We start from the raw sequence: 115343 nt of genomic DNA on the forward strand, positions 1-115343 counted from the left end.
CATTTAAGCCACAAAAACAATACTAAAACAACCCTCAGTCACGTCTTTTTATACAGTGCTTTTGTGGATAAACCCCACCTAAAAACTGAAAACGAAAAAGGGTGCCTCAAATTACTTTTGAGACACCCTCTTCTGTTTTATGCGTAATAGATGCAATCAGCTTAAAGCGTCTTCACCATTACCTGGGCGCTAACCGGGCAGGTGTGGCTAAATTCAGACGAAGCCTTTATTGCTTCCGGCGCCTCATCGCGCTGCAGTTTGTTAAATCCCTTGCGGATGAAGTATTCTGACGCGGTTTCTGTAAGCAGGTATAATGTATGAATGCCGGTTTCAGATGCCCGGTTCTGAAGGGAGGTTACCAATGCTGTTGCAACAGATCTGTTCCGGTAGTCAGGATGTACGACCATCGAGCGTAACAAACCCAATTCCCCATAGCGCTCCATACCGATTACCCCGACTGTGCAGCCCTCGTTTTCTGCCACCAGGAAGTCTGTAAGATCGGCTGGTAAATCTTCAGTTGGCAGCTTTTCAGCTTGCAGCAGCTTAATGATTTGTGGTCTTAATTCAGGGGTGGCCTGGTGGATGCGCATACTATGATGTTTGATGGGTGTGTACTAATTTAGTCAATTCTGTTAAAGGCGGGTCGGATCTGGTTAAACTCCTTTTCGCAGACTTTCGGCATAAGCATCGGGTAAGGGGCTATCCTCGACGGCTTTGGCCGCTTTTTCGACATCATACGGAAATCGTACAAATTCAACCCTCACCGATTCGCGTTGGTGAATACTGCTGCTTTCATCTATGTGCAGCAACACGTATCCTCCCCGCTGGTCGCCATCTTTGGGTTTGCCTACTGAGCCGATGTTGATGGCATGCCGGTAGCGTTTTGCCTCTGCTTCGTCAATCTCCAGTATGCGGTGGTAAGGTTTGTGTGTATGTCCAAAGCATAAAATGTCTGCATCTGCTTCCTGCATAATTCTCTGCAGGCTTTTTTCATCACGATCTTCAAAGAGGTACTCGTTGATCTTGCGCGGGCTGCCATGCACCAATAAGAGGTTGAGTTTGTCATTGTTCAACTGGAACTCGAGTTTGATATGAGCTGGCAGGCTCCGCAGGTATTTTCTTTCTTCTTCCTTTACCAATTGATTGGTGAAGGAGATCGATATTGCTCCATTGGCCTTTTCCTCCTCTGTTTTATAGGCGCAACCACAATCATTGCTGGCCCTGCCGATACCGAAATCGTAGTTGCCGGCGATGGTGGGAATGCCGCGCTGCCTGATGGCATTGATCACTTCGTTGGGCCAAATATTATACCCTACCAGGTCGCCGAGGCAATAGACTGCATCGGGGTTTTGATGCTCGAGGTCGGCAAAGAAGGCCTCCAATGCGGGCAGGTTGGCGTGAATATCAGAGAACAGTGCAATTTTCATAATGGTAATTATTAAGCGAGTTGAGTTTTTGTATAGTATTTTCTTCTAAGCCAAAAGGCAACATTGACCAAGGCTATTAGTGCGGGCACTTCTACCAGTGGGCCGATCACTCCGGCAAATGCCTGTCCGCTGTTGATGCCGAATACACCGATGGCGACTGCGATGGCCAGTTCAAAGTTATTGCCGGCAGCGGTGAATGCGATCGATGCGTTCTTCGAGTAATCGGCCCCCAGTGCCTTGGCGGTGAAAAAGCTCACCAGGAACATCAGGGCAAAATAGATGACCAGGGGAACCGCGATCCGAACAACATCCAGGGGTATCTGAACGATGAGTTTTCCTTTGAGGCTGAACATGACCACGATGGTAAACAGCAGGGCGATGAGGGTGAAGGGTGATATTACCGGGATGAACCTGTTTTGATACCAGCTGTCGCCCTTAGCTTTTCGCAACACGACACTGGTTAGTATGCCAGCGGCAAACGGTATCCCCAGGTAAATGGCTACGCTTTCGGCTATTTGCCCGATGGTGATGTTCACGGCTGCCCCTTTAAGCCCCATGAGCGGCGGTAATACGGTGATGAATACATATGCATAAACACTAAAGAATAAGACCTGAAATATACTGTTGAGGGCTACCAGTCCGGCTGCATATTCCCTGTTGCCTTCTGCCAGTTCATTCCAGACGATCACCATTGCTATACATCTTGCCAAACCGATCAATATGAGTCCGGTCATGTATTCGGGATAATCCTGTAAGAAGACTATGGCGAGCAGGAACATGAGCAGCGGGCCGATGATCCAATTGAGGAGGAGGGAAGCGCCCAAAATCTTCGTATTCCTGAATACCTCGCCCAGTTTTTCATAGCGAACTTTTGCCAGTGGCGGGTACATCATCAGGATCAACCCGATGGCCAGGGGTAGGTTGGTGGTTCCGCTGGAATAGGAATTGATCAGTGCGGGCACGGATGGCGCGAAGTATCCTAGTAATATCCCTATTGCCATTGCTCCGAATATCCATAACGTCAGGTAACGGTCGAGAAAGGAGAGTTTTTTGGGTGCTTCGGGATTGCCCTTGTTTGCGCTCATGCTAATATGTTCTGTTAGGAATTCCGGACAGTTTGTATGGCAAACTATCCGGAACTCTATTTTGCTGGAATGGTGTTCATTTCTAATTGCAGCAACCGGGCGCGCAACAAGCCGTCTGTTCTTTCGGCTTTTCCGCATAAACGGTAATGCTGTAGATGCCGGTGTTGCTATTCCTGAATTGTGCGATCTCTTCTGCTGATAGATAGGCCGCTAATATATCGTTAGGTATGTTGATGATCTTTTCTTTCTGGATGATGATGTTGGTGAAGCCGTTTGATTCGATCAGCTCCAGGTAGACCTGTTTTTGAATGGCACCGGACACGCAACCTGCGTACATTTCTGCGGCCTCCTGAATGGCAGGAGGGAGGTGGCCTTCCAATACGATATCGGAGATGCTGAAATGAGCACCGGGTTTGAGTACGCGGTGTATTTCTTTAATGACAGCGTCTTTGTTGGGCACCAGGTTGAGGACACAGTTACTTACGATTACATCGGCGATGTTGGCAGAGAGCGGCATTTTTTCGATATCGCCCTGGCGGAACACCACGTTGTGATAACCTAGCTTTTCGGCATTGGTTCTTGCTTTTTCGATCATGGCCGGTGTGAAGTCGATGCCGATCACCTTGCCGGTTTCACCGGTTTCGGCCCTGGCGACAAAGGCGTCGTTGCCGGCTCCGGAGCCTAGATCGACCACTACATCGCCCTTTTTGATCTTCGCAAACTGGGTGGGTAGTCCGCAGCCCAGGCCGAGATCGGCGTCGGGGTTGTAGCCTTCGAGGCTGGTATAATCGTCGGTCATGATATTGGCCGTTTCAATGGAGCAGCAACCTGATCCGCAGCAGGAGGCTGCATTGTCGGTTTTGTCCTGCAAGGCGATCTCACTGTATTTCTGCCTTACCAGTTCTTTCAATTCTTCATTTGTTTGCATGGCTTTACTATTTATTGGTTTATTGCAATATTGCGATTTATGGCGGCAAAAAAAAGGATCAGCAACAGCCATCCTTGTTTACATAGGCTACAAAGAAGGCATCGAAGGCCAGTTTGTACTGTTTCCACACTTTGGGATCGATGCAATAACAAACACTGGTACCTTCTATGGTGCCCTGGATCAATCCGGCATTCTTCAACTCTTTTAAATGCTGGCTAATGGTTGCCTGGGCCAATCCCAATTCCTCTACCAGATCGCCACAAACACATGCCTGTGATTTGACCAGGTGTTGTATGATGGCTATACGCGCCGGGTGGGCGAGTGCCTTCATCATCTGGGCGAGCTTGTTTTGCTTGTCTGTAAATATCTCCGATTTCGTTAGTCCCATATCTATCGCAATATTACGATTGTGTTTTTGAATGACAACGATATTTCGTGGATTTTTTTATCAGGACCACGGCATCTCGTTGCGGGCAGTTGCTGGCATGCCGGGGTTCTTTATTGAATAACAGGAGATTATGCTTCTGGCATTCTATTCGTTCCCTACCCCTTTAAATAATAAAACCTACAATCATGAGCATGCAATCTTTCAACATCGTGGCCGGCCAAAGCAATATTCATTGGACGGGCAAAAAGGTTACCGGTTCTCACTTTGGCACCATCGGCATTAAGTCTGGCCGCCTGGATATACTTGATGGTCAGTTAACCGGCGGCGGCTTTGTGGTTGACACTACCTCGATCAAGATCGATGATGTGGCGGATGCGGCGCTGAACAAGCAATTTGCCGATCACCTGGCTTCGGACGATTTTTTCTCCACTGTCCGGTATCCGGAAGCGTTGCTGGTGATCACCGGCGTACAGGACAGCCGTGTTACAGGCGATCTTACTATTAAAGGGATCAGTCATTCGGTTGATTTTGCGGCGGAGACCCATATTACCGGTGATACGCTCAAGGCTTCTGCCACTATCGTGGTCGATCGTACGAATTACGGGATCAAATTCCGGTCGGGCAATTTTTTCCAAAACCTGGGGGATACGCTGATCTACAATGATTTTACCCTGGACGTGAACCTGACTGCTAAAGCTTTAAATACAAGTATATGATAACGATCAACAAATATGAAGGTGTTTTTGGCATGCATGCGCGGTCCAGGAAAGCGGAAGCAGCGCATCGGGGATTCGAGGGCGCCCTGGCTGCGCTGGAATCTTTTTATTATGGTTTTAATAACCGGGACATTGCCACCATGCATTTTGTATGGGATGACAGCGATGCCATCCTCCTCAACAACCCGGTAGGCAGCATGGCGAGGGGTAAGGAAGCGGTGATGGAGATATATGACAGGATCTTCTATGGCCGTGCCAGGGTATGGGTGGAACTGTCGGATATCGGGTTTTATGCAACGGACGAACTGGTGGTGTTTACAGGCACTGAATCGGGCGCTTTCACGAGCGATGGGGTTACCATTCCGTTGAAGATAAGGACCAGCAGGATCTTCGGGTTCCAGCCGCACCATCATCATTGGGTGCAATTGCACCATCACGGTTCTATCGACAACGCCGATGTGCTGCAGCGGTACCAGGATGCAGTATTGTGAATATTGAAGCCGGCCTTGCGCCGGCTTTTTTCGTGGGATATTGTGACGTTGCCTATTCTTAAGATATTCAGTAACTTTATACTGCTTTATTTCCCCAAAGACGTTTCTTCCATACCTATCTCCGCCGCCAATCCGACGATAGTTCCTTTATATCACTAACAATAAAGGCAATGGACAGGTCTATATTTGCAAAATTCGACGCTTCCGTAATTTGTTTTGGTCTTTTTTTGACCATGTTGCTCATGCTAAGGTTGGGTAACCGATTGAGAAAAAAAATGTGGCATGCGGGAGATACGGACACCCTTGGCGGCGTCAATGCGTTATTGGGCGCATTGTTTGGCCTGTGGGGTTTTATGCTGGCTTTTACCTTTAGTCAGTCTGGCAACCGCTTCGAGAACGTGCGGGGTTATATTGTGGACGAAGCTAATATGCTGCGCACTACCATCCTTAAAGCCGATTTCTTTCCCGACAGTATCAGGCGGGCTTACCGTACAGAATTGCGTAGTTACCTGGAAGAACGGATTGCTTATTATGAATATGCCAATAATGAAGCAGAATTCAGGAAAAACAGGGAGGCGTTGACTAAAACAGCGCACGCGCTCTGGGCTATGACCGTTGTACATTCCAAAAATGTGCCATTAAGCAGTGCTGCGAACGGTATGGCCAGCTCCCTGACCAATTTATTCGATATCGGTATTAAAAGAGAAGTGCTGTTAAGTTCCGGCATTCCGGCCCCAATTTCGATCATGCTGATCATACTTGTATTAGCAATATGTCTTGTCGGTGGATTTACCACCCCCACCATTAAGCGGAAAGAATGGATCGTTATTGCTGTGTTTGCCTTGCTGGCTTCGGGCATTCTGTATATCACGATGGATCTTGCGAGACCAATGGCTGGTTTGATCAAACCAGATGCAGGACAGGCAGCCATTGTAAATTTGCGCAGCTTTTTTAATGAATAAAGGAGCAATTAGAGGCAGTGCCGGACAATTGAATGTAATATTTGTGCCTGACGGGCAAGGTTCTAAAACAAGTAGGACCTCAAAAGTATTTTGAGATCCTACTTCTTGCTGTATATGCCAGCGTTGCGCTATTCGAATTTAAGGATCCAGCCACTTTCAAAAGTGCCGTTTCCGGTGAGGTCTCCGTCGTTACTTGTAGAAGTTCCACCCATCAAATATTTGTTGTCGGTAGTCTTTATAATAGTATTGGCATAGTCATTAAGGGTTCCTCCCAGCGCTTTGGCCCATTGTTTGTTGCCTTGTGCATTTAGCTGCAACAACCAGGCGTCCTTGCCTCCATGATGACCAGGCACGGTGGCATCGTTGCTTTGTGTAGTGGCAACGAGGTAGTAAGCGCCATCGGGGGCGATTGCCAACGCGCCTCCTTGCTCCTCCATATTTCCACCAAAGAGCTTTTGCCATGATTGGTTACCTTCTGCGTTGGTTTTGATCACCAGGATATCCATACTTTCTGTTTGTTGATTATAGGCCTTTCCCGCAACGAGGTATCCGCCGTCGTTCGTTACCACCCCGCTTCCCATATCGATATTGTTATATCCTCCATGGGTTTGTTGCCATAAAATGGTTCCCTCGGGCGTGCATTTTGCCATCCAGGCGCGCCAGGGGCCACCTCCGCCAATGTTGCCTATCAATAGAAACTTGCCATCGTTGGTAGGGATCACGTGGCGGCCCATCAAGTCATTACCAGTTTCGCCGATTGTAAATCCGCTCAACAAATCACCATCCGGAGCTACAATTATGTTCCATGCTTTGTTGTTGACATCGGAACTTCCCCCTACCTGTCCACCGGCGCTGCTTGAATAACCAGTAAAAAAACATTTACCACCGGAAAGAGCTGCTATACTTTGTGCGGCATCGATACCGGAGCCTCCGTACGTGCGGCTCCAGGCTATAATACCCTGGTCGTTGATCCTGGTGATCCAATAGTCGAAGTTGCCTTTGTTCCCATTTTCAATAGTTCCATCGTTGCTCCTGGTATTGCCGGCGATCATATAATTACCATCGCTGGTGGCAACGATTTTATTGAGATAATCTGCTTTTGAACCGCCAATCAATTTCTTCCACTGTAGCGCGCCAGCACTATTAAATCTGGCAATGATGCCCTCTTCCTGAGGTTCAGTGCGCCCCGGAATCGTTCCAAATACAGTTCCAACCATGATGACACCACCATCTGTGGTAGCCACCCCACTGTTAAACGATATGTGGAAATTATCGCTCGCCAGTTGTGAGAAAACCTTTTTAAAGTATGGTGTACGATTGATCTTTATTGAAGTGGCTGGCACGCGCTGATCGGCGGAGGTAATAGTCAGCGTTACCTCTTCCGCTGTGCCGGCAATTTCCTTATTGTTCTTAACATAAACTGTGGCCGAGCCACTGCCCTTTGTTGAACTAACCTGCAGCCAATCGGCCGATGGGGGCGTACTCAAACTCCACGCACCATCACTGGTGATGCTAATACTGTCGAGCGCATCAATATATCCTTGCAGGGTAATTCCGGTCTTGTTGGTTGAGAATTGAGATAGCGGGGTGTCGTCGCTTTTGTGGCAGGCCGTGCAGCAAAGCATGGCCGCAATGACCCAGGGTAATCTGTTCTTCATGAGATTTGGATTATTTGTTAGCCCAAAGATATTTTTGGCCGGGAAGTTCAAAAGTGTAATCGTCCGAAATGCCCATATGGGTTTTCGAAACGACCGATAAGATAGCCGGAAGGGTTCGTGTTGTGAACTTATTTCAAGGATGTGTAGGTTTTGGCTTATTTTTTTACTGCAAATACCCTTTCATTGCTTGATAGTCTATATATTTGGTAGACAATAATCTACTATGTACGCTATCTTTCATGAGCATCCTGATTGGTTCAGGCCTTTATTCAATGAACTTTCGGCCCGCCAGATTCCCTATGTGCAGCTTGATCCTACACGACATTATTTTGATATAGAAGAGAAAACATATCCTTATGCTTTGTTCTTTAATCGCATGAGCCCTTCGGCTTACCTGCGGGATGGGGTGCAGGGCATCTTTTACACCCTCAACTTTTTGAAGCACCTGGAAGACAACGGGATACCAACGGTCAATGGTTACAAAGCCTTTACGTACGAAACGTCGAAAGCATTGCAACTGAGTCTGCTGGAGCGACTGGGACTCGGTTATCCGAAGGCCAGGGTGGTGAACCACGTAAGTCAGCTGGCAGCGGCTGCAGAGGGGCTCCGGTTTCCGGTAGTGGTGAAGGCGAATATCGGTGGCAGCGGTGCCGGTATTACACGTTATGATTCGCTGGAAGTGCTGCAGGAGGCTGTAGTGCAAGGCGATATTTCATTTGGTATCGATCATACTGCGCTACTGCAGGAATTTATCCCGGCGCGTGGAGGTTTCATTACCCGGGTTGAGACGCTGGGTGGTAAATACTTATATGCAATCCGTGTGTACACGACCGGGGAGAGTTTTAATCTATGTCCCGCCGACATTTGCCAAACGAACGATGGCAAAGAACTGGTACGCAATGCCTGTGCGCTGGATGCGCCGAAGAACGGACTGAAAGTAGAAGCTTATACTCCTCCTGATGAGGTGATCCAGGCGATTGAAACAATCGTGCAAGAGACGGGTATCGATGTGGGCGGTATTGAATACATCATCGATGATCGTGATGGCTCCTTACTTTACTATGATATCAATGCGCTTTCGAACTTTGTGGCCGATGCTGATAATGTGATCGGGTTCAACCCGCACAAAAAACTGGTGGACTTTCTCCAGACGAAAGCAGCTCAAACTGTATCCCCATTAACCCACGCCCATTAATTATACTGACTATGAAATATGGTTACTGGCTTCCTGTTTTTGGCGGATGGCTGCGCAATGTAGCCGACGAGCAGATGTCGCCCACCTGGGATTATGTTAAAAACCTGGCCATCAAAAGTGAGGACTGGGGATATGATGTTTCGCTGATCGCGGAGCTCAATCTCAATGATATCAAGGGCGTGCAGGGGCATTCGCTCGACGCCTGGAGTACGGCTGCTGCGCTGGCCGCTGTTACCAAACGCATTGAATTGATGGTGGCGGTGCGGCCGACATTTCATAATCCGGCTTTGCTGGCCAAGCAAGCGGCCAATATCGATCACATCAGTAATGGCCGCATCACTTTGAACGTTGTATCGAGTTGGTGGAAAGATGAGGCAGAAAAGTATGGTGTTCATTTTGAACAACATGATGATCGTTATGCCCGGACAGCCGAATGGCTAACCGTGCTCGATAATGTGTGGAAGCGGGATGGGTATAATTTTGACGGAAAGTATTATAAAGTAAAAGATAATGTACTGCAGCCGAAGCCGGTTTCCGCTCCGCGGCCTTTCATCTATGCGGGCGGCGAATCGGATACGGCCAAAGACCTGATCTCTTCGACCTGTGATGGTTATGTGATGCATGGCGATTCGGTAGAGGTGATCGCCCGCCGAATCAATGACATGAAGGAACGGCGTGCGCGAAAGAATCTGCCCCCGATGAAATTTGGGGTAGCCGCTTACAGCATCATCCGCAACAGCGAGCAGGAAGTAAAGAAGGAGTTGCAACGTATTACGAATGTGCAGGAAGGCAGCGCGGGGTATCACAATTACCAGCAATGGATCTCGGGCACGCAGCTGGAGCAGCGGGTGTCGCTGGAAGATTACTCGGTCTCCAATCGCGGGTTACGTACGGGGCTAACCGGTACGCCTGGTAAGGTACAGGACACGATCGGCGAGTTTGAACGTATCGGTGTCGACTTCTTTTTACTGCAATGCAGTCCGCAACTGGAGGAAATGGAGCGCTTTTCGGAAGCTATTATACAACCCAGTTTTGCGGATGCTGTCACTATTTAGTCAAGCTAACCTATGGCAAGAATACATCCGCTATTCCGTTAATTCAATAAGTTATTTTGTATGAAGCCAATACTTTATCGCATCATGTTGCTATTGCTGGTCGCTCTGTGTAGCACCAGTATGTATGCTCAAAGCGCCAACGAGCCGGCGGTCATCGAGAATTATTACAAAGTAAAATGGGGGTATGCTGCGGAGTTCATCGAACTATGGAAGAAAAACCATTACCCCTTCTTGAAGAAGGCCCAGGAAAAAGGCGATGTGCTCACGGTGGTTGCTGTAAAGCCCAGTTTGCACGCGGGGGAGGAGACCCGGTGGGACTTTAAAGTGACCATCCGGTTCAAAAATCTGCAAGCTGCTTTCGACCCCAACCTCACTGCTCCTTATAAGAAAGCATTATATCCCGACCTCGAGAAATTAGACAAAGACGAGCAGCACCGCTTTTCTTTATTACTGGCCCATTGGGATGTACTGGTAGAAGAGATCAAGCTATAGCTGTGATATTGTTTCGCCCGCGATATGGGCCGCTTCACTTATCATATGGTCCGTTTGACCGGTGTGGTGCTTGGGCTGATCCCGCTACTACCGGAACTTTAGGTGGTGAATGTAATCATCATCTAAAAGTATCAATATGGACAAGCATACAGAAAACGGATTTGCCAGGTATGGCACCTATGAACCAACCCGTACGGGCATCTTACTCGTAGACCCGTACAACGATTTCCTGCACCCCGATGGGAAATCTTATCCCAAATCGAAGGAAGTGATCGAGGGTGTTCACTTACTCGACAATATGCGCAAGGTCATCAGGACGGCGCGTGAACTGGGTATCCGCGTTTTTTATGTTCCCCACCACCGTTCGGAACCCAACGATTTCAACAATTGGAAATATCCCACCAGTGGCCAGCTTTCAACGAAGGAGCGACAGGTTTTTGCCAAGGACTCCTGGGGCGGCACTTTTCACGAAGATTTTTTACCCCTTCCCAACGATGTGATCATTAAGGAGCATTGGGCGCAAAATGGCTTTGCCAATACCGACCTCGATCAGCAGCTGAAGCAACATGATGTAGATCGCGTGATCCTGATCGGCATGCTGGCCAATACCTGTATCGAAGCTACGGGCCGCATGGCGATGGAGCTGGGGTATCATGTAACGCTGGTGAAGAATGCTACGGCCACCTATTCGTGGGATCATATGCATGCTGCGCATGAATTGAATGGCCCCAGCTACGCGCATGCTTTGCTCGATGCCGATGAGTTGTTGGCTATTCTACAGGGAAAGACTATTATCAAAAACGCTTAAATCAAGGATCATGGAATTTTTTGAAGAACATATAGCCGACTCGCCTTTGCAGCTGCGTCAGCACAATCCGGGTTTCTGGCAGGTGACGATCGATGCACCGCCGCTGAACCTGTTTGGCCCCGAACTACTGGATGGCCTGGAAGAACTGGTCAAGAGGATGCGGCAGTCACCGGAATTGCGGGTGATTGTTTTCGATAGTGCGGTCGAGGAGTTTTTCATTGCGCATTTCGACGTGGTGAAGGGGCAGGAAATACTGAAGCGGAAAACTGCTTCGGGGATACCGCCCTGGATGGATGTGGCGATGCAGTTGCGTGAATCGCCGGTGATCAGCATCGTGTCGATACGCGGCCGTACGCGCGGTGTAGGTATCGAGTTTGCTACGGCCTGTGATCTGCGCTTCGCCAGCGAGAAAGCAGTCTTCGGTCAATTCGAGGTAGGGGTGAGTACGATACCGGGTGGCGGTAGTATGGAGTTTTTGCCCTTGGTGGTAGGGCGCGCCCGCGCCCTCGAATTGGTTGTCGGTGCGGATGATATCGATGCGGTGACTGCCGAAAAGTATGGGCTGATCAATCGCCTGCTCCCCGACGATCAACTCGATGCGTTCGTTTTCAATCTTGCGCAACGCATCAGCCAGTTTGATCCCGTGATCACAGGACAGGCGAAAACCATGATCAACAAACGATCGCCACAACCTTCGGTGGATGATCTGAAAGATTCCCGGACTGCTTTTATCCAGTCTACGCTACGGCCCGAGCGGAAGCGGGTGAACCAGCGATTACAGGAATGGGGCATTCAGCATTACAACGATTTTGAATTAAACGTAGGCTCGTATTTAAACCGCATCGGCGACGATGGGGATGGCTTATAACCTTTATAATTTATTTTTATGAAACTAGCAGAACAAGTAGTGGACTCCAGCTACAGTGCAGTCATCAATGCACCGATCGAAAAGATCAATTTACCGGAATGGGCTTTTAATTTGTCGGAAAAGGATTACCAGGAATGTTCGCCAGCGCATGTAACCGCTGCAGTGACTACCGGTCCGGATGGCAGACGAATGTCGATCAATGTAGAAGTGCTCGGTGGCAGTCCCATGGTACAGCATTACCAGGAGGAAGTGTCGAAGCCGGATCATTTGGTGCTGACTTCTTTTTCGGATGTGTATACGCCGGCGGGCCGTATCGTGATGCACGTGCGCTGGGAGCTCATCGTGAAAAAGATCAGTGATACGCAGACAGAGTTTACCAACCACGTTACTTCCCATGCAACGGAGGATATGGTCAACAACCTGGAAAAGCAGGGCATTCCTTTTTCGCTCTTCAAGGCGCAGAGACAACCCGTTTCAACCTATCATAACCAGACGGAGACGCCGCGCTTTGCTGCCAGTATTGAACGGGCTGCGCTGCTGGCGGGGCGTTAAGGAGGGAGATTCTTTGCGGTTTACTTTGAAGGTCGAAACACGTTTTCCTTTGGAGCTACTTTGAAAGCCGGACAATAAAGGAGATGTCCTTCGCAGGCTACTTCCTTTTCAGCCAGCTTTCGGGCAAATAGAGGATACAAATGTTCATGGACCGGTTATCGGCCGAGAGCATGGCTGACTGTATCTCGATCTTTGTGCCATCCGGACTGAAGGTAGGGTGGGGGTGATCGGCTGCCGTAGTTTTATGCCCTGCGGTGAGGGTGATCATTTCGCGTGTGCGGCGATCGATGAGGTATACGTTGCGGCTAAAGTCGTCGCCTACGGCAAAGCGACCGTCCGGTGAGCCGTGCACATGCCATAAGCCGCTGCCGGCGGGCGTTTGACCGGCGATGACAGCCTCACGGCTACGCAGGTTGACAATGGCCAGGCCGGTTGGTTTTTCGCGGGTGCCGGAAGGGCCCCAATCGGCTTCCTGGCCCGGGTTGGCGCCACCGACCCCAGTTGCGGGCGCTGCCACGCCGGTGTTGGTGCCGGGTATCTTGCGGTGGCCCATGATGGCGATGGCGACTTCATCTTTCCCAATTACGGCTTCGTGTGTTACCCATTCGTAGGGTGCTTCGGGATACAAGGGACGCAAGCCTGTTCCATCGGCCATGACCGTCCAGGTGCGCTGTGGCGATTTGCCACCGGTTTCCCAGCAGAAAACTATTTCATCGGGTTTCCAGGTATTGGCTTGTATATGTCCCACCTGGAAGGGAACTGCGATCACGTGCCGGATCTCACCCGTGTTGATATTCATGCGGGCAATGCCAGATGGACCTGCTCCCATTTTGCGGGGACCAAAGCTGGGTTCTATTTTGGCGTCGGCCGGCAAACGGCGTGCAGCCTCTTCTTTGCCTATGCGAAAATAAACCCATTCCTCGTTAGCATCGAGGGCCATATCACCGCCGGCGCCTATTTCGGGCGGTGTGGTTCCGCATATCCGCTGATAGGCATCGGGCGCTTTCATTTTTCCTGCTTTGCTATCGGTAAATACTTTGGCCAGGTCTACTTCGATGATCTGCAGCGATCGTGGTGCTGCACCCCGTGCTGTATCGGCGCCAGCGTTCGGGTTACGCATAAAATACAGTTTCATGGAGCGCTGCGCTATGTTGAGCATGCCGGTATAACCACCTTCGGATACCTGTACGATATTGCCGGTTGTTTCATGCACGGCCAGCGCTTCACCATTGGCGAGTGCAGAGCGGAAGATGACCCATTGCCCGTCGGCCGTCCACTGCGGATGGGTGGGATAGATCTTCGAATCGCCATGTGGCTTGCTGGTGAGGAACACGAGTCTTGCGCCCGTTTGCGGGTCCTTCATCTCTTTTCTTTCGGCGGGGAAACGTTTGCCTAGTTGGGCGGGGGCAAGGGCGGATAACAACAGCAGCGGCAATAATACAAAGCCTTTGACGGCCTGGTAAGTATATTTCATATAGCATTACGTTGGGTAGTGCCAAGGTAACCAGCCATTGCTCTTTTGCCGTCCTGTTGTGTCCTGTGCAAATGGGGTGAGCCGGGATCAGGCGTCCGGTATTTCAGGCTCTACCAGCCTGGCAAGCTTCTCGAGTGACTCCTGCCAGCCCAGGTAGCACATCTCTACTGGTATCACCGCAGGAATGCCTTCCTGAGTTATTTTGATTTCCGTACCTGCTATCGTTTTCCTGAGCGATACAGTGGTGGTCATTTCTCCCGGCAGGTTCGGATCGTCGAATTTATCGGAGTATTTCAACAATTCGTTGGGTTTTATCTCCAGATAAGTTCCTCCGAAGGAGTGACTATGGCCGGTGGAAAAGTTCTGGAAGGACATTTTGTGCGAACCGCCTTTTTCTACCCGCATCTCGTGTACGGTACAAAGAAAACCGTAAGGAGGCAACCACGAAGCGATCGCATTGGGTTCTGTAAATGCGCGGAATACTTTTTCCGGAGAAGTTTTAAGGACCCTGTGTAAAGAAACCGTGTTAGTTGACATATCATCAGTTTATGTTCCTACTCATCTGGCTTTTCGGTGACGCCCGTTTTTGTGGTGGTGACTGCTCCACTCAGCTTTTGTGCTGGCTGTACAAAGATGGTAAGAAGTTTTATATTGGGCAGGGGCGATATACGGCTTTTCCATGGGGTGGATGCGAGCTCGATCAGTGGTTAGAGCCATTTTGAAATCCATATTTCATAGTTTTGCGGCAAACTGTTATGCTATGTCTGTTCTTAAGTATATCAATCCCTCTACCAGGGCCAACAATGATACAGGTTTCGGCGCCAACACGAGCAGCAGTGGCGGCCGATTTGTGAACCGGGACGGCTCTTTCAATCTTCGCAAGGTCGGTTTGCCTTTCTGGGACCGCACGAGTGTTTTTCATATCCTGTTGAACCTCTCTTCCTGGAAGTTCTTTTCAGTGATCATTCTCTTTTTTATAGGCATCAACCTGGTGTATACGTCCGTTTATTTCTGGCTGGGCGCCCAGCAGTTTACAGGTATGTTGAGCCATACCCGCTGGGAGGAGTTCAAGGAACTTTATTTTTTCAGTACGGAGACCTTTACTACGGTTGGATACGGAAGAGTTAATCCAATTGGCGACGGTGCCAATTTTGTAGCTTCACTCGAGTCGCTCAACGGTTTTCTCTCACTGGCGATATTTACGGGTTTGATCTATGGCCGATTCTCCAAGCCGAAGGCCTACCTTGCTTTCAGTGAGCATGCAACCATCACCGCTTATAAAGATAAGACCGGTCTGATGTTTCGGTTTGTTTCCTACAAAGACCATCACACACTTACGGATGTAGAAGTTATTGTAACTGGCGCATTGTTGGTACAAGAAGACAATAAACGGGTCTACAAATTCTTCGACCTGCCATTGGAGCGCAGCAGGATTCAAAATCTACCGATGAACTGGACGGTGGTTCATCCGATCGATGAACACAGTCCGCTGCTGGGATTGAGTGAGCAAGACGTGAAAGATTGTGATGTGGAGATCTATGTGCTGGTAAAGGGCTTCGATGATGTATTCTCAAACCAGGTGCTGAAGCGCACCTCCTATACGCATGCAGAGATCAAGTTTAACCGAAAGTTCGTGCCGATGTACCGGGAAACCACCACTACTACGATCCTCGAGTTGAATAAGCTGGATGAGTTTGTGGAGGTAAACTAAGGGTAAGGGAAGGTATGCTTTTTGCCCAATACAAATCCTGCGGCGACCCTTAGCGAGAAGGATATCGACCATGCCTGGGGCGTGACCGCATGGCATCAAAATTGAAGCGTTCTGCGAAAAAGAGCATTATGTACACTACAGCCATCAAATCGCAGGACGAGGCGTTGACCCATTTGTTTTTTCACTGTTGCCTCAAAGACGAAATGCTAACCGATGCGGAATTGGAAACGGTTTCCGGCAAACTGGTGGCTGCCGGCCTTAACAAGACGCTGAATTTTAAGGAAGAGATGGTCAAATACCGCGCGTATAGCCATCAGCTTACCGATGAACCTGCTTACCTGCAGTTCCTGGTGGAACAGATCAATCCTGTTAATGAGCTGGCCCTTTACTCTTATTGCGCTGAACTGGTGTTGAGTGATCAGACGTTGTCAGCAGTAGAAGAGACCCTCTTAATCAATATCGCGGCCGCTCTGGGTATCAGTCGCGAAGAGGAGGATGTTGTTAAAAGATTGATGGTGCAGCGAAGGGTAGTGGAAGCGGATAAGTTATTTTAGGTTAGCATCCATGAGCTTTAGAGTTCAAGGCTTCCTCATAAAGGTGGCAATGTCTATAAACGGCGCCACCCATATCTGTGCTTCGTTCTTTTTCAAAAACTGCAGCAGCTCCCGGTGTGCTTCGGCCGATACGTTGAGCGCATGCTCGCCGCCCACTCCGTGAAATACAAAAACGAGCAGCGCATGGTCCTTCATTGCTTTCTGTACGGCAGCGATGAGTTCCGCTCCGCTATTTCCTGCCGGTGCCATCCATTGGATGGTCCTGTTGCCAAAGCCGTTGACCGTATTTGCATCGGGGGTGGCATCCCGGATGCCCGTGAAATGATCTTTTACTGCGTATAGATAAGAAGAATCAGCTACTTTGGTGTCTCCACAAGGGCAGGCGAGGGTTCTTTGTTTTTTGCCATCTGTTGCTTCCAGCAGTGCATTATTGACCTTTATTTCATCTGTCATTCGTTGCAGGGTGTAGTTGTTGAGGTCGTAGTCGGGCTTTACCCACTCGCGCCCGGGCCTTTTACCATAACAGGGATGGTAGAGTGTATGGTTGCCCAATTCATGCCCTTTGGCGGCTGCTTTTCTCCAATCGCCGATACGTTGTGTAAAAGGGGCGGCTGATCCTATCAGGTAAAAGGTTCCTTTAAAGCCGGCCGAATCCAGCGTGGGTATTACCTGGTCGAGGTGTATATTAAGTGCGTCGTCGTAAGTAAGCGCCACGGCAGCTTGTTTCCTGTTCCAGGTATTTGTTTGTGCACAGGAACTGAATCCATGGCAGATCGTCAAAAGCAGGAGGGCTGGTGTTGTTATACGCATATGGTGGCAACTTTGTCACTAAATATAAGACAACTGTTGCATAACTTAGACGCTTCGTTCATTAATTGGAGAATATGAATACAACAGGAAGAACAGTTTGGGCAGTATTGGCGATGCTCGTGTTGATGGTGGCGGGGCATTTGCGGGCTGCTGCACAGTCAACTGCCCGGCCCAATATCGTGGTGATACTTTCAGACGACCATGCCTACCAGGCCATCAGTGCCTATGGGAGCCGGCTTACCCAAACACCGCATATCGACAGGATCGCCCGGGAAGGGGCCCTGTTTAATAAAGCTTATGTAACCAATTCCATTTGCGGTCCGTCACGCGCTACTATCTTAAGCGGAAGGTACAGCCATAAGAACGGGTTCAAAGACAATGTGCAGAGTGATTTCAATTTCAACCAGCACATCTTTGTGAAAGACCTGCAGCAGGCCGGTTATCAAACCGCCTGGATAGGGAAGATGCACCTGGGTGACAGTACGCCGCAGGGTTTTGATTATTACAACTTACTGCCGGGACAAGGGCACTATTATAATCCGGATTTCATCGGGGTGGGCAAGGTGCGTAAGCAATACCATGGATATGTTACCAATATCATTACCGACCTGTCGGAACAATGGTTGAACGGAAGGGATAAGGACAAGCCTTTTTGCCTGGTGATCGGCCACAAGGCCACCCACCGCGTATGGATGCCCGACCTGCCCGATCTTGGCCTGTTTGAGAACAAGACCTTCCCGCTGCCAGCGAACTTTTATGATAATTATGCCACCCGCAAAGCTGCGATGGTGCAGGATATGTCGATCGACAAAACCATGTTGATGGATTATGATCTGAAGATGTATGATAGCGTGGCGGTGGCCGACAGGCAAGCTGCTGTTAAAAGAATGGATGCTGTACAGAAGAAGACCGTGCTGGACCACTACAAAAAGATCTATGATGACCTGAAGGCACGCAAGCTGAGCGGTAAGGAGCTGGTGGAGTGGAAATATCAGCGGTACCTGCGCGACTACCTCGCTACGGCAGCTTCGCTCGACAGGAATATAGGCCGGGTACTGGATTATCTCGACCAGCATGATCTTACAAAGAATACCATTGTGATCTATCTATCGGACCAGGGCTTTTATATGGGCGAGCATGGCTGGTTTGATAAACGATTCATGTACGAAGAATCGTTCCGCACCCCTATGGTGATGCGCTACCCCGGCGTTATCAAACCCGGCAGCAAGGTCAATGATTTTGTGATGAACCTCGATATTGCGCCCACCTTGCTGGATGCTGCTAAAGCCAATAAGCCGGCGGACCTGCAGGGGCTTTCATTTCTTCCTTTGTTCAACAAGGGGCACCATGCCACACGTGATGCCCTGTATTACCATTATTATGAGAATGGCGAGCATGCGGTGTCGCCGCATTTCGGGATCAAAACCAAGCGGTATAAGCTGATCCGTTTTTACAAGCGGGTAGAGAGCTGGGAGTTGTTTGACCTGGAAAAGGATCCACACGAATTGAATAATATCTATCCCACGCCAAAGGGTAAGGAAGTGGCCGCTGGCTTGAAAAAGCAACTCGCTGCCCTGATCGATCAATACGAGGACACGGAGGCGAAAGTTATTTTTGAGCAGTCTATTGAATAATGGATTATGGCAATGCCGGGGCGAGCTGGCATTAGACGAACCCTTCAGGTCTTTGGGATCTGAAGGGTTCCTGCGTTTGGGGCTGGTTGTGGGGTGTTCAACAGTTGATGCTTTCTTTTTGCCAATTCATCTTGGCCGCTATTTTCTTCCGCTTGAATGTGAGGTAATCTTTGTCTTTCATCATTCAAATTGTGAAGTTATGCGTGTAAAAAGTGTATTGTACTATCTTCTTAGCGGCGCCATCGGATGGACGTCGTGCGACAAAGATGATGCGCAAACGCCTGCTGACCCCACGCCGGGTGATACTGAAATCACAGTGCAGGTGACGCCCGTGGCTGGCTCCGAAACGGAGTATGGATCAACGACCGACGTTGCTCCGCTGAACGCCCGTTTCTTTGGTATTACCAAACTGGCACTGGATACCCGCGACAATAAAACAGCGCTTTACCTGATCGACCAAAGTGATGCCGACCTACGCATTGTGGAAGGCAATAAGGTAAGGACCGTGTCGAACATCATGGGTGTGTATGCGTTGGCGCAGAGCATTTGTCTGGCTCCAGGTGGAGCGGGCAAGGTGTATATCACTTCGGGATACGGACAACTGGTACTATTTGATGTGAACCTTCCTTATGAGTGGGGCGTGAATCCGAAAGTGATCATCGATCGGAATGCGGTGAATGGAACCAGGACCGGTGTGGGTGGTACGCGGGGCATTGCCGTTGATGCCAATGGTGATATATTCCTGGGCAACGCGTATGTTAATGCGGTGACAAAGGTCAATAACAGCAGTCATACTATTACTGCCTTTGCGGGTGTGCCGCTGCCCGATCAGGCGAATGAAACACCGCCCTTTGCAGATGGGGATGCTCTTACCAAAGCGGTGTTTGGAAATGTATCTGATGTTTGTATCAATAAAGCAGGCAAACTGTATGTAGCGGACCGGCTTTACCGTACCATTCGTGAGATAGACGGTGGAAAGGTTAAGGCGCTGTTCACTCCATCACCCTATCCTTATGAGAACTATATACAACCTTCGGTAGATGGTGCTTTGAAGGATGCCAAATCTGCTATGATCAGCTATGTGGCCGTTCCGCAGGACAACAGTAACCGTATTTTCTTCTGCACCTCCGGTGGGCTTCGGCTTATTTTGTTGGATGAGCAGCGGGTGATCACGCTGAAGCAATTCCCGCAGGGCATCCATGGCATGGCAGTTGCGGCCGACGGTAAAACGGTGTATATCGCCAGCGGTTACGGTGTTGTGAAGGTGGCGTTGAGCAAGTAGTAATTCTACAAGCAACGAATGGTGCCACCATCTACCCGGATGATCGCGCCGCTGATGTAATCGGCGTAACGGCTGGTGAGGTAAGCGACTGCACCGGCGATCTCTTCGGGCTGACCGAACCTCCCGGTATCGTTGGGTATAAATTCCTGTGCTGCCCTGGACTTGATCTCTTCAATATCCGTACCCCATCCAAATTTTGGTGCTGCGTTGATGAGCCACTCCTCCACCATCGGATTCATGATGGCGCCAGGTGATACCACATTAGAGGTAATTCCGGTTCCTTTCAGCTCCCTGGCCAGCGACACCGATAAATTGTGGCGCGCGGCCAACGTGGCATTGTAATGAGGTTGTTCTTTAATGGGTTGTATACCCAGTCCGCCCCCAATATGTATGATGCGACCCCAGCCTTTTGATTTCATCGCGGGAAGGATGCGGTGCACCATACGTACATACGACAGCACATTGGCGTTGTAGATGTTTGCCCAGTCCTGGGATGTTGCATCCGTCCAGGATTGGTGACTCACGACCCCTGCATTGTTGACCAGTATGTCGATGGGACCATCTTTCAGGGCTGCTGTAGCTACGGCGTCGGCCCCTTCGTCGGTACTGAGGTCGCCGATGGCTGTAGAGACTGAGCCTCCTGCGCTGGTTATGTTATCTGCTACCTTGTTGGTGCGATCGATATTGCGGCCATGAATGACTACTGCTGCTCCTTCTGCCGCCAGCAGTTGTGCGATCGATTCGCCCAGGCCTGCACTGGAGCCTGTTACCAAGGCTCTTTTTCCTCTTAACTGTAAATCCATATTTGTCTTTTATTTTTTGCTGAATTTCATCACCCATGTAGGTGAGTACAAAGTTCATGCAATCAACCTATCGGGTTGTTTGTTCAAAAGCTCAAATATGGTTTGTTAGAAAGCTCAGTGGCGAGCGCGAAGGAACATGTTGGTACGGAAAGCACCAAACATCAGCCGCGAAGAACTGGTTATCATCTGAGCATTACCAACCCTTGACTGCGCCACCTTTGAATGCTTTTGCGGCTGCCTGCTCGGTAGCCTGGGATTGATAGGCTTTGACAAAGTTCTTTACTTTTTCAAGGTCCTTGTTGTCCTGCCTGGCTACAATGACATTTACATAAGGTGATTCTTTCTCCTCTGTCAGGATGCCCAACTCCGCCGGATCCAGGTTGGCCTGTGCCGCAAAGTTGTTGTTGATGATGGCTACCACTACTTCCTTGTCGTCCAGCACGCGAGGCAGCTGAGGCGCTTCAATCTCCACCAGTTTCAGCTGTTTAGGGTTTTCCAGGATATCAGTTACTTTGGGAAGCAGTCCTACACCATCTTTCAATTTCAGCAGACCGCTCTTTTGCAACAACAAAAGTGACCGCCCGCCATTGGTGGGGTCGTTGGGAATGGCAATGGTGCTGCCGGGTTGCAGGGCTTCGATATTCTTTATTTTTTTGGAATAAGCAACGATGGGATAAACGAATGTTTTACCTACTACTGCCAGTTTGTATCCCCGCTGTTTGGATTGCGCTTCCAGATAGGGTACATGTTGAAAGGCATTGACGTCGATATCGCCCTGGTTGAGTGCTTCGTTGGGTACCACGTAGTCATTGAAGGCTACGAGTTCCACTTCGAGGTTGTATTTCTCTTTGGCTTCCTTCTTAGCGGCTTCGGCCAATTCGCGCTCAGGGCCCGATGCTATACCTACTTTGATGTGGTTGGGGTCGTTTTTGCTGCCGGCGTTGCCGCAGGATGCGAGTACGGTTGCAGCCACAACGGCGGCAATGAATGAATGTCTTTTCATATTATCTCCGATTGAATTTTTTAGATAGTTTATCGCCTGCAAACTGGATAGCAAATACCAAGGCTACCAGCAGGATCAGTACGGTGTTCATGATGAAGGCATCATACCCGATGTAGCCATATTGATAACCGATCTGGCCCAGACCACCTGCGCCTACCGCGCCTCCCATGGCCGAGTAGCCGACCAGGGTGATCAGGGTGATGGTGGCATTGTTGATCAAAGATGGTAGCGCCTCGGGCATTAGTACTTTGGTAACTATTTGCAAGGGGCTAGCTCCCATGGCTTTCACCGATTCTATGAGGCCGTATGGTACTTCCAGGAGGCTGTTTTCCACCAGCCTTGCTATAAAGGGGGCTGCGCCGATGCTCAGGGGTACCAGTGCGGCCCGCATGCCAATGGAGGTGCCAACGATGCTGCGGGTGAAAGGGATCATCCAAACGATGAGGATGATGAATGGGATGGACCGGAATACATTGATTACGCCAGAAAGTATGCGATGGTACAGAGCGCTTTCCAGTAGCTGGCCTTTCCTGGTAAGGAATAACGCGATGCCTGCTGGTAGCCCCAGTACAAAGCCGAAAAAGGCTGCCGCGAAGGTCATGAATATGGTTTCCCACAGTCCGCCCAGCAATAATGAAATGGTGTTGTTGTCAAACATATCCCTTGATGATGTTTTTAATGTTACGCTGGTTGAAATACTGAATGGCCTTGTCGTTATCGGGCTTTGTGCCCTGTAAGTGCAGCAGCAGCTTGCCGACGGTCGATGGTCCTACGTTTTCGATATCGGCCTTCACCAGTTTATGCGGTACGCGCAATTGATTGTATACGGTGTCGATCAATTCATCGAAGGAGATATTGCCGGTTAATTCCAGTTCAACGAGCGGTGTATACCCGTTGGCCTCCTGCGGTTGCAGTTGCGAGAACAGATCAGGCGGCACGGTCATGTTGCCGGTGTTCATAAACTGTTGCAGTATAGGATGCGGATTGTCGATCAGCAGTTGGGTCAGTGTTCCTTTGGCGACGAGTTTACCATGGTCGATGACGGCTACATGGTTGCAGATCGCTTTCAACACGTCCATTTCATGGGTGATCAACAGGATGGTGATCTTCAGTCGTTGGTTGATATCGCGCAACAGCTGCAGGATGGATTGCGTGGTGGCGGGGTCGAGGGCGCTGGTGGCTTCATCGCACAACAACAGCAGGGGATCATTGGCCAATGCACGTGCTATGGCTACGCGTTGTTTTTGTCCGCCCGAAAGGTTGGCGGGGTATTCACCGGCTTTATGTTCCAGGCCTACGATCTTCAGCAGTTCCTGCACTTTTCTTTCTATGGTGCCCCGGTCTGCTTTGTCGAGCTCCATCGGTAGCGCTACGTTGTCAAATACGGTGCGGGAAGCGAGGAGGTTGAAATGTTGAAAGATCATCCCGATCTTTTTACGATGTTGGGACAATTCTCTGTTGCTGAGCCTTGTGAGGTCGATGTCGTTGATCAGTATCTGTCCGCTATCCGGCCGCTCCAGCAGGTTTACGCAACGGATCAGGGTACTTTTTCCGGCGCCTGAGCTACCAATGATGCCTACGATATCGCCTTCGGCGATCTGCAGGTTAACATCATCCAGCGCTTTAAATGATTGATGCCGTTGCCGGAACGTTTTGGAGATATTCTTAATCTGGATCATTCAATAATTGTTCATAAAAGCAAAGTCCCCGGATTAATCCAGGGACTATAGGACGTGATAGTCTACTGCAAAAGTAGGGTAATATAGGCGATGGTCCAAATCTTCTACCGCTGCAAATTGTTAAAGTGATAGGGGGTGGTGGAGCTTAATACATGACCGCTTTGGGTTCCAATTGTTCTTCCAGGCCAAATACGCCGCCTTCGCGGCCAATACCCGATTGTTTGTAGCCTCCGAAAGGCGCCAGGGGATCGTGCTGGATGGAATTGATCGCCACGCGGCCTGCACGTAGCTGTGCTGCCACCCGCATAGCCCGTGGCTGGTCGGCAGAACTAACGTAAGCATGGAGGCCATAGATGGTGTCGTTGGCGATCTGGATGGCTTCCGCTTCGGTTTTGTAAGTAATGACCGACAGTACTGGGCCAAAGATCTCTTCCCGGGCGATGGTCATGTCGCTGGTGACGCCGGTAAAAATGGTTGGTTTCACAAAGTAACCAGCTGATAATCCATCGGGTCTTCCTTCGCCGCCGACCAGGAGTTCTGCTCCTTCCTGAATGCCTGCCTGTATGTAATGCTGAATGCGATCATATTGTTTGACGCTGGCCATGGGGCCGATGACGGTTGATTCATCGTTCGGGTCGCCCACCTTCATGGACTGTACAGTGCGCAGCAGCAGTGTTTTTACCTGGGGCAGGAATTGTTCCGGTACCAGCAGTCGCGATGCGGCTACACAGGCCTGTCCGCTGTTCTGAAAGGCGGCCTGTACGGCCATGGGGATGGCGGTTTCGAGGTCGGCATCGTCGAGGATGATATTGGCCGATTTGCCGCTGAGCTCGAGGGTGAGCCGTTTCATGGTGTCGATGGCGTTGCGGGCAATGATCTTGCCGACTGCGGTAGAGCCGGTGAAGGTGATCCTATCGATATCGGGGTGTGTAGACAGTATGGGACCCATTACATCGCCACGACCATTGATGACGTTGATAACGCCGGCGGGCAGGCCAGCCTGATCGAAGGCTTCTGTAAGCATTTGTGTTTGCAGGGCGCTCATTTCGCTGGGCTTGATCACGGTAGTGCAACCGGCCGCGATGGCGGCGGCCAGTTTAACACAGATGGAGCCTGCATTGGAGTTCCAGGCAGTCAGGATCGCGGTTACGCCTACCGGTTCCATCCGTACAGTTGTTTTGCCGGTGGTTCTTTCAAAAGCATAATCCTGCAAGATGCCTTTGAAGTCCAGGAATATCTGTGCTGCATAGCGGTTGGACCACAATGATCTTTGTACCGTGCCTCCATATTCCTCGATGGTAGCCTGTTTGAGGTCGTCTAAGCGGGCCATAATGGCATCGTGCAGTTGCTGAAGATATTGCATGCGTTGCTCGCGGGTGGTTTGTGCAAAAGTCGGGGATGCTTTTTTCGCGCTATCGATGGCGGCGAGGACATCCTGTTCATCGCCCAATACTACCTGACCAATTACCTTATTGTTAGCGGGATTTTCAATATCCATGCGTTGATGGCCGTGTGGTGTTACAAAATGTCCGTTGATATACACCTGATCTATCTGTTTCATTGCTGTGCTTTTTTAAGTGAACTATTTATCTTTTGTTGCTGATACAAAGTTCACCCAATTGCACCCTTGCAGCTTTGTTCTATAGCTCAATGTTACTTTGTTGGGCGGCTCAGGCTGGGGAAGTCCATTTGCCCGATTTTTTCAGGTATCTGATGGTGAGGTAGTATAAAAGGAGCAATGGCAGGATAGTTGCCAGTAACAGGTTTCGTTGTTGATCGTCGTTGTTGGTAAGCTGCGGATACCTAAAGAGCAGGATCAGCGTAATACCTGATAACCAAATGAATTGGGTATTGTATTCCTTGATCAACCATCGTTTCCAGTAAAATCGCATCGACCGAAAGGTAGCTACGATACCTACGAGGGAAGGTATCCACCTATTGACACGTTGGCAATAGTTATTAAAAGCGTCGCCGAATTTATTTTTCAGAAAGTTTTCTTCCGCCAGTACGATCGCCTGGTAAATGAATAGGAAAAAGGGTATCACAATTGCAACGTAGATCAGGGAATTGGATAGTATGCCTACGCCCAGTAACATCAGTATATTTCCAAGATAGAGTGGATTGCGGCAATGGCTAAAGATGCCTGTTGTAACCAGACTTTCAGCATATACCCGTCCATCCTTGCCGCCGCGTATGATATAAGCTAGCCCGATGGTAGCTCCCCTTATAACCTGTCCGGCAAGAGTGACCAGCAGTCCGATAGTAATGGGCCAATAGTAATATCGGCCTCCCAAAGCAGCCTCCGCGAAAATCGGTGGTGATGGAATAAAGAGTAACAGGTAAAGAAATATGAAAAGCAGGTTCCTGTACCGGAAAAAGAAGTTCCCAATGTTGATCATGGTGTTTTTTTTGCGATGATGCCGGCAAAATTGTACCACTTGAAAAATACCTCGCATTTACGGAAACCGGCTCTTTCCAATAAGGCTATATTCTCACTCACTTTATAGGGGATGAGTACGTTTTCAAGTGCCTCCCTTTTTTGAGCATTCTCCATGTCACTATAATGATGCCTTCTTTTCATCGCATAATAAAAGTCGATAAAGTCGCGGTTGAAATTGCTGTCCTCTGCCAGCACCTTTTCAACAATTATGATTACACCATCGGTAATCATGCCGTCGAATACCTGTTTCAACAAACGTTCCCGGTTAATGGGCCTAACAAACTGGAGTGTGAGACATAGTATGACTACAGAAGCCTGGTCAACCAGGACGGAGTGGTTCAGGTCTGCTACCTGGAGGGTATACTCATGATGGAAGGCTGCCTGCTGGAGTTTTGTGCGGCATTTATCGAGCATGGCCTGGGAATCGTCTATGCCTATAAAATGAACTTCCTGCCGGACTGCCTTCTCTGCCTGGATCATGGAGGTGCCGGTAGCGCATCCGAGGTCATAAATAAAGGTATGTTCCTGGGCGTGTTTGGCTGCCAGTTCTCCGATCATCCTTTGGATCTCTCCATATAAAGGAACGGAACGGTTAACCATGTCGTCAAAAACGCCGGCAACGGTAGGGGTAAACTGAAAATCGAACGGTTTAGGGACATGTACTTTGAAATACTCGTCCTTGTCCATAAGTGTCGGTAATGTTTGTTAGGTCTGTAGAGCAGTATACGACCCATTTCTAAAGAAATTCTGAATTTCCGGAGCTAAGTGGCTTTTATGAGTATTATTTGGGCAACTGTGTGTAATCCTCTACATACTGGGGGTAGTACGTGTTGGTGAACAGGGGGGGCGGCTATAGAAAGTTCCTTTGCCGGATAGCCAGAAAAAATGCCTCTCTGTAAACCTCCCCGATGGGAATACCTTTCCTTTGTATGAACAGTTGTCCTTTTTCAATTGAACTAATCTTGTCAAAAGCTACTAAATAGGATTTGTGCACCCTGATAAATCGGCCGGGCGGAAGGGATTCTTCCGTTTTTTTGAATGTTTGAAGGGTAATGATTTTTCCATGCTGGGTATGAATGGCAATGTACTCCCGGAGTCCTTCAATATACAGTATGTCATCAATTGCAACCTGTACTATTTTCTGTCCGGTTTTTACGAATATCGTTTGTGGACTGAAGTCAACCTTCTTGACGGGTATCTCAATTCGTGTCTCCGGTGCGATCAATTCTTTCGCTTTACCTATCGATTGTAAGAATCGTTCGAAAGAAACCGGCTTTAGCAGATAGTCAACGGCATCCAACTCAAACCCGTTCAACGCATATTGGGGGTAGGCTGTGGTGAAGATCACTTTACAACGGTTTTTCAGCAATTGGGAAAGCTGCAAGCCATTGATCTCTGTCATCTGAATATCCAGGAAGGCGAGATCAACGTGGTCTTTCGTAACAACAGACAGTGCCTCGATAGGACTTGAGTAGGTGCCGACGAGTTTCAGGAACGGTGTTTTTCTGATATAGTCTTCCATCAGTTCCAGGGGGAGCGGCTCATCGTCAACGACTATACATCTAATAATATCCATCTTAAAGGAGTTGCAGTATTAATTGAACGCTGTAGTGATCGGCTTGTTTTTCAATATTTACCCCTGGCGATCCCGGGTACAGGATATTGATACGACGTTTTACATTGGCCAGTCCGACCCCATGGCCTCCATCTTTAACATGGCTGTTCATCCTGTTGCTGGTGAATAAATGCAGCCTGCCTTCGGCTATTGTTAACCGGATCAAAGCCGGATCGGTTTTGTCGTTGATCACTCCGTGTTTGAAGATGTTCTCGACAAACGGGATCAGTAGCATGGGTGGGAGCAGGTATTTCTCCGGATTTCCGGTAATGGTGAAATCCAGCGCCATGCTTCCTTTTACCCGCAGTTGTTCAAGGGCTATCAACTGCGCGATATAATCGAGTTCTTTTTGCAGGGGAACCTTTTCCGAATTGCTTTCATATAGCATGTATTGCATCATGCCGGATAGTTTCATGACCGCATCGGCTGTTTTTTCGGAGCGTTGGTAGGCAAGGGTGTAGATATTGTTGAGGGTATTAAACAAAAAGTGCGGGTTGATTTGAGAACGTAAAAAAGAAAGTTCGGTTTTGAGATGTTGGTTTTCTTTTTGCTCGCTCAGCCGTTCATGCCGGAACCAATCGACTGTAAACCGGTAGAGGGTGCTGGCCAGCAGAAAAATTCCACAGAAAATAAGGCTTCGTGTAAAGGTGTTGAGGATGATCAGCCGGGGACGCTGGTACTGATATGCGTTAAAAAGATAGTTGACCAGCAAAAAGAGCAAGGTGTACAACGCAATGAGCGCCAGCCAGGCCAATAACAAGGAGACGATGCGCTTATTACGGGCCCACAATGGAATAATAATGATCAGATTGATATAGAAAGTTCCGAGGTAAAGGAGATAGGCTGTTGCCACATACGGTACGGGTTGTGTAACCCCGAATTTTATTAACGGTGTCAGCAGGAGCGCCATGGTGAGCGTCCAGCAGAAGATATGACCGATGATAAAGCTTTGCCGGGGTGTCATGCTTAAAATTAGTCAAAATATTAAGGGCTGCGCAGCCGGTTTCAACAAACCGGCTTGTAGACTCAACCAACAGGCCTGCAACGGGTCATGGCCTCATTTACCTGGTTTCGTATCCTTTGCCTCGGTGCTTGGTTGAAAAAGCTTGCAGGTGGTTTTCGCGATGCTCAATTTTACGGTTCAATAAATGCCTTGGCAATGTATGCACCGATAGTTAGCATTCAACAATTATCTCATCATTTTGGCGCACAGACCGTGCTGGACAATATTTCACTGACTGTTCCTGCAGGTTGTATTTACGGTTTGCTGGGACCGAACGGCGCCGGTAAAACGACAACGCTACGTTTGCTGCTAGGTTTGATCCGACGGCAAAGTGGCCATGTGCATCTGTTTGGCCAGGATATTTCCCATAACCGGCTTCCGCTATTGCGGCAAACGGGTTCGCTGATCGAGCATCCCTCTCTTTATCTTCATCTTACGGCCCGGGAAAATCTTGAGATTTACCGGCTTGCGTATCAATGTGAGAAAAAGCGAATCGGGGAAGTACTGGATACGGTGCAGCTGGTTGATGCTGGTAAGAAGAAGGTAAAGCGTTTTTCACTGGGTATGCGTCAGCGGCTGGCTATTGCCATTGCGCTCTTACCGGACCCTCCTTTGTTAATACTGGATGAGCCATCGAATGGGCTTGATCCTATTGGTATGCTGGAAATGCGCAATCTTTTGCTGAAGCTCCATGCCCACCATGCCAAAACCGTGATCGTTTCGAGCCACCTGTTGCCCGAGGTGGAGAAGATCGCAACCAGGCTGGCGATCATACACCAGGGAAAGGTATTGTTTGAAGGCAGTTTGCCCGAACTGCACGAGCTCAATCAAGGACATGCCGATCTTGAAAGCCTATTTATGGACATCATCGTTAAACATATATGAACCTGACATTTTTATATAACACGAAAGCTGAACTCCTCAAAACGAGAAGGACATCCATAGCCTGGCTGACGGTGCTGGCGGCGGCATTTATGCCTGCCATCAATTGTGTGATCCTTTTGAACCGGCCGGATATCTTTGGCTCCAAGCTGACTGTAGTACCCTGGACGGTGTTTCTCCATATGTGCTGGAAAAACACGGCGGCCATTTTATTGCCGTTGTATGTGATACTGCTGAACAATGCCATTGCGCAGATCGAGTTCCGTAACCATGGCTGGAAGCAGGTGTATGCCCTGCCGCGCCGGTATGCTGATATATTCTTTTCGAAGTTCCTGGTAGTCGTGGTATTCCTTTTTTTATTTATGATCCTTTCAAACGTTTTTGTTCTTGCCTCGGGGTATATCGCCGGATGGCTCAATCCTGTTTATCTTTTTTCGACGCATGCAGTTCCGGTTGGCAATATACTTTGGCTTAGCGGGCGTATCGGCCTTGGTGTACTTGGTGTATTGGCGATCCAGTATTGGCTTAGTATCCGGTTCAGTAACTACATCATTCCGCTGGCTACGGGTATTGGGTTGCTGGTAGCAGGATTGGTGTTGATGGATTGGGATAAGATCATTTACTTTCCTTATGTGTATTCGATCTTTCTGTTCTTTTCGGATGCACCGGACAGGGCCGGAACTTTGATGCCCCTGGTTACTTATGCTGTGATTGCTTTTATGATCTTTTTAGCCATAGGTTTTGCAGAGGTGTATCATCGCAGGGAAAAGGGGTGAATCACGTGCGATTGTATGGCAAAAGTGACCCGCCGGTGTAATACTTACACTCAATTTACCGTCATTTCACTGTTGTCATCCGCCTGGGGCTGGTTGTAATTTCAGCGATCAACCTTATAGTCATGGAAAGTATAATGATCACTCCCATTTCTCCCGAATTGTTAACTGCCGAGCCAGGCATTCCAATGCCACCGGAATTAGAACTAACAGACCGCATCAGTCCGCAAGCGGAATTGCCAACGCCTATGAGCGCAGCGGAATTGAATGAAAGGGTACATCTCTCACTGGATTGGATCGGTGGGCATGGTACCACTTTCAGCGGCACTTTGCCAGCTAGTGTTTCTCACCGGCAATTTCAAACTGTACCAACGTACGACCAGGATAGCCGCGGCACCTGCTGGGCCTTTGCGGGCTGTTCGGCACTGGAAGCTGCTTATGCCCGGAAGGGCGTACACGAAAAACTTTCAGAACATTACCTGGTATCACTTGTAAGAGCCTGGAGCAATCAGCAGGGGCCTCCAAGAACATCGCTGGTTGGGTTTCAGGGATCTGCCGATGTTATTCACCACCTTAGTCATATATCGGTTCCCCTTAGCCGGCATGTACCTTATATTGATGCGGCACCCTTACAGGTTCTTGCTAATTCAATTCCTCAAACAGGTGGGGTGTTGACGCCAACACATGGATCTGGTACGCAAAGGCAATCTGACTGGTTCGAATTCGATCTGCGCAATGTTCCGTTGATGGGCCGGTGGTTTGCTCAATATGGGGTAGCCAATTTCGGTATTCTGCGAAACTATTCCAATGATGACCTCAAAAGAACGCTGGCTGCCGGTTACGACGTAGTGGTCGATACGCCGGGACACACTTTTTTGATCTATGGATATGATGACAACAGGCGTGTTTTCCTGATCAAGAATTCGCAGACTGTAAACAGCCCGTTTGAGACCATCCAATATGAGAATGAAACCAGGTTCCCTTTATCACGTGGTGCGGCCTATTACATTACAGAAACAAGGCCGGTAGGCACCCAATGGGAGGCCATGTGGGTGGGACGTTGGGAAACCGATCATGATGGTTGGCGGGGCGTATTGTCCATCCGTTGTTTTACGAACCTGATGGTGGAAGCGTCCGGTACGGATGCCGGACGTCAGATAGACCTGGGTACCTGGTATGGCGAGGATGGCCGTGAGTTGAATGTGCATGGCCATTATGCCGAAGGTGGCCGGGGACTTATTTGCCAGATCGGTGGTCAGCCATTTGAGCTCTATCTCCACGCCCGCGATCCCTACCGTGCGGCGGGCAGGTGTTGGTGGAATAATAAGCCATTTGGTGTGGTGCTCTCACGTGGCAACATAACCGGCGCCGGTTCCGGCTTTAGCCGGGCAGAAACGGAAGGCATTTGGGACCTGGTGCACGATGGATGGAGAGGACAGTTAAGGATCGGCGTTGACCCCTGGTATGTGCAGGCGTCGGACGGTATTATGCGCAGGGCCTGGATGGATGCTCCAGCTGTTCCCCATGTCGTGAACACCCATATAGATTTTGGTGCCGGAAATACGAATCAACGATTTGAGCTGGCCGTTCATACCCGGGAAGATGGTCTTTTAGGAGGTATCACCTGGTGGAACAACAAGCCTTTCCCAGTGGAAGGCAGGATGGCACAAAACATATACGCCATTACGCGGCAGGGTACGCTGAACTGGTACCGTAATGTAGGTAGAGCGTGGCTGGATGGTAACTGGGAGGGGCCGAAGCCAGTTGGAGAAGGCTGGCAGCATTTTAAACACGTATTTGGCGGCGGGGATGGTGTTGTCTATGCCGTTAACCAGGAAAACAACCTGGTATGGTATTTCCACGATGGGAGAAATAAGGGAATCTTTGATTGGCAGGGCGCCAAACCAGTCGGTTACAACTGGAGCGGATTTAACATGTTATTTGCCGGTGATGGCGGCGTGATCTATGGTATTAAACCCAACGGAGAATTGGTTTGGTACCGGCATCACGGCCGGCGTGACGGTACTTTTAACTGGAGTGGCCCACTTACGGTAGGCTATGGCTGGACCAGCTTTCGTACCGTTTCGGCTGGGCCGGATGGTTGCCTGTACGGGTTGTTGCCCAATGGTGACCTTCTCTGGTACCGGCATTATGGTTACGATCATGGATTTCCCATTTGGCATGGCCCGATTAAAGTGAACAGTGGCTGGAACCATATCGACCAGTTCTGGTGCGTCGGCAATGGCTTTATATACGGCCGCGGCACAAATGGTGTGCTGTTTTTGTGGCGGCACCATGGATTTCTTACGGGGGAGCGCAGCTGGACGCGTATGCAGCCGGTGGGCCAGGGATGGAGCACTGATGCTGCCTTTAAGATCTTTACCACCTGATAAAAGCGCTACCGATGAATGGCCGGTTTTCGACACAGATTTACCTAAACGGGCAGGTTTTTTTGTTCAAAATGGTGGCGTTGGCGGCTTGGTGGTGTCTTGCTGGCAGGGATAGGCATCATGCACAAGTTATTACCCATCATTTTGTTGTTATCGCTAAGAGCGCCAGCCGTAATGGCGCAGGCCGATGAGCCGCCGTACACGTTTGGATTTGTTCCGGCATCGATTGCTGAAGTAGACCTTTCATTCAATTTATACAAAAAATGGCATTTGAGCGGCCAGACAGATGTGCAGGTGGTGACCCAGGGCTCCTATACAGAACACAATCCATTTGCGTATGTACAGCGATTTGTGGTGCGACCGTGGATCATTTACTCCGGCCTGGAACGGGTGAAGATCTATCTCGGCTATGCACGCAATCAAAAGTACGCGGTCGATAAAGCCGGCAACTACGAAACGCTGGAACGCCGGTTGATCGTGATGGGCGCTTATTCGCAAAATATGCCCAAAGGGACCATGTTTGAACAGGTTCGTTTTGAAGTGAAATTTTTCGACGATAGAAACGGCGTTGCCCGGACCGTTCCGCGCCTCCGGGCCCGGTATGGCATTAATCATTACCTTAAGCAAAAGAAGGAAAGGCCTTTCTTCATTGCGCCCAATATGTCTTACTACGCCGAACTGATGCTGAAGTTTCCCTCCAAAGAATATGCAAAGGAACGCTTCGATATATTCCGTCAGTCGGTTTACTACAGCGCCGGCATTACCCAAAACTTTCACATCATGGCGGGCGTCATAGCGCAAATGCAGCTGCGTACCAATGGTAAGCAGTTTGATATCTATTACGGACCGATCATGGCGCTGAAATACAATTTTCATCACAAAGGGCGGGAGACCTTCGATCATGTGGATGGCGGGGCCGACTAGATGTTCAGGCAATGGCAGTGAGAACCCGACCACGGTTTTTGCATCCGGATGCGCATATCGTTTCACTGAATCTGCGGTTTAAGTAGTCCGCGACAAGAGAATATTGATCGCTTCCCATTCGTTTACCCTGTTAACCACCAGTTTGAGAATGGCGAGAAAGGGTATGAAAAGGATCATCCCCGAAATACCCCAAAGCAGACCACCGGCTACGATCGCTACGAGGGTTGCCCAGGTACTTACGTTCAATTGCGCAGCCACTACTTTCGGGAAGATGAGGTTGGCTTCAAGATATTGAACCACGGCAAAGATTGCAATCACCCCTATCGGGTACCATACGGAATCTTTGGTAAGCCAGGCAACCGATATCGGAAGCAATGCACTAACTATAATGCCTACGTAAGGTATAATGGTCATGATGGCCGTGAGCATGCCGAAGAGTATGGCATGTGGGATTCCTAACGCCAGGAGGCCGATACTGTTGAGTATGCCAACGATGACATAGACCTTTATCATACCTTTTATGAATCCATAATAAGTGTGGATCACTTCGTTCAGTAATTGAGGTAGTTGATCCTTATAGCTTTCTCCGGCAATGCTTTTCAGGAATGCCAGGAATGTACTCCTGTTGTATAAGAACAATGCAGCGTATACCGGGATCAGGAAAAATGAAATGATGGTGGTGGTTGTAGCACTTACGGAATTGCCAGCCAACCGGACGATATTTCCCTGGGCCCCTGCGATCGACTGCTGCCACCAGCTTTCCTGCTGATCGGTTGTAAGATGAAGTCGTGTGCCAATGGCCTTGCGAAGGTCCTGCAAGGCGGGTGTAAGCTTGTCAAGCAGGTCGGGCAGGTCTTTGAGAAAGACATTCAATTGAAGTGCCAGCAGTGCCAGTAATGCCAGGAACAATACGATCACCCCGCCAAGACTCACCCCGATGGCCAGGTTGCGGGGCCAGCCACGAATTTCCAGCTTTCTGCATACAGGATACAGGACGATGGCTACCAACAAGCCATAACTCATCGGCACCAGCAACGGTTTGCCGAAATAGGCAACCACCAGCAACAGGATGATTCCCTGTAAGGTTAACCAGTTATTAGCTGTGACGAGTTTGGGTAAGCTACGCATAGGCTGTTTCTTGTTAAAATTGACGGGTTGCCCTTTGCAGTCCCCGGGGCAGCCTGATACTATTCAAGGTACATATCGCCCGGGCCTTTTGCGAAGAACCTGCATCAGGGTTGTGCATGATAGAGGTCATTAAAGGAGAGGGAGCATATCATAGGCTTTTGCCTGGAGTAAGGGTAAATTTGAATAAAATGACCTATGCGAAAGATACTCATGGCCCTTGATGGGGCTGATCTCTGTAAGGAGAGCCTGGTATTCGGTATTTACCTTTCGCGCCTCACGCATTCGGGGATTACGGGGTATTTCTTGAAAATCAACCGGAGGATGAGTTTCCTGTGATGAAAAAAATGTACGACGGTACCTATATCGAATGGGAGGTGGATCGGCAGTCTGGATCGTGGAAAGAAAAAATGCAGAAGATAGCATATGGAATCGAGCAGTTCAAGGCTTATTATGATAATCATGATATTCCGGCTGCTGTTCTTCGCGATAAGGGAGTACCCATTGATGAAGTCGTCTACGAGTCGAGGTATGCCGATCTGCTGGTGGTGGATGCCGGGTATTCCCCAGGTAAAGATGCTGCCAGAACCCCCACTACTTTTATAGAAGAATTGTTGACGAAGGCCGAGTGTCCGGTTATAATTGCTCCGGATGATTTTAAAGGAGTAGAAGAAATTGTATTTGCATGGGACGGAAGTGCTTCGGCAACCTTTGCCATCAAGCAGTTTACTTATTTGTTGCCGGAGTTGCGTGAAAAGAAAGTTTCGATCATACAGGTGAGAGAAGATGAACGTGATCGGGGTGCGGCAAAGCAACGGTTGAGTGAGTGGCTTTCCAATTATTATACGCACGTGGGCTGGGATGAGCTCGATGGGCCCGTAAACGCTGTTTTACTCGAATACTGCCTTGGGAAAAAGGGGGCTTTTGTCGTTTTTGGTGCCTATGGCAGAAGCATGATGTCGAGGTTTTTCCAGCGTAGCCGGGCTGAACAGGTTATTCGTACTGTTGCACAGCCTTTCTTTATTGCTCACCACTCATGAATACGGGGCAAATCTAATAGGTGTTTTTCTTTATGGCCGAGGTGAATTTGCCAATGTTCATTACGTTTGATTTTGTTGAGATTTTTTCGCTGGTATGGCCATTTGGAAATTTTGGCAGACCATCCAATCGGAAGCTATTCTGCGCAGGCTGTTTTTTCTTAACTTGTTTACATGGAGAAACTGGTAATCGACCAAGGGCTTACCACCGAAGAGGTGATGGTTAGCAGGCGCAGGTTTGGCGCTAATATTACTCAACAGGAAAAGCGTTCTGTGTTTTGGCGTGTATTGTTAGGTATCGTTAAGGAGCCCATGTTCCTGTTGCTGGTGGTGACGTGTATTATTTACTTTGCTTTGTCGCAAACGCAGGATGCTTTCATTATGCTGGGGGCTTTGCTGTTGGTAAGCGGCATTTCGCTATTTCAGGATTATCGCAGCAGCAATGCTGTAAAGGCGCTCAATAAGCTGGCCGCTCCACGCGCAAAGGTGATCAGGGATGGGAAATCCGTGTCGATCCCTGCCGAAGAGATCGTGAAAGGTGATTGTGTGGTACTGGAAGAAGGTATGGTCATTCCGGCCGACGGGCAATTACTTTCCTCCAATGATCTGTCGGTCAATGAATCGCTGCTGACGGGTGAGTCCTTCTCCATTGCAAAGACACCAGAAGGTGACAACCAGGTTTTGAAAGGAACACTTGTTACGTCGGGAGGCGGATTGATGGAAGTACAAGTCGTGGGACAACTTACGCGTTTTGGACAAATCGGGGAGTCGCTTGCGCACGTTGCAGTGGAAAAAACACCCTTACAGAAACAGATAAACCGTTTTGTGCGGAGGATGGTGATGGCAGGCATCGCTGCCTTTGTGGTGGTGGTTGGATTTAATCTATACCTGAGTGGCCATTTCAATGAGGCATTTCTGCAGGGGCTTACACTGGCCATGAGCATCTTGCCCGAAGAGATCCCCGTAGCATTCTCTACATTCCAGGCATTGGGCGCTTACCGGCTTCTTAAAAAGCAGGTGATCGTGAAGCAGCCTCAGTATGTGGAGACACTGGGCGCGGCAACTGTGATCTGCGTTGACAAGACGGGGACACTCACCTGCAATAAAATGGAGATCGTTCAATTGTATGATGTTGCTACGGGTTGTACGTTGTCTGTCGCCGGTAATGCAAATATGCCTTTGGAGCTGGTGGAATATGCCATGTGGTCGAGCGAAACGGCGCCTTTCGATCCTATGGAAAAGTCGATTCATGCCCTGTATAAACGAACGGCATCAACCGATCTGAGGTCGTTATTCGATCAGGTACATGAATATCCTTTGGGTGGCGTGCCGCCTATGATGACCCATGTGTTCCGGAATGCTGCGGGGCGCACCGTGATCGCGACCAAGGGAGCGCCAGAGGCTGTGTTGCGGAGCAGTAGCCTTTCCGGGGCTGAACGCCTGCGATACCTGGAAAAGAGTAAGGAATTTGCACGTCTGGGATACCGGGTACTTGCAGTCGGAAAAGCGGAGGGTGAATACATGACGTGGCCTTCCCGTCAGGAGGATTTCGTATTTACCTTTTTGGGCCTTATCGTTTTCGAAGATCCTATTAAGCCTGGCATAGCTGATACGATAGCGGTGTTTCGCCAGGCTGGGGTACGGGTTAAGATGATCACCGGTGATTATGCCGAAACAGCGCTGGCCATCGCCGCGCAAGCGGGTTTGGAGGCGGATGGAAGGGTGCTAAGTGGTACAGATGTGCTGAACATGAGCACCGTTGAGCTAAGGCGGCTGTCGGTGAGTACAAATGTCTTTGTGCGCATGTTCCCTGAAGCAAAACTGAAAGTGATCAATGCCCTCAAGGATGCCGGAGAGGTGGTAGCCATGACCGGTGATGGCGTCAATGATGCCCCTGCCCTTAAAGCGGCACACATTGGTATTGCCATGGGGCAACGCGGAAGTGAAGTGGCTAAGAGCGCGTCATCGCTCATCCTGGCAAATGATGATCTGGCGGGTATGACGGCTGCCATTTCACTTGGCAGAAAGATCTATGATAACCTGAAGAAAGCGATCCGCTATATTATTTCTATTCATATCCCAATCATTTTGATCGTTATGATACCATTGCTGTTGGGATGGTCCTTTGCCGGCATTTTTTCGCCGGTGCATGTGATTTTCCTGGAGCTGATCATGGGGCCTACCTGTTCGATCATCTATGAAAATGAACCGGCAGAACCTGGCACGATGGAGCGGCCGCCGCGAAAGATGACGTTTAATTTTCTTACGTTCAGGCAGTTGCTGGTTAGTTTATTACAGGGGCTGGCTATCACAGCGGGGTGTCTGGGGTTGGGATATTATTACCTGCAGGCCGGTACGGATCATACTACCGTTCGCACTGTGATATTTATCACTTTGTTATGCTGCAATATTTTTCTCACACAATTGAACCGGTCATTCGTGCATTCGGTTTTCAGAACCATGCGGTACAGGAATAGGCTGGTGCCGGTGGTTATTGGTGTTACCCTGGTATTTATTGCGTGTTTACTGTACGTTCCGGCAGTGCGGAGTTTGTTTGCTTTGGGTGAACTATCGGGCAGCCAGCTGGCCCTTTGCGTAGCGGTTGCTTTCGTGTCAACCTGTTGGGTCGAGTTGGGGAAACTCTATATTCGCAAGATGGATGGTATCAAAGCTTATCAATGATTCTTCATATTGGGAGTATGTTCAGGCGGCTCGGTGATGGAAGATTTTACTGCCAGAATGATTGGGGTGAGGTGGTCGGCTTTCACTTCGTCGAAATTGCGTAACATATTGTTTTTTGCTTCAGGGTCTTTGGTGAACGCGGCACCCATCCTGAGTAGCAGCCGATCTTTAAATGATAGGTTCTCTTTGATCATTCTGCCTTTTAGGAAGAATAGGGATAAGTTGTGGCGGAGTTCTGCCGGGATATTTCGATCGATCAGGGTTTTTATAGCCTGCTGGTCGGACAAGGGCGTACCACAAACAACAAACAGATGCAGTTGCTTTTGTTCCAGGATAGCTTTGTGCTTGTGCAACCATGCCGATATCATCAAGCGACCAATATAAATAGCGCTGCCTGCAATCACTATGTTTGCACTGCGCAGCATGGCATCGTCCGTGACGGAAGCATCGACCGATGTTGTGTTGAGGGTTTGGGCCAATAATTGTGCATATTGGCGGGTAGCTCCATATTTCCCCTTGTAGATAATGATGGTATTCATCTTGGGCGATTGGGTTGATTAATGGTCGTCTGTGTGCGAAGAGGAGTGCCGCATCATCGGGCCGGTCAATGGTATATGATGAGCTTCGATCAATGCGATCTGTTGATAGGCTTCCAGCGATCCTGCTGGCAACAGTTCGACTTCTCCTCCGTCTTTCAGTACTTTTTCAATGATATCGTTAACGACATCCTGTTGGTTAAGCGGATCGATAGAGAGAGGTTCCTGTAGTTCTTCTTTGTCATGGTTGCAGGATATAAAGCGTACCAGGTTTTCCTCTACTGCCAATAAGATCGACCGGCGGTGGGTCGCTGCCTGCCACGCACCGTCAATGCCGCAGTGCAGCGTACAGGCTTTGTGTGCGTTGTTGAGTTTTTGAAGGATCAATTCTTTCCTATGATGAGGCCAATGATTCAATGCTGGTTGCAGTATGGTAACATACTCGTTTTCGGAACCCTGCCTGGGATCAACCGGCAGGTAATCCATAATATGTGCTGCATGTTCCGTCTCTTTTTTAGAGACTTCCAGCAATTCTTTCTCTCCCAATACAAAAACAGGCAGGTGGAAAGCCTCGAGTATCAAGCCGAGTCCACGATCTATCTGGGGTACAAAACCGAGGTGCGACCAGGCGTTGTGCTGTATCAATGTTAAATGGGTATTATTGCCTTCGTAGAGGTTTATGTACTGACTTTCCAGGACGAGCGCCAGGTAATGCGGGGCATTGCTTTTTGCCTTGATTATATTCTTTACGTCGAGGTCTTCACCGGTTCGGATCATCTCAATGACCGGAAAGTCGAGGTAAAAGAGTTTCGATCGGTAAGGAGTGGCCAGGAGCGCGATGCTTTTCCTGTAGTTGTAATAAGATATTTCCTTCAGGAGCTGTTGTATCCTGGCTATGACAGGCAACGCCTTGCGGTTTGAGTATTGTTGAAGCAGGCGGCTTTCGGCCTTCGATATCATTCGTTTCAATCGGCTTTCGATCGATGCTTTCTCATTGACCTGGGGCTCAAAGGGAAGCGCCATGCAAACGGCCGGAGTTTGCCCTGTTTCATGGATCAGTTCTTCCGGCAATGAAAGGACCTGGATCATAACAAAAGTTTTAATGAATGATGTAGGAAGCATACTGCAGGCAGGGTAGGAGCTATTGAATCTTTGACTGTTACAATGCCAAAAATATACTGCTCCGGGAAGCTTTTAGCTGACAGATATCAGGAAGTTATATGAGTGCTGTCAATGTAGTGCTATTTGTGCCTGCACACAATGATGCCGGTCGTTGTCTGTTCTGACGCATCTAAAGTGCTTCGCGCTATAAATTTGTTTTGGGCCGAGGATGATCAGGCACTTGCCAGTTTCACTTTGATCGTTACTGGCGCAGCCTCTGGTGCATCGCCGGATGGTTTGGCCCTGTCGTGTTTCCACTTCGTTTTAACCAGTAAGAGAAATACCCCCAGCGCAAGAATGCCATAGGATACGCCCAGTACAGCCTGGTTGGTGATAGAAAGCAGGCTGGCGAGTAAGGAGCTTATGATTGAAGTCACTATCGCGAAGCCGCCGCCGGTGAGTCCGCTCGCTTTGCCGGCATATTGGGGAAAGCGTGTAAGGTTATATGACATCAGGTTATTGAAGATGAACCCACCCATACTATGCAAGAGGAAAACATACAGCAACAGCGTGAAGATGTTCTGATAGTGCATCGTTAGCGGGATCAATAGTGCTGTGGCCAGGAGCTGCACGCTGCTCGCGATGAGCAGTTTCTTCATAAAGGGCCGTTGTATGAGCATGCGTGACAAGGAGCCTCCGATAAATACCGATACACCCGAGAACAAAGCGCAATAGCCTGTTACGACTGGTGAATATTGCATGCGCTGCTCGATGAGGAAGGGACTTCCCATGCCATATACCAGCAACATGGCATACGTGAGGCCGAGTATGATGAGCGCGGCCCCGAAGTCGGACGCTTTCAACATATGCGTATAACTGCCGATGAAGTTGCGGACACTAAATGGCTGTCGTGCTTTGATCGACTCGCCACCGATCCATAATTCGATGAGGAGGAAGAAGAGTCCGAAGTAGCCGAGGAACATGAAGTTTGAGCTCCAGCCCCATTGGGTTTGAAAGAAGCCTCCCAGGAATGGTGCTACGATCGGAGCAATGGACCATATCACTGAGAATAAGCTGGTATATTTCTTCAGCTGATCTCCGCTGTACCGGTCTACAAAAAATGCCCTTTTACTCACTACGATGGTCGCTACCGTAATTCCCTGGATGACCCTCAGCCCGTAAATCAACTGCAGGTTGTTCGTGTAAGCAATGGAGAAACTGGCGATGCTGAATATGGCCAGGGAGATCAGGCTGGGCCAGTAACGGCCAAAACTATCGATGAGGCCTCCGACCAGTAATTGTGAGACCCCAAAGCTAATAATGAACAAGGAGAGCGTGAGTTGTATGGCTGCCGGCGTTGTGTGCAGTTGTGCCGCCATATCCGGCAGTGAGGGGATAAACACATCCATGGCGAACCCGGATAAGGGGATAAGTCCCAATGCTACAATAGTATTCCAGCCCACCCGGGCGTCTTTGATTGTTTTCATGACCTGCTACTTTTTTGTAGCGTTAAAAGTAGTGCACGCCATGTTTTCTGGAGTTATACGATTCAAAGGCATGCTTATAGAAATCAAAGGGAGTCCGTAAGGGCCGGTTGCTGGCTGTTCCGGAACTCGAGCGGGGTGAGGTTGGTGAACTGTTTAAAGTATTTATTGAAATGCGAAGGATACTCGAAGCCAAGGGCATACGCGATCTCGGCAATATTCCAGTTGGTATTGCGCAGAAGGGCCCTGGCCTCGGCGAGTACGCGCTCCTGGATAATGGCGCGGGTGGTTTTGCCCGTGTGTTTTTTTATGACGGAATTAAGGTAGTTGACATGCACATGTAACTGATCGGCAAAATGGGCCGGACTGAGCAGTCCGAGAGAACTTTCGGCTGAATCGACGGGGAAGTGCTGATTGAGTGAGGTCATGAATGCATCGACAAGCCTGTCGCGCACGGGGGCTGCATAGGTTATCTGCTGCTGGTGCAGGCGGATCCCTTCATGAATAAGCAACTGTACCAGGTTGCGGATCATATCCCACCTATAGGCGTAGTCGGATTCGCGCAGGCTTTGCATTTCATTGAAGATCATGCTGAGGCGGTCTCTTTCCGTTTTCGTGAGCAGTACGACCGGGTGCAGGGAGGAATTGAAGAGCGGACTGGCATATTGTACATCACCTGGTATATGACCTTCTATGAATGCTTTGTTGAAGATGGCCTGGTAGCGGCTGATGGGGTTGTCCATGATCTCGATGGAGGCGGGCACGGAAGGATGAGTGAAGAGCAGGCAGGGCTGATCGAGTGGTATCTCCTGTTCGTTGTAGATAAGCCTGCCATCGCCGCGTCCCATATTGCTGCTGAGGCAGATCTTATAATAATCGCGCCGGTTGAAGGGCGTGCGTGGGGTTGCGGAAGTGGTTTCGCGGATAGTGAAAAAAGGTTGGCTGTCGTTGCCGGGCAGTAGTTCGGAAGGTATAGGCTGTCCGGTACGTTGCAGGTACTGCAACAGGCTTTCTGTTGGGATCTTCTTTTCCATAACCTCGATGTTTGTTGAGCGGCTAGTGCTTGCGCGATTATACAAATCAAAGGTAGGGGATTTTGGGAGAATACCCGAAGAGGGAGGGTGAGGCGGCCTTGGTGGGTTGGCCATGAAGAGGTTATTAAAGCAGGCTATCTCCTGCCTTGTAACTTTTAAAATCTGAACTATGGCTAGAAGTAAGAACTTTCTGCTCAAAAACCTTTCTGGTCACCTGGGTAAGCAATTGGTCTTCAAACAGTATGGAGACTTGACAGTGGTAAGCAGGTATCCCGATATGGAGAAACGGATATTCTCCGACCGGCAATTGCAGAACCAGGCTGTTATGGAAGCGGCCAATGAAGAAGCGAAAAGGATCATGGCCGATGATGCCTTGCGTCATGCGGCGCAGGTCAGGCTCAACGTTACTGCCAATAAATTGTATACGGCCCTTGTCAGAGAGCTCTTTGCGAACGTCAGGAAGGCCTGAACCCTTTCAGGGGATTGGGGTATGTTCGGCGCAGGATTAGTCATCGCATGCTGCTCCGATGGTACGGTCAATGAACTTGGACTTAAGTACATCGCTTATTTTATCAAGGCAGAAAAGGGAACACCCACCTTGAACTTAGCAGCGAAATAGTCCCACGCATTTTTATTAACCGGTGCGTCCATGAATCCAACTTCAACTCCTATGCTACCTTTTGAAATATCTGTGTCCTTTTTGAGCCTAAAGGCAGGGCCGATGGTTATTGAATAGGTAGCGGGATACGAAGAGCTGGTAAGCCAATCAGGCTTTTTAAAGGGAAGCTTAGTGTCTGCCCGGAATTCAACTCCCAAGACTTTGTTTTTACCCCAAAACGTACTGACATACAGTCCAGGCTCGAACGCAAGGATATCAGGTTTTAAATCCTGATAGTAGCCCAGGGTATCTGAATTCTCATTAATTAAGAGAAAATCTTTTTTAACGCCGTCGTATTCGGTGAAAGGCTTTTTTATAGCGGGGTGATCCATATAATTGTGTAAGCCAAGGTCGGCTCCAATTCGGAAAAATAGTAAGTAGGTCCTGCCTTCTTTGATTACGTTCATGTTTAAGCCAAATGATGCCTTTAAAAGATTTTTTGACTTAAAGGTGGATTTTACCGTTGCGTCAAGTGAGTCCGTAGAAGGGCTAATTGAGTTGTTGGATATGGAGCCTCTTAATGAATACCATCGAACATAATATCCTGTATAGATGTCGTTTTTTACTTCAAATAATGCCATTAGAGAATCTACGACATTGTTGTAAAATGTACTATTTTTCACATCACACTGTTGGGGTGTCAATGATGCCGCCAAACGTGCAAGTGAATCTGCTGCCATGAATGTGCCTGAGAGTTTTGCATAATCAGTTGCGCTGTCCTGGAAATTGCTGCCCAGGCTTCTCCATTTTGCATCTATTCTGTTTTTAAGAGAGTCCCGAAGGTGTAAAATGCTGTCCCGTTGATAACTCAATTCCGATAGCTTTGAAAGAATTGCGAAATAGTATCGTTCTCTGGAGCCAGATTTGCTCAAGCTGTCACAAGCCTTGATTTGGAAATTTCTGCCGCGCGCCCTCGTCCAGGAATATGATAAATTTGTTCCAATATCAGCACTCCAGGAACCTGTAGTATAAATCCCGAATAAGCCATTTGTTGCTTTCGAAAAAACACCGAAGTTTAAAAAGCCTTTTCGTTTTGGAGAAACAAACGCCGAATAATTAATTGATAACGTTCCTTTTTCTGCGTCCTGCACAAAGCTTGTAGCCGGGCCGTCTTGTACGAGGTCGTTTGATCCGATAAATACATTACTTAAAATAGGTTTAAATAAGGAGTCAAAAGCCCGGTCACCTGAAAGATTGGGGTCAGGATTCGTTTTATTCTTAAGCGGAGAAAAGGCGTTCTTTTTAAACTCGTCGCGAATTCCACAGTTGTATGTTTCGTGATATCTTTTGAGTACGTTGGTGAATGAGTCAATGACAATCTTTTTATATTGATCTCTTTGAAGTGGAGCTTGCGCAAGCAAAATGTTGTTGATGCTGCAAAGAATAAAAATGAAAATGGATGTGAGTAAAGGAGCTTTTCTCATAAACAAGGTTTGCCAATTAGTTTTGTCTTTGTTCGGGGGTTAACAGTTGGTAAAGTAATAATTAGTTTTCAGTTTTTTGAAACGCAATAATCAGGCTCCCATTTATTTGACTCATGTCAATGAGTAGTCTTGAACCCTATTGTTGAGGCGGGGCTAAGGTATTTCAACGGCCCGATAGGCGTATAGGGTCAAACAGCGCCTTGCTATCAGGTGCGTTTTAACAATTTCTTGGTCGGGACGAATGATTATTTGCTCTACTTTTAAGCTAACGGCCGATTTGTAAACCTTGTCAACTTCCCGCCATGACGCTTAGCCGAAATGCCTTCTTTTTGCTGCTGCTTATTATTGGCTGCAGTCCCTTTATTATCTGGAAACTGGTTTGGCTGTCGAAGACAACGGTTACCAACGGCAAAGTTTGGTACAATGGCCATACGCTGGAGCTGGATGGCAGCATCAGCACGCACCTGGTGGTACTCTTCAAGGCAGGCAATGATTCCATCAGTTTTAATGCACCCACCAATATACCTTTTAAGGAGGGCGATGCAGTGAGCGTTCGATATGTGAAGAACGAGCCATCTGCAGCACGGGTCAATACGCCGCTTCGCATTTGGGGCGATACGCTGGTGTACAGCCTATGGCCAACGCTCGTATTACTGGTGATCTATTTCCTGCCAAACTCGCTCGATCCCATCGTGCCCAGGAAAAGTAAGATCAGGCTCACCAGGAGAAAGTTCGTGGAAATTGTTCAGCCTGAGGTGCAAGTCGTGGTGTAGCTCCCCGTTGACGTTTTGATGGACAGCTCTTATGGCATATAAAAAAATAAAGGCCGCCTGCATGTTTTGCGGCGGCCTTCACTTGTATGATTGAGTTCAATCTCTTTTACTGACGGCTGATGCGGTACAGGTTACCTGAATCGGTCACCACATAGAGCGCTTGATTAAAATAAGCCAAGTCGCGGATACGCTCCTTTTTATCTTCCAGCAATCTTTCTTCTCCCACTACCTTGTTGTCTTTGATCACCAGGCGGGTGAGTTGCGTACTGCTGAGGCCTGCAATAAACAGGTTGCCTTTCCATTCGGGAATGGCATCACCCTCATAGAAGCACATACCGCTGGGAGAGATCACCGGATCCCAATAATAAACAGGCTGCTCGAGGCCTTCTTTTTGCTGAATGCCTTGTCCCACCTTTTCACCACTGTATTCGATACCGTACGTGATCTCGGGCCAGCCGTAGTTCTTACCACGCTTCACGAGGTTCACTTCATCACCACCACGGGGACCAAATTCAGCTTCCCAGAGTTCATTGGTAGTAGGGTCGAACGCGAGGCCTTGTGGGTTGCGGAAACCATAAGCCCAGATCTCCGGCATAGCGCCTTTGGTATTTTCGAAAGGGTTGCCCGGTGCGGGTTTGCCCTCTTTGGTTACACGGAAGATCTTGCCGAGGCCTGCATCGAGCTTGGGAGCTTGCACTCTGCCATCGAGGTTGGAGCGTTCGCCGGTGGAGAAGTACAGGTATCCATCCTTGCCAAATGCGATGCGGCTGCCGAAGTGGAGGCTGCTTTTCAGTGCTGGTGTAGCCCTGAAGATCACAGTGGGGTTTTCAATGGTCCCTTTAGCCTCGTCGAGTGTTCCTTTTGCAAGGGAAGTAAGGTTGCCGTCGGCGTATTTCTCAGCATAGGTCCAGTAGATGATCTTATTCTTGCTGAATTCGGGGTCGAGGGCCACATCCAGTAAGCCGCCTTGTCCGCGGGCTTCCACGGCGGGGAACCCGGTAATGGCTTTGGCCAGGCTGCCATCGGCATTACGCACCTCCATAGAACCTCCCTTGAGCGTTACGAGCAATTTTCCATCGGGCATGGGAACGATGGCCCAGGGGCTTTTCAGTTGTTCCGCGAGCTTGTCGGCCTTGAAGGAGGTGTTGGTCTTAACACCGCCGATACGTGTCTGGCCGGCAAAGGCAGGCTTGTAATCACTGTTGGGTGCCTTTGTTTCCACAGGTGGAAGGCCGGATTGTGCGTTTGCGCAACCTAATACGCAGGCAAGCAGGGCAGTACTGGGAGTAAATCGATACAGCCGGTTCATTTTCATTTGTTGATTTTTTCTTGTTTGATAGGTCTCGGATCGGCGCGGATGTTCGAACCCGCGTAGCTGGCCATCAAGTCCTTTGGGTGGCCGGTTGCCCCGAGATGCCGACAAATATAATTAGCGATCCTGACCTACGGGAGCCTAATAGCCGGCAACCTGACAATTATTTTTTAAATGGAAAATTAACACCATGGATGCAAGAGGCGAATGGTTGTTAGTTGCCGATCGTCATCACCAGTTTTTTGCCAAAAGTCTGGTTAGCTTCCATCAGGTGATGGGCAGCTTGAACAGTATCTACACTGAGATTGCCTACCACCTGTATTTCGGTAGGGCTGATCACTTCCTGCTCGATCTTGCTGAAAAGTTCGCGCAGCGAATGACCGTAATAATCCAATGCGCCCGTACTGTTTTTTAATGTCATGGCGTAGTTGGCTACATGGATGACCGTTGTTGCTTTGTTAAATAATAATTCTCTCGCTTTTTCTGTTTCCAGCGCGGTGACGTTTACATAGATGCCAAACACTTCCACTAATCCGGCACTGATCTCCGACATCGTTCCGCCTACGAGGTCTATTACTATATCAAAGAGGTTTTGATTGTTTTGGGTCTTTACCGTTTCCTGCCAGCCGATCTTCGTATAGTCTATGATATGGGATTTGGCCAGGCCGATCTGGAGAAGGTGGTTGGTGCTTTTGCTGCTTCCGGCCGTGGTGTAGAGGTTGTGGTGCCCCTGCGAAAGCAGCAGTTTGATGAGGATGGTTCCCACGCCACCTGCGCCACCACTGATGAAGATGGACGGGTGTCGCGCCAGGTCGATCCTTCTGACGCATTGCAAAGCGGTCAGGCCCACGAGTGGTATGGCTGCTGCCTGTTCGAAACTGAGTTGGGCTGGTATCTTTGCTATCAATGGCACGGGTACACTGATCAATTCGGCGTAGGTGCCGTTAGAGGCAATGCTGGCCACATAGGCGGCCACCTTATCGCCCACAGCGAATGATTGTACACCAGGCCCCAGTTCCACAATCTCTCCGGAAAGTTCTCTCCCCAGGATGGGTGATCGTAGTAACTTACTTTCATTGAGGCCCTGCCGCATCTGGTAGTCGATCGGATTGAAGGCGGTGGCCCTGATCCTGATCAGTACTTCATTGGGTTTGGGTTGCGGTGATGCATAGTCTGCCAGTTCAAAATTGCCTGTGCCGCCAAATTGCTGTAAGATGATTGCTTTCACTATTGATAAGTTGGTTTACATTCACTGCTTCTACGAAAAAATACCACTTTACGGTAACATTCTGCATTTTTAATTCCCTTACCTTCACGGCTCATTCCTATTAACACCTCCCTTTACCGAGAAACGCACGTAGCACTGTGCGCAAACGTATCCTAAGGCAACACGGTAACGCACCATCCATTAGTATCCCGCATGGAGTATAGCGATATACTTCAACTTCTTATTGCTGTAATCCTTCAAAGGACTATGGCCCTCAATCTTATTGCTCACTAAAACCGCCTATCATGACTCAGGATCAATTGTCGCGCCTGCTGGAAAATCTCACTGCCCGTTTGCAGCCTGCTGCTCCGCAACAGGAACAGCAATTGAAGCGGGCGCAGGAACTGATCGCTTCTTCCGTGATCAAAGGTGATATTCCGTATGCAGGCGAGCAGGTCGTCTTCAACAGCGCTCAACTGTTTGCGGCTGCCGATGTGACCAGGGCCTCGCTCGATCAGATCAAGGCCATCGCCACGGAGACCGTTGCTGCCAACAAAGATCCGGAGACCCGTTTCTTCATCCGCCAAACACCCGTACGCCAGTACGAGGTGGCGGGCAGCGTGCCCGACTGGGCTGTCGGCAGTAATCCGGTTGAATCGCTGGGACCTTTCCTCAACGAACAAGGCATCGAGATCTGGATCGATTTCTATAAGATCGTGAAGCTGGTGACGCTTTATATGAATGGTGCACCTGCTATACTTTTCAAGACCACGGTGCGTGGCATTCCCATCGGCATCAACACGCCGCCGCCCCTGCTGCAACAATACACGTTGAATGCGGGCAGCATCTGGATCAATGCGCGCCTGCTTTCGCCAGCAGCGCCCAATAATAAGTATGTCGGCCTTAAGATAAAGGACGGAACGCTCAATACCTCTATCGCCCCGGTGTTGCAGAATAACCAGGCTGTGTTGAATCCCGCCACCGTGCTGACCCTGGCGCTGGACATAGAACAGCCTACGGAAAACTTTGCCGGTGACGGCAGTGGCTATGGCGATGATGCGCGAAAAGCAACTTACCAGTTGCCCACTTCTTTGCAACTCGTGTGGCAAAACAATAAGGTCGATATAACGGGTATCGGTGAGGCGGGTTGTACGGTATTTGGCCAGGCACTTAGTTTTGCCAATACCAACCAGGCCGCTATTAGTCTCGAGTACAATGCACTCATGAGTAAAGTGCTGATACCCTGGAATGCCTCGCCGGTTGATTTTGTGGTGACGGATTCGGTGAGTCCGGCCTTTAAATTGTCGGGACAGGCTACCATTACCCAGGCTTATTGGGGCTTGCCGGCGGCTGCACTCGACGTGGCCAATCCCGTACAGGCCGATAGCGGCGGTTCGGTGGTATTGGTAACCGGCAAAGGACTAATCGCTACCTGGCCCGGATTGCAATACGAATCGTTGCGCCTGCAGGCGACCATCATCAACGCAGAGCCCGGCATGGTAGCGCTCCTCGACCTGGCGGCTCAGGGCCTTGGCGCCATGCAGTATTTTGATTTATGGAAGGAAGGCCAGCGGCCGGCTTCTACTGCTACCATTACTTATTTACAGGCCGCGCCTTTCATGCTGGCTATCTCTGCCGAGCAGAACCAGGAGATGATCACCATTTTTGCGGATGCGGATATTCAGGCCGACAGGCCACTGAAAGTAAACAGCAGTCCGTTTGCTATTCGTTCACGCGCTTCGGCGCTGGCGTTGATGGCCAACAAGGATCGGCGGTTGATCATGTTGTTTGACGACAATTTATTGTGGGATAATAAGAAACCGGAAGATAAACAGCCCCTCTTCAAATGGGAGGCCATTGCTTTGGAGAATGCCTTGTTCACCGTATCGCCGGTGGCGGGTTTTATGCTGTTTGGTGAATTGAGCGATTCGTGGAAGAAGGTGACGCGGGCGAATTTCTTCCTCGTATTTGGTTTATCCACTTACCTGCCCACTTTGCCCGATCCCTATGTAGGCAATTTCGGGCTGTGGATACGCCGCTTTGCGAAGCAGCGGGTGGCCGGCAACGATGCGGGCCTCGCGGCCACCGGCTCGCTGCAGCAGTTGCAAACGATGCTCGTGTGTGCGATACGGTATGCTAAGGGAGCTGCGGGCGACGATGTGACGACCGATTTTTATTTTGGTACAGTGCCGCCTGCCTGGACCGAGCTGCCCGAAGAGCAACCCGCGCAACCTGTCCAGCCTGCACAACCCGGCAAGCCGAAGCCGGTTCAGCCCGTACGGGAGGGTGGTGGACTGACGCCCGGCGGCGGTGTTCATGTAATACGCCGGCCCGTGCTCGTAGACCTGACATTGAAAGCCGTGAGACTGATGGAGGGCGCCCGCCTGGTGCAGTTCAAGAACGCGACGCGCATTAAGGTATCTGACCTGCTCACGGAAAGGGTGGTCAAGCATGCGGTGAGCGATTTGTTCATCCCGAAAAAGAAGTTACCACAATTACCGGCTACCAAAACTGTACTGGATACGGTGGCCGAAGGAGAGGAGCTGAAACACAAACGACTCGCCTTGCGGCAAACAAATGACTATACGGGCTTTTGGGATAACGATATTATCGGCAGTGGCCTCGATAACGATGTGTTCGCTTTGCTCGATGTAAGCAGCAATGCCCACCAGATGGGTATCAGTATCAATCCCACGATGTTGTTTGTGCAAACCGGCACGGTGGTACCCGGCGTGGCGGGCGATCACGCCGTGAACATGGCTTCGACGCGGGTGGCTGCCAACAATGCTTTTCCTTTCGTGGTGGAAGGCATGCAGGTAAAGTCGCCCTCGCGGCTGGTAAAGAGTTTTACCTTGCCGCAGATCGCTTGGGAACCGGTCATCAACCTCACAGCGCCCGATAGGGAGCCGCCTGGAGGTCCCAAACTGGCCATGGATCCAGAAGCAGGGTTTATTTATTTTGCCAATGATGGCGGCGCTACCCGGCTCTGGAACAACAGTACACAACTGGTGGCATTGGCGCCGATACCGGTGGTGGATGCACTGATCAAAGACTTCAAAGAGAACACGGCCAATTATACGGTGGCTTCCTTTACGATGCCCTTCGGGTTGAAAGCCATCAGCTATGTTTCCAAAAACTTTGTAGAGCCGGTAAAACCCGATATCACCAACCTGCGGCCACTCTTCCGCAAGCAGGAGGATGGCAGTCATAAGCTGGAAGGCGGTATACAAATACAGTTCACAGCCGGCCAGTTTGGCAAGCCGGTACCTACACCGGCCGAAAAGGATTCGCCGATGTTCCCTGGCTATACGATTCAACTCAACAACCTGCTCGATATGGTGGGCATCGCCAAGGGAGAAAGTAACCTGGGGCACCGGGTTACGGAGATCTTCAACAACGAATTCCTGGTACAGCCGCTTGGCACACCGGGCCTCGAAAAATCGCGTGGGGTACCCTTGACGCGCATGGACGTTACCGGGTATGGCGCTAATATCTTCAGCAAATGGCTGAGCCCTACGGCCGCGATCGCGCAAACCAGTCAGGCGCGTTTTGATGTAATGCTGGGCCGTACGGCGCACGAAGTGATACAGGTGAAAAGCATTTTATACCCCTGGGGTATCCGGGTGGTGCGCACGATCACCGTGTTTCGCACCAGTACCGGTTATGTATACCGCGTAGACAGCGGCTGGAAAGCAGAGAGCGATGGCCTGTTCGATTTCTCGTACCGGTACCTTTTGCTGGGCAAAGATCCGTTTGCTGATGATCTGAAGGATAGTGATTTCAAGACGGTCAAGGCGCCTTATGACATTCACCCGGGTATCGTACGCGGTCTCTTCAATATCCGCAACATCAAAGATGCAGCTTCAGTGGCTGAATTCACCGATTCCAACTTTTATCCGGGCGGTCTGCCTTATGTGAATGGCGTGAAAGGGATGGAGATGATGGCCGATCCCGGTGGTATTACTGAGCCTGTGAAATGTGGCGCCGTGTATTTCGATGCCGATGTGGAGATTGAAAATGTAGTGCAGGGCCATACGAACAAACGGGTAGTTTCTAAAAAGATACTGGGTTATGTACAGGTGGCACCGGCTGGTGTTCCACTAACGCCGCTGCAATTGCGTGGCCTGCTCGACCTGCATGGCGGCAGCATCGGCGGTGACCTAGATTGCGTGATCGATATCGCACAGAGCAATCAGCAGATGAAGCTAACACGCTTTGATTGTAATGTGTCTATCGATGGCAGCAAGCCGGTATTCGTATTGGCGGGCCGGGGACAGGTCATATTACCCAAAGATGGCAGCTGGACAATGGTGCAGCACGAAGTGGGCACCGGCGATGTGGCGCCCCTGGCGGCAGGTACTACGGTACCGCTTATCCGGAAGGGTTTATGGCAGAAAGAAACGGTCGTGAACCAAACGGATGTGGAGCAGCAGTTGCTGCGTATTGCGCATCCCAAAGAGATCATCCGCGAAGCAACTAGTGATACCATCAACTTCGGTTTTCTGCAAAGTACGGCAACGCAAAAGGCATTGTTCCTTACACCAGCTTTTGGCTTTATGAAAAAGCAATTGCTGAGTAAAACGCCGCCCATTTTTGCCGATGCCTACCGGTTGATGACGGGCAATGGTATTTTCCCCAACGTAGGCAATGCCATCGATAATTTCGGGAAGGCCATGCCACTATTCCATGGCAAGCGGCCCGACGATTCTTTGTTCGATGCTTTCAATACCAGTGCGTTGAAAGATGGGCTGACGAATGTACTGGAGCTGATGGAGATCACCCCGGTGAAAGCAGGAGAGGTGATCGTAGAGCAGGGAATGAGTTTGTTGCAGAAAGGCGCAGCAGGTGTACTGGACAAGGCCATGAAGTTTGATGTGCCGCCTTTTGAAATACCGCTGGTGGATACGGACGGTTTACGGATTTACATTGAGTATGCAGCGAAGAAGAAAGACAAGGACCCGAAGGGCGATGCCGCGCGGCTGAACTTCGATGTGACCTCGCTGGCCAATGACCTGGGCGATCAATGGAAGAGCCGGCTCAACAACCTTGCGATGGTGGTAGACCTTGGTGATATGAAGCGCCTCATGATCATCAAAGGGAATTTCGATAGTAAGAAAGGTAAGGAAACCGGCTATGAAGGTGACCAGGGAGGTGATGGCTGGCCTACACCTGAAATAGAGTTCAGCGATGCCCTGAAACCGGTGATCGATATATTACAGGTGCTGGCGAAACTGAGCAGCGGCGACTATGCAGCTGCTATGAAGAAGGGATTGCAGATCGCGATGAGCAATAGCGGTGAGATCTGGGAATACAAGTTTGAAGCTGGTAAAGAAATACCGCTCGTACGGTTCCCGCCAACGGACGAATTGTACAATAGTGCGCAAACGCCGTTGAAGCTGGAGGCCTCGCTGGGTATAGGGGTTTATTTCAATGCGGCGCTGAAGGTGACCACCGATCCCAAGCAATTGTTGCCAACTGCCGGCGCTTACATCAAGTTCCATGGAGGGCTGAAGGTAATGTGTATGTCGGTGGGCGTGGGGTCGATCTTCGCCATCGGTACGGTGGATGTGAAAGTCGCCTGCGATACGAAGGTGGGGCCGAGCCTGGCGCTCGACTTCGGCTTCGGCATCGAGATCGTAGTGAGTTTGCCGGTAGTGGGCAATGCGAGCGTGAGCTACCTGGTGGGGGTGCAGATGTATGCCGATAAGAACAAGGTGATCGTGGCGGCACTGATGCGCTTCCGCGGGCATGCCGAATTATTGGGTGGCCTGGTGGCGGTGACCATCACCATCGAAGCCAAAGGCATTATCGTACGGGAGAACGAGCAAACGGATTGCTCGGCCCAGGTAACCTTTGCCATCGATATCAGCATCTTCCTGATCATCGACATCAGTTTCTCGAAGACCTGGGGCGAAGACCGCCAGATCGCTTAACCGAGTTCCTTCAACTTAAACATTTCGACATGGAAGCTAATAGAAAATATACAACGATGGTGTTTCCGCAGGGATTCGACGGTACCCATCTCCTCCTGCATATTGTATTGATACCCCGCAACCAGGATCCCTTTAAGATATGGCCCACAACTGTGACAGACCATGAAGAATCAACACCTTTTGCCGACCTGGTGCCGCAATTTGAAGTGGCGATCCACAAGGGGCTGGAAGAATGGCCCATCGGCAATGTGGGCACCATTGTGAAGCTGCCGGTGACGGTTGATGAAGCCGTCAATAAGAAAGCGGCACTGGATGGCATTGCTGTGCAACTGGGCGCTAAGATCAATATGGATGGATCAACCGCGGCAACGACCGATAAGGCGCCGGATACGCCGTTGCCCGAAAACCAAAGTGTACAGAAATACCTGCCGGAAACCTACCGCACGGCGTTCAATTTTACCAATCCCAGGCATCCTAATGCCAAACTGGATGATAGCTATCATTGCGCCATCAAGAAGGATACCCCTAAAAAGAAAGACTGGAAGAACGACGATAACCTGAGCTGGGGCCAGGTGTTTGCCCATATTCTACGCCAGCCGATGCTGGCGCGTGGCTGTGGAATGATCTACACCGCTTCGGTTGACCTGACGCCCCATGCTGAGCTGTTGGAGAAGGGTGGCTTTGTGCATGTGAACATGGTTGATACGCAGACAGCGGCCATTCAAAAGGCGTTGTTGGAAGATGCGCAGGGACCATTTGTGAAACGATATGCTGCCCGCATTCCTGCGCTGACCCTTGGTACGGGCAGGCCGGTGTTTGCACCCATGCTATTCCCGGTATTGCATAAGAAGACTGCCGATCCTGCTGATCCGGTACCGCCCCCTGCGGAATGGGATAAGATATTTGCTGAACTGAATGAATACAACGATGGTTATGCGAAGATCGTGCATGCCGGCCAGCAGGTGAGCAGCAATCTGCTGAGTGAGCGGCAGGATGGTCCGGGCCCGCAAAGCGATACCGGCATCCGCCTGGCCTGGGATGATGAGCAGATCATGATCTGGTATCTACGGCAACTAAGTGCCAACCCGATGGATGCCGGCAAGCGGCTGGATGTGCCCATGGGTGTTTATGGTTACCGCATCGACGTACGCAAAGATGAAGTGGGCAGTGAATGGAAAAGTCTTAACACGGTACAAAGCGATCAGCCGCTGATGATCGGCGATGCCAACCTGGGCACTACGCCTGCGGGTGGTCTTGAATTGCCTTTCCAGGTATTCCCTTCACAGCTCGACAATAATACCAATGCACCATACTGGCTGCCCATGTATTTTACGAACTGGATTGGCCGGAGCGTGGTGTTGAAAGATATAGATGCCATTCGCATCAATCGCCATGCCGATGGGCAAAAGAGTCCGCTCGATAACACAGCGAAAGCGGTCGATACGGCTTCTCCCTATACCGAGATACCCTCTGGTGTAGACCTGCGGTATGGACAAGGTTATCAGTTCCAGGTGCGGATGATGGACATCAGTGGCGGTGGACCGGTGATCGGCGCCCCGATAGTTAACAATGCGCCATCACCATCGGCCAAACATACTTTTAAACGCTACATAGCTCCCGACCTTTGCCGGGTGGAGCAACCGGAAAAGCTGCGTACGGGTCTCTCTTCCTATTTCAACAAAGAGGATATGGATGAGAACAGTGTATCGATACCTAACCCTGCATTACAGATCAGGCGGCCATTGCTGAACTATCCGGCGGTGCTATTTACCGGTAAGTACCAGGCCATCGGTCAAAACCCGGTAGACCTGCTGATCGCAGCTACGGGCGATGCAACCCTCAATAAGATACCGGGTATTGCCGATCCGGATGTAACGCATGTGGAGATCAAAGTAGAGATTGAGACGCTCAAGCTGGACAACTTGTTGAGCGAAAGTGGCAGGGAGAATTATATCACGTTATATACAACGACGCGTGCTTTTCCCGCGGGCTTCGACGATGAGTTGTCGCTGCCGGTCGTGTTTCACGATGTGCCGGTGTTGCTGGCTGGCAACGTGGATGATCCATTTAACCGGCCAGACCTGAACAAGGCGGCCATCGATGGCATGACAGACATTCCATTGCCTACGGCGCGCCGCATCCGGCTTACGCTGCGGGCCGTGTGTGCTGAACAGGCTGGTTATTTCGGATTCAGTAACCCGGCCAATAAGGATATGGATACGCGCTATGGCAAAACGACGCAATGCTGGTTCCATCAGCCCTCTACCGCTGAGGAGACATTGCTGTTGCCGGCGGTAAATGTGCCGCCGCTGCAAGGCATTTACCTGCAACCGGATCCTCCAATGTTGAACAGCGGCGTACTCTCTACTTTTTTCCTCGCCAGGGAGGCGCAAAATAATATGCCGGATATTGTACAGCGCTTTGCACAGAAGCTGGGATTGCGGAACAATGGCCTGACGCTGATGGGGCGCAAGGGCGAACGCGTGGTGTTTGGTTGCAGCAACCGCATCCGCCATCATTTGTCGCCCGATCATGGCAGCATCACTTTCTCTTCGAAAGGAGACCTCTGCAACCATTGGTTGGGTTGTATCGTGTATCGGCTGAACCGTGACTGGACCTGGAATGCGTTAGAAGACGTGAGCTTCCAGGTAAAGCGCTGGCGGAAGTTTGAACGCGATAAAGACGAAGAGACGGAAGTGATCAAGGTATTGGGCGATATTGAAATAAAACGATCAGCTTCTTTCGAGTGTTTGCAGGAAGATGAATTTGGCGAAGTAAACCGTGAATACACGACGCTCATATTCATCGATGCGATAGAGCCGAAATCGGTATTGGAAAAAACAGGCGGCGGCTTGCGATTCCCCGATGAGCTGAATGCTGAATACGAATTGACACCGCGCTTTCGTCCGAATCATGGTGCGCCGGCTCCTTTTAAAACAGATTTATTACACCTGCCCACTACGATCATTCCCGCGCAGGTGCCGGAGATCGCGAGCGTCGGTATTGCATTTTCTCCCTACCTGGCCAATGAACGATACAGTGCTACTGAACCCAGGCAGCGCTACCTGTGGGTGGAACTGAAAGAACCCGTAAAAGACCCGCATGATGCGTTGTTCTGCCGCGTGCTGGCGTATGCACCCGACCAATTGCTGAGCCATAGCCGGGGCGGCATTATGACCGAAGTGCCGGAAGAGCCGGCCTTGCCGATCGATCCGGAATACATTCGCGCGATAACGCCGGGACAAACAGATGATATGGCCGGTATGGGAGCTATGCAGCCGATGGAGCGGGCGAGTGGCAAAGAAGGTCTTCATTACTTGTTGCCACTACCGCCAGGTTTGCATCCGGAAAGTCCCGAATTGTTTGGCTTCTTCACCTACGAGTTCAGAATTGGCCATGCACATGGGCATATGCTGAAGCGCGATCCCAAGGGTGATCTATGGAGTACAGCGCAGGGAAGATTCGGACGTCCGCTGCGGGTAACGGGTATGCAGCATCCGGCGCCGAACTTACTGTGTAATGTAGATAGAGATAAAGACCGGGTGTATGTTACGGCGACGTATGCCAAAGCTGTATGGCAGGGGCGCAATGTAACCTGCGATCCACCGCGTACACAATTGCATGGGCTGCTGTATGCACAGGTGCGTCAGGCGGATGGCAATGGGTATCGCAATATCCTGCTCGATGAGCGCCTGATGGTGTTGGATAAGCCTATCAAAAGAGCACCTGGTTTGTTCCTGCAGGAATTCCATGCCGCTCAGTTGCATACGGCGCGCTGGACGGCCGACCAGGTAGCGGTGAGCGAGAAGGCGAATGTGTTGATCAGTCACTTGTCGTTGCTGGAGGAAAAAGAACTGACTGTATTGCGCCTTAACCCGGCGGTGAACAGGAAACTGGCGGCTGTAGTAGTGGCGCGCAGGCTGGGTAAGATCGAGCGGCTGGATGCGCAGACAGCTGCCCAGTTGGTGAGTGCTTATGAGAAAGTGAGTTGGAAAGATAGCCTGGCACCGGCGGTTGCGGTGAATGCCGGTGACAAGTTTACCCAGGCGAGTCTGGTGGCGGGCGCCAAGCTGGCCATCTTTAAAGATGCGCCGAAAACAGCGACTATAGCCTGGACAAACAAAGAGATATCGCTGATGCTATATCAATTGGGTTTGCCACAGGATGCTTCCCTGAGCGTGCTGGTGGTGGAAGTGTTTGGTAATATCACCAGTGTATTTGAACAACTGGGCATGCCGATGGATCAATTGGAAGTATTGATGCACCAGCGTCCGGATGTGGTGAACGCTATTAAACAGCGACAACAAATGCAACAGCAAGCATTATCGAGTCAGTTGGGCAACTATCGAATTTTGCGCACCTCACCGCTGACGGAAGTGCCGTTTGTGTGTTGCACGACCTGCGGGTAATAAATATCTATTGTAGTTGATAGCAATTCTAAGTTAGAAAGCAGGTACAGTCCTGCTTTCTTTTTTTGCAGGATGTCAAGGTGGCCATCAGTATTTGTCTACTGCTCCAACTGGATGGCTTTCGGAAACAGGATATTGTTCTCCAGGTGAATGTGCAGGTGCAGGTCTTCCTCAAATTCTTTCAACAACGCGAATGTAACCTTATACGTATTGCAGGCGTCTGCCGGCGGAGTGTAGTTGTTGGTGAGGGCTGCAATGCGCCGGAAACGTTCGCCTTCGTTGTCGTGTTCCTGCTTCATCATCTCAATGGGGTTCTGTACCGTGCCAAAGGGGGCAGGTACGTGCCTGCCGCTGCCGGCCAGCATTTTACGGATATAGGGAAACAGTACCAATTCTTCCTTTTGCATATGGGCTGTTAGTTCTCCGGCACTCTCGTTGAACAACTTTTCCACTTCTTTCAGTTCCGGATGCCGGTCGCCATGTACTCTCGACACTTTGTGCAGGAAAGGGGTGATTTCCTTTATTCGGGTGGTTACATAGCGGTGGTGTTTTTTCTCGATATAATCGGCCAGCAGGTCGAGGGGCCAGGTATTGAAACCGGGGTCTGTTGTGCTGGGCTGATGCGTAGTTTGCTGCAATTCGCTGATAACACCTTCTATGTCCAGTTGTTTTTTAAGGCAGGCATCTGCGATGCTGCGATTGCCGTTGCAGCAAAAGTCAATACCGTGCTTTTTGAAAACAGGGGCTGTGCGGTAGTTGTTGGCAACGAGTTCGCCAATAATGGATTGTTCTGTTATATTCATGATCGCTGATTTTAGCGATCATAAAATTACCGGCGTCTGTAAAGGGAACCTATGAGGCCGGTCAACCTGGATAGTGAGTATAATCAGCTGCCCCTGCTTCAGGGCGCTGAACGCAGGTGCAGAAGCACTTGTGTGACTTAAGTATGACTTAGTTGCCGGTGTTCTTCCACCTCAACTGTACACCACCCATGAACCAGCGGCCCGGCATAGGGGTACCCAGCAGGTCGCTGTATTGGCGATCGAAAAGGTTATCGACCTGCGCAAAGACGGCGATCATCTTATGCAGGAAAGCGTACTGCACCCTTGCATTGGCGAGGAAATAGTCGGGTGAAAGGGCAGCGTTGATGGCGGCTGCTTTTTGTGCCTGCCTTTTCTTATACAAGCCATTGGCGCTGATGAGCAGGTTCTTCCACTCATAGATCACGGAAAAGTTGGTCAGGAATTTGGCATGCGATGAAACATAGAATGAGGGCGTAGTATCGCTGCTGGTACTCGACAGCCAAACGAGACCGGCGCCAGTGGTGAGTTTGTGTCCATGGCCGAGATCGTGTATGTACTGCACATCCGTTTCAAATCCGGTCGTATTTACTTCCGCGATGTTTTTAGCCAAAGCATAAGTGCCGGTGGGAGAGAGGTTGGATTTGCGTGGCATATCGGCATAAGCGGTGGTGCTATAGTCGATCAACCGTTGGTGAAAGCGCTGGAAAAAAGTAGATGATAGTTTCAGTTTGTCTTTCCAGAACCAATCGGCTCCAGCTTCATAACTCACCGACCGCTCGGCCCGGAGATCGGGGTTGCCGACGCGGCCGCTTGTTACCAGGGCTTTGTTATAATTGTTATACCGCTCCGTGAAATCGGCATCGCGGATCGTTTTGCCTACGCTTCCCCTTAGCTGCCAACTGCCGATCTTCTGCGACAGGTCGAGCTGTGGCACCAGCTCGGAGCTGATGTTTTCGAAATAGACCCATTGCAGGGAGGGACGCATGGTGAATCCTTCCCAAAGCTTTTGTGATACAGAGACGAAGGGCGATACCTGGTAGAGTGTATGATGCCCCCGGTCGTTGGAGGCGATCTTCTTCTCCAGGAAGTTTACACCAGCCACCAGGCCGGTAAGCTTGTTAGGTCTGTATTCATACAGCAACCTTGACTGAAATAACTTCGATTCGCTGCTGTTGGGCGGCGACAACTTGTTGAAGGCATAGCGGTCGGTAACTGATTTGTACCCCGCATCGAATGAAAAGCTCGCTTTGGCCCCTTCGTATGCGATGCGTAGCTGGTGCCAGCGTGATGTTACCTTCTCTTTGGCAGTATCTGAAAGAAAGGTGGTGTAATAGTTTTGCGCGGCAAAATCGCGGGTATCGTAGGCAAAGCGATAGGCAACGTTCCATTGGGCGTTGAGGTAGTAATTAGCCGATACCGAGGCAGTGGTGTTGTTGAAGTAACCGGTGGTACCACGCTGCTGCACTCCATCGGCCTGGTTTTTAATTACACCGCCTGCTACATGTAGTTTGTTGTGGCTATATACAATGCCGGCATCTGCCCCCCAAAGGCCATATTCGCCGCCATGGGCGCCTGCTGTTATTCTAGTTCCTGTTTGCCCCATTTTCGCGGCAAAGCTTTTGGTAATGATGTATACAACGCCGCCTACTGCATCGGCTCCATAAATGGCGGAAGAGGCGCCTTTCAACACTTCAATACGCTCGATCTCGGCAGGAGCAATGGGTATATAGCTATTAAAGTGACCGGTATTGGGGTCGTTGAGGCGCATGCCATCGAGTATGACGAGCACCTGCTGAAAAGTTCCACCGCGCAATACGATATCGCTTTGAGAGCCCATGGGGCCACGTGCCTGTATTTCAACCCCGGGTACATACCGCAGCAATTCGTCGAGTGAATGTACGGGCAGGTCTTTAAAGCGATCGCCGGGTACGATGGTGATGTTGCGACCGGTTTCTGCCGCCCGTTGCCGGCTTAAGGAGGCTGACACGGTTACCGGATTGAGGGTGGACTCCTGTGCGGTGATGGTAAGTCCGCCCAGGCAGGAGCCAATGAACAGCAGTAAGTACTTTTTTGGCATAAGCCGCAAAAGTAGTCGATGTACAGTGAATGGTGAAATCGATGGCGATGGCAAGTTGAGCCGGGTAAATCATTGCCGGAAGGGCTGTGTGGTTTATCTTGCGGGTTTTAATCTTGGTACATGGCTGATAAATTAACCGCGCATTTCGAAAACAGGGAGTATTTTTTTGTGTTGTTGGGTAAACGCCCCGCCGATCGTACCGCTGCAGCTGCAGAGGAGGTACAAATTGATATGTACGGCACCCTGTATGTATTTATCAAGCGTGATGGTAAATGGGTCAATAAATCTGGTAACAAGATGAATATGGTTGGCGGTTTGATCGAAGCGGTCATTGCTGCCCTGGATTTGGCGGGTCATTGAGCTGGCTTATATCGATGAGGTGCCATGTCACTATGTGGTTATTCCCAGGCAATAGAATTGCAGGCAAACGCAAATCTGTTAATTGATGGAGGTTCTTTATATTCGTATGTGTTTTTTTGCGTATGTGAAATTGGCAATTTATCAGTGTTTGTAAAAATCCTAATTCATCTATGAAGTATCTATTGTACGCATTGGTGTTGATGACTGTTTGTATTGCCTGCAGCGATACTGCGCAGGATAGTAAAGCAAATGGCAGCGATTCGAGTGCCCTTCAGCAAACGGACCAGGCTGCGGCGGACTCTGCCGCAAGGGCAGCAGCAGATATCACGGTTTCCAATCCAACTTTAACAGCTACCGCTGCTTTGGTGCGGGACAGGCTTGCCAGCTTGTATCGAAATGACCTCGACAAGGGACTGGTAGACACCTTCAGCCGTCACTTTATTTATGCGGAGGCCGACCTCAACGGAGATGGGACAAAAGAGATATTGGTAGGAACGCGTGGCCCGTTTTTCTGCGGATCCGGTGGCTGTACGATCCTGTTGCTGGATGCCAGCGGTAAAACCATCAATAAGTTCTCGGTTTCTCATTATCCGGTAACGATCGACGATCAAAAGTCGAATGGCTGGAATAACCTGCTAATACCAAGTGGTGGTAAATTGCGTGTGCTCCGGTTTAACGGACAGCATTATCCTACCAATCCGTCGGTCGCTACGCAATACCAGGGAACACAGGCCGATAACCTGCCCAAAGTGCTGGAGCCTGCCAGTAGCCAGTGGATCGTGTTTTAATGCTGACCGGTGATATTTTTACCTAATTTGCGCCTTTTTATTTCAAGTAACTGAGGATGGTTTTACCAATAGGAAGTGTTAACCCCACGAGCAGATTCTCCAACCGGGCAGAAAACTATGCAAGATTTCGTCCGGGATACCCCGATGGTCTATTCGCTTTTTGGGAAACGGCGATGAGTATCAAGGCCAGTGATTGTATTGTAGACATTGGTTCGGGTACGGGTCTATTTGCCGAGCCTTTTCTGAAACGTGGATTCAGTGTGGTATGTATCGAGCCGAATGACGACATGCGAAAGGCTGGGGAAGAGCGTTTGAAGAAATATGTGGCCTTTCAAAGTATCGGTTCTACGGCGGAAGGCACGGGATTGCCCGATGAAAGTGTGGACCTGATCACAGTAGCGCAAACCTTCCATTGGCTTGACCCGATAGGGGCCAGACTCGAAACCAAACGGGTTTTAAAGCCCGAAGGTCAGGTGGTGTTGGCCTGGAACCGCCAAACCAGCCAAAGTGAATTCGAGAAAAAATACACGGCTTTACGCAACCAATACCGCATTGGGGAGCCGGGGCCGGTACAAATAGACCCGGTTGCCATCCAGCAATTTTTTGCGCCTGCAGTGCCAGTTGTCAAAACATTCGAGAACGAGCAACTGCACGATTTTGAAGGATTGAAAGGGCAATTGTTATCGAAATCCTACATTCCCCTCCCCGGCCATGAGTCGTACGATGCCATGATCACCGACCTCATTAAGCTGTTTGTGAATTATAACGAAGGTGGCCTGGTGCGCATCCGCTATGAAACCCTGGTGTATTATGGACGGCCGGGTTGACGTGAACCCCGTGGGGTGGAGTAAAAGCGATCAACTATTCTTGTTATATGTTCGTTTACGCTGAAAGGTGATACTTTTTGGGAATATTGAAATGGCCCAAAATGAACCGTTCAGCAATAGACGAACACGTTAGTTTTTTATCTAAAGCGGCCTTTTTTCGCTCCTTTTCTCATATGTTGTTATTTTATCTTCGTTAGGAATCCTGTTCAAATTAGCCTCCGTTTTGCCGCATAATCGCAGTGCATTTTTTTTGTACCTATTATTGTCTGCTTAAAAGCCTGTTAGTATTTAGAGAAAAAAAACCTGTGTTGGGATGGCGTGTCCCTATTCTTTTCTTGATAAAATAAAGTTATATTTATCTTGATTCGATAGTTATTCATCTCCAAACCAAAACACACATGAGAAAAAAACTGCTAAGTTTTTTACTGGCATTGCTATGCTTTGCAATGACCGGTAAAACACAGGTCCTGTCCCTCTCCGGCAGGATTCTCGACGAAAAAGGAGCTCCTATTCCTTTTGTTTCCATCGTTCTTAAAGGCAAAAAGTCCTCAGGTACCACTTCCGACCTGGAAGGCAGGTTCAAACTTCCCGCTGCTAAAGGTGATGTGTTGGTCGTTTCCGGGGTAGGTTATGTGACCAAGGAGGTAGCGGTTGGTGCAAACGCAGCCCTGGAGATCATGCTTACCAGTGGTAAAACCGACTTGTCGGAGGTCGTAGTAACGGCTATGGGCATCAGGCGTTCGGAAAAGGCATTGGGTTATGCTGTATCGAAAGTTGATCCCAGCACCATGCTGCAGAAGTCGGAGCCCAATATCCTCAACACGCTGGCCGGTAAAGTGCCCGGGGTTGACATTCGTGCCGGTCAGGGCGCCCCGGGAGCAGCCTCCCGGATCCAGATCAGGGGAGTATCTTCTTTCGGTGGCGGTGATCCGCTGATCGTCGTAGACGGTGTTCCGTACAGTAATCCTATTGTTAATACTTCCAATCCGTTCTCTGGTGGCGGCACCTACGGTTCCGGTATTAATAATATCGACCCCAATGATATCGAGTCTATCAGTGTGTTGAAAGGCGCTGCTGCCGCTTCGTTATACGGATCCCGGGCCGCCAACGGGGTATTGCTGATCACGACCAAGTCGGGCTCTCCCAAGAAAGGCGCTAAGTCGCTTAACGTGACTTATCGCGCCGGATACAGTATTGAAAAGATCGCAGATATTCCGGAGTTCCAGAACCTGTATGGTGCGGGCGCCAATTTCAGGGTAGGTAGCTCGAATGGTTCGTGGGGCGGCCGGTTTGGCAGAGGCGTTGTCTATGATCTCAATGGTAACGTAATCGGAACTTCGGCATCAGGTATAGACTCTATCCCCGCCAACACCTGGGCGACGATGTACGCATCTTACCCTGAGTTGTTCCCGAATGCCAGGATTGCTTATAAGGCGGTTCCCGACAACGTATCGGCCCTGTTCAATAACGGCAATATGATGGAACATTCCGTCGGCCTTAATGGTGGCGAAGGCAGGTCCTTATTCAATGCCACACTTTCTCATGTAGATCAAAATGGTTATATCACCAATTCCAGTTACCGTAAAAGTAACGTGAGTGTGGGCGGCCAAACGGCAGTGGGCAAACTGACCATTGGAGCCAACGCCTCGTATGCCAGGTCTAAACAGGTGGGCGGCTTTATCGGAGCTGCGCAAAGTTTCTTATCACAATGGGGCCGCACCTACACCATGGCACGGAACTGGGACATTGCCGGCTGGCCAACTGAAAGTAAATCCGGACAGCAGATCGGCTTCAACGACGGTCAGTACACCAATCCCATTTGGGGCGCCTATCACAATGTGATCACTTCGATCGATGAGCGGATGGTGGCCACCATCAGGGTGTCTTATAAATTCAATAACTGGATCAGGCTCGACTTCAATGGTGGTTTGAACAGCTATGCGCTTTTCCGCGATCAGATCATTGATAAGTCTTCTTATGGCAGCTCGGACAATACTTTGGGAAATATTACCGAAGTGGTAAACAGGCAGCAGGAAATACAGGGTAAGATCGTGGCTGTGATCAGTCCGAAGATCCATAAAGACTGGACGCTCGATATCAACCTGGGTAGCGATGTGAATGAAAGGAATGCCCGGAGCCAGCAGGTATACGGTGTTGATTTCGTAATCACCGGCCAATACAACCTGTTCAATACCCGCCGCCAGACATTCGCCAACGACTCCAGGTCGAAAAGAAGGCTCGTAGGCTTCTTTGGCGATGCTTCGCTGGGTTACAAGAACTTTGCGTTTCTGAACCTGACAGGCAGGGCTGATCTTACTTCTACCCTTCCTTATGCCAATGCACAATATTTTTATCCCGGTGCTTCTGCATCCTTAGTGTGGTCGGAGGCATTGGGGCTTAAATCGAAGTGGCTTGATTACGGTAAGCTTCGTGTCGGTTATGCGCGTGTAGGTAACGACGCGGCACCTCATAACGGTGCTCCGATATTTAACCTGAATGCCGCAGGCTTCCTCAATCAGCCTTTTGCTACCAAGGGTACCTCCATTTACGATACGCTGCTGACGCCCGAGTTTACCACAGAACTGGAGGTTGGTACTGACATGCGCTTCTTCAACCAGCGACTGGGCGTGGAAGTGACCTGGTACGACAAAACGTCTACTGATCTTATCTACAATCTCAGTATGCCTTCAACATCGGGCTATACAGCTTATTATACCAACCTGGGTAAGATCCGTAATAAAGGATGGGAGATTGCCCTCGACGTGAATCCTGTACGCACCAAGAACTTCAGCTGGGATATTCGCGGTATCTACACCCAAAATGCCAACACGGTAGAGGAACTGAAGGAAGGCCTGCTGAGGAGCCAGCTTGGAGGCTTCAATTGGGTAGAAGCCGGCAAACCATTTGGATACCTGCGCGGTTCCTATTCGGCTCGCTCGGATGATGGTCAATTGCTCATTCACCCCATTTCGGGTATGCCTTTGGTTGATCCCAATGATGGTATGGTGGGCGATCCAAATGCGGATTACAAGTTCGGTATCACCAACACCTTTACCTATAAAGGATTTACCCTGAATGTTCTTTTTGATGCTACCATTGGTGGTGATTTCTATTCTGAAACGATCAACAGTATGCTGGGCAGGGGGGTAACGAAAGATACCGAGATCAGGGAAAAGAATGCAGTGATTACCGGTATTTACGGCAACACCACGCCGGTTACCGGTGCTGATGGTCTCAATCACTTCACGCCCATGCTGGTAGGTGGCAAAACGGTACCCAACCAAACGAGGGTAACAACCAACGACCTTTTCTTTACGGCCGGTACTGGTGCGAGCTTTGCTACCAACGGCGCCTTTGAATATGCGGTATTCGATGGTACTGTTTACAGGTTAAGAGAGTTGAGCCTGGGTTACAGCCTGCCAACCAGTTGGGTTAGCAAACTTAGATTGTCGGCCGTGAACCTGTCTGTCAGCGGCCGCAATTTGTGGTACCTGGCGCCAAACGTGCCCAAGTACACACACTTCGATCCGGATATCAACTCCGTGGTGGGCAGTGGCACACAGGGTGTTGAAACAGGCGGTGCGCCAAGTACCAAAAGGTATGGTGTAAACTTAAGTGTAACATTCTAACATCACAAGCAAAACTTCAAACATGAGAAGGAAACACTTTTTATATTCATTTGCAGCGTTGATAGGTCTCGTGGCTATCGGGACCGGCTGTAAAAAATTCCTCGATGTAAACCAGAATCTCAACAGCCCATCTCCCTCATCCGTGAATCTTTCCCTGGTACTGAGTTCTGCTGAACGGAGTATCGCCAACAACCTGGCCCTGGGATCGGGCCTCGGCAATACGATGGCTGTGTATACACACCAGATAACAGGGCGCGTGGCTGCCGACCGGTATGGTGCGGGCTCAGCCGGATGGGATGGTTTGTACGGGGCCGTCTCGAACCTGAATGTGATCATCAGGCGCGGACCTAAAGAACAGCGGCTGACGTATGCCGGTATTGCTAAAATTCTAAAGGCATACACGTTCAGTATGCTGGTTGATGTTTATGGAGATGTGCCATATTCCGAATTCGACCGTTTTGAAGAAGGTATCTCTCAACCAAAATTTGACAAAGGTTCTGAGATATATCCCAAATTGCTGGCCCTGCTCGATGAGGGTATTGCGGATGTTAAGAACACAATATTCAATGTGTCTAAACCTTCCACAGACGACTATATCTACAAGGGGGACCTTGCAAAGTGGGTAAAAGCGGCTAACACAATCAAACTAAAACTGTATACCCAGATGAGGCTGGTACAGGATGTGAAAGCCCAGGTTACTGCTTTGCTGGCCGATCCCAAATCGCTCATCAACTGGCACTCAGAGAGTTTCATGATGCCCTATGGTCCGTTAGGTACCACAGATGACAGGCACCCCGCATACGGAGATTATACCGCTACGCAACGTGGCGGCCAACTCTTCAGCCCCTGGTTGTTTGAGATCATGAAAGGAAAGAATTCAAACATCCTGACAGGCTTAACCGATCCCCGGATCAACTATTATATCTATAATCAGAAATCAGCCACGGGCGCTCCGGAAAACTGTACAGAATACCGCGACGGTGGATTTATCAGTATCATATTTGGTTCGAATGGAACCTGCCGTGACGGATCGAACAGCCAAACCTATTCCCTGCTGGGCGTTTACCCTGCCGGGGGCCGGTATAATGATGGTAATATCGTGACAGTGAACACGCTGGGTACCCAGAATGCCGGAACCGGTGCGCTTCCGCACCAATTCCTTACCTACACAGATCGCTTGTATCTTGAAGCTGAACTGATCCAGGCTGGTGTTGTGACCGGTAATGCCAAGACTGCCTTCTCCAAAGCATTGGATGAAACCTTCAAACAGGTTGATACCATCATCATCAATTATGTGAAACCTGCTTCTGCCGGTGCTGCACAAAATGTACCCGGTATAGCGACACAAACAGCGACCGATACTTATAAAGCTGGTGTGCTTGCTGCTTTTGATGCCGGAGATGCTGCCAAAAAGCTTGAATACATCATGACTGAGAAATGGATTGCCAGGATAGAAAATCCTGTTGACAATTACACCGACTACCGGAGAACCAAATTCCCCGTGTTGTTTGCACCAGCTCCGGAAGGCACTGTGACGAGCGTTACAGGCCCGGATGGAAAAATAACACCGGTATCTAATGACAGGAAGTATCCTTTAACCCTGCCATTTAGTAATGCTGAAATCGGTGTGAACAAAAATGCACCTCCTCAGAAAGTGCCGGAGAACTATAAAGTATTCTGGCTGCCTTAACCGATTCATCACTATTTTAAACCACGATTATGCTACTCAAAAGAATAAATATTATTGCCGTTGTTGTGTTCAGTGCTGTCATTTCTTTCACCAGCTGTTCGAAAGATGACGGCGCGATCCCGGAAAGAGTGAGTATCCAGGATGTTCCAGCCGTTAGTATAAACTTTGAGACTGGTAATACGGCGGATACGATTGCCATTAGCAATCCGGCCGCTTTCCAGGGAAAGTTTAAAGTGTCGCTATTCTTTGCCGGCGCAAATCCTCCCACCAAGGTAGATGTCATGGTTCGAAAGAATGGGAGCCTGGCCAACGTAAAATTGTTTAAAGCGAGCATTACTTCTTTGCCAGCCAGCTTTACCATTACTGCTGCGGAACTGCAAACGTTGTATGGTACGGCTGTCGTATTGAAAGATACGTACGACTTTGCCCTTGATATTTACCTGGGCGATACGAAATATGAAGCCTGGCCTGCAAGCGGTGCAACAGGTTCGGGACAAGGTGTGGTAGGGATGTCTTCGGTTGGATTCGGAGCACAGGTTCGCTACACGGTAAAGTAACTAGTTTGTTTTACGAAACAGGGAGGCCCCACCTTATGGTGAGGCCTCTGCTGTTTTAACTATAGGGTGGAGTTTATGTTGGAGAGATGGATCAGTTCAGTTGCAGCGAAGCCGGACCAAATTCTTCAAAGTAGATAGCGGCGCGGCTGATTCCTTTTTCTGTTAAGTAGGTATAATGCTTGCGGATGAATGGTGAAGGTCCGCAGATATAATACTGGGCTTCGTGTTGCAAGACCTCTTCCGATAATTTTTCGAGGTCAACAAACCCCCTGTGTGCTGTGCCTTCTCCTGCATGATGATCGTAGAACAGGTGCTGCGTGAGTTGCTCATGCTGATCGACCCATTCGTTGACCTGTTTTTGAAAGGCGTGCACTTCCGGGTTGCGGCAACCGTGCACCCAGGTGATAGGGTGGGGACTGCCTGCTTTTACCAGGCTTTCGAGCATGCTGATAAGGGGTGTTTGCCCAACGCCGCCGCTGATGAACACCACCGGCTTTCCGGGTACCGGCTGCAATACGAAACTTCCGGCAGGCGCGGAAGCCTCTATAATGTCTCCTTCTTTCACGACATCGTGCAGGCGATTGCTGATCATGCCATCGGGGTGATTACTGCCGTGCTCTTTCTTAACAGAAATGCGGTAGAACTCGCCATTGGGCGCTGCGGACAGGCTATACTGCCTGGGCTGTAGCAGGTTTATTTCGGGCAGAAAGAGCCGCACGCTGATGTATTGTCCGGGTGTAAAGTCAGCCACGGGGCCGCCATCGGCAGGGTAGAGGTAAAAGGAGGTGATCTCTTTCGATTCCTGTTCCCTGCGCTTCAGTACGAAAGGCCGCCAGCCTGTCCAGCCACCTTTTTTGGCCGTTTGTGCGCGGTAGATGTTCGCTTCATGTCCGCTCATGATGCGTGCCAGTTGTGCATAGGCTGCCTCCCAGGCGTCTAACAGGTCTGGTGTTGCCCCTTCTCCCAACACTTCGCCGATGGCTGCGAGCAAATGGTTACCAACGATCTGGTAATGCTCGGGACGAATATCGAGGCTGGTATGCTTTTGCCCGATGCTGTTGATCACCGGTAATAATACGGAGGGGTCTTCGATGTGTTCGGCATAAGCCAATACTGCCATGGCAAGGGCAGTTTGTTGCTTATTATTCTGCTGGTTGCCCATATTAAAGACATGCTTCAGTTCGGGATTGTGGCTGAACATACGCTTGTAGAAATGTGATGTCAGCAATACGCCGTTTTCTCTTAGTACAGGCACGGTGGCCTTGATCAACTCCTTCTGTGCATTGGTCATCATCTGTGAAGTATTTAATTGATGGTATTAATATATAAAGACCTTTATATCCTTTATTGGATCAAAAAAAAGCTATTTCCTAAGTGTTACACTTCCTTTCAACAACTCTTTATTGAATTGTCCAATGGTAGTGGTATTCATCATATGGGCTAGCTGGTTGCGTACTTTTTTGAATTCTTTGTGGAGCGGGCAGGGATTCTTTTCGGAGCAATGGGTAAGCCCCATGCCGCAGCCGCTGAATACTTCTTCTCCGTCTATGGCGGTTACAATATCGGCCAGCGGACGTTGGAGGTTTTCGGCTTCCACATAAAAACCTCCGTTGGGACCTTTCATAGATTGTATCAGGCCCTTACGGCTGAGGTCCTGTAGTATCTTGGCCAGGAAGGATTCCGGCGAATCGATCTCGGCCGCAATTTCTTTGATGCCGACCCTGCTGCCATCAATGGTGCGATGTGCGATATACAATACCGCCCGTATGCCGTACTCGCAGGTTTTTGAAAAAACGCCCATTGACTGTTTACTGTTTTAGGATGGCGCAAAGATAGGGGATTTATTAATAAAGGAGTTGTTTGTCTTTTATTAATCTTGCTGGTAGTTTAGGTAAGCACAAAAGGCCATCTTGCGATGACCTTTTGCTTTTATATCCCTGTGTTACAATGATGCCTTGTTATCCGGCAATATCGAACCTGTCGAGGTTCATGACCTTGCTCCAGGCGGCTACAAAATCCTTCAGGAATTTCTCCTGAGCGTCTGCACTTCCGTACACCTCCGCAAGAGCCCTCAATTCGGAATTGGAGCCGAATACGAGATCGGCGCGGGTGCCTGTCCAGCGCCTGGCGCCAGTTGTACGATCTGTGCCTTCGTATATTTCGCGTTCATCTGAAGTGGCTTTCCAGGCTGTGTTCATATCGAGCAGGTTGACAAAGAAATCATTCGTCAACTGGCCCGGACGAGCGGTGAGTACGCCATGTGTCGAGCCATCGTAGTTTGTATTCAGTACCCGCAGGCCACCTATCAATACTGTCAACTCCGGTGCTGTCAGCGTGAGCAAATGTGCTTTGTCGATCAATAACTCTTCCGTTGACACGGGGAGTGTTGATTTACGGTAATTGCGGAAGCCATCGGCCTGGGGCTCGAGATAACCAATCGATTCTACATCGGTTTGTTGCTGTGATGCATCCATGCGACCCGGTGTAAATGGCACCGAAACGTTGTGACCTGCTTCTTTTGCGGCTTTTTCTATGGCAGCTGCGCCTGCCAGCACGATGAGGTCGGCCAGGGATATCTTCTTGCCCCCCGATTGTGCCTTGTTGAAATTCTGCTGTACTTTTTCCAGTACGCCCAACACTTTCTGCAGCTGTGTGGGATTGTTGACCTGCCAGTATTTTTGAGGGGCCAGCGCGATGCGGGCTCCATTGGCGCCACCGCGTTTATCAGATCCACGGAAGGTGGATGCGGAGGCCCAGGCAGTGGACACGAGCTCGGAAACGCTGAGACCCGATGCGAGTATCTGCGCTTTGAGATCCGTTATATCCTTTTCCTCTGCCAGTTTATGATCAACAGCGGGTATGGGATCCTGCCACAACAGTTCTTCTGCCGGTACATCGGGGCCGAGATAACGGGCACGGGGACCCATATCGCGGTGCGTTAGTTTGAACCAGGCCCGCGCAAATGCATCTGCCAAAGCATCCGGGTTTTCCAGGAAATGGCGGGATATCTTTTCATACACCGGATCAAAGCGTAAAGAAAGGTCGGTGGTGAGCATCGTTGGCACATGTTTCTTTGATCCATCGTAGGCATCGGGTATAATGCTGTCTGCATTCTTCGCTGTCCACTGATGGGCGCCTGCAGGACTTTTCGTGAGTTCCCACTCAAAGCCAAACAGGTTCTCGAAGAAGTTATTGCTCCATTGTGTAGGCGTCTTGGTCCATATTACCTCTAGTCCGCTGGTGATGGCATCGGCACCTTTGCCAGAGCCATAGCTACTGCGCCAGCCGAGGCCCTGTAATTCGAGGTCGGCTGCCTCAGGTTCCTTGCCCACGTGGCTGGAAGGGGCGGCGCCGTGGGTTTTGCCAAAGCTGTGACCGCCGGCAATGAGGGCGACTGTTTCTTCGTCATTCATAGCCATACGGCCAAATGTATCGCGGATATCTTTTGCTGCTGCAATAGGATCGGGGTTGCCATCGGGCCCTTCGGGGTTCACATAAATAAGTCCCATTTGAACGGCCGCCAATGGTTTTTCGAGATTGCGGGAATGGATATGTCCATCGGCATCGTCATCAGACGACACTACGCCGTGCTCCTTGGGAACACCATGTGATCCATGGGCATAACGGATATCGCCACCCAGCCAGGTCGTTTCAGCTCCCCAATACACATCTTCCTCGGGTTCCCATACATCCGGACGGCCACCGGCAAAACCAAATGTTTTGAAGCCCATCGACTCCAGGGCTATATTGCCGGTAAGGATCATCAGATCGGCCCAGGATAGCTTGTTGCCATATTTTTGTTTAATGGGCCACAACAGCCTGCGGGCTTTATCGAGACTTACATTATCAGGCCAGCTATTGAGGGGAGCAAAGCGCTGTTGACCGGCGCCAGCGCCGCCACGGCCGTCGAACACGCGGTAGGTGCCCGCGCTGTGCCAGGCCATGCGGATGAAAAGGGGGCCATAGTGTCCAAAGTCGGCCGGCCACCAGTCCTGCGAATCGGTCATCAATGCATGGAGATCTTTCTTTACTGCTTCCAGGTCGAGGCTTTTGAATGCTTCGGCATAGTTGAAGTCGTCGCCAAGCGGGTTAGATAAGGCCGAGTGCTGGCGAAGGATACTCACCTTGAGATGGTTGGGCCACCAGTCGCGGTTCCTGGTGCCGCCACCGCCAACATTGTGCTTCATACTGCCATTGTGGAAGGGGCATTTGCTGATGTCGTTAGATTCTTTTCCCATTATTATAAGTTTTTGATATAGAATAACCAATTCACTTCTCCCGGTTCGTTGGGCAGGGGCCTAAAATTAGGATAATGCGGGAATAAGCGTTATCGATTAATTCTATTCTTCAATAGTCTGGGTCTATGATATGCCGGGGCGGCAGGCGTAGGGGGTGTGCAGATCAGGTGCAAAGATAGGCATTAGGCGTTGTTGCATAAAGGGGCCGGTAGTAGACACTACCGGCCGAATGTACATCTAACAAAACGGGACCTGTACTTTCCTATGTCGCTATCAAATTCTTCTATGGATGTTTTGACTTCCACGCGGAGAGTCCGCTATGGAGGTACTCCAGGTATTGCCCGGTATCGTAATTGGCCCCTTGTGGCGGCACCAGTGGTTGTTGTGTCGCGGGGTCGAGTAGTACATAATAAGGTTGAGAGTTGGCCTTAAAATTCGTCATCTGCAAATGGCTCCACTTTTTGCCGATGGACGTAAGGCGCTGCCCGCCAGGCAGGGTGCTTTGTTCTGCTGCTGGCAGAGTTGTCTTATCATCTACATAAAGCTGGATCAATACATAGTCTTTGTTGATCGTTTGCGCTACGCGTGGATCGGGCCATACATTGGCTTCCATTTTGCGGCAGTTGACGCAGGCATGGCCGGTGAAATCGATCATTACGGGTTTGCCGCTCTTTCGTGCGTAGGCCAATCCCTCTTCGTAATCGAAATAAGGGGCGAACCCTTTGGGATGTTCGAATAGGCTGGCGTATTTGCGTGGCCCGCTTGCTTCCACAGGACTGGCTTCACGGGGCGTGGTGAGATCGAAATCTTGCGTGGACATGGGCGGCAGAAAGGCGCTTACGCTCTTTAAAGGGGCACCCCATAATCCCGGTACCAGATACAGTGTAAAGGAAAGACAAATGATGGCAAGGAAGAGGCGTGGTATGCTGAGGTGTGGCAACGGACTGTCGTGCGCAAACCTGATCTTCCCCAGCAGGTAACATCCCAGCAGGCCAAACAGGATGATCCACAGGGATAGAAAGATCTCCCTGTCGAACCAGTTCCAGTGATAGGCGAGGTCTACATTGCTCAGGAACTTCAAGGCCAGCGCCAGTTCGAGAAATCCCAGGGTGACCTTCACGCTATTGAGCCAGCCTCCCGAACGGGGCAGTGAGCTAAGCCATGCAGGAAATAGGGCAAAGAGCGTAAATGGCAGTGCCAGCGCTATGGAGAAGCCCAGCATGCCAATAGCAGGTCCCAGCAATGCGCCTGTGGTGGCCGCTTCTACGAGCAGGGTGCCGATGATAGGCCCGGTGCAACTGAAAGAGACCAGTGATAGGGTGGCTGCCATGAAGAACAACCCCCCAATGCCGCGATTGCCTGCCTTGCTTCCCGTCATATTCACCCATTTTGCGGGCAATACGATCTCGAAAGCTCCCAGGAAGGATGCCGCAAATACGACCAGCAATAAAAAGAAGAAGATATTGAAGAGGCCGTTGGTAGAAATGGCATTGAGTGCATCCGCTCCAAACAGCAGGGTAATCAGCAATCCCAATGAAATATAGATCACGATGATGCTGAGCCCGTAGGTGAGGGCTTTCCCGATGGCTTTTTTGCCAGCGCCTTCTTTCGTAAAGAAGCTAACCGTCATCGGCAGCATCGGAAATATACAGGGCATCAATACGGCTGCGAACCCGCCCAATAACCCGGCCAGAAAGATGCCCCACAATGATTGGTGGGCAGTGGTGGTGACTGGCGCTGCGATGGCTTGCGCTGTTGATGCGCCTATGCCGGCAACACTATCGGGCCTAAGACTTTGGGTGCTGTCATGGATGTCGGTGAATACTACATCCGCCGTGCTCAGGGTGTCCTGGGCAAAGACTGAAAGAGTGACCATGCTGACCATCAGGAGCATGAAGAGGCGTGCATGCCGGGTTAGCATGCGGATGATTGATGTCATCATGAAGAAGTAGTGTTAGTTGATAGGAATACTGAAGGATTGTGTAGCGGGAGGCAGGCATTTTTCGTCGTTGCAGGTCATGTATTCCACAGAGCCGGTTACCGTTGCCTTACCTTTCTTCAATTTGACCTTCTGCTGAAAGATGACGGTCTTTTCGAAATAACTTACTTCCATGCCAAATGCACTTTCATGCTTCGTGATCGGTTTAGGTTCCTGGGTTTTTCCGTTAAGCGCGAAGCTTTTGGAAGGCGTGAAACTGAAGGTAGTTTTTACGGGTCCGCCTTCGGGAATGTTTTGCGAATACAGGTGCCATCCTGCTTCGATCGTCGCCCTGATAAATAGGACAGCTTCGGTAGCACTTGTTTTTTTGGCGCCATAACTCCAGGCAACAGGCTTTAATAGCTGGGCATTGGCTTGCTGTGTTGCGATGATCAACAAGGTTGCGACGATTAGTTTGGTAGTTTTCATGTTGTATATGGTTTTGTTTTTATAGCAGTTTTCAGAGCAGGTCAGTTTGAAGGCGGCTGATGGTGTTGTACCCGGTAAATTGTACAGAAGGAGTGAGATAATTCTCTTTTACGGGCTCCTCTTTGACAAGATCGGTACTGAGGTATTTCTTATTACTGTCTGGCAGGATGGTCACTACTACAGCATCGGCGCCCAGTTGTTCTTTGATGCGCATAGCGCCGATCACATTGGCGCCGGAGGAGATCCCGACTGCCAGGCCCAACTGCTGGGCAAGTTTTTGTGCCATGACGATGGCATCGCCATCATGGGACTGTACCACCTCGTCCAGTTGCTCCAGTTTCACGATGGCTGGTATAAATTCATCGGATATACCTTGTATACGGTGGCTGCCAACTTTGTAGCCGGTGGTAAGGGTAGGGGATTCGGCCGGTTCGAGCGGATGGATGCGCACAGCAGGTTGTTTGTGCTTCAGGTATTCACCAACACCCATTACGGTGCCGCCGGTGCCCACACCTGCCACGAAGGCGTCGGGTTGCAATCCCTGCGCGGCTAATTGATGCCATATCTCTTTTGCAGTTGTATTGGCATGGGCAAGGGCATTGCTGCCGTTCTCGAACTGGCGGGGCAAAAATACGCCCCCTTGTGCATGCAATTCTTCACTGCGGCGTATGCTGCCCAGAAACCCACCCTGTGCTTTGGAGATCAATTCAATGTCCGCCCCAAGGCTACGGATAATGTCGATTCGTTCTTTGGATAACCAGTCGGGCATGATGATCCTGACGGAATGGCCGAGTGCTTTTCCAATAGCTGCGAAGGCAATGCCTGTGTTGCCGCTGGTGGCTTCCACGATCATATCTTTGGGGTCGATGCTGCCTTTGTTATACGCCTCCGCCAGTATGTACAAAGCCATGCGGTCTTTGATGCTGCCGGTGAGGTTATAGTGTTCGCATTTGACGTATATGCTTTGTTGCTTTCCCTGATATTGATATTGCAGTTCGAGCATGGGTGTATTGCCAACCAGCTTCCAGAGGTGCTTTATTTTTGCCCCCCATACGTTTGTTTGCGTAAGGTTCATGCAGTTCCAATTTTCTATAAAATTGAGGGGGGCTGTGCTTATTTCCTATAGGCTTGCCATTTGTCCATAAATTTTACGGCAAATACTGGCTTCTTCCTAATTTTATTCAGATAACTGATTGCTTTTGCAGCTAAACGCCCTCTTTTTTCAATATGCAACATCCCGATCTGGATACCGTAGACTGGCAAATCCTGCGTTTACTGCAGCAGGACGCCACCCTTACCAACAAAGAAATCGCATACCATTTAAACAAGTCGGTGGCTACGATCCACGAACGCATCCGGCGATTGAAGGAGCAGGGGTACATTAAAAAGATCGTGGCCCTCCTCGATCGTAAAATGGTGAATAAGGGATTGATCGCTTTTTCACATGTATTGCTCAACGATCACACTGCACAGACCCTGGCTACTTTTGAAAAGGAAGTATCGCGCTTTCCTGAAGTGATGGAGTGTTTTCAAATGACGGGTACCTTCGATTTTATTTTGCGCATTGCTACCAGTGATATGGACGCCTATCATGAATTCTACCGCAATAAGCTGGCAACCTTGCCAAACATAACCACCGTGCAAAGCTTTTTTGTATTGTCGGAGACCAAGAGTATTACGGCCTATCCAATCTGACTTTAAAAGACAACCGCCCCCTGGAGGGAGCGGCTGTTGTACCTGAAAAACTCTTTTTGGGACAGGGCGTTTTTCAATTTACCTCATTCTTCATCGGTATTGGATCTTTGGATCTTGGACTTTACTATGCCGGCTTTCCAGGCATTGGATTTATTGGTATAAATGTACTGTTCTTTAAATATCTGACAACGAACTTCGGATAAAGCACCGAACGTGACGCGTAATATGTTCGTTTTTCGTAATGAACAGAAAACACTGCATCGGATCAGGGCTTTAATGGTGCAGAATGCTGTTCGGCACAGGTGATCGATAGCTTATTGTTCCTTTATGCCCTTTTACTGGATGTCAATCCTACACTTTATCACACTGATTCCTCAATTCGTTCTGCTTATACTTGCTTTAGTGACTTTTCGTCTCCGGATGTGGTACTTTTTTTACATTTTGTAGGCATTATTGCCCGGAACAGGGGTCACTTTCACCCGATCTAAATAAGCCTGTATGCAAATTTCAATACCTACGATCAATTTGTTTCCATCCAGATCTTATAGTTACATCAATCATGCGGCGGCATTGTCCAGGACATCGACCTTGCTGGATGCCATTGCGGAAGCCCGCCAGGATGAACGCAGCAAAATAGGTTGTGAACTCCATGATAATGTAGGGCAGTTGCTGGTGACCTCCAGGCTGCTGTTGTCGGTCATGAAATCGGATCCGGAACAAAGGGGAGAAGTGTTGCCGCAGGCCCTCGATCTTATTGAACAAACCATTCGTGAGATCAGGATTATCTCGAGCGAAATGACCGGAGGCGAGCAGAAGCAACGTGATCTGGAAGAGGAGCTGGCAGTGCTGGCCGACCAGGTGCGGCTTGCCTCGGGCGTGGAAGTAGTGTTCGAGTGCAAAGGCATTGCCGGGCAAAAGCTGACCGCCGATCAGCATGTTCATCTTTTTCGCATTGTGCAGGAGTCAATTAGTAATGCGTTGAAGCACGCAGAGGCAACCCGCATTGAGATCCGCCTGTTGCAGGAAAATAATGCTATCGAATTAGAGATATGTGATAATGGTAAAGGCTTTGATACGGTTTGTGCGAAGAAAGGCATGGGATTGCAAAGTATGTTGAAAAGGATCTCACAACTGAACGCTACGCATAAACTGGTTTCTGCTCCAGGAGCTGGTACTTCTCTATTTATTCTGCTCTTGCTGGCAGGTGAGGCAAGGGTTGTTTCAGAAGCGGCCCGGCAGCTGGTGATTCGCTAATCCATCTTCGAATCGCTGATGATGTAAATGTATAACAGGCGAGTAGCTCGTCCTATAGGTAATAACACTCATTTCGGGAGACGCTATGAAGAATGTTTATTGTTTGCTGTTGCTGATGTTGGTGGGGAGCAGGCTGTTAGCGGATCAGGTCATTTTGGAGGACCAACATTCTTCTTTTTCGATTTACTATCCAGGCTTATTAAAAGATGAAACGGGCAGCATGCGGATAGTGGATGTGCTGCGCAACAAAGAGGCATTCCGCAAGAGCGGGCAAAAGGTCGTGTCGCTCGACGTAATGCTGGTGCCCGTATGGTTGAAATTCGATGTTCAAAACAATAGCACCCGTAGCAAGTGGTTCCTCGAATTTATCTCGCCGCCGCTGCTGCATGAAGTGGAAGTGTACGTAGTAGGGAAGGGTGGTCAATACAGATCGGTGAAATTGCTGGGCGATCAGCAATTCCCCGACAGGCTTGTAAAGGTGAAGAACCTGGTGGTGCCCATCGGACTGTTGCCTGGTGAACCAGCTTCCTTTTACGTGCGGGTAACGAGCCGGAATTTTATGCGTATTCCATTACGGATTGCGACGATGCAGGAATTGTATGAGTCGAACCATAAAGTGGATGTGTCGAACGGTGTGATCTTCGGAATGCTCATCGCCTTCATGATCTATAACCTCTTTGTATTCTTTTCACTGCGGGAAATAAGCTACCTCTTTTATGTGGGGTATGTTTTTTTCTGGGGTTTGAACCTGGTGAATTACAACGGTTACCTGCCCGACTTTATACCCCATGCTTCGGGTTTTAATGATTCCAGTATTTTCATTGCCTGCTCGGCCTTGTGCAGTGTTGGGTTTACCAATGCCTTTCTGCAAACCCATATCTATGCACCGATTATCAGCCGTACCAAATGGGTGATGGTTGCGCTCACGCTGGTGCCCATGATATTAGTGATGGTTGGTAAACCTGTATATGCGTTTATTTATATCCAGCTGTTGGTGTATCCCGTCTTTATGTATTGGTTTGTGGCGGGATTTATGAGCTTCAGGAATGGCTACAAACCTGCCTTGTATTATATCGTGGGGTTTGGCTGTTACATGGTGGGTAGCGCCATCTATAACCTTAAAGATCATAACCTGCTTCCGGAAAATACTTTTACAGCAACGAGCATGCACTGGGGCGCTGCTTTTGAAGCGGTGATCCTGTCGTATGCCCTTGCCAACAAATTGAGTTTCTATAAACGCGAAAAGGAAAAGATACAGCAAAAGGCACTTGAACAAACAAGGGCCTTCTCGCAACAGGTATTGGAATCACAGGAAACGGAAAGAAAACGGATTGCCGCTGAATTGCACGACAGCGTTGGTCAGAGATTAATACTGCTCAAGAATAAAATACTGTTACTAGGTAAAAAAAACGACGTGCAAAAAGAAGAGCTGCGTGCGGTTTCGGGCGATGTGGCCCAGGCGATACAGGAGATTCGCGGCATAGCTTATTACCTGCGTCCTTATCAGATCGACCTGTTCGGGATCTCCCAGGCTTTGGAGGCTGTCGTCAATGAGACATCCAAGGCAACGGGTATTGCTGTAACGATGCAGGTCGATAAAGTTGACGGGCTTTTTTCCAAGGAGAATGAGATCAATGTATACCGGATTGTACAGGAGTTGCTGAACAATATGGTGAAGTATGCGGAGGCTACTGACTGTTCATTTTTAGTACGGTATACGCCCGGGGTAGTAACAGTGCTGTTTGAAGACAACGGAAAAGGGTTTGATCCGACTAAAGTGAAGAAGGGGCTGGGGCTTACCGGTATTCAGGAGCGGGTCAATATTCTCGGTGGTTCATGCGTGATCTCCAATGGCACCAGGAGCGGAGTGGTAACGAAAATAACGTTGCCGGTTAATTAATAATCATATGAATAGAATACTGATAGCAGATGATCATCCCATCTTTTTGAAAGGGTTGAAGGAGGTGATAGAAGAAGGGGGAGACTTTGAAGTGGTGTGCAGTGCCTCGAATGGAGCAGATGCCCTGCAAGGAATTATCACGATGCAGCCGGATGTGGCGGTGCTCGATATCGATATGCCCAAAATGAATGGGCTGCAGGTAGCGGCTGAAGGTGTGGTGGCCAGGCCCGAGCTGGCGGTGATCATGCTTACCATGCACCAGGCCAAGGACGCGCTGATGAAGGCGCTCGAGATCGGTGTGCTGGGATATGTTTTAAAAGAGAATACGGTACTCGATATCGTACATGCTATACAGGAAGTGCTCAAAGGGCAGTCTTACATCAGCCCCGAAATGTCGGGATTTTTAATGAAGCAGGATGCTAAGTCGGGCAGAGACATGCCCGTGCGCCTTGCCGAACTGCTGACGCCGGCCGAATTAAAGATCACTACTATGGTAGGGGCTTATAAAAGCACCCGCGAAATTGCGGAAGAGTTGTTCATCAGTGAAAAGACCGTATCTAACCACCGCATGAATATTGCGAAAAAGCTCAACCTCACGGGTAAGAATGGTTTACTGCGATTTGCTATCGAAAATTTTCCGGGCAAATCATAGCCTGTCCGCACGTCCTTGGCGGTGCATCCTGAATGTCTGCATTTTGAAGACAGGTTAAACACTTTTTCCGTTCGGGCAGGTGTTATGGCTGCTTAAACTCTCCATCGGCCTTGATGCGCACTTCGTCACTGAGCATACCGTCCGCGAATTTAGGTCCTACACCAAAATCAGACCGCTTAATGGTTCCTGTGACCCGGAAGCCAGCTATTGGTTTTTTGGTCTGTGGATGATCTACAGTACCTCTGTAATCAAGATCCATGATGACTGGTTTTGTTACACCATGCAGGGTAAGGTCGCCGGTAAGTTTATACTTGTTTTTGCCGGCGGTTTTTATCGAAGTGCTTTTGTAGCTAAGGGTGGGGTACTGCTCTACATCGAAGAAATCGGCACTTTTGAGGTGGTTGTCGCGCATTTCTACCCGGGTATTGATGGAGGCTGTTTTGGCCGTGAGGGTAAAAATGGCGTCACTGAAATCGGGACGGGTGGCCTCAATGGTGGCTTCGAAGTCCTGGAAATTTCCCGAGACATCGTTGATGCCAAAGTGCGTGACCGTGAAACCAAGCTGCGAATGAGGAGGATCATTCTTCCATACATTGTTGATCACTGCAAAAGCAGTCAATACCGCGCATACGCCTGTAAGGAGCAATACCTTTTTCATGTTAATCGATTTTGTTTTGAAAAGATCATGGCAGTTCGGGTTGCCGGGGGCAGGTTGATGCGGTCTGCGCATCCATAGTTTCGACGGGGGGGAGGGGTGATGACTGGTCAATGGTTGACGAATGCCTGCAGCCGTTCAGGAAGGGGTATCACGGTACAAAGATGCGAACTTTTCGGTTAAGCACCTATTTGATTGATCACCAGGAGAGCGCCGCCTGTCAGGGACAGATGGCGGCGTCGATATCTCCGGTATGATAGGCATCGAGTAATTTGTATTCCGGTGCGTTTTTAGTGTAAGAGCAGTTGATGCAGGGAAGAACGTCTTTGTCGGCCATATACCTGATCACTTTATCCTGGTATACGTAAGTGCGGTATTCAACAATCTCGTTTTCAGAACTTGTGATGAGATGGCTTTCTTCATGCAGGTACTGAAAGATCAAATTCCCTTTCTGGTAATAGGTTTCTTTTGTCCAGAAGCCGTCGGCAGTACCTTTCTCAACAGTCTTTACGATCTCGTTATTGAGCAGGTAATAGGTGAGTGTGCCTTTGCCGCAGCCGGCAGATTCCCACTCAAATGTTTTACGTACGAGCCGGCTGTTATTGATGCGTTGAAACTCCTTCCGGATGGCCAGTACGATCTCGTCGGTGGAGGGCGCTGTGGTATGCTGCGTGATGGTGGCGGTTGTTGCTGCAGGGATCAATGGGCCTGCAGCAGCGGGGGCGCCGGCCATTTCTTTGTTGCCTGGTTGATCGTCGGCCTGATGGCAGGCGCAGACCATGATTATCTGGAAGCTGATTAAAAAGGGTTTAAATGCTTTCATACGATATGCTGGATTTAGGTTGGGGTTTCCCCGGATGTCGCTGGCGGCATCCGGAGAGCAGCAAGTTTCTGCATAACAATGATAAATACGCGTGGGGATGTTTCAAACCAAATGGGGGCGATCTGCCGATATTAAGGACTCAAGCATCCGAAGTGGTGGCTGGGTGGTAGCGGCGAACAAACGGGGCGGTGGCCTGGTGACGCCCTGGCCCCGGGCAAAACAGGTAACAAAAGGAGCTAACCAGTTGGGTTAGCTCCGGGATAGTGTATGACTATTTTTAACGATCAGATCTGATTACTTCTTTGGTTCCTGTGATTTTTCGAAGTCGAGGGAAGAGCCGTCATCATAGTACACATGCCATGATTTGATCTTTCCATTTTCCTGCCTGAACTCGATATCTTTGTATTCTGCCTTTTGCGCAGAATAAAGCTCGCTGCTTCCGTATGTTTTTGATTGACCATTGCTGGAGCTGTTACAACTGCTAAAGCTGCGGTAGTTACCGCTGTTAGCATAGAACTTGAATGTTTTCTTGTTCACATCGATCTCCACGGTTCCTTCCTTGTATCCCAGCGTCTGTGTTTTGCAGCCGTAGGAGGTGCTGGCATAGTAGAAATATTGTCTTGCCTTTCCGTCTTTGTACAGCATGTAGCCATTGGCCAGCTCAAAACCATTGCCCTGGTAGCTGCCATCGTAGCCCCAAAAGCTACCAATAGAGGTGGAGCCTGCCATCCAGTAACCCACGAGATCGTCGGGTACAGTAGTGCGGGGATGATCGCCGTAATTTCCATCCTCCTTATCCGATTTGGAACAGGCGGTGAAAGTCATTGAAAGACAGGCTACCAACGCCAGCACGGAAAAACTTCTCTTCATGTCTGATTTTTTGACAAAAATATCAGGTGGTTATCAGGCGGCTAAGCAGGGACGGTTAAAGTGTATGCGAAGACCGACGAACCGACAATTTTTTTGCTGGAGTGGTGTGGTCATTCAATTGGACTATTCCGGTTTTTATTGGCCGGACTACGTCGCCCTGCTATTTTGCTATTACTTTTGGGTAGTTACAATCGTTAATACGTATGAACTTTTCTATTCAACCAGTGCTGGAAAACGATCAAATCATTCTTTTGCCATTGGAAGAAGCTGATTTTGATGCCTTGTATGCAGTAGCGGCCGATCCTAAGGTCTGGGAGCAACACCCTAACAAGGAGCGATGGAGGAAAGAAGTATTTCAGAATTATTTTGAAGGCGCTATCGAGAGCAAGGGGGCATTCAAGATCATCGATAAGGCGACCGGTGAAATAGCTGGCAGTACCCGGTATTATGATTATAGTGAAGCTGAACGTTCCATCCTGATAGGCTATACGTTCTATGCTACGCGGTATTGGGGAAAGGGGATCAACCCTTCGGTAAAGCAACTGATGCTTTCCTATATCTTTCAATATGTTGACCGGGTGATCTTTCATATCGGTGCGCAGAATATCCGTTCGCAGATAGCTATCGGCCGTATTGGTGCGCTTAAAATAGGTGAACAGGATGTTGCCTACTATGGAGAAGCTTCGAAGATCAATTTTGTCTATGCCATCGATCGTGCGGCATGGCTAGCTGGTGCAAAATGAAATATGACCAGGGCAGGTAGCGGGTAACATGTTTATGCGATGGGGTGAGCAGCCTATCGATCCTGAAAAAAACTACTTTTGCTGCGCACCAGCCTGTTGCGCCTTCATGAACAAAGACGCCCTCTTTCAATATTTTGTGGTGGCGGGTTTGATCAATACCACCTTGTTTGCTTTCCTGTTAATGACGAGGAAAAAGCATACCGTTGTATCTATCCTGTTGACAGTATTTATGTTGCTGGTATCGTTTCAGGCTGTCTTAAACGGATTTGATAACCGGGCTTTCTTCCTGGAGTTTCCGCATCTAAGCCGGGTCTCCTGGCTGCTGCCAACCCTGTTTGGGCCGCTGATCTACCTCTTCACGGGGAAGTTAACGATGCGCGAAACAGTATTACGGGCGAAGGACCTGCTTCATTTCCTGCCTTTCTGCGTTTACCTCCTCCTGTTAAGCAGTTGGTTTGTTAAACCTGCCAGCGAAAAACGGGCTTTGCTGAGTGATTTCGAGGCGCTCAGCGTGCATGATTTTGGTTGGATGAACCAGGTCAACATCCCACTTACCTTGTTCTATTTACTCCTTTCGCTCCAACGGTTGCACCAATACCGGAAAGAGCTAACCAATACCTGTTCTGAGGTAGGTTTATATCAATTGCAGTGGTTAAGGCAGTTTATCTATATCGTACTGGCGATCCTGGGCATCACTGCGTTGGGGTTTTATGGCCGTAAATGGAATATTCCACTGATCGGGCATATGTATCATTACAACTACGCGGCGATCGTGTTGGTGTTGTATTGGATGGCCTATAAAAGTATTACGCAACCGGCGCTGTTCAGCCTTGAGGGAAGGCAAAAAACGCGGGGGCGCCGCGTTATCCTGGAAAAAGGAGTGGCGACCGAAATGGTACTTGCAGGAGTTGTGATGACCCCCATCGTAGCGGCGGCAGGCGGCCAGGCTGATGAACTGGCAGAAAAAGGAGTGGGCCTTCAGGACGTGGGGGAGGAAAACACCTCCCACAAGAAGTACGCCAAATCGGGCCTGGGTTCAATGGCTACGGATGAATTGCTGCAGGAGCTGCTGACCTATATGGAAAAGGATAAACCTTACCTGGAACCTGAATTGACGATCTATGCACTCGCCGATGCCCTGGGTTCAAACCGGCATCATCTTTCGCAGGTGATCAACGAACGGTTGGGATTTAGCTTTTTCGACTTTGTAAACAGGTACCGGGTAAAGGCAGTACAGGAAAAGCTGGCCGATCCCGGTGCCCGGCACATGAGTATTATGGGTATTGCCTATGATTGTGGATTCAATTCAAAAGCAACTTTCAATGCCTCATTCAAGAAAATGACGGGTACAACACCGTCGGCATACCTGAAATCGTTGTCCTGACAGGTACGAGCCTGTCGGCGCAGGCGGCCAGACCTCCACGGCCTGCTACTTTTGGAAAAAAATAAATATGAAAAGAGCTGGATTGATTGGCGTGTGCCTCTTGTTTACATTACTGGGAGCAGCACGGCAACCTGTTAATTTTAGTGTGCCTCAACTCAAGGAAGATCTGGCTGTTTTCCGTACCGCCCTGCGCGAAATGCACCCCGGCCTGTACCAATACCACGATAGCGTATATATTAATAAGCGTTTTGCAACGCTGGAGCAACAATTGATAAAACCAATGTCGGAAGAAGCTTTTTTCCGGCTGCTGAATCCGTTGGTGGTCGACATCAGGGATGGTCATACCAAATGGCATCGTGATCAACGGCCGGACGACCTGTTCGCCTTTCACCAGGACGGCTTATTCCCGCTGAAGTTGTACTTCAAGGACAAAAAAGCGTACGTCGTCGACGGCTACGGCAACAATACGGTACCTCAAGGTAGTGAGGTGGTGAGCATTAATGGCAAAACGATGGTGGCCATCGGCAATCAGCTGGCCGACCAGGTGATCGTCGATGGATTCATCGAAGCTGCCCGGTACCGGGCGTTGAGCGATCGCTTTGCTGGATATTACGTGAGTTTCATGGGGCAAAGCCCCCAATTTGCTATTGGGTACAGGGTAAAAGCCGATGGTGCGGTGAAGACCGTCACGTTGCCGGCAGTAACCCTGGTGGATATTTCCACCCGCGAAAAGCTATGGGCAGCAGCCGATTCATGGCGGGTCTCTTTTCCGGCCGACAGCGTTGCGCTGATGCGTATTCCGGTCTTTATGCCGCAGGAAAAAGGCCCTGCTTTTGAAGCGTTTTTGCAGAGCTCTTTTGCTACGATCAAGGCATCAGGTGCTCAACACCTGATCCTGGACCTGCGCAATAATGAGGGCGGTTTGGATCGTTGGGGTAGTTTGCTCTATTCCTGGTTGGTGGATAAGCCGTTTCGTTACTATGATCGGTTAACGGTTGCCTCAGATGGAAACCTGAGTATACGTCAATATGCCTGGTTGCCTGATCAATTTGATCAACTGAAGTCCTTTATAAAAAAGGAAGGTGACGAATACCTGTTCACTATGAATCCGGCCCTTGGGATGGTTAATCCTCAGGCAAAACCTTTCATGGGTAAGGTGTATGTTTTGTTGAATGGGGTCAGCTTTTCGGTAACTACCGAGTTTGGTGCTATAGTGCGCGATCAGAAGCGCGGGTTGATCATCGGCGAGGAGAGTGGTGGCACCATTGCCGGAAACAATAGCGGGGGATTTGGTACCGTGAAGCTGCCCAATACACATTTATCATTGGGGATACCATTGTTAGGATACCATATGAGCCTTACCAACCAATATCCGGCTGGAAGCGGCATCATACCCGACCACACGATTGTTCCAACCGTACAGGATATCATTCTTAAGAACGATGTTGTATTGCAGAAAACCTTGCAACTGATACAAGGCCATCGATAAGATCCCTATACGCTTATGAAAAAGAAAGAGCGGAACCTGATCCTATTGGTGTTGCTGGTGGTATTATTGGCAGAATGCCTGTTCTTTTGGGTACTGTTTGTTTAGGTGGTGGGATGCATGGGCGGTTGATCATTGGCGAAGGCCATGAAAAACTGATAAAGGCCAGCCGTTCAGATAGGCAATAGCCGCGGGTCCTGCCGGACTTGCGGCTTTTTGCCGGATCAATTTGTTGGTGATCCCAAATTGTTTCAATAGTTTGCCCGGGTTCAAATAAACACCACTCATGATCCGGACTAACTTCTTTCGCTGCGTATGGATAAGCGCACTTTCCCTTTTATCGACTGTCCCTTGTTTGGCACAACCTGAAAAGGCAGAAGCCTGTATTCAGCAATTGATGCAGCAGGCGAAAGTGGCGGGCATCGCAGTGGCCGTGGTAAAAGACAACCGGATCATCTATACGCATTCATTCGGGTACAAGAACCTGGAAACGCAAACCCCGTTAACCGATGACTGTTTATTCAGGATCGCCTCTATCTCCAAATCATTTACAGCTACCTCGCTGCTGCAACTGGTGCAGGCAGGAAAGGTGAAGCTCGATGATGATGTGAGCGACCTGGTTGGTTTCAACGTAAGAAACCCTAAGTTTCCGGAACAGCCCATTACGCTACGGCATATCCTTTCACACCGGTCGGGGCTCAATGATAGCCAGGGTTACTTTACCCTCGATGCCATCAATCCGGAAAAAAATCCCAACTCGGCCAAATGTTACAATGACTATGCACCCGGTGGCGGATATCAGTACTGCAACCTCAACTTCAACCTGGCCGGTACTATACTGGAGCGATTGTCGGGTGAACGTTTTGATCAGTATGTGAAACACCATGTATTGGACCCGCTGGGTCTTTATGGCGGTTATTGTGTCGACTCACTCGATCAATCGAGGTTTGCGACGATCTATGAGTACAATAGCGATTCCGCCAGGCTGGTAGGGGCACCCGGGGCCTATGCTGCCCGTAGTGCAGAGATCGCGCAATACACCATGGGTTACAGTACGCCGGTGTTTTCTCCTACCGGCGGTATGAAGATCAGCGCCACCGACCTGGCCAAATATATGATGATGCATATGAACCTGGGTAAAGCTGGCCGCAAGCGGATCATTTCGAAGCGGAGTGCCAGGACGATGCAGACACCGCTTTCTGAAAAAGAGGGGTATGGACTGGCGCTGCACACCAGCAAAACCCTGATTTCCGGCAAAACGATGACAGGCCATACAGGCTCGGCCTATGGATTATACAGCACGATGTTCTTTCAACCAAAGGAGAAGTTTGGGATCGTAGTGATTACTAATGGTTACTCATCGCCAGTGCCGGGTGGTATCAACCCGATCGTAAACTGCTTGTACGACCATTTTATCAAGTAGTCGTAGGGCCAGGTTTACTTGCTAGCATACTGTCTGTTTACCAAACCCGGTAGATCTCTCTTGAACCGGTGAGGTACATGTCGGTATAGCCGGCCATTTTCTCACTCATTTTTTTCATCTTTTCCGCATCTTTTTCCATTCTTTTCCAGCTTTCTTCATAATCTGTGAGGTCGGTGTACTGACTTACCAGGATGACGCGGTTGTATTGCCCCGTCATGTCTGTCACAATATGCAGCAATTCTTTGCTATCGGCCATTACTTCTTTGAAAAGCTTGGCGAGTTTGGATGCGTTGCCTGGTTTGCAAACGAAGGTGTCATGGACAATGATCATAGCTGTATTTTTTATTGTGTGAATGATCGTTGATCAGTTTCCCTGCTGCAAAATTGAGGCCCGGCGGTTTGCCGGAGGCGGTGCAAATGCGACAGATTGCAGGGGCGACTATGCAATTCAACTACTTACCGGATAAGCTGGAAGTTGCCTTTTTTGCCGGAGGCTGCGCTTTTTGTTGGAAGGTGCCATCCCAGGCTTCGTTAACTACCATTGTAACTTTCAGGTTCCAGAACTCCCAAACCCTAAGAAACAATGACGCCCGTTGTCCGGTTGTTACCGGGAACGGGCGGTTGTTTTGCTACTAACACTAATATGTTGGTTGCTCTGCGAGCGATAATAGGATAAGGACAATACACCCAATAAGATGAAGGAAAAGGCATCGCTATATGGCAGTGGTAATTATTTTTGAAAGCGGTGATTGCTCTAACAATTTCCGATTGAGGCGTATAGCCCAACTGGAAACGGGCATACAACAGGGGATATTGTTTTTCATGACTTGGATTGTTTCGGGCGCTAAAATAATACAGGAAAAGTGGACCTGCAAGTATCAGGGGGAATATTCATCCCGGGTGGTGATAACTTTTCAAAGGGAGGGTTTTCGCAATGGGACGCACCTAAAACGCATTCCCGGAATGCCAACCCTCCCCTGAAACTATTTGAAAAGCATTGCTCTGCTATTATCGTATTGGACAGACCGAAATATGATCAATATTGACCTCACCCCATCCACCGATGATCCTGATGGTATTGCTTTTTCCCGGTTGCAGGGGCACGGTAAGGGAAGCCTTGCCGATGAAAGCAGTAGGTGAACCGGTTGTTACGGTGTTGAGCAACGAAAAGTCGGCATTGTTGACGAATAGTTTTACCCTGGCAAAGGCCGGTGCCGCATAGTGGATGGTAAGTGTAGCGCGACCGCCCTGCCTGCCTCCATCGACCTGATTAAATTCGATGGCAGCTTCTTTGCTCCCGAACCCGGTAACGTATTGGCGGCCGTTAGCATCGCCACCGGCTACCGCAGCCGTGCCCTGCAGGCTGGCTTTCGACGCCTTGTATTGGGCGCCTTTTCCGTTATCTGAACGCTTGACGACTTTGCCAGCAGGTGCTATACCGGTCTTTGTTTGTTCAACCAGGCGGATGGTGCCATCTTCGTTGAAGTGAATATAATCGACGCATATGGAGCGCAGGTTACCATGCCCCGTATGGGAGAGTGACTGATTGTGATAGAAGATATACCATTTGCCTTTGTATTCCACTACCGAGCCGTGGTTGGTATCGCAACCGGTTTGACCCAGGAATACACCCTGGTGTTTCCAGGGACCCAGCGGGTGATTGCTTGTTGCGTACCGCAATTGGTTTTGGCCTTTTGTATTGTCGGCATAGGTGAGGTAATAGAGGCCATTGCGTTTGAAAACCCAGGCGGCTTCATGAAAATCCACCAGGCCTTCCATGTTCTGCATAGAACCGTTTATTTCGGTCATGTTGTCTTTCAGTTTGCCGCCCTGGCACACGCTGCCGCCGCCGTAATAGAAATAAGCCAGTCCGTCGGTGTCGATAAACACGGCCGGATCGATCATGGCGTTACCACTCAGTCCTTCGATATAGCCACCCGGCGTAAAGCCGGAAGCCGGCTTGTCGCTGGTAGCAATGCCGATCTTCCAGGTCTTGTTCCAATCGGTTCCGCTGGGGTGGGGATAGTAGAAGTAATAAGTGCCGTTCTTATAGGCACAGTCAGGCGCCCACATGAAACCACCTTCCTTGCGTCCCCAGCTTACCTGGCTGGAGCGGAGTATTTCACCTTCATCGCGCCAGTTCACCAGGTCGTCGGTAGAGAAAACATGGTAGCGGTCCATCAGGTCGCAGCCACGTGCAGGATCAATGTCATGCGACGGATAAACATACAACCGCCCATCGGCCCACACATGTGCCGATGGATCGGCGGTGTAAATACTCGTAATAAAAGGATTTTGGGAATAACAGATCAGGATGTTCAGTAAAAGTGCAAAGATGAAAATGGACCTCTTCATGTATCGTGTATTTTGATATGGCAGGCTGAGTCAGGCCGCAAATGCAGCGTGATTCAGCAAGTAAATCAGGAGGCCCTAACAAAAGCATTAATTAATCCATAACGGCTGATATGGGTTAATTAATGCATGCATGTTGTTGCTGAAAATCAGGTCTTATGAAGGCAATAATAATGTAAGCAAGTTTTCTGGAAAGCGTTCAACAGCTCTTTACGGCAGCCGGAAGATGATAGGCTGCGTGTACTTCACCCGCACCTTCATGCCATCTTTCAGTGCTGGCAGAAACTCAAATCCGAACGAGCGAACCAGGCGAAGGGCTTCTTCGTCGAGTGCTTTGGCCGTACTGGCCGCAACCTTATAGTCGATTGGATTGCCCGATTCATCGATGGTGATCTCCACGTCTACCTGTCCCTGTACTTTATTAGCAAGTGCATCTGGAGGATAGCGCAGGGAGCGCTCCAGATAGAGTTGCCACTCGAGTGGCGACATCAATGGAACGGGTGTACATTCCATGCGGCTTTTGAGCCATTGACCGCTGGTGGCAAAATAGTAATAGGAGGCTGTATCCTCTTTTAAATTGTAGAGTACGTTATTGGCGACGTCGTATTGGAAATAGGGTGTTTCCCGATGGAAGAACTCCCAGGTGCCCGTTCTTTCCCCATTCTTGTATTTCTTGCGCGATAAAACCCGTTGCTGGTACTGTCCTTCCCAGATCCCATCACGTTTGTTCCCTTTGTAACTGCCCGACCTCACCAGACTGCCCTGGAAAAACTCCTGGTAAGCACCATCCCTGATGCGTTCATCGGCTTTGCTGACATAATAAACTTCTTTGGAAGATTGGTCTCCGGCGTCGAGCGTTACCTGGCGGGTATCGGGTGATTGTGCCAGGCTTTGGAGGGCAAAAAAAGTGCAAAGTGCTGTGCTAAAGGTTTTCATCGGTTAGGTGGATTTTACTGCACAATGATAATAATTATGGGGCGCCGATGCAAGTAGGCAGATATATGTGGTACATAATCTGGCTGTTTTCATTAACTTGGCCCCTCAAAACACCTGTTCGTTATATGAAAAAACTGATCCTGGTTACGCTGTTATCTGGCGTGGCATCTATTTGTACGGTGGCGCAATCCACTTCTGCCACGGCGAACCCTGCCTACCGTCCGGGCGCTTATGCACTTAAAGCAGCCCAATTTAAAAGCTACCCCAATTCGGCAAAAGACATTATTTTTCTGGGCAATAGCATCACAGCCGGTACCGACTGGGCCGAACTGCTGGGTAATCCCAATGCCCGCAACCGGGGCATTTCGGGCGATATTACCTATGGAATCCTGGCAAGGTTGGAAGAGGTCACAGAAGGAAAACCTGCCAAAGTGTTTTTGCTGATCGGCATTAACGACATTCAGCACAATACCCCTGACAGCATCATCATCGCCAACTACCGCCAGATTGTGCAGACCATCAAAGCTGCCTCTCCGCACACGAAGATCCATGTGCAAACACTGCTGCCCGTAAACAACACCTTCACGCAATTCAAGAACCATTACAATAAAGATGAGCACATCGCTGCTGTCAACGAAGGCATCCGGAAGATCGCTGCCGAAGAAAAAGTGACCTGTATTGAATTGAACAAACCTTTCCAGGACGCAGAAGGCAAACTGGATAAAAGGTATACGATGGATGGACTGCACCTTACAGCCGATGGCTATAAAGTGTGGGCCGGAATTCTAAAGCCTTACCTGTAATGACTATTTGTATGGCGGTCTTTGTATATTTATCCTCTTATAATGAAAACTATGCAGAAGAACCTATTAGTATTGGGGATGAGCTGCCTGCTGGCAGCAGGAAATGCAGTATCCATGCCGGCCTACAACCGTGCAGCAGTATCCACTAACCAATCAGCTATCGCAGAGCCTAAAGATCTGATCGGGCGTTGGGATATCACGATCGATCGTGATGGAAAACCATCACCTTCCTGGCTCGAAGTCAAACTGTCGGGCAACCGTACCCTGGTGGGCTATTTTGTAGGCATCACCGGTAGTGCCCGCCCCGTGGCCAAAGTAAATTTCGACAACGGAAAATTCAGTTTTGCCATCCCTCCGCAATGGGAGCGTGGAAATGAAGACCTCAAGTTGGAAGGGGAGCTGACCGGCGCCGGCATGAAGGGCACTATTGTATTGCCCGACGGTAAACAATATAACTGGACGGGCGTAAAAGCGCCTTACCTGAAAAGGACAGCGGCGCCTGCCTGGGGCAAAGCGATCGAGTTGTTCAATGGAAAAGACCTCACGGGATGGAAAGCATTGGGACGTGAAAACCAGTGGGAAGTAAGAAGTGGTATACTGACCAGCCCACGTTCCGGATCAAACCTGATCTCGGACCAAACGTTCACGGATTTTAAACTGCATGTGGAGTTTCGTTTTCAGAAAGGAAGCAATAGTGGCGTGTACCTGCGTGGGCGCCATGAAGTGCAGATCGAAGATAATCCTACAGAAGATCATCCATCTGCCCATCTCTTTAGTGGTGTATATGGTTTCCTGACACCGAGTGAGATCGCTTCTAAAGGGCCTGATCAATGGCAAAGCTATGATATCACCCTGGTTGGCCGTATGGTGACCGTTGTGGTAAATGGCAAAACCGTGATCAGCAACCAGGAGATCCCCGGCATCACCGGTGGAGCCCTCGATAGCAATGAAGGAGAGCCCGGACCTATCTATATCCAGGGCGACCATGGGCCTATCGAGTTCCGTAAAATTGTTATTACACCTGCCAAATAGATTGGACAATTAATTACCGTTGGGCCGGTTACTGAGTGATCTGATAATGGTCATCCGGTAACCGGCTTTTTTTATTCGTCCTCCTCTTCCTTTGTAATCGGATAATCTTTTACCGCTTTTCTGTCAGCCCTCGGATCCCTGGGGGCGTCGATCCCGGGTTCGTCGAGGTCTTCGTGCGGATTTGCTGCGCCGGGCCGTACAGGCGTTTCGTTGGCCGCATCTTGCAGGTTGTTGTTGGTTTGTTGAATGAATTCTTCCTGCAACTGCGTCTTTACATCTTTAGGATGCCTTTTTTGTCCGTACATAACAAAGGTTTTTACTACCTGCTACCAAAGCTGTGCCACCAGATGGCCGGTTTTGACACGCCGTAACAAAAAAAGTTGTACACATAATGAGCATGCCTATAAACCAGTGTTTTGCAATAATTGTCGACGAAGTTGACATGTATTGGCGTCAGGCAGGGAAAAAAATGTATGAAGCGTAAATAGAAGGTTTGAGGCGTTATGCTGCCAACATATTTATGTGATTGGCTGATTGCCAGTGGTGATGCTACATTCGCCGCCACCTATTCAATCAATCAGTTAGCTATGAAACATTTCGTTTGGATCATACTGTTATTTTGTTCGTTTGCAGCCTTTGCCCAGGAAGAAGAGCAGGAAGAGAAGGAGCTGCAGAAGATGATGGAGAAAGCCGAAAAGATGGCAGAGGACATGAAGAAAGATCCACGGTATAAGAAGGCGATGGAAGAAGAGGAGGAGGAGCGCGCTTCGAAATCTTTTCCGGCTAAGGATAAAACATTATGGGCCACCTTACCTGCAAAACCCCTTACTGCTGTTGCAATGAAGGCTTATTTGCAACAGTTGTCGGCCGCCTATAAGACGAGAATGTCACCCGCCTCGGTGAGCGCTGCCAAAGAGGTGCTGACCAGGATGACGGGTAGTGCTGATAAAGTTGGACAGGCTTCGGCTGCTGCCTGGTACAATAGAGCCTATGAAACTTCTATCTTGCTGGCGCTGGAAGCTGCTGCCTTAAAGCCCGAAGACCCGTTGCTGCTTAATAATCTCGGCGCCCTGATGAATATGGCTGGTGCCGCCAGGCACTCCCTGCCTATTTTGCGTACCCTGGTATTCAGGTATCCCAACAACCCAATGGTGTTGAATAATATCGGGCAGGCATTCGCAGGTGTGGGCGAAACGGATACGGCGATGAAATACTTTGCCCGTTGCCTGAAGCGCTCGCCCCACCATCCTGAAGCGAACAACACGGCCGGCCAGATCGAAAAAGTGAAAGGGAATACGGAAAGGGCAAAAAGTTATTTCCAAAATGCTTTGAAGGGCGGCTATCATGCTGAGGCGATCAATGGCCTGCGGGAAACAGGTGGATCTAATTATGCGCAGTGGCTTCCCACGCCAGGGTCGCCGATCAATGTACCCTACTTTAATGAATTCAAATACCAGTTACCCCGCGAATGTACAGGACCGGCTGATGCTCCTTATATTAAGGCAGAACATGAGGCGTTTATCAAGTTTGTAGAGGGGGTCGCAGTAGCTTATCAAACGGCCGGCAACGATGAGCAGCGGCAAGGGCAGGTATTGCTCGACAAAGAGTCGGCTAAGCTCAAGGCTTCGGTGATGGAAGCCTTGAATTCAGGCAAAGGCTTTGCTAGTATGCCCGAAATGGGTTCGCCCATTAACCGTGCCGCCATCAAAAAGTACAGCGATCTGATGCTGGGCGCGCAGGTAAATGAAATGCCGGAACATGACCGGCAGATGGAGCGCTTAAAAAAAGTATACGATGGCCTGATCAGGCGATATGAAGAAGACAAAAAGAAGCTGGCAGATGATTTTGCCAAAAAGAGAAGCCCTTACAATTGCGGAGAAGGAAGGGGAGCGGACTGTGCTGCGATCGACAAGCTGGCCAAAGAAGAGTGTATGCTGCTGGTGCAAATGGGCAACACGGCGCAAAGCAGGATAACGGCAGCGAAACTGGATATACAGCAGGAGCGCCTTCGCGTTATGCGTTGGCAGCTTAATACTTCCGCCTACTATGGTTACTTGTCGGGATTCAACAAGCATATGGCACGGGGAGCATTTTACCTGGCAGCCTCCAAATACCTGCGCAACCTGGCAGAGTTGGCTTACAACCCTTACGTGTGCGCCGGTAAAACCTGTCTCGAGGAGCCACCGGTGCCCGCTTCAAAGAATGAGTCGGATGGCATTCATGACATGGATTGCCCTTTTGATATCGATGTCCCTTTTATCGTCGGCAAACTGGCGCTCAACTGCGAAAAGTTCACCTTCACAGCTGGCGAGGGACTGGTCTTTAAAGCCGAAAAAAACTTTGTGACCAAGCAATCGACGATGACCCTGGGAATTGGTCTGCAATTTCAGGGCAGCAAAGAGTGGGGAGTGTTCTCTGGCGAAGCGAGCGCTTCTGCGTCGCAGGCCTTCTATATAGTTTGGGATAAAGACGATAATATTACCGATGCTGGTCTTGCTTTCCAGGCCGAAGGTTCGTTAAAGGGAGAGGTCAAGCCTGATACTCCCTTTGGGATCGGTGACGACTACCTGAAAAAAGAGTTTAAGGCAGAGGGTGAGTTCGGGTATACGCTTGGCATCAACTCCGGGTGGACTTTTAACGACGCCTCGTTGAATGCCATGGTGCAGAAGATCGGCAACCTGCTTTCAAAGTGAAGAAAATCCCCAGGTCATCATCGATGCCTGGGGATTCGTCTTATAGGTAGGGGTTATTTAATGAACGTAAAACTGAATGCCCTGATATTACAGAACTTACCGGGAGTGCCATCGGGCTGCGTGGTGAGGTAGCCGATGCTGATGGTTTTTGTTTCTGTGAGTGTGAAGCTGACCCGCAGTTCGCTAAGCGGTTTTCCGTTTACGATCTTGGCTGAGGCTATCGCCGTTGCCACATCGGCTACATTGGGCAGTTCTGTACCTTCATGTGCTACCAGGTAGGTATTGTCTGCCAGCAACAGATTGGTATCCCGCAGGTCAGATATGGCAAATACATATTTGCCGGCAGGCAAGGTGTAGGTGTGCCAAATCTTTCCATTGGTGACGGGAGGTGCTCCCCAACCCGATTCAATATTGAAGATATTGCTGTTCCATTCATCCCAGCCACCATAACCTCCATGGCTTTTGACAGCGTCGTTGGCATTCCAGTCGGCCAGGTTGCCCCACCGGCCTGCCTTCGCTGAAGCAATGAAGGGGATGGCGTTATTCTTGAAAGGCAGTAACAGGGTGTCCTTATAGGCAACAGTAAAAGTATCGACGCAGGTGGAGTCGGGCCTGAAGACGGCCCTGAAGCGCGCCTGCACCAGTGTGTTAGGAAGTGCTGTAAACACCGTGCTTTCTGTTGGTGGCAGGGATACATCGGTAGTAACGCCGTTAACAGTGTATTGCAGGTCGGTCCTCAAGGGGCCTAAAGAGGCATCGGCAGGCTCCCAGTTTATGGTAGTGCCAGTTCCTAGATACTTAATACCGGTAATAATGCGGTTGTTGAGTTTTTTGCGATAGTTATCGCCATAACTTTTACCGATCACCGATACCGGCACGGAACGATGTCCTTTTACGTCGTACGTATACACAGTATAGGTCGCTACACCTTCCGGCACAGCGAAGGCCTGTTGGAAATAATCGCCCGAAGTACTCCTTTTAACGTCGTACATCATGGAGTCGCGGTTGTTATTCCAGTATATGCGTACCTGGCTTACGTTGGGGTCGGCGTTGAACTTACCGGTGATCATCACCCGGTTTTTGCCCGACAGTGCTTTGACTGAATCGAGTTTGCCGGCATAGACTATTTCGCCGCTTTCCGTATACTTCTTGTATTCATCCCATTTGGTGCAGGAGGCCACGGTCAACGCCAGCATCATGGCCGGCAGGATCATCCGGTAGCCTGGTTTGTTATAAGTTGTTTTCATTGTAATGCTTTGTAGTGATGTCATTGGTTGATTAGCGTGGGTCGCCATACATCGTTATCTCATTGATGTTTTGAGCAGTACCACCGGCCCAGTTTTCCAGGCACCGAACCCGGATATAGCGCACCTTCGGGGCACTGAGCGGTATCTCCCAATTGAAGCCGGCACTGGCCACCGTTCTGTCGAGATCGGTATCCTTACCATAAGCGGTGCCCGAAGGCTTGACGACTGTATAGGTGCTTAATAAAGTCCAACTGGCATCCAGTGCTCCGTTGGCCGATGGCGCGGTAGAACCATACACTTCGAAACGCTTAAGTGCCGTCAGGAAATAGAATTGCTGTGGACTCAACTCTGGGAAGGGACGTATCCAAACAAGGCTTAGCTTGGCAGCAACGCCCATATCGAAGGTGACCATATGTGGGTTGGAACCGCCGGCAGTTTGGTCGGTAAAGCTCACGTAAGGCCATCCGAGGCGATTATCCCAGGCATACTCGAGCCTTGCGCCGTTGGTTACCTGCGGAGCATCGCCGGGCAGTACATACGTCTTGAACTTGCTTTTATCGAGTTGTGTTTCATAAATGGGCGTAATGTCCTTATAAAGCGTGTCGGTCCTGTTGCCCCACCTGTCCTGGACATAGAAGGCCAGTTGTTGTTTTACGGTATCCATGCCCCGGATCTTGGCAAGGATCGATTTTTCACCTGCTGTGAGGTATACGCTCTTGTAATTGTCGACCTCGAACTCCTTGAACTTATTGGGCGATAATACGATAATGCCAATGTTGTCGCCCGTGGGGTTGTCGCCTGTAATACGGAATCCGCCAAAAGCGTTTTCGATAACGAGACTCTTGTATACTTTGAAGATCGGTGCTTCCTTTGGTTTGATCTTCGTGGTCACTGCCGCCGAGCGGGTGCCGCAACGGTTCACGGAATAGATCTTTACCTCATGTTCGAGCGTGTCGGCGAATCCTGTTACGAGTATGGAGTCTACGTAATAAGAAACTTTGGTTTCGGTGGCTTTCCCATTGGTAGGCGTGTATTCGGCCAGTACATACAGGATCGCATTGTCGTCGGGCACGCTATAAGAGATCTTTGCATAACCGGCTTTATTTTCCACCAGTAAATTTTTGATCGGCGTGGGTGCCGTGCCGCCGTCGCAGAGTGGTTCGTTCACTACCTTCTTGCCGCAGGCTGCGAGCAGCATCGCTCCGATGGCGAGGCAGTTGAAATATTTTATTGTATTGTTCATAACTGTTCGTTGTAAGTGATGGGTTATTACCAACCTGGGTTTTCTACCAGTAATGGGTTTCTCCGCGTATCGAAGTTGCCGATAGGCCAGAAGTAATCGCGGGGTACGAGGAATCGCTGGCTGAATACCACGCGTTCCTTGTAATAGGTTTCGGTGGTTTTGCCGGAAATGGTCCAGCCGGTAATGTCCTTGTTCAATTCCTCATGGGCGATCTTCCAACGTTTAAGATCCCAATAGCGCTGTCCTTCGAAAGCGAGCTCAATGAGGCGTTCGCGTTGGATGATCTCCCGCAGGCCGGTCTGTGAGCTGTACTTGCCGGGATTGGTTGAATACGTGCTCCAGGCATCTGCCACTCCCTTAAGGCCAGCCCGTTTGCGGATCTTATCGATGTATTCGATGGCCGTTGCGGAGGCGGGTTGTACTTCATTCAAAGCTTCCGCATACATCAGGTAGAGATCGGCGAGCCTGATCTCGGGCCAGGGGTATTGCTTCCAGCTCGTGCTTAGGTTGCTACTTGATTCCCAGTGCACCAGCTTCTTGATAAAGTAGCCTGTTTCATTCCAGTTGGTGAAGTGGCCCAGACCGGCTCTTTCGCCATTCTTTGCTTTCACGAAGTAGGTATTCCTGTCTGATCCACCGGCTACACCATCCTTCATATACCAAACACCGCCATCGAAACCGAGGTTGGCATAAAAGCGCGGCTCACGGTCGTAGTTGAGGCGTGAGGTCACAAAGCCCGGCTCGATATAGTTGCGCTCTGCCTGGGTGGCCGCTCTCAATTCTTCAATATTCTTAAAGCTGAGGGTCTTGTCTTCTTCGATGGGCACACCGTTCTGTGAATAGAACATTTTAGCGATCTTGATGGGAGCAGCCCATACGCCCTGCAACTCGAAACGAATGGTAGAGGCACTCGCCCTGGAAAGTCTTTCCATTGGCGGCATACACAGCGATTCGTTCACGAAATACGATTGTGAGTTGGCCCATACATGTTCCGGATTCCAACGGCCCGTTACCGCATTGCGGATGCTGAGCTGCAATTTGGTGGTATCGGTCAGGTTGAGCAGATCGGGTCCGTATTCATACAACTTGCTGCCCGTTGCTTCGGCGGCTTTGATCGCGGCCAGTGCTGCATCCCTTGCCTTCTCCCATTTGGATTTGTCGACGCCCGGGTTAAACAGGGCAACACCTTTGGTATCGGTGAAGCCGGCATAATCTGTATTGCCATTGAACAGGGGACTTGCCGCAAGCAACCACAGTTTGGCTTTTACTGCCAGCACAATGGGCTGGGTGATCCTGCCCAGTTGATTGTTCTCGTCCTTAATGATCTCGGGCAATTTTGTAAAGGCTGTATCCAGCAGGTTCGATATATAACGAACGCAGCTGTCCACCGGCATGCGCTGAGCATAGGAAGAAGCTACATCTCCGTCTACGCTGATGTTCTTGTCCATGAGTGGGATAGGCCCGTACATGCGGAACATATAATAATGGTAATAGGCTTTCAGGAATTCAGCTTCTCCTATCCATTGCTGACGATCGTACTCGGTGATGTCGGGTACCTTCGTAATGTCACGCATGTTCTCGAGAAAGATATTGCAGTGGCTGATGGCTCTCCAGATCTTGCGATGATCGTTGGTGGCATTGTTGCCTTTCCGCACGCCGGCCCACTCATCGAAGTAAGGAGCGTCTTTATTCTGCTGGCCGCGGGCGATACGCGATACCGGGTGCCAGTGTGTTTCACTTTCTTCGGGCAGCCATATCTCATCGGCGGCCATAAGGCCCGGGTTGTACCAGCCATCCCCATTGCGCGGCAGGTAGGAGTATAATGTAAACAGGTATTTCTCTGCCTCATTGCGAAGCTTGAAAGCGTGGTCGATGGTCGACAGGTTATCGGGCACGATATCCATGAACTTCTTGCACGAACCCATGATGCCCGTGATCAGCGTCAGGCAGGCCAACAGATGCACCCCGCTGAAACGCCGGCGGTTCCGGCTGCTTTGTACGGGTTGTATAATATTGTTTGATTGCATGATATTTCAGTTTGTTGCGACGATTGATAGGGTTTAGAAGTTGAGTTCCAGACCAAGGCTGTACACGGATTGAATGGGGTAACCCAGGCCGTTGCCGCCCATTTCTACATCCCACAACTTGAAGTTGCTGAGGACAAAGAGGTTGGTGGCAGAGAAGTAAGCCCGGCCGCCTTGCAGGCCCAGTCTTTTCACATTGCGGAAATTGTAACCCAGGTCAACGTTCTTTAGCCGGAGGAAATTACCATTGCGCATCCACCAGGTAGAGCGTTCGTTGTTGTTGGCAACGGGCGCCGAACTAAGGCGTGGCCAGAAGGCATATACATTCCTGGTTTCTTCGCTCCAGTAATCCTGTGCAATCGCTTTCAGCAATCCGTTCTGCAATCCACCCGATTGTGCGAAAGGCTGTACAGCCCAGGGGTCGATGAAGAAGGAAGAACGCGCAGAGCCCTGGAAGTAGAAACTGAAATCGATGTTCTTGTAACGGAGCGATGCGCCAAAGCCGTAAATGATCTCAGGCTGGGTGGGGTAGCCAATAGGTACGCGGTCATCGCTGTTGATGATACCATCGTTATTGACGTCGCGGTATTTGATATCGCCGGCCATAACCCCGCCGGTACGGTTGCCGAGACCCGGATCGCCAAATTGCGCAGGAGAATTGGCGACTTCTTTCTGGTCGATGAACAGACGTTCGGCGATATAGCCCCATTGCTGACTGAGCGGATAACCAACGCTGGATAAATGGGCCAGGTTACCTTCATAGATCAGCTCGTCCACCACCTGGCGTTTGCTTTGTGAGAAAGTGAAGGTGCCGCGGATATTGCCGTACCAATTTTTATTGAATACACGATCGTATTTCATAGACAGATCAACGCCTCTCGATTCAGCCTTACCATAGTTGGCTTGCGGTACAGCCATTAACCCGAGGGCAGATTCCAGGTTGCTCTTTGGCAACAGAATGCCTTCGCGACGCTGGCGGAACACATCGACGATCAGCTCCAGCGAGTTGAACATACGGAGGTCCATACCGAGGTTGATCTGTGTCGATTTCTCCCAGGTGATAAAAGGATTGGCGTAGCGGTTGATGGAAACGCCGGGACGGTAATAGGTCGCTGCTCCATCATTGCGGCCGAAGGTGGCGCCATAATCGTTGTTGTTGAGGCTCACATTGGAGAGGTAAAAGAAGCGGTCATTCACATCACCGATCTGGTCATTACCCACAATACCATAGGTGGCACGGAACTTCAGGTCGTTGATGGTCGACAGCAATGGGTCGAAGAACTTTTCGTTCGAGATGCGGTAAGCCACACCACCCGAAGGGAAGAACCCGTAACGGTGCCGGGAGTCGAAGCGCTCGGAACCATTGTAGCCAAAGTTGAATTCGGCCAGGTAACGATCGTCGTAGCCGTACGTGAAACGCCCGCTCACGCCCACATTTCGCTTGGGCAGCGAAGCGGTAACATTACCCGCATTGCCGGTTTCGTAGCTGGAGAGGTAAGAGATCAAAGAGCCGCCTACAGCATGTATGGCTTTGAAAGTTCTGCTATAGTTCAGGGTGCCTTCGAGCCAGATGCGGGAGTCGACATCTTTGGCGGTCTCGCTGTAGTCGAGATACTCCCGGCCGATCACGTCGGCAGGCAGGCCCGAACTGGTGGCGTCTGCATTGTACACATCGAGGTTGTACGATTTGCCATCTGGCTGCACAGCAGCATAATAATAGAACGGGTTGTATTTCCTGCTCGAAGAATAAAAGGAATAACGGCGCAGGTAGGCCATCGAACGGAAATTGAGCCCCTTGGTAATAAAGTCAAGGTTTTGCTTCAGTTCCACCTGTGGTTGCAGGTTGGATGTTTTATACGTGCTGTATCCCCGTACCATTTCTGCATAAGGATTGGTGAGCAGGGTAGAGGTAAGCTGTCCGTTGGCGATGAGGCGATAGGAGCCGAACAACGGATGGGTTACATAAGGGCGCATGGAATGCGGGTAGATGGCCGGGAACAATACCGGGTTCGAGCGTAGGGCCAGGCGGAAGATATACGAACCGCCATCGTTGTAAGTAGTATTGTCGATGCGGCCGCCCATGGGACCCTGGTAGTCGTCGAACTGACCATACATACGTACCATCAGCTCGGTGGTCTTGGTGAGGCCGAGGTTGACGGTAGAACGCAGAGAGTAGCGGGATAAGCGGATATTGCTGTTGAAGTCGTTGATGGGATCCACCTTCAGCATACCGTTGTCGCGCGCATAGGAAGCGGCCACATGGTAACGCATTCTTTGGGTACCACCATTCACGCTGGCGTAGTAGTTCTGGTTTACGGTATAGTCGCGCACCAGCTTGTCGATCCAGTCGTTGTTGGGGTACAGGTTGGGATCGTCGCCAGCGGCCGTGTGATTGATCTTGTTCTGGGTATAAGGCTGTGCAACCGTTCCATTGGCGCGGGTGGTGGCAGCTTCATTGGCCAGGTTCATATAGGTAATATTATCAGCATGGTCAATGTTTTTGGAGTTGGAGGATACCCTCATTTCACTCCGCACGAAGAATTTGGCGGCGCCTTCTTTACCCAGTTTGGTATTGACGAGCACTACGCCGTTGGCGCCACGGGCGCCATAAACGGCTGCCGCTGATGCGTCTTTCAATACGGAGAAGTCGGCAATATCATCAGGTTGCAAACGTGCCATATCGGTAGGTGTCGATTCGATACCATCGATCAGGATCAGGGGATCCTGTTTACCAGTACCGAAGGTCGAAAGACCACGTATGTAGAAGGTGGAGTTGTCGCTTCCGCGGCCGGGTTCACCACTTTGCTGAAAGGAGATCATACCCGCTACGCGGCCGGCCATCACGTTGGTAATATTGCCGGTGGGCGTTTGCAGATCCTTGACGCTGATGGTGGTGACCGAGCTTACCATGCTGGTCTTCTTGCGCGTACCACCAAAACCGATCACGGTCACATCTTCCAGGCCCTTGTCTTTCAACCGCAGGATCACGTTGAGCGTGCTTTTACCGTTGATGCTTACTTCCTGCGTTTCATAACCCACCATGGAAAACAGCAGGGTGCCATCGGCCGGTACTTTGATAGAGTAGGCGCCATTGGCGAGTGACCGGGTGAAGATGTTGGGGTTTGATTTAAGTACAATGTTCACTTCGTGCAGGTTCGCCGAATCGGAGCTCACCTTTCCCTGCACTGTAATCTGGTTGTTCTGTGCGAGGCCGGGAAAGACGGCACCCAATAGCAGCAACAGCCAAATGATCTGTTGTTTGCCAATCGGCAAACGAGGATTCAATTTCATGGGAGAGTTGTGTTTATGTGTTGAGAGGAAAATACAATACCTGCCGGTCGCGCATGGCAGTCCTGACTGTCCATCCGGCCGGAGATCATGGTGCACGACGACGTGCGTTATTTAGGTTGAAAAGTTCACCGCCTGGGCCCAAACAGACGACGGGTTCGATCGTTCATGGCGATCGACCTGCAGAAGAGGCGCGGCCTTGTGTTAGTTGGTCTCATATAGCTTGTATTTGGTTTGCTTGCGTTGGCACAATCGGGTGCAGGCAACTGGTAAACAGCTACCACCCCCAATGGGCGGATCTGATGCGATCATCCGGCAGGGACTAAAACGGACCTGTTGATGAATGCCTTATCTCCGGAACGGTAAATGATTGGATTGGTTGATGGAGAGGATGTGTGCGGGGACACGTTGGTTGGGGAGTTTCATAATAGCAATTTAAATGGTTACAATTGTTAGTTTGTTAGCATTCCTGTCTTCCTCAAGCAGACTGTGGAATATGTACGCAAGCATTATTAGCGTCAAATTAACAATTAATATTTGAATTAAAAAAGAATTAGTGTCAGTAAAACAATTAAAATATTATAGACGCCAGTGGAGGGTTTGTGCAAATGGGGTTGTTGAGGGTTGAGAATCATGCCGATCGGAGGGGCTGTTTGCATAGGTCAGCAGCAGGGGCCGGGAGCGATGTGGAGCTGTAATGATGGGGCCGGAAAGCGGGTAGTTGGTTGGGGATCTACTCGCAGCTGCTCTCAATAGCAAGGGCCGCCCTTTTACCGGGGCGGCCCTTCGCCTTTCTGTACAGGTGATGTGTCATCGGCCTGTTCTGCTAACTATGAGTCTCCTAAACATGCGTACTGCAATAGAGCGTCATGCCTATTGCATGAATTGATAGGCGATCTGTCCGTTTACATTGGAAGTGCTGGAAAACGATTCGGACTTAACTACCGTTCCGTTGATGAGGATATCCAGTTTGAGGTTGCCTGCTTTGAGAGCTGCCGCGCTGAATACAATGACCTCATAGCGGTTGACTTTCTTTTTCAGCTTTACCGAAAAGGGGATGGCAGCTGCATCATTGTCTGTAAGACCACCGGTTTCGTTGTGGTAGTGTACGCCCACCGTAGTAAGTCCGCTCGTGGTGGTAGTAGCTTTGTACTCGATGTTGACCTCCTTAGGATAACCTCCCGTGCTACCCGGATCGTCGTTGTCCTTGTCTTTCTTGCAGGAGGTAACCAATGCCAGCGAAAACAGGAGTGCAACGATGCGGAGAGGGTGTTTGAACAGAATCATCTTGTAAGTTTTTTTGTTTTTAATGGGCTAAGATTCCCTTGTCGGATGCAAAGCTACCGGCCACCCTAACCCCGAACAATACGCTGAATCCATGAATTTTGTCTACCTGTTTTCCGGTATAATTGAATGGCGGAAATCGTATTCGGTATTTGTTACCTATTTTGCCGCCATGATCCGAACAACCACCCTCGTTTGCCTGATCATACTTGCTCACCTGTGCAGGGCGCAATCGCACCTGAACGGGCAACGGTATGTTGATAGTCTGACCAAAGTATTGCAGGAAGCTACTGCCGACAGTGTGCGCGCCAAAGCCAGCTATTTGTTGTCGTACAACTGGGCTTTTAAAGATCCGGTAAAGGCTAAAGGTTATCTTGAGCAAGGCCGGCAATACGCCATCAGGAACCCTTTTCAAACAGCTATTTCAAATTTCTACGAAGGCATCCTCCTGTATGTGGGCGGCGATATTGCCGGCAGCGAAAACGCTTTCCTGCGGACCGACTCCCTGCTACAGCCTTTCAAGACCAAAACAGCCTACACGTTCCGCTCCGAAGCCTGGCACAACTACGGTGTATTACAGCAGGCACAGGGCGACGAAAAAGCATTTGCCGACATTCTCATCAGTAAGGCCATTCCCTTTGCCCAGCAGGCAGCAGATACCTCGGTGCTCGCCCGGAATTTTCATGATCTCGGCCTCACTTTCAAGAATACAGCGCAGTACGAAAAAGCAGCCAGCTGGGTTTTGAAGGCCATCGACATGTTCCGCGTCCTGCATGCCCGCAACGAGATGGCGGTGGCGTTCATTACAGGGGCCGAGAACTACGTGTTGTGGGAGAAGTTCAACCTGGCGAAGCCCATGCTGGACAGTTCATATGTAATCCTGCAGGGCAACTCCGAATCGCCTTTGCTGGTCGATTATTATGCTGCGGAGAGTATTTATTTCAATGCTACGAAACAGTTTGCCAAAGCGCTGGAAAGTACCGATAAAGGCATCGTGATGGCCAGGAAGCTCAACCGGGTCTATGAAGAACAGCGCATACTGCTACAGCGGTTCTATGCCTGGTTCGATCAAAAGAACTATCGCAAGGCCAAACCCATTTTGGAGGACCTGGTGCAGCAACCGGTCATGATGTCGCAGATCATCAACCGCCTGCAGATCTATAAGGGCCTGGCCGAAACCCATGCCGGACTGGGGGAGATGACGGAAGCCTTCCGTTGGTCGAAGGAGTACAGCCGCCTGAGCGATAGTGTGCATGAAAGTCAGTTGAAGACAGATATCCAGGCGCTGGAGCTGAAGTTCAAGGATGCAGAAAACCAGAAAATGATCGCCACGCTGGAGGCGGCCAATGAAAAGGCTGCCCTGGAGGCCAACAATAACCGCTTGCTTACCTGGTTCCTCGCCTCCGCCAGTTTATTGCTGCTGATAGCGGCCGTGCTTGCCTGGCTCTATTACCGAAACAGTAAAAAGCTGTCGCAGCAGAAAGACCTCAACCACCAGCAACAGCTTAAAGAGATGAACCAGCAGCAGCAGATCCAGTTTTCGCAGGCCCTATTGCAGGGTGAAGAAAGAGAGCGCCGCCGCGTAGCCGGCGACCTGCACGACGGGCTGGGGGGCATGCTGGCAGGCGTAAAGCTAAACCTTACGGAACTCAGGTCGGCTACTCCGAAAACCGAGGAGGGTGACTTCCATAAGGTCCTCGGCCAGCTCGATCATTCCATCAGTGAGCTGCGCCGCATAGCCCGCAATATGATGCCGGAAGCCCTGTTGAAGTTTGGCCTCGAGACTGCACTCAGAGACCTTTGCGAGAGTATTATGACAGAGTCGGTACGTATCGACTACCAGGCATTCGGCATCGAAAAAACGATGCCGCAGCAAACGCAGGTCACCATTTACCGCATCGTGCAGGAACTGCTGTCCAATGCCATCCGGCATGCGCATGCCTCCAGTATCCTGCTGCAGTGCAGCCAAAACGAATCCGTATTCCTGGTCACCCTGGAAGATAATGGCAAAGGCTTCGATACGCGGGCGGCGGCCCTGGCCAAAGGCATCGGTCTCATGAATGTAAAAAGCCGGGTCGATTACCTGCAGGGGAAAATGGACATTGCCTCGGTCATCAATGAAGGAACCACCATAAATATTGAACTACATGTTGCAGGATAAAGACAGGATGACGCTCGCCGTCGTAGATGACCATCCGATCGTTATAGAAGGATTGCTCAAGCTGCTCGATAACAAGGAGCACCTGCGGGTGGCAGGCAGCTTCACGGCAGGGGCGGCTTTCTGGACGTTCATCAAATCGAACAAGGTAGATATCGTACTCCTCGATATTTCGCTCCCGGATATGAACGGCATGGACCTGTGCAAAGACATCAAGTTGATGCACCCGGGCATCTGTGTGCTCATACTCAGTAACCACAGTGAACGCAGCATCATCCTGCAGGCCTTGCAGAACGGCGCCAGCGGCTACCTGCTGAAGAATGCTTCGGCAGCCGAGCTGATCGCCTGTATACAGCAGGCTTTAAGCGGCCAGATCGCGTTCAGCAAAGAAGTGCGGGAGATCATCGCACGGCCTTCCCTTACCGAATTGAAAGGCATTCCATCGCTTACCAAAAGGGAAAAAGAGATACTGCACCTCATTTCAGAAGGCCACACTACGGCTGGTATCGCTGAGCAACTTTCACTGAGCCCGTTAACGATCGAAACGCACCGGCGAAATCTGTTACAGAAATTCGAAGTAAAGAATGTAGCGGCCCTGATCAAATTGGCCGTTCAGCATGGATTGGTATAGTGCGGGGTGATAAAGCTTGTGCCGGCGGTGCGTATGTATCGCCGAAGCTGCAATAGGGGAGATGTAGAATGGGATAGAAATTTTGCCAGGCTACCAGGGCAACCTGGCAAAATCTATCAGGCAAAGACCTAACGGCCTTGATTATTTCACGTGCTTGTTAACGATCTTAGCCAGTTCGAACATAGAGATCTGGTCCTTGCCGAAGATTGGTTTCAGCTTGGAGTCAGCATTGATGTTTCTTCTGTTCTTCTTGTCCTGGAGGCCGTTTTTCTTAATGTAATCCCAGATCTTCTTAACGATCTCAGTTCTGGGAATCGCTTTAGAACCGATCACTTCTGCCAGAGATGCGCTGGGAGTGAGCGGTGCCATGAAGGCTGCATTTGGTTTGCGAGCAGATTTCTTCTTAGGAGCTGCTTTTTTTACCGCTTTCTTGGGAGCGGCTTTCTTTACAGCCTTTTTAGGCGCTGCTTTCTTAGCGGCCTTCTTAGGTGCTGCTTTTTTAGCTGCTTTCTTGGGCGCTTTTTTTGTTGCCATTGTTCGTGTTTTTTTTACGATTGATGATGGTGTCTAATGCAGGAGGAAGGGTCTTTATTTTCCTGCACCAGACAGGACAATAATCTTTCCTCCAAAATTAATGAAGTAATATAGCAAGATTAGCGCATATCAGTGCAGCATTTGTTAACGAGTTATTCACTCTATGTTAGTATCCTCATTGGGGAAATGCGCTTTTTCCCTAGGGAGACATCCTTCGAGAGCCTGTTTTTACCAATGAAAAGCACCGTTCACCTATGTCAGTTGCTTCAATGCCCGCTCTATATTGACCCCTTTACCAAGCACTGGTTTGAAGAGATCGCCCGTGTGTTTGATACGTGTAATCGCATTGCTGATCGTGAATTTTTCCATTTGTAAACCCTTCTTTACTTCGCTCCACTCGAGGGGCATGGATACTGTTGCGCCGGGTTTGGGTCGTAGCGAGTAAGCCGCTGCCAGCGTGGCTTTGGGCCTGTTTTGCAGGTAGTCTATATAGAGCATTCCCTTCCTGTTGCGGGTTAGCCTTTCGATGCTGGTGAAGCTAGGCAACTGCTCCTGCACCCGGGTGGCGATCAGCTTCCCGAAGAGCTGGCATTCGTCGTAGGTATAACGGACGCCCAGCGGAATGTACACGTGTATCCCTGTAGAACCGGAGGTTTTCGGGTACCCTTCTATACCCAGCTCATCCAGTACCCGTTTCACCATTCGTGCCGTTTGCACCACCTGTTCGAAGGTATTGCCCTTGTCGGGGTCCAGGTCGAGGCAACACCAGTCGGGGTGGTCGGGGGTATCGATGGTGCTGTTCCAGGGGTTCATCTCGATGGAGCCCAGGTTGGCCATCCACATCAAACCCGCTTCATTGGTAGGAACCATGAAATTTTTATTGTCCCCCTCACTGGTACGGTAAGGGAACTGCTTGATCCAGCCCGGAGCTTTACCCGTTACATCCTTCTGGTAAAAGCTTTTGCCCTTGATGCCATTCGGGTAGCGATTCAGCGATTGGGGGCGGTTGATGAGGTAGGGCAATATATAGGGAGCTACCTGGTAATAGTAATTCAGCATATCCCGTTTGGTATATTTTTCCTTTGGCCAAAAGACCTTGTCGAGGTTGGTAAAAGAAAGTTCATGCCCGTCGATCTCCTTTACCTGTGTCGCTTCAGAGGGATTGAGCAGGCTGCGTCTGTCGGGTTTGCCTCCTTTGGTGAGCAGCTTCGAGGCGGGGTTCTTCTTCCCTTTCTTCGTCACTGCCTTTACATCTAGCGCTTTCTCGGCAGTAACAGACCGCGCTTTTTTGTCTTCCCGCATTCCTTCAAAGCTGGGGTGGCGCATGATGCCATCACTGGTCAATTCGGCATAACTCACTTCGCCCACCAGTTCCGGCTTTAGCCAGGTAACGGTGGCGTGGGGCGGGTTGGGGCGAAAGCGCGAAGGCTTATTGACATCGGGCGTATCGGTGAACGGGCAACGGGTCGTAGAGAGCCGTTTGAACTTTTGCATCATTTCCCGCTGCAATTTATCATTGAAACCCGTACCTATTTTGCCAGTGTAATGAAGGCGGCTTCCTTCGTAAACACCCACCAGGAGGGCGCTGAATAGCTTGGGAGAATCGTCGTTACGGGTGTAACCGCCGATGACCACCTCGTGTCTTTTATTGGCTTTCAGCTTGAGCCAATCGCGCGTCCTTTCGCCGGGCACATAGAGGCTATCGGCCTTCTTGGCCATCACGCCTTCCATACCCATCCTGGCTGCTACCGCCAGGAATTCGGTGGCATTGCTTTCGAAGTTATCGCTGTACCGGATGATCCCCTCGGCAGGTACCAGCGCTTGTAGCAACGCTCGACGCTCTGTAAGCGGTAACTCAGTCAGGTCGTGCCCATCGAGCCAGAGGATGTCGAATACATAATAAACCAGTTCGCCGTCGGCCTCACTGCGCCAGTTCTGCAGGGAGCCAAAATGAGCGATCCCCTTTTCATTCACCACGCAGATCTCTCCGTCGATGACTGCATTGATCTCCCAGGCTTTGACAGCTTCGTATACAGGATAGAACTTATCATTGAATGACTTCTGGTTGCGGCTAAGCAATTCCACTTTCCCTTTATGTGAAAGGGCCAGGGCGCGGTACCCATCCCATTTGATCTCGTACAGCCAGCCCGGTTGGTCGAAGGGTTCGCTTACCAGGGTACCCAGCATGGGTTTTATGTGTTTGGGAAAAGCGGCCTTAGGCGCCTGCGCCAATACGCTTACGGCTTTTTTTTTTCGTGCCGCCTTAACGGGGGCCGGCTTTGTATTGGAGTGCTTGACAGGGGAGGCTGCCCGTTGCCTCGTAGAAGTGGCTTTGGTGGCAGCAGTCTTCCTGGCGGTAGTTCCTTTGCTGGTAGAGGAAGACTTTTTGGGCGCAGCCCTTTTTGCTGGGGTTGAAGTCTTCTTCGCAGAAGCACTCTTGGCAGATTTCTTTTGGCCGTAGATATGATCGCTGGCCTTCTCCACTTCCTCTATCGTCTTGTCCGAGATCACGGAACGTACCTTTCGGGTTACATCGGTGGGTTTGGCAAACTCATCACGGTGCTTGATCAGCAGCCAGGCATTGTTCTCAGCATTTTTTAACCGCACCAGGGCGAATTCCCCCTGCAGCTTATGGCCATAGAGCCTCACTTTGAGACTGCCGGACTTCAGTTGTTTCAGCAACGCTTTGCTGTCTTTATCCTTGTCGCCCGAAGGTTCCAGTGGTTCGTAGGTGCCTTCATCCCACACGATCACCGTACCGGCTCCATAGTTGCCTTCGGGGATGATGCCTTCAAAATTGCGGTAGTCATAAGGGTGGTCTTCTACCATCATGGCTAGCCGTTTGTCTTCGGGATTGGTAGAAGGCCCTTTGGGAACTGCCCAGCTTTTCAGTACACCATTCATCTCGAGCCTGAAATCGTAATGAAGCCTGGAAGCGTCATGTTTCTGTATGACGAAACGAAGCGCTTTACCGCTTGCCCTGCCGCCGGTAGGTTCCGGTGTATCCTTGAACGACCGCTTTTTTTTATAGGTAGTTAAAGCCATAAGACTGGTTTATACCACAGGCAAGCTTAAATAACGTGCCACCGGATGTGCCAATCAGGCGGGGCGCGAAATTTGTGTGTACCAGGGGATTTACAAGCATATAAACCGGAAGTAAATCAGCCGCGTATGAAACAGTCGATCGTCCTGGTGCTTTTCGTTTGCCTGGTTGCAATAGCCTGCCTGCTGGCGGCATTTAAAGAACAAAAACAACAGGAACAACCCTTAGCTGCTGCCGGCCCGGCGGCTACTACTAAACCTGTTTTTCAGCCACCACCATTGCCCGATAGCATGAAGTTTGCGGGTGAATCGGTGCCGCTGTATCGCCGCGATATCCGTGAGCAGCTCGACCGGGAGGTATTGTATAATTATTATCAGCCCAATAATATCCTGTACATCATTAAACTCACCAACCGGTATTTCCCGCTCATCGAGCAGCGGTTAAAGGCCAATGGCGTACCGGCCGATATGAAATATCTCTGTGTGGCCGAGAGTAACTTGCAACAACTGATCTCAAAAGCTGGCGCCGTGGGGTTCTGGCAATTCATGTCAGACACTGCACCTGGCTACGGTCTGGAAGTGAATGCTTACGTAGATGAACGGTATCATGTGGAGCGATCAACGGATGCGGCCTGTGCCTACCTTAAACGGGCTTATGACATGTTCGGGTCCTGGACCGCAGCCGCCGCTTCTTATAATTGCGGAATGGCGGGTTACCATAACCAGGCACAGTTTCAGCGTAAAATGAACTACTACGACCTCAACCTGCCCGAAGAGACCAACCGTTATATCTTCAGGATACTAACTTTCAAATACTTCCTCTCACAGGCAGCTGCGCTGGGTTTTGTGGTACCCGAAGGAGAGGGGTACCCCGTGTTGCCCATACGGCGCATGGAAATACAGGATGGCATATCCAACCTCGCCGACTTTGCCTTACAACAGGGTATTACTTATAAAACATTAAGGCAATACAATCCCTGGATCAGGGGCCGAAGCCTGCCCGCCCGTAAAGGAAAAACCTATGTCATTCACCTGCCAGCCGACGCCGATGCTACTACCGCAGCACCCCGCTGACATCAATCCAGCCGGAAGGAGATCTTGGCGATCACCCCATACGAAATGATCTTGTCGTCTTTCACATGGGCCTTAATGTCCTTGACAAAGACGGAGTCGATATTCCGGATGGTCTTGGCGGCCTCTTTAACGGCGTTTTGCAATGCATCGTCGATGCTTTTTTCCGACGAAGAGATCACTTCGATCACTTTTACAATAGCCATAGTGTAAGATTTGAAATGAGTAAAGGCAAGGCAGGCACAATTATCATACCCCTGTGCCGGGCCGCTGCAATAGCCAGGTAATTGCGGCAGGGCCTCTACAACCTACCCGGCGGGCGCAGCCGGCGCGTGACGCAATTCGCCCGCTATATTGTCGGAGTAGTACTGCCTCCCGGCACGGATTTGATAGTAGGTTTACAGTATCAAAAAAAGAAAGTATATGCCAGTTAAAAACTACATCGATCTGCCTTATCCGCATCTCGACAAACTATTAAAGGAACTTGATGACACCGGCCGTGAGTGGCTGCAGGCGATTGCAGCCTTCAGTCAGCAACAAATTAACCAGATCCCGTTTGCCGGTAGTTGGACAGGCGGGCAGGTGGCTGAACATATTTACAAGTCTATTCAGGGCATACCCCACCTGATGGCCGGCAATACAACTGCCACGACCCACCGGAAACCGGATGATTACGTTAAGACCATCGAGGATATATTCCTGGATTTTGATAATAAGATGAAATCGCCCGAGTTCATACTGCCCTCAGACGGGCCACATGACAGGAATCAATTACTGCAACAGCTTCGTGGCGTTTTCGATGACATAGCAGTCAGCTCCCGCACGTTGGATATGTCGTTTACCTGCACCGATTTCGAATTCCCGGGGGTAGGTCATTTCACCCGCTGGGAATGGGTAAGCTTTGCAATCTGCCACACCCGTCGTCATGCGCGCCAGTTACAGCATATACTAAAGCACCTCGCAACAGTACCCGCATAAAAAGCGTACGTTATTTGTTGCTGTCCATCAGCAACAAATAACGTACGCGCAGTACACAAAACTCCCCTGCAGGGAATGGAGTTCTTATTGTAATAATGACTTCAGGGATTCCTTCAAAGCATGCTTCCTGTCGTCGTCAATAGGATGTTTTAATGCTTCCAGCAACGCGTCTACCAGTAACCCGTTAACGGGATGCGGCAGGAAACTGTCTGGATGTGGTTCGGCCGGTAAATCTGCCATCTCTTCTGCAGTAGCTTCCCGTATGGTATTGGTGGGAGCTGCTGTAGAACCAATGGGAATCCACCAGGCCGTAAACTGGGGGATACCCACACTGCCGGTATACCGGACCAGCGAAAAGGTGGATCCATTGGCCATAGGCAAAGAAAGAGATGCCATGCCTGTGGTGAGGATGTTGCCTACTATTTGGTAATTGGCAGTTCCCGCAGCAAATAACCCAAGCTTTGAGTTGACGGCCAGCGCACCCCAGTAAGCAGCATTGGGCGATCCGCCCTGCTGGAAGGTAGTAGCATACACCACTACAAATCCATCGGAGGAAACTGTAAATGATTTCGATTGTTGAGAAGTATCCAACCCTTGCGCAGCTTTCAGCATGCTCACAGCGCCATTGATGGCCGTAGTGCCATTGATGGTGACATTGTTCAGTACCGTATTGCCGCTGGCGTTTAAGTTGCTGGTGCTTACTCCTCCGCTGGCGGTGAGCAGCTGGTTCACGGTAGCCGCGGCCAGGCTGGCGTTTCCACTTACACTCAGTGTATTGTTGATGGTAGTAGCGCCTGCTATGGTAGCTGTACTATTGGCTGTTAAGGTGCCCCCGATCGTTGTATTGCCCGCCAGGTTGCTGATGCCGGCGATACTTAATGAACTGCCCTGAATTTCGGGATTGGCTACCACTACCGTAGTGGTAAGGTCTCTGGTGACCGTTTCACCCAGGTACACCACAGTGGCGCGCAATAAGAAGGTCGTGTCATTGGTAAGTGCGGGTGATGTCCAGGTGCGCACATTGTTTACTGGCACCGGATTCGCGGCTCCATAGTACATGTTATAGGTGGCCATATCCGATCCCTGCCAGGTAAGTGTTACGGTTTGCTTATCCTGTACCATCGGCACCTGCGGCGTAAAATTACCGAAGAAGAAGCCATAGGGAAACTTGGCTACACTAAAGGAGGCCGTGCGTACCTGTGATGGATTGCCCTGACTGGTAGCGGTTTCATTTACATTGATGTTCACCGTACCCACCTGGTGGTTTACCGGAATATTGAAGAGCTGGAAAACAATCCCATTCGTGGTAACTGGTACCGTGTTGCCGGAAGCGGGCACCGCCGTGAACACACCCGAAGCCGTCATGGAAATATTCCACTGTCCTGCAGGACTGCTGTTATACAGGATCGCCGCAGCGTCATTGGTTAATTGCTGTGCCAGGGTACCAAT

Annotated in this window: 95 protein-coding genes (1 of these 95 running past the window's edge); 45 read left to right on the top strand and 50 right to left on the bottom strand. The window is 49.9% G+C overall.

The genetic code is table 11. From position 1 onward, the window contains the following. Nucleotides 1-161: 161 nt before the first annotated feature. From arsN2 to P2H89_RS32220, 5 genes are all read right to left on the bottom strand, one after another. Entirely contained in the window at nucleotides 162-590 is a 429-nt protein-coding gene (gene arsN2, locus P2H89_RS32200) for an arsenic resistance N-acetyltransferase ArsN2 (protein ID WP_275835057.1), read from the bottom strand. A 63-nt stretch (nucleotides 591-653) separates the two neighbouring features. After that, nucleotides 654-1427, bottom strand: coding sequence for a metallophosphoesterase family protein (locus tag P2H89_RS32205; RefSeq protein ID WP_275835059.1), 774 nt, complete (start codon nucleotides 1425-1427; stop codon nucleotides 654-656). Nucleotides 1428-1438: 11 nt separating this feature from the next. Further along, nucleotides 1439-2512, bottom strand: coding sequence for an ACR3 family arsenite efflux transporter (gene arsB / locus P2H89_RS32210; RefSeq protein WP_275835061.1), 1074 nt, complete (start codon nucleotides 2510-2512; stop codon nucleotides 1439-1441). Between the two features lie 82 nt (nucleotides 2513-2594). After that, nucleotides 2595-3440, bottom strand: a complete 846-nt coding sequence (locus tag P2H89_RS32215) for an arsenite methyltransferase (RefSeq protein WP_275835063.1) — start codon at nucleotides 3438-3440, stop codon at nucleotides 2595-2597. Nucleotides 3441-3498: 58 nt separating this feature from the next. Then, nucleotides 3499-3828 carry a metalloregulator ArsR/SmtB family transcription factor gene (locus P2H89_RS32220; protein ID WP_275835065.1) on the bottom strand — a complete coding sequence of 110 codons (330 nt, stop codon included), beginning with the start codon at nucleotides 3826-3828 and terminating at the stop codon, nucleotides 3499-3501. Between the two features lie 185 nt (nucleotides 3829-4013). Between P2H89_RS32220 and P2H89_RS32225 the strand changes: the two genes are divergently transcribed. The 3 genes from P2H89_RS32225 to P2H89_RS32235 all read left to right on the top strand — a co-directional run bounded on the left by P2H89_RS32225 (nucleotide 4014) and on the right by P2H89_RS32235 (nucleotide 5997). Continuing rightward, nucleotides 4014-4544: a YceI family protein gene (locus tag P2H89_RS32225; RefSeq protein ID WP_275835067.1), complete on the top strand. Its 531-nt coding sequence runs from the start codon at nucleotides 4014-4016 to the stop codon at nucleotides 4542-4544. After that, the gene (locus P2H89_RS32230; protein WP_275835069.1) at nucleotides 4541-5035 is read left to right on the top strand and encodes a nuclear transport factor 2 family protein; all 495 of its coding nucleotides are present in this window, start codon (nucleotides 4541-4543) and stop codon (nucleotides 5033-5035) included. Before P2H89_RS32225 ends, P2H89_RS32230 begins: the two co-directional genes overlap by 4 nt. A 275-nt stretch (nucleotides 5036-5310) precedes the next feature. Then, nucleotides 5311-5997, top strand: coding sequence for a hypothetical protein (locus P2H89_RS32235; RefSeq protein ID WP_275835071.1), 687 nt, complete (start codon nucleotides 5311-5313; stop codon nucleotides 5995-5997). A gap of 128 nt (nucleotides 5998-6125) precedes the next feature. Here P2H89_RS32235 and P2H89_RS32240 read toward each other — a convergent pair whose 3' ends face one another. Then, entirely contained in the window at nucleotides 6126-7655 is a 1530-nt protein-coding gene (locus P2H89_RS32240; protein ID WP_275835073.1) for a hypothetical protein, read from the bottom strand. Nucleotides 7656-7878: 223 nt separating this feature from the next. Here P2H89_RS32240 and P2H89_RS32245 point away from each other — a divergent pair, with 223 nt between their 5' ends. The 6 genes from P2H89_RS32245 (at nucleotide 7879) to P2H89_RS32270 (ending at nucleotide 12625) form a co-directional block, all read left to right on the top strand. Further along, complete coding sequence (locus tag P2H89_RS32245) at nucleotides 7879-8850, top strand: hypothetical protein (RefSeq protein ID WP_275835075.1); 972 nt, start codon at nucleotides 7879-7881, stop codon at nucleotides 8848-8850. A gap of 11 nt (nucleotides 8851-8861) precedes the next feature. Continuing rightward, the gene (locus P2H89_RS32250) at nucleotides 8862-9905 is read left to right on the top strand and encodes an LLM class flavin-dependent oxidoreductase (protein ID WP_275835077.1); all 1044 of its coding nucleotides are present in this window, start codon (nucleotides 8862-8864) and stop codon (nucleotides 9903-9905) included. Between the two features lie 60 nt (nucleotides 9906-9965). Next, on the top strand, nucleotides 9966-10397 hold the full coding sequence (locus P2H89_RS32255; protein ID WP_275835079.1) for a hypothetical protein: 432 nt from the start codon (nucleotides 9966-9968) through the stop codon (nucleotides 10395-10397). Between the two features lie 136 nt (nucleotides 10398-10533). Next, a complete protein-coding gene (locus P2H89_RS32260; RefSeq protein ID WP_275835081.1) occupies nucleotides 10534-11205 on the top strand; it encodes an isochorismatase family cysteine hydrolase in 672 nt (223 codons plus the stop codon). Between the two features lie 10 nt (nucleotides 11206-11215). Next, nucleotides 11216-12073 (top strand): enoyl-CoA hydratase/isomerase family protein, encoded by an 858-nt coding sequence (locus tag P2H89_RS32265; RefSeq protein ID WP_275835084.1) that lies wholly within the window; start codon nucleotides 11216-11218, stop codon nucleotides 12071-12073. Between the two features lie 18 nt (nucleotides 12074-12091). After that, the gene (locus P2H89_RS32270) at nucleotides 12092-12625 is read left to right on the top strand and encodes a hypothetical protein (protein ID WP_275835086.1); all 534 of its coding nucleotides are present in this window, start codon (nucleotides 12092-12094) and stop codon (nucleotides 12623-12625) included. A 97-nt stretch (nucleotides 12626-12722) separates the two neighbouring features. Here P2H89_RS32270 and P2H89_RS32275 read toward each other — a convergent pair whose 3' ends face one another. Continuing rightward, on the bottom strand, nucleotides 12723-14099 hold the full coding sequence (locus tag P2H89_RS32275) for a hypothetical protein (RefSeq protein WP_275835088.1): 1377 nt from the start codon (nucleotides 14097-14099) through the stop codon (nucleotides 12723-12725). An 87-nt stretch (nucleotides 14100-14186) separates the two neighbouring features. Further along, the gene (locus tag P2H89_RS32280) at nucleotides 14187-14636 is read right to left on the bottom strand and encodes an SRPBCC family protein (RefSeq protein WP_275835090.1); all 450 of its coding nucleotides are present in this window, start codon (nucleotides 14634-14636) and stop codon (nucleotides 14187-14189) included. Nucleotides 14637-14859: 223 nt separating this feature from the next. Between P2H89_RS32280 and P2H89_RS32285 the strand changes: the two genes are divergently transcribed. Together P2H89_RS32285 and P2H89_RS32290 are read left to right on the top strand one after the other, a co-directional pair. Further along, entirely contained in the window at nucleotides 14860-15810 is a 951-nt protein-coding gene (locus P2H89_RS32285) for an ion channel (protein ID WP_275835092.1), read from the top strand. A gap of 128 nt (nucleotides 15811-15938) precedes the next feature. Next, complete coding sequence (locus P2H89_RS32290) at nucleotides 15939-16364, top strand: hypothetical protein (protein WP_275835094.1); 426 nt, start codon at nucleotides 15939-15941, stop codon at nucleotides 16362-16364. A gap of 24 nt (nucleotides 16365-16388) precedes the next feature. Here the strand turns inward: P2H89_RS32290 and P2H89_RS32295 are convergent, their stop codons facing one another. Then, nucleotides 16389-17174, bottom strand: a complete 786-nt coding sequence (locus P2H89_RS32295; protein WP_275835096.1) for a polysaccharide deacetylase family protein — start codon at nucleotides 17172-17174, stop codon at nucleotides 16389-16391. Between the two features lie 74 nt (nucleotides 17175-17248). Here P2H89_RS32295 and P2H89_RS32300 point away from each other — a divergent pair, with 74 nt between their 5' ends. Next, nucleotides 17249-18808, top strand: coding sequence for a sulfatase (locus P2H89_RS32300; protein ID WP_275835098.1), 1560 nt, complete (start codon nucleotides 17249-17251; stop codon nucleotides 18806-18808). A gap of 199 nt (nucleotides 18809-19007) precedes the next feature. Continuing rightward, nucleotides 19008-20090 carry a hypothetical protein gene (locus P2H89_RS32305; protein ID WP_275835100.1) on the top strand — a complete coding sequence of 361 codons (1083 nt, stop codon included), beginning with the start codon at nucleotides 19008-19010 and terminating at the stop codon, nucleotides 20088-20090. A 5-nt stretch (nucleotides 20091-20095) separates the two neighbouring features. Here P2H89_RS32305 and P2H89_RS32310 read toward each other — a convergent pair whose 3' ends face one another. From P2H89_RS32310 to P2H89_RS32350, 9 genes are all read right to left on the bottom strand, one after another. Next, complete coding sequence (locus P2H89_RS32310) at nucleotides 20096-20893, bottom strand: SDR family NAD(P)-dependent oxidoreductase (RefSeq protein WP_275835103.1); 798 nt, start codon at nucleotides 20891-20893, stop codon at nucleotides 20096-20098. Between the two features lie 193 nt (nucleotides 20894-21086). Beyond that, nucleotides 21087-21896, bottom strand: coding sequence for a methionine ABC transporter substrate-binding lipoprotein MetQ (gene metQ, locus P2H89_RS32315; protein ID WP_275835105.1), 810 nt, complete (start codon nucleotides 21894-21896; stop codon nucleotides 21087-21089). Nucleotide 21897: 1 nt separating this feature from the next. After that, nucleotides 21898-22554 carry a methionine ABC transporter permease MetI gene (gene metI / locus P2H89_RS32320; protein ID WP_275835107.1) on the bottom strand — a complete coding sequence of 219 codons (657 nt, stop codon included), beginning with the start codon at nucleotides 22552-22554 and terminating at the stop codon, nucleotides 21898-21900. Beyond that, nucleotides 22547-23575 (bottom strand): ATP-binding cassette domain-containing protein, encoded by a 1029-nt coding sequence (locus tag P2H89_RS32325; protein ID WP_275835109.1) that lies wholly within the window; start codon nucleotides 23573-23575, stop codon nucleotides 22547-22549. The genes metI and P2H89_RS32325 overlap by 8 nt, the downstream gene beginning before the upstream one ends. Before the next feature lie 145 nt (nucleotides 23576-23720). Then, nucleotides 23721-25136, bottom strand: coding sequence for an aldehyde dehydrogenase family protein (locus P2H89_RS32330; protein WP_275835111.1), 1416 nt, complete (start codon nucleotides 25134-25136; stop codon nucleotides 23721-23723). 109 nt (nucleotides 25137-25245) lie between these two features. After that, entirely contained in the window at nucleotides 25246-25974 is a 729-nt protein-coding gene (locus P2H89_RS32335; protein WP_275835113.1) for an isoprenylcysteine carboxylmethyltransferase family protein, read from the bottom strand. Beyond that, nucleotides 25971-26702, bottom strand: coding sequence for a carboxy-S-adenosyl-L-methionine synthase CmoA (gene cmoA / locus P2H89_RS32340; protein ID WP_275835115.1), 732 nt, complete (start codon nucleotides 26700-26702; stop codon nucleotides 25971-25973). Before cmoA ends, P2H89_RS32335 begins: the two co-directional genes overlap by 4 nt. 163 nt (nucleotides 26703-26865) lie before the next feature. Continuing rightward, nucleotides 26866-27591 carry a LytTR family DNA-binding domain-containing protein gene (locus P2H89_RS32345; RefSeq protein WP_275835117.1) on the bottom strand — a complete coding sequence of 242 codons (726 nt, stop codon included), beginning with the start codon at nucleotides 27589-27591 and terminating at the stop codon, nucleotides 26866-26868. A 1-nt stretch (nucleotide 27592) separates the two neighbouring features. After that, the gene (locus tag P2H89_RS32350; protein WP_275835119.1) at nucleotides 27593-28594 is read right to left on the bottom strand and encodes a histidine kinase; all 1002 of its coding nucleotides are present in this window, start codon (nucleotides 28592-28594) and stop codon (nucleotides 27593-27595) included. A 195-nt stretch (nucleotides 28595-28789) separates the two neighbouring features. Between P2H89_RS32350 and P2H89_RS32355 the strand changes: the two genes are divergently transcribed. The 4 genes from P2H89_RS32355 (at nucleotide 28790) to P2H89_RS32370 (ending at nucleotide 33602) form a co-directional block, all read left to right on the top strand. Further along, nucleotides 28790-29518 (top strand): ATP-binding cassette domain-containing protein, encoded by a 729-nt coding sequence (locus P2H89_RS32355; protein WP_275835121.1) that lies wholly within the window; start codon nucleotides 28790-28792, stop codon nucleotides 29516-29518. Continuing rightward, a complete protein-coding gene (locus tag P2H89_RS32360) occupies nucleotides 29515-30291 on the top strand; it encodes an ABC transporter permease (RefSeq protein WP_275835123.1) in 777 nt (258 codons plus the stop codon). Before P2H89_RS32355 ends, P2H89_RS32360 begins: the two co-directional genes overlap by 4 nt. 122 nt (nucleotides 30292-30413) lie before the next feature. Next, nucleotides 30414-32678 carry a tachylectin-related carbohydrate-binding protein gene (locus P2H89_RS32365; protein ID WP_275835125.1) on the top strand — a complete coding sequence of 755 codons (2265 nt, stop codon included), beginning with the start codon at nucleotides 30414-30416 and terminating at the stop codon, nucleotides 32676-32678. 120 nt (nucleotides 32679-32798) lie between these two features. Beyond that, the gene (locus tag P2H89_RS32370) at nucleotides 32799-33602 is read left to right on the top strand and encodes a DUF2490 domain-containing protein (RefSeq protein WP_275835128.1); all 804 of its coding nucleotides are present in this window, start codon (nucleotides 32799-32801) and stop codon (nucleotides 33600-33602) included. 78 nt (nucleotides 33603-33680) lie between these two features. Here P2H89_RS32370 and P2H89_RS32375 read toward each other — a convergent pair whose 3' ends face one another. After that, on the bottom strand, nucleotides 33681-34730 hold the full coding sequence (locus P2H89_RS32375) for an AI-2E family transporter (RefSeq protein ID WP_275835130.1): 1050 nt from the start codon (nucleotides 34728-34730) through the stop codon (nucleotides 33681-33683). 335 nt (nucleotides 34731-35065) lie between these two features. Here P2H89_RS32375 and P2H89_RS32380 point away from each other — a divergent pair, with 335 nt between their 5' ends. Together P2H89_RS32380 and P2H89_RS32385 are read left to right on the top strand one after the other, a co-directional pair. Then, nucleotides 35066-35767 (top strand): universal stress protein, encoded by a 702-nt coding sequence (locus P2H89_RS32380; protein ID WP_275835132.1) that lies wholly within the window; start codon nucleotides 35066-35068, stop codon nucleotides 35765-35767. 171 nt (nucleotides 35768-35938) lie between these two features. Next, nucleotides 35939-38446 carry a cation-translocating P-type ATPase gene (locus P2H89_RS32385; protein WP_275835134.1) on the top strand — a complete coding sequence of 836 codons (2508 nt, stop codon included), beginning with the start codon at nucleotides 35939-35941 and terminating at the stop codon, nucleotides 38444-38446. Here P2H89_RS32385 and P2H89_RS32390 read toward each other — a convergent pair. The 4 genes from P2H89_RS32390 to P2H89_RS32405 all read right to left on the bottom strand — a co-directional run bounded on the left by P2H89_RS32390 (nucleotide 38440) and on the right by P2H89_RS32405 (nucleotide 42601). Then, complete coding sequence (locus P2H89_RS32390; RefSeq protein WP_275835136.1) at nucleotides 38440-38985, bottom strand: flavodoxin domain-containing protein; 546 nt, start codon at nucleotides 38983-38985, stop codon at nucleotides 38440-38442. The two genes, P2H89_RS32385 and P2H89_RS32390, sit on opposite strands and share 7 nt — an antisense overlap. Nucleotides 38986-39003: 18 nt before the next feature. After that, nucleotides 39004-40071 carry a hypothetical protein gene (locus tag P2H89_RS32395; RefSeq protein WP_275835138.1) on the bottom strand — a complete coding sequence of 356 codons (1068 nt, stop codon included), beginning with the start codon at nucleotides 40069-40071 and terminating at the stop codon, nucleotides 39004-39006. A gap of 245 nt (nucleotides 40072-40316) precedes the next feature. Continuing rightward, complete coding sequence (locus P2H89_RS32400) at nucleotides 40317-41570, bottom strand: MFS transporter (RefSeq protein ID WP_275835140.1); 1254 nt, start codon at nucleotides 41568-41570, stop codon at nucleotides 40317-40319. Between the two features lie 83 nt (nucleotides 41571-41653). Then, nucleotides 41654-42601 carry a response regulator transcription factor gene (locus P2H89_RS32405; protein ID WP_275835142.1) on the bottom strand — a complete coding sequence of 316 codons (948 nt, stop codon included), beginning with the start codon at nucleotides 42599-42601 and terminating at the stop codon, nucleotides 41654-41656. A 169-nt stretch (nucleotides 42602-42770) separates the two neighbouring features. Here P2H89_RS32405 and P2H89_RS32410 point away from each other — a divergent pair, with 169 nt between their 5' ends. Beyond that, the gene (locus P2H89_RS32410) at nucleotides 42771-43070 is read left to right on the top strand and encodes a hypothetical protein (protein ID WP_275835143.1); all 300 of its coding nucleotides are present in this window, start codon (nucleotides 42771-42773) and stop codon (nucleotides 43068-43070) included. 95 nt (nucleotides 43071-43165) lie between these two features. Here the strand turns inward: P2H89_RS32410 and P2H89_RS32415 are convergent, their stop codons facing one another. Then, complete coding sequence (locus P2H89_RS32415; RefSeq protein ID WP_275835145.1) at nucleotides 43166-44683, bottom strand: hypothetical protein; 1518 nt, start codon at nucleotides 44681-44683, stop codon at nucleotides 43166-43168. 302 nt (nucleotides 44684-44985) lie between these two features. Here P2H89_RS32415 and P2H89_RS32420 point away from each other — a divergent pair, with 302 nt between their 5' ends. Continuing rightward, nucleotides 44986-45456: a hypothetical protein gene (locus P2H89_RS32420; RefSeq protein WP_275835147.1), complete on the top strand. Its 471-nt coding sequence runs from the start codon at nucleotides 44986-44988 to the stop codon at nucleotides 45454-45456. Nucleotides 45457-45562: 106 nt separating this feature from the next. On the opposite strand, the gene P2H89_RS32425 is transcribed toward P2H89_RS32420, so the two are convergent. Next, on the bottom strand, nucleotides 45563-46771 hold the full coding sequence (locus P2H89_RS32425) for a PQQ-dependent sugar dehydrogenase (protein ID WP_275835149.1): 1209 nt from the start codon (nucleotides 46769-46771) through the stop codon (nucleotides 45563-45565). A 211-nt stretch (nucleotides 46772-46982) separates the two neighbouring features. Continuing rightward, the gene (locus P2H89_RS32430) at nucleotides 46983-47996 is read right to left on the bottom strand and encodes an NADP-dependent oxidoreductase (RefSeq protein WP_275835151.1); all 1014 of its coding nucleotides are present in this window, start codon (nucleotides 47994-47996) and stop codon (nucleotides 46983-46985) included. Between the two features lie 284 nt (nucleotides 47997-48280). On the opposite strand from P2H89_RS32430, the gene P2H89_RS32435 reads away from it, so the two are divergent. Both P2H89_RS32435 and P2H89_RS32440 read left to right on the top strand, forming a co-directional pair. Then, the gene (locus P2H89_RS32435; RefSeq protein ID WP_275835153.1) at nucleotides 48281-53908 is read left to right on the top strand and encodes a hypothetical protein; all 5628 of its coding nucleotides are present in this window, start codon (nucleotides 48281-48283) and stop codon (nucleotides 53906-53908) included. 29 nt (nucleotides 53909-53937) lie between these two features. Then, entirely contained in the window at nucleotides 53938-58317 is a 4380-nt protein-coding gene (locus P2H89_RS32440) for a hypothetical protein (protein WP_275835155.1), read from the top strand. Nucleotides 58318-58415: 98 nt separating this feature from the next. Here P2H89_RS32440 and ric read toward each other — a convergent pair whose 3' ends face one another. Together ric and P2H89_RS32450 are read right to left on the bottom strand one after the other, a co-directional pair. Continuing rightward, the gene (gene ric / locus P2H89_RS32445) at nucleotides 58416-59120 is read right to left on the bottom strand and encodes an iron-sulfur cluster repair di-iron protein (RefSeq protein ID WP_275835157.1); all 705 of its coding nucleotides are present in this window, start codon (nucleotides 59118-59120) and stop codon (nucleotides 58416-58418) included. A gap of 148 nt (nucleotides 59121-59268) precedes the next feature. Continuing rightward, nucleotides 59269-61197, bottom strand: a complete 1929-nt coding sequence (locus P2H89_RS32450) for a TonB-dependent receptor (protein WP_275835159.1) — start codon at nucleotides 61195-61197, stop codon at nucleotides 59269-59271. Between the two features lie 120 nt (nucleotides 61198-61317). On the opposite strand from P2H89_RS32450, the gene P2H89_RS32455 reads away from it, so the two are divergent. The 6 genes from P2H89_RS32455 to P2H89_RS32480 all read left to right on the top strand — a co-directional run bounded on the left by P2H89_RS32455 (nucleotide 61318) and on the right by P2H89_RS32480 (nucleotide 69048). After that, nucleotides 61318-61557, top strand: coding sequence for a hypothetical protein (locus P2H89_RS32455; protein WP_275835161.1), 240 nt, complete (start codon nucleotides 61318-61320; stop codon nucleotides 61555-61557). 170 nt (nucleotides 61558-61727) lie between these two features. Then, nucleotides 61728-62345, top strand: a complete 618-nt coding sequence (locus tag P2H89_RS32460) for a hypothetical protein (protein WP_275835163.1) — start codon at nucleotides 61728-61730, stop codon at nucleotides 62343-62345. A 56-nt stretch (nucleotides 62346-62401) separates the two neighbouring features. Next, nucleotides 62402-63172 (top strand): class I SAM-dependent methyltransferase, encoded by a 771-nt coding sequence (locus P2H89_RS32465; RefSeq protein WP_275835165.1) that lies wholly within the window; start codon nucleotides 62402-62404, stop codon nucleotides 63170-63172. A 398-nt stretch (nucleotides 63173-63570) separates the two neighbouring features. Beyond that, the gene (locus P2H89_RS32470; protein ID WP_275835167.1) at nucleotides 63571-66801 is read left to right on the top strand and encodes a SusC/RagA family TonB-linked outer membrane protein; all 3231 of its coding nucleotides are present in this window, start codon (nucleotides 63571-63573) and stop codon (nucleotides 66799-66801) included. Nucleotides 66802-66823: 22 nt separating this feature from the next. Next, a complete protein-coding gene (locus P2H89_RS32475; RefSeq protein ID WP_275835169.1) occupies nucleotides 66824-68491 on the top strand; it encodes a SusD/RagB family nutrient-binding outer membrane lipoprotein in 1668 nt (555 codons plus the stop codon). A gap of 29 nt (nucleotides 68492-68520) precedes the next feature. Further along, nucleotides 68521-69048, top strand: a complete 528-nt coding sequence (locus tag P2H89_RS32480; protein ID WP_275835171.1) for a hypothetical protein — start codon at nucleotides 68521-68523, stop codon at nucleotides 69046-69048. 91 nt (nucleotides 69049-69139) lie between these two features. Here the strand turns inward: P2H89_RS32480 and hmpA are convergent, their stop codons facing one another. The 6 genes from hmpA to P2H89_RS32510 form a co-directional block, all read right to left on the bottom strand. Continuing rightward, on the bottom strand, nucleotides 69140-70342 hold the full coding sequence (gene hmpA / locus P2H89_RS32485; RefSeq protein WP_275835173.1) for an NO-inducible flavohemoprotein: 1203 nt from the start codon (nucleotides 70340-70342) through the stop codon (nucleotides 69140-69142). A gap of 69 nt (nucleotides 70343-70411) precedes the next feature. Then, nucleotides 70412-70849 carry an Rrf2 family transcriptional regulator gene (locus tag P2H89_RS32490; protein WP_275835175.1) on the bottom strand — a complete coding sequence of 146 codons (438 nt, stop codon included), beginning with the start codon at nucleotides 70847-70849 and terminating at the stop codon, nucleotides 70412-70414. Between the two features lie 157 nt (nucleotides 70850-71006). Beyond that, nucleotides 71007-73286 (bottom strand): catalase/peroxidase HPI, encoded by a 2280-nt coding sequence (gene katG, locus P2H89_RS32495; RefSeq protein ID WP_275835177.1) that lies wholly within the window; start codon nucleotides 73284-73286, stop codon nucleotides 71007-71009. Between the two features lie 283 nt (nucleotides 73287-73569). Then, on the bottom strand, nucleotides 73570-75228 hold the full coding sequence (locus P2H89_RS32500) for a thioredoxin family protein (RefSeq protein WP_275835179.1): 1659 nt from the start codon (nucleotides 75226-75228) through the stop codon (nucleotides 73570-73572). Nucleotides 75229-75240: 12 nt separating this feature from the next. Further along, on the bottom strand, nucleotides 75241-75693 hold the full coding sequence (locus P2H89_RS32505) for a protein-disulfide reductase DsbD N-terminal domain-containing protein (RefSeq protein WP_275835181.1): 453 nt from the start codon (nucleotides 75691-75693) through the stop codon (nucleotides 75241-75243). A 31-nt stretch (nucleotides 75694-75724) separates the two neighbouring features. Further along, nucleotides 75725-76768, bottom strand: a complete 1044-nt coding sequence (locus tag P2H89_RS32510; RefSeq protein ID WP_275835183.1) for a cysteine synthase family protein — start codon at nucleotides 76766-76768, stop codon at nucleotides 75725-75727. Between the two features lie 152 nt (nucleotides 76769-76920). Between P2H89_RS32510 and P2H89_RS32515 the strand changes: the two genes are divergently transcribed. The 4 genes from P2H89_RS32515 (at nucleotide 76921) to P2H89_RS32530 (ending at nucleotide 81194) form a co-directional block, all read left to right on the top strand. Next, on the top strand, nucleotides 76921-77388 hold the full coding sequence (locus P2H89_RS32515) for an Lrp/AsnC family transcriptional regulator (protein ID WP_275835185.1): 468 nt from the start codon (nucleotides 76921-76923) through the stop codon (nucleotides 77386-77388). A gap of 498 nt (nucleotides 77389-77886) precedes the next feature. Beyond that, nucleotides 77887-78642 (top strand): ATP-binding protein, encoded by a 756-nt coding sequence (locus P2H89_RS32520; RefSeq protein ID WP_275835187.1) that lies wholly within the window; start codon nucleotides 77887-77889, stop codon nucleotides 78640-78642. A gap of 115 nt (nucleotides 78643-78757) precedes the next feature. Continuing rightward, complete coding sequence (locus P2H89_RS32525; protein WP_275835595.1) at nucleotides 78758-80542, top strand: 7TM diverse intracellular signaling domain-containing protein; 1785 nt, start codon at nucleotides 78758-78760, stop codon at nucleotides 80540-80542. 7 nt (nucleotides 80543-80549) lie between these two features. After that, nucleotides 80550-81194 carry a response regulator transcription factor gene (locus tag P2H89_RS32530; protein ID WP_275835189.1) on the top strand — a complete coding sequence of 215 codons (645 nt, stop codon included), beginning with the start codon at nucleotides 80550-80552 and terminating at the stop codon, nucleotides 81192-81194. Nucleotides 81195-81276: 82 nt separating this feature from the next. Here P2H89_RS32530 and P2H89_RS32535 read toward each other — a convergent pair whose 3' ends face one another. After that, on the bottom strand, nucleotides 81277-81852 hold the full coding sequence (locus P2H89_RS32535; RefSeq protein WP_275835191.1) for a YceI family protein: 576 nt from the start codon (nucleotides 81850-81852) through the stop codon (nucleotides 81277-81279). 217 nt (nucleotides 81853-82069) lie between these two features. Continuing rightward, a complete protein-coding gene (locus P2H89_RS32540) occupies nucleotides 82070-82672 on the bottom strand; it encodes a hypothetical protein (RefSeq protein WP_275835193.1) in 603 nt (200 codons plus the stop codon). A gap of 97 nt (nucleotides 82673-82769) precedes the next feature. On the opposite strand from P2H89_RS32540, the gene P2H89_RS32545 reads away from it, so the two are divergent. Continuing rightward, nucleotides 82770-82925 (top strand): hypothetical protein, encoded by a 156-nt coding sequence (locus P2H89_RS32545; RefSeq protein ID WP_275835195.1) that lies wholly within the window; start codon nucleotides 82770-82772, stop codon nucleotides 82923-82925. Nucleotides 82926-82966: 41 nt separating this feature from the next. Here the strand turns inward: P2H89_RS32545 and P2H89_RS32550 are convergent, their stop codons facing one another. Beyond that, nucleotides 82967-83542, bottom strand: a complete 576-nt coding sequence (locus P2H89_RS32550) for a hypothetical protein (protein WP_275835196.1) — start codon at nucleotides 83540-83542, stop codon at nucleotides 82967-82969. A gap of 203 nt (nucleotides 83543-83745) precedes the next feature. Between P2H89_RS32550 and P2H89_RS32555 the strand changes: the two genes are divergently transcribed. The 4 genes from P2H89_RS32555 to P2H89_RS32570 all read left to right on the top strand — a co-directional run bounded on the left by P2H89_RS32555 (nucleotide 83746) and on the right by P2H89_RS32570 (nucleotide 88578). Continuing rightward, the gene (locus tag P2H89_RS32555; protein ID WP_275835198.1) at nucleotides 83746-84285 is read left to right on the top strand and encodes a GNAT family N-acetyltransferase; all 540 of its coding nucleotides are present in this window, start codon (nucleotides 83746-83748) and stop codon (nucleotides 84283-84285) included. Between the two features lie 34 nt (nucleotides 84286-84319). Next, on the top strand, nucleotides 84320-85669 hold the full coding sequence (locus P2H89_RS32560; RefSeq protein WP_275835200.1) for a helix-turn-helix domain-containing protein: 1350 nt from the start codon (nucleotides 84320-84322) through the stop codon (nucleotides 85667-85669). 67 nt (nucleotides 85670-85736) lie between these two features. Continuing rightward, entirely contained in the window at nucleotides 85737-87158 is a 1422-nt protein-coding gene (locus tag P2H89_RS32565; RefSeq protein ID WP_275835202.1) for a S41 family peptidase, read from the top strand. A gap of 283 nt (nucleotides 87159-87441) precedes the next feature. Continuing rightward, on the top strand, nucleotides 87442-88578 hold the full coding sequence (locus tag P2H89_RS32570; protein ID WP_275835203.1) for a serine hydrolase domain-containing protein: 1137 nt from the start codon (nucleotides 87442-87444) through the stop codon (nucleotides 88576-88578). Between the two features lie 37 nt (nucleotides 88579-88615). Here the strand turns inward: P2H89_RS32570 and P2H89_RS32575 are convergent, their stop codons facing one another. The 3 genes from P2H89_RS32575 to P2H89_RS32585 form a co-directional block, all read right to left on the bottom strand. Next, nucleotides 88616-88909: an NIPSNAP family protein gene (locus tag P2H89_RS32575; protein WP_275835205.1), complete on the bottom strand. Its 294-nt coding sequence runs from the start codon at nucleotides 88907-88909 to the stop codon at nucleotides 88616-88618. Between the two features lie 677 nt (nucleotides 88910-89586). Further along, entirely contained in the window at nucleotides 89587-90933 is a 1347-nt protein-coding gene (locus P2H89_RS32580; protein ID WP_275835207.1) for a family 43 glycosylhydrolase, read from the bottom strand. 207 nt (nucleotides 90934-91140) lie between these two features. Then, nucleotides 91141-91866 carry an energy transducer TonB gene (locus P2H89_RS32585; protein ID WP_275835209.1) on the bottom strand — a complete coding sequence of 242 codons (726 nt, stop codon included), beginning with the start codon at nucleotides 91864-91866 and terminating at the stop codon, nucleotides 91141-91143. 125 nt (nucleotides 91867-91991) lie between these two features. Between P2H89_RS32585 and P2H89_RS32590 the strand changes: the two genes are divergently transcribed. Together P2H89_RS32590 and P2H89_RS32595 are read left to right on the top strand one after the other, a co-directional pair. Next, nucleotides 91992-92669 carry a GDSL-type esterase/lipase family protein gene (locus P2H89_RS32590; RefSeq protein ID WP_275835211.1) on the top strand — a complete coding sequence of 226 codons (678 nt, stop codon included), beginning with the start codon at nucleotides 91992-91994 and terminating at the stop codon, nucleotides 92667-92669. 51 nt (nucleotides 92670-92720) lie between these two features. Then, nucleotides 92721-93701 (top strand): DUF1080 domain-containing protein, encoded by a 981-nt coding sequence (locus P2H89_RS32595; protein ID WP_275835213.1) that lies wholly within the window; start codon nucleotides 92721-92723, stop codon nucleotides 93699-93701. Nucleotides 93702-93772: 71 nt separating this feature from the next. Here P2H89_RS32595 and P2H89_RS32600 read toward each other — a convergent pair whose 3' ends face one another. Continuing rightward, the gene (locus tag P2H89_RS32600) at nucleotides 93773-94006 is read right to left on the bottom strand and encodes a hypothetical protein (protein ID WP_275835215.1); all 234 of its coding nucleotides are present in this window, start codon (nucleotides 94004-94006) and stop codon (nucleotides 93773-93775) included. A 282-nt stretch (nucleotides 94007-94288) separates the two neighbouring features. Here P2H89_RS32600 and P2H89_RS32605 point away from each other — a divergent pair, with 282 nt between their 5' ends. Then, entirely contained in the window at nucleotides 94289-96394 is a 2106-nt protein-coding gene (locus P2H89_RS32605) for a hypothetical protein (RefSeq protein WP_275835216.1), read from the top strand. Nucleotides 96395-96447: 53 nt separating this feature from the next. On the opposite strand, the gene P2H89_RS32610 is transcribed toward P2H89_RS32605, so the two are convergent. The 5 genes from P2H89_RS32610 to P2H89_RS32630 form a co-directional block, all read right to left on the bottom strand. Next, the gene (locus tag P2H89_RS32610; protein ID WP_275835218.1) at nucleotides 96448-97641 is read right to left on the bottom strand and encodes a DUF4998 domain-containing protein; all 1194 of its coding nucleotides are present in this window, start codon (nucleotides 97639-97641) and stop codon (nucleotides 96448-96450) included. Nucleotides 97642-97672: 31 nt separating this feature from the next. Then, a complete protein-coding gene (locus tag P2H89_RS32615; protein WP_275835220.1) occupies nucleotides 97673-98884 on the bottom strand; it encodes a DUF5000 domain-containing lipoprotein in 1212 nt (403 codons plus the stop codon). Nucleotides 98885-98910: 26 nt separating this feature from the next. Beyond that, nucleotides 98911-100911, bottom strand: a complete 2001-nt coding sequence (locus P2H89_RS32620; protein ID WP_275835222.1) for a RagB/SusD family nutrient uptake outer membrane protein — start codon at nucleotides 100909-100911, stop codon at nucleotides 98911-98913. 33 nt (nucleotides 100912-100944) lie between these two features. After that, nucleotides 100945-104199, bottom strand: a complete 3255-nt coding sequence (locus tag P2H89_RS32625; protein ID WP_275835224.1) for a TonB-dependent receptor — start codon at nucleotides 104197-104199, stop codon at nucleotides 100945-100947. Nucleotides 104200-105069: 870 nt separating this feature from the next. Further along, nucleotides 105070-105483, bottom strand: a complete 414-nt coding sequence (locus tag P2H89_RS32630; RefSeq protein WP_275835226.1) for a hypothetical protein — start codon at nucleotides 105481-105483, stop codon at nucleotides 105070-105072. Between the two features lie 91 nt (nucleotides 105484-105574). On the opposite strand from P2H89_RS32630, the gene P2H89_RS32635 reads away from it, so the two are divergent. Both P2H89_RS32635 and P2H89_RS32640 read left to right on the top strand, forming a co-directional pair. After that, nucleotides 105575-107641 carry an ATP-binding protein gene (locus P2H89_RS32635; protein WP_275835228.1) on the top strand — a complete coding sequence of 689 codons (2067 nt, stop codon included), beginning with the start codon at nucleotides 105575-105577 and terminating at the stop codon, nucleotides 107639-107641. Continuing rightward, a complete protein-coding gene (locus P2H89_RS32640) occupies nucleotides 107628-108269 on the top strand; it encodes a response regulator transcription factor (protein WP_275835229.1) in 642 nt (213 codons plus the stop codon). Before P2H89_RS32635 ends, P2H89_RS32640 begins: the two co-directional genes overlap by 14 nt. 141 nt (nucleotides 108270-108410) lie before the next feature. Here P2H89_RS32640 and P2H89_RS32645 read toward each other — a convergent pair whose 3' ends face one another. Together P2H89_RS32645 and ligD are read right to left on the bottom strand one after the other, a co-directional pair. After that, nucleotides 108411-108803 (bottom strand): SWIB/MDM2 domain-containing protein, encoded by a 393-nt coding sequence (locus P2H89_RS32645; RefSeq protein WP_275835231.1) that lies wholly within the window; start codon nucleotides 108801-108803, stop codon nucleotides 108411-108413. 252 nt (nucleotides 108804-109055) lie between these two features. Next, nucleotides 109056-111848: a DNA ligase D gene (ligD, locus tag P2H89_RS32650; protein WP_275835234.1), complete on the bottom strand. Its 2793-nt coding sequence runs from the start codon at nucleotides 111846-111848 to the stop codon at nucleotides 109056-109058. 126 nt (nucleotides 111849-111974) lie between these two features. On the opposite strand from ligD, the gene P2H89_RS32655 reads away from it, so the two are divergent. Continuing rightward, nucleotides 111975-112919, top strand: a complete 945-nt coding sequence (locus P2H89_RS32655; protein WP_275835236.1) for a lytic transglycosylase domain-containing protein — start codon at nucleotides 111975-111977, stop codon at nucleotides 112917-112919. A 2-nt stretch (nucleotides 112920-112921) separates the two neighbouring features. On the opposite strand, the gene P2H89_RS32660 is transcribed toward P2H89_RS32655, so the two are convergent. Next, nucleotides 112922-113122: a dodecin family protein gene (locus tag P2H89_RS32660; protein ID WP_275835238.1), complete on the bottom strand. Its 201-nt coding sequence runs from the start codon at nucleotides 113120-113122 to the stop codon at nucleotides 112922-112924. A gap of 217 nt (nucleotides 113123-113339) precedes the next feature. Here P2H89_RS32660 and P2H89_RS32665 point away from each other — a divergent pair, with 217 nt between their 5' ends. After that, nucleotides 113340-113894, top strand: coding sequence for a DinB family protein (locus P2H89_RS32665; protein WP_275835240.1), 555 nt, complete (start codon nucleotides 113340-113342; stop codon nucleotides 113892-113894). Nucleotides 113895-113978: 84 nt separating this feature from the next. Here the strand turns inward: P2H89_RS32665 and P2H89_RS32670 are convergent, their stop codons facing one another. After that, nucleotides 113979-115343 carry the 3' portion of a hypothetical protein gene (locus P2H89_RS32670; protein WP_275835242.1) on the bottom strand. 171 nt of this gene lie beyond the right edge of the window, so 1365 of the gene's 1536 nt are visible here — the last part of the coding sequence; its start codon lies off the right edge, out of view; its stop codon occupies nucleotides 113979-113981.

It is taken from the genome of Paraflavitalea sp. CAU 1676 (genome assembly GCF_029223285.1).
Taxonomy (GTDB): Bacteria; Bacteroidota; Bacteroidia; order Chitinophagales; family Chitinophagaceae; genus Paraflavitalea.

Excerpts from the sequence above, each read along its gene's own strand:
- P2H89_RS32465 (WP_275835165.1), top strand. The coding sequence starts at position 62,402 with ATGGTTTTACCAATAGGAAGTGTTAACCCCACGAGCAGATTCTCCAAC.
- P2H89_RS32280 (WP_275835090.1), bottom strand. The coding sequence starts at position 14,636 with ATGTCAACTAACACGGTTTCTTTACACAGGGTCCTTAAAACTTCTCCG.
- P2H89_RS32515 (WP_275835185.1), top strand. The coding sequence starts at position 76,921 with ATGCAACATCCCGATCTGGATACCGTAGACTGGCAAATCCTGCGTTTA.
- P2H89_RS32305 (WP_275835100.1), top strand. The coding sequence starts at position 19,008 with ATGCGTGTAAAAAGTGTATTGTACTATCTTCTTAGCGGCGCCATCGGA.
- P2H89_RS32595 (WP_275835213.1), top strand. The coding sequence starts at position 92,721 with ATGCAGAAGAACCTATTAGTATTGGGGATGAGCTGCCTGCTGGCAGCA.
- P2H89_RS32535 (WP_275835191.1), bottom strand. The coding sequence starts at position 81,852 with ATGAAAAAGGTATTGCTCCTTACAGGCGTATGCGCGGTATTGACTGCT.
- P2H89_RS32520 (WP_275835187.1), top strand. The coding sequence starts at position 77,887 with ATGCAAATTTCAATACCTACGATCAATTTGTTTCCATCCAGATCTTAT.
- P2H89_RS32275 (WP_275835088.1), bottom strand. The coding sequence starts at position 14,099 with ATGAAATATACTTACCAGGCCGTCAAAGGCTTTGTATTATTGCCGCTG.
- P2H89_RS32310 (WP_275835103.1), bottom strand. The coding sequence starts at position 20,893 with ATGGATTTACAGTTAAGAGGAAAAAGAGCCTTGGTAACAGGCTCCAGT.
- P2H89_RS32260 (WP_275835081.1), top strand. The coding sequence starts at position 10,534 with ATGGACAAGCATACAGAAAACGGATTTGCCAGGTATGGCACCTATGAA.
- P2H89_RS32375 (WP_275835130.1), bottom strand. The coding sequence starts at position 34,730 with ATGCGTAGCTTACCCAAACTCGTCACAGCTAATAACTGGTTAACCTTA.
- P2H89_RS32540 (WP_275835193.1), bottom strand. The coding sequence starts at position 82,672 with ATGAAAGCATTTAAACCCTTTTTAATCAGCTTCCAGATAATCATGGTC.
- P2H89_RS32285 (WP_275835092.1), top strand. The coding sequence starts at position 14,860 with ATGTCTGTTCTTAAGTATATCAATCCCTCTACCAGGGCCAACAATGAT.
- P2H89_RS32665 (WP_275835240.1), top strand. The coding sequence starts at position 113,340 with ATGCCAGTTAAAAACTACATCGATCTGCCTTATCCGCATCTCGACAAA.
- P2H89_RS32645 (WP_275835231.1), bottom strand. The coding sequence starts at position 108,803 with ATGGCAACAAAAAAAGCGCCCAAGAAAGCAGCTAAAAAAGCAGCACCT.
- P2H89_RS32220 (WP_275835065.1), bottom strand. The coding sequence starts at position 3,828 with ATGGGACTAACGAAATCGGAGATATTTACAGACAAGCAAAACAAGCTC.
- hmpA (WP_275835173.1), bottom strand. The coding sequence starts at position 70,342 with ATGATGACCAATGCACAGAAGGAGTTGATCAAGGCCACCGTGCCTGTA.
- P2H89_RS32355 (WP_275835121.1), top strand. The coding sequence starts at position 28,790 with ATGTATGCACCGATAGTTAGCATTCAACAATTATCTCATCATTTTGGC.
- P2H89_RS32505 (WP_275835181.1), bottom strand. The coding sequence starts at position 75,693 with ATGAAAACTACCAAACTAATCGTCGCAACCTTGTTGATCATCGCAACA.
- P2H89_RS32635 (WP_275835228.1), top strand. The coding sequence starts at position 105,575 with ATGAATTTTGTCTACCTGTTTTCCGGTATAATTGAATGGCGGAAATCG.
- ligD (WP_275835234.1), bottom strand. The coding sequence starts at position 111,848 with ATGGCTTTAACTACCTATAAAAAAAAGCGGTCGTTCAAGGATACACCG.
- P2H89_RS32480 (WP_275835171.1), top strand. The coding sequence starts at position 68,521 with ATGCTACTCAAAAGAATAAATATTATTGCCGTTGTTGTGTTCAGTGCT.
- P2H89_RS32300 (WP_275835098.1), top strand. The coding sequence starts at position 17,249 with ATGAATACAACAGGAAGAACAGTTTGGGCAGTATTGGCGATGCTCGTG.
- ric (WP_275835157.1), bottom strand. The coding sequence starts at position 59,120 with ATGAATATAACAGAACAATCCATTATTGGCGAACTCGTTGCCAACAAC.
- P2H89_RS32385 (WP_275835134.1), top strand. The coding sequence starts at position 35,939 with ATGGAGAAACTGGTAATCGACCAAGGGCTTACCACCGAAGAGGTGATG.
- P2H89_RS32425 (WP_275835149.1), bottom strand. The coding sequence starts at position 46,771 with ATGAAAATGAACCGGCTGTATCGATTTACTCCCAGTACTGCCCTGCTT.
- P2H89_RS32215 (WP_275835063.1), bottom strand. The coding sequence starts at position 3,440 with ATGCAAACAAATGAAGAATTGAAAGAACTGGTAAGGCAGAAATACAGT.
- P2H89_RS32525 (WP_275835595.1), top strand. The coding sequence starts at position 78,758 with ATGTTGGTGGGGAGCAGGCTGTTAGCGGATCAGGTCATTTTGGAGGAC.
- P2H89_RS32420 (WP_275835147.1), top strand. The coding sequence starts at position 44,986 with ATGACGCTTAGCCGAAATGCCTTCTTTTTGCTGCTGCTTATTATTGGC.
- P2H89_RS32530 (WP_275835189.1), top strand. The coding sequence starts at position 80,550 with ATGAATAGAATACTGATAGCAGATGATCATCCCATCTTTTTGAAAGGG.
- P2H89_RS32450 (WP_275835159.1), bottom strand. The coding sequence starts at position 61,197 with ATGCCAAAAAAGTACTTACTGCTGTTCATTGGCTCCTGCCTGGGCGGA.
- P2H89_RS32205 (WP_275835059.1), bottom strand. The coding sequence starts at position 1,427 with ATGAAAATTGCACTGTTCTCTGATATTCACGCCAACCTGCCCGCATTG.
- P2H89_RS32235 (WP_275835071.1), top strand. The coding sequence starts at position 5,311 with ATGTGGCATGCGGGAGATACGGACACCCTTGGCGGCGTCAATGCGTTA.
- P2H89_RS32605 (WP_275835216.1), top strand. The coding sequence starts at position 94,289 with ATGAAACATTTCGTTTGGATCATACTGTTATTTTGTTCGTTTGCAGCC.
- P2H89_RS32565 (WP_275835202.1), top strand. The coding sequence starts at position 85,737 with ATGAAAAGAGCTGGATTGATTGGCGTGTGCCTCTTGTTTACATTACTG.
- P2H89_RS32255 (WP_275835079.1), top strand. The coding sequence starts at position 9,966 with ATGAAGCCAATACTTTATCGCATCATGTTGCTATTGCTGGTCGCTCTG.
- P2H89_RS32290 (WP_275835094.1), top strand. The coding sequence starts at position 15,939 with ATGTACACTACAGCCATCAAATCGCAGGACGAGGCGTTGACCCATTTG.
- metQ (WP_275835105.1), bottom strand. The coding sequence starts at position 21,896 with ATGAAAAGACATTCATTCATTGCCGCCGTTGTGGCTGCAACCGTACTC.
- P2H89_RS32585 (WP_275835209.1), bottom strand. The coding sequence starts at position 91,866 with ATGAAAACCTTTAGCACAGCACTTTGCACTTTTTTTGCCCTCCAAAGC.
- P2H89_RS32400 (WP_275835140.1), bottom strand. The coding sequence starts at position 41,570 with ATGAAAACAATCAAAGACGCCCGGGTGGGCTGGAATACTATTGTAGCA.
- P2H89_RS32240 (WP_275835073.1), bottom strand. The coding sequence starts at position 7,655 with ATGAAGAACAGATTACCCTGGGTCATTGCGGCCATGCTTTGCTGCACG.
- P2H89_RS32610 (WP_275835218.1), bottom strand. The coding sequence starts at position 97,641 with ATGAAAACAACTTATAACAAACCAGGCTACCGGATGATCCTGCCGGCC.
- P2H89_RS32440 (WP_275835155.1), top strand. The coding sequence starts at position 53,938 with ATGGAAGCTAATAGAAAATATACAACGATGGTGTTTCCGCAGGGATTC.
- P2H89_RS32500 (WP_275835179.1), bottom strand. The coding sequence starts at position 75,228 with ATGATGACATCAATCATCCGCATGCTAACCCGGCATGCACGCCTCTTC.
- P2H89_RS32475 (WP_275835169.1), top strand. The coding sequence starts at position 66,824 with ATGAGAAGGAAACACTTTTTATATTCATTTGCAGCGTTGATAGGTCTC.
- P2H89_RS32225 (WP_275835067.1), top strand. The coding sequence starts at position 4,014 with ATGAGCATGCAATCTTTCAACATCGTGGCCGGCCAAAGCAATATTCAT.
- arsB (WP_275835061.1), bottom strand. The coding sequence starts at position 2,512 with ATGAGCGCAAACAAGGGCAATCCCGAAGCACCCAAAAAACTCTCCTTT.
- P2H89_RS32405 (WP_275835142.1), bottom strand. The coding sequence starts at position 42,601 with ATGGAAAAGAAGATCCCAACAGAAAGCCTGTTGCAGTACCTGCAACGT.
- P2H89_RS32370 (WP_275835128.1), top strand. The coding sequence starts at position 32,799 with ATGCACAAGTTATTACCCATCATTTTGTTGTTATCGCTAAGAGCGCCA.
- P2H89_RS32600 (WP_275835215.1), bottom strand. The coding sequence starts at position 94,006 with ATGTACGGACAAAAAAGGCATCCTAAAGATGTAAAGACGCAGTTGCAG.
- P2H89_RS32655 (WP_275835236.1), top strand. The coding sequence starts at position 111,975 with ATGAAACAGTCGATCGTCCTGGTGCTTTTCGTTTGCCTGGTTGCAATA.
- P2H89_RS32545 (WP_275835195.1), top strand. The coding sequence starts at position 82,770 with ATGTTTCAAACCAAATGGGGGCGATCTGCCGATATTAAGGACTCAAGC.
- P2H89_RS32345 (WP_275835117.1), bottom strand. The coding sequence starts at position 27,591 with ATGGATATTATTAGATGTATAGTCGTTGACGATGAGCCGCTCCCCCTG.
- cmoA (WP_275835115.1), bottom strand. The coding sequence starts at position 26,702 with ATGGACAAGGACGAGTATTTCAAAGTACATGTCCCTAAACCGTTCGAT.
- P2H89_RS32575 (WP_275835205.1), bottom strand. The coding sequence starts at position 88,909 with ATGATCATTGTCCATGACACCTTCGTTTGCAAACCAGGCAACGCATCC.
- P2H89_RS32415 (WP_275835145.1), bottom strand. The coding sequence starts at position 44,683 with ATGAGAAAAGCTCCTTTACTCACATCCATTTTCATTTTTATTCTTTGC.
- P2H89_RS32435 (WP_275835153.1), top strand. The coding sequence starts at position 48,281 with ATGACTCAGGATCAATTGTCGCGCCTGCTGGAAAATCTCACTGCCCGT.
- P2H89_RS32410 (WP_275835143.1), top strand. The coding sequence starts at position 42,771 with ATGGCTAGAAGTAAGAACTTTCTGCTCAAAAACCTTTCTGGTCACCTG.
- P2H89_RS32660 (WP_275835238.1), bottom strand. The coding sequence starts at position 113,122 with ATGGCTATTGTAAAAGTGATCGAAGTGATCTCTTCGTCGGAAAAAAGC.
- P2H89_RS32510 (WP_275835183.1), bottom strand. The coding sequence starts at position 76,768 with ATGAACCTTACGCAAACAAACGTATGGGGGGCAAAAATAAAGCACCTC.
- P2H89_RS32365 (WP_275835125.1), top strand. The coding sequence starts at position 30,414 with ATGGAAAGTATAATGATCACTCCCATTTCTCCCGAATTGTTAACTGCC.
- P2H89_RS32455 (WP_275835161.1), top strand. The coding sequence starts at position 61,318 with ATGGCTGATAAATTAACCGCGCATTTCGAAAACAGGGAGTATTTTTTT.
- P2H89_RS32270 (WP_275835086.1), top strand. The coding sequence starts at position 12,092 with ATGAAACTAGCAGAACAAGTAGTGGACTCCAGCTACAGTGCAGTCATC.
- P2H89_RS32360 (WP_275835123.1), top strand. The coding sequence starts at position 29,515 with ATGAACCTGACATTTTTATATAACACGAAAGCTGAACTCCTCAAAACG.
- P2H89_RS32265 (WP_275835084.1), top strand. The coding sequence starts at position 11,216 with ATGGAATTTTTTGAAGAACATATAGCCGACTCGCCTTTGCAGCTGCGT.
- P2H89_RS32580 (WP_275835207.1), bottom strand. The coding sequence starts at position 90,933 with ATGAAGAGGTCCATTTTCATCTTTGCACTTTTACTGAACATCCTGATC.
- katG (WP_275835177.1), bottom strand. The coding sequence starts at position 73,286 with ATGGGAAAAGAATCTAACGACATCAGCAAATGCCCCTTCCACAATGGC.
- P2H89_RS32390 (WP_275835136.1), bottom strand. The coding sequence starts at position 38,985 with ATGAATACCATCATTATCTACAAGGGGAAATATGGAGCTACCCGCCAA.
- P2H89_RS32335 (WP_275835113.1), bottom strand. The coding sequence starts at position 25,974 with ATGATCAACATTGGGAACTTCTTTTTCCGGTACAGGAACCTGCTTTTC.
- P2H89_RS32590 (WP_275835211.1), top strand. The coding sequence starts at position 91,992 with ATGAAAAAACTGATCCTGGTTACGCTGTTATCTGGCGTGGCATCTATT.
- P2H89_RS32555 (WP_275835198.1), top strand. The coding sequence starts at position 83,746 with ATGAACTTTTCTATTCAACCAGTGCTGGAAAACGATCAAATCATTCTT.
- P2H89_RS32490 (WP_275835175.1), bottom strand. The coding sequence starts at position 70,849 with ATGGGCGTTTTTTCAAAAACCTGCGAGTACGGCATACGGGCGGTATTG.
- P2H89_RS32615 (WP_275835220.1), bottom strand. The coding sequence starts at position 98,884 with ATGAACAATACAATAAAATATTTCAACTGCCTCGCCATCGGAGCGATG.
- P2H89_RS32295 (WP_275835096.1), bottom strand. The coding sequence starts at position 17,174 with ATGCGTATAACAACACCAGCCCTCCTGCTTTTGACGATCTGCCATGGA.
- P2H89_RS32380 (WP_275835132.1), top strand. The coding sequence starts at position 35,066 with ATGAAAAAAATGTACGACGGTACCTATATCGAATGGGAGGTGGATCGG.
- P2H89_RS32560 (WP_275835200.1), top strand. The coding sequence starts at position 84,320 with ATGCGATGGGGTGAGCAGCCTATCGATCCTGAAAAAAACTACTTTTGC.
- P2H89_RS32570 (WP_275835203.1), top strand. The coding sequence starts at position 87,442 with ATGATCCGGACTAACTTCTTTCGCTGCGTATGGATAAGCGCACTTTCC.
- P2H89_RS32460 (WP_275835163.1), top strand. The coding sequence starts at position 61,728 with ATGAAGTATCTATTGTACGCATTGGTGTTGATGACTGTTTGTATTGCC.
- P2H89_RS32250 (WP_275835077.1), top strand. The coding sequence starts at position 8,862 with ATGAAATATGGTTACTGGCTTCCTGTTTTTGGCGGATGGCTGCGCAAT.
- P2H89_RS32245 (WP_275835075.1), top strand. The coding sequence starts at position 7,879 with ATGTACGCTATCTTTCATGAGCATCCTGATTGGTTCAGGCCTTTATTC.
- P2H89_RS32350 (WP_275835119.1), bottom strand. The coding sequence starts at position 28,594 with ATGACACCCCGGCAAAGCTTTATCATCGGTCATATCTTCTGCTGGACG.
- metI (WP_275835107.1), bottom strand. The coding sequence starts at position 22,554 with ATGTTTGACAACAACACCATTTCATTATTGCTGGGCGGACTGTGGGAA.
- P2H89_RS32395 (WP_275835138.1), bottom strand. The coding sequence starts at position 40,071 with ATGATCCAGGTCCTTTCATTGCCGGAAGAACTGATCCATGAAACAGGG.
- P2H89_RS32640 (WP_275835229.1), top strand. The coding sequence starts at position 107,628 with ATGTTGCAGGATAAAGACAGGATGACGCTCGCCGTCGTAGATGACCAT.
- arsN2 (WP_275835057.1), bottom strand. The coding sequence starts at position 590 with ATGCGCATCCACCAGGCCACCCCTGAATTAAGACCACAAATCATTAAG.
- P2H89_RS32325 (WP_275835109.1), bottom strand. The coding sequence starts at position 23,575 with ATGATCCAGATTAAGAATATCTCCAAAACGTTCCGGCAACGGCATCAA.
- P2H89_RS32630 (WP_275835226.1), bottom strand. The coding sequence starts at position 105,483 with ATGATTCTGTTCAAACACCCTCTCCGCATCGTTGCACTCCTGTTTTCG.
- P2H89_RS32620 (WP_275835222.1), bottom strand. The coding sequence starts at position 100,911 with ATGCAATCAAACAATATTATACAACCCGTACAAAGCAGCCGGAACCGC.
- P2H89_RS32330 (WP_275835111.1), bottom strand. The coding sequence starts at position 25,136 with ATGAAACAGATAGATCAGGTGTATATCAACGGACATTTTGTAACACCA.
- P2H89_RS32550 (WP_275835196.1), bottom strand. The coding sequence starts at position 83,542 with ATGAAGAGAAGTTTTTCCGTGCTGGCGTTGGTAGCCTGTCTTTCAATG.
- P2H89_RS32230 (WP_275835069.1), top strand. The coding sequence starts at position 4,541 with ATGATAACGATCAACAAATATGAAGGTGTTTTTGGCATGCATGCGCGG.
- P2H89_RS32625 (WP_275835224.1), bottom strand. The coding sequence starts at position 104,199 with ATGAAATTGAATCCTCGTTTGCCGATTGGCAAACAACAGATCATTTGG.
- P2H89_RS32470 (WP_275835167.1), top strand. The coding sequence starts at position 63,571 with ATGAGAAAAAAACTGCTAAGTTTTTTACTGGCATTGCTATGCTTTGCA.